Source organism: Vreelandella sp. 21 (assembly GCF_050995515.1).
GTDB classification, from domain to species: domain Bacteria; phylum Pseudomonadota; class Gammaproteobacteria; order Pseudomonadales; family Halomonadaceae; genus Vreelandella; species Vreelandella alkaliphila.
The window spans coordinates 3,337,341-3,452,683 of sequence record NZ_CP194673.1 but is presented as its reverse complement, the minus strand read 5'-3'; the positions used below and the strand labels follow the sequence as shown (position 1 = coordinate 3,452,683).

The 115,343-nt window shown below is 52.8% G+C and carries 101 protein-coding genes (1 of these 101 only partly in view); 64 read left to right on the top strand and 37 right to left on the bottom strand.

The window, feature by feature from the left end:
- Nucleotides 1-211: 211 nt before the first annotated feature.
- Nucleotides 212-1,117 carry a LysR family transcriptional regulator gene (locus ACN06F_RS15740; protein ID WP_038478604.1) on the bottom strand — a complete coding sequence of 302 codons (906 nt, stop codon included), beginning with the start codon at nucleotides 1,115-1,117 and terminating at the stop codon, nucleotides 212-214.
- A 185-nt stretch (nucleotides 1,118-1,302) separates the two neighbouring features.
- Here ACN06F_RS15740 and ACN06F_RS15735 point away from each other — a divergent pair, with 185 nt between their 5' ends.
- Entirely contained in the window at nucleotides 1,303-4,416 is a 3,114-nt protein-coding gene (locus ACN06F_RS15735; RefSeq protein ID WP_433924263.1) for a bifunctional diguanylate cyclase/phosphodiesterase, read from the top strand.
- On the opposite strand, the gene ACN06F_RS15730 is transcribed toward ACN06F_RS15735, so the two are convergent.
- Genes ACN06F_RS15730 through ACN06F_RS15710 form a run of 5 tightly spaced genes read right to left on the bottom strand, consistent with a single transcriptional unit; the run spans nucleotide 4,396 to nucleotide 9,162 of the window.
- A complete protein-coding gene (locus ACN06F_RS15730) occupies nucleotides 4,396-5,415 on the bottom strand; it encodes a CobW family GTP-binding protein (RefSeq protein WP_433924262.1) in 1,020 nt (339 codons plus the stop codon). The genes ACN06F_RS15735 and ACN06F_RS15730 overlap by 21 nt on opposite strands.
- A gap of 3 nt (nucleotides 5,416-5,418) precedes the next feature.
- Nucleotides 5,419-6,426, bottom strand: coding sequence for a GTP 3',8-cyclase MoaA (moaA, locus tag ACN06F_RS15725; protein WP_245846666.1), 1,008 nt, complete (start codon nucleotides 6,424-6,426; stop codon nucleotides 5,419-5,421).
- Entirely contained in the window at nucleotides 6,423-7,676 is a 1,254-nt protein-coding gene (gene moeA / locus ACN06F_RS15720; protein WP_433924261.1) for a molybdopterin molybdotransferase MoeA, read from the bottom strand. The genes moaA and moeA overlap by 4 nt, the downstream gene beginning before the upstream one ends.
- On the bottom strand, nucleotides 7,673-8,308 hold the full coding sequence (mobA, locus tag ACN06F_RS15715) for a molybdenum cofactor guanylyltransferase MobA (RefSeq protein ID WP_433924260.1): 636 nt from the start codon (nucleotides 8,306-8,308) through the stop codon (nucleotides 7,673-7,675). The genes moeA and mobA overlap by 4 nt, the downstream gene beginning before the upstream one ends.
- On the bottom strand, nucleotides 8,305-9,162 hold the full coding sequence (locus ACN06F_RS15710; RefSeq protein ID WP_433924259.1) for a formate dehydrogenase accessory sulfurtransferase FdhD: 858 nt from the start codon (nucleotides 9,160-9,162) through the stop codon (nucleotides 8,305-8,307). Before ACN06F_RS15710 ends, mobA begins: the two co-directional genes overlap by 4 nt.
- A 146-nt stretch (nucleotides 9,163-9,308) precedes the next feature.
- Between ACN06F_RS15710 and ACN06F_RS15705 the strand changes: the two genes are divergently transcribed.
- The 11 genes from ACN06F_RS15705 to ACN06F_RS15655 all read left to right on the top strand — a co-directional run bounded on the left by ACN06F_RS15705 (nucleotide 9,309) and on the right by ACN06F_RS15655 (nucleotide 20,031).
- The gene (locus ACN06F_RS15705) at nucleotides 9,309-9,749 is read left to right on the top strand and encodes a DUF3305 domain-containing protein (protein ID WP_433924258.1); all 441 of its coding nucleotides are present in this window, start codon (nucleotides 9,309-9,311) and stop codon (nucleotides 9,747-9,749) included.
- Nucleotides 9,746-10,369, top strand: a complete 624-nt coding sequence (locus ACN06F_RS15700; RefSeq protein WP_433924257.1) for a DUF3306 domain-containing protein — start codon at nucleotides 9,746-9,748, stop codon at nucleotides 10,367-10,369. The genes ACN06F_RS15705 and ACN06F_RS15700 overlap by 4 nt, the downstream gene beginning before the upstream one ends.
- Nucleotides 10,370-10,556: 187 nt before the next feature.
- Entirely contained in the window at nucleotides 10,557-12,275 is a 1,719-nt protein-coding gene (locus tag ACN06F_RS15695; RefSeq protein ID WP_433924256.1) for a 4Fe-4S binding protein, read from the top strand.
- Nucleotides 12,276-12,279: 4 nt separating this feature from the next.
- Entirely contained in the window at nucleotides 12,280-12,933 is a 654-nt protein-coding gene (locus tag ACN06F_RS15690) for a TorD/DmsD family molecular chaperone (protein WP_433924255.1), read from the top strand.
- Between the two features lie 79 nt (nucleotides 12,934-13,012).
- Nucleotides 13,013-13,216 (top strand): twin-arginine translocation signal domain-containing protein, encoded by a 204-nt coding sequence (locus ACN06F_RS15685; protein ID WP_083007239.1) that lies wholly within the window; start codon nucleotides 13,013-13,015, stop codon nucleotides 13,214-13,216.
- A 24-nt stretch (nucleotides 13,217-13,240) separates the two neighbouring features.
- Complete coding sequence (locus ACN06F_RS15680; protein WP_433924254.1) at nucleotides 13,241-16,093, top strand: molybdopterin-dependent oxidoreductase; 2,853 nt, start codon at nucleotides 13,241-13,243, stop codon at nucleotides 16,091-16,093.
- Nucleotides 16,094-16,166: 73 nt separating this feature from the next.
- A complete protein-coding gene (gene fdh3B, locus ACN06F_RS15675; RefSeq protein ID WP_009722867.1) occupies nucleotides 16,167-16,781 on the top strand; it encodes a formate dehydrogenase FDH3 subunit beta in 615 nt (204 codons plus the stop codon).
- An 11-nt stretch (nucleotides 16,782-16,792) separates the two neighbouring features.
- Nucleotides 16,793-17,896, top strand: coding sequence for a formate dehydrogenase subunit gamma (locus tag ACN06F_RS15670; protein WP_433924253.1), 1,104 nt, complete (start codon nucleotides 16,793-16,795; stop codon nucleotides 17,894-17,896).
- A gap of 87 nt (nucleotides 17,897-17,983) precedes the next feature.
- Nucleotides 17,984-18,310 (top strand): DUF1244 domain-containing protein, encoded by a 327-nt coding sequence (locus tag ACN06F_RS15665; protein ID WP_038478565.1) that lies wholly within the window; start codon nucleotides 17,984-17,986, stop codon nucleotides 18,308-18,310.
- Between the two features lie 4 nt (nucleotides 18,311-18,314).
- The gene (gene moaB / locus ACN06F_RS15660) at nucleotides 18,315-18,833 is read left to right on the top strand and encodes a molybdenum cofactor biosynthesis protein B (RefSeq protein WP_038478562.1); all 519 of its coding nucleotides are present in this window, start codon (nucleotides 18,315-18,317) and stop codon (nucleotides 18,831-18,833) included.
- Entirely contained in the window at nucleotides 18,826-20,031 is a 1,206-nt protein-coding gene (locus tag ACN06F_RS15655) for a molybdopterin molybdotransferase MoeA (protein WP_433924252.1), read from the top strand. Before moaB ends, ACN06F_RS15655 begins: the two co-directional genes overlap by 8 nt.
- Here the strand turns inward: ACN06F_RS15655 and ACN06F_RS15650 are convergent.
- The 8 genes from ACN06F_RS15650 to ACN06F_RS15615 are packed head-to-tail and all read right to left on the bottom strand — an operon-like array spanning nucleotide 20,014 to nucleotide 29,805.
- Nucleotides 20,014-20,430, bottom strand: a complete 417-nt coding sequence (locus ACN06F_RS15650; protein WP_051626365.1) for a hypothetical protein — start codon at nucleotides 20,428-20,430, stop codon at nucleotides 20,014-20,016. The genes ACN06F_RS15655 and ACN06F_RS15650 overlap by 18 nt on opposite strands.
- A 4-nt stretch (nucleotides 20,431-20,434) precedes the next feature.
- Entirely contained in the window at nucleotides 20,435-21,022 is a 588-nt protein-coding gene (locus ACN06F_RS15645; protein ID WP_433924251.1) for a chemotaxis protein CheW, read from the bottom strand.
- The gene (locus ACN06F_RS15640) at nucleotides 21,019-22,764 is read right to left on the bottom strand and encodes a diguanylate cyclase (protein ID WP_433924250.1); all 1,746 of its coding nucleotides are present in this window, start codon (nucleotides 22,762-22,764) and stop codon (nucleotides 21,019-21,021) included. The genes ACN06F_RS15645 and ACN06F_RS15640 overlap by 4 nt, the downstream gene beginning before the upstream one ends.
- 54 nt (nucleotides 22,765-22,818) lie before the next feature.
- Complete coding sequence (locus ACN06F_RS15635; protein ID WP_198349461.1) at nucleotides 22,819-23,175, bottom strand: response regulator; 357 nt, start codon at nucleotides 23,173-23,175, stop codon at nucleotides 22,819-22,821.
- A gap of 25 nt (nucleotides 23,176-23,200) precedes the next feature.
- Nucleotides 23,201-25,336 (bottom strand): hybrid sensor histidine kinase/response regulator, encoded by a 2,136-nt coding sequence (locus ACN06F_RS15630; RefSeq protein ID WP_120386284.1) that lies wholly within the window; start codon nucleotides 25,334-25,336, stop codon nucleotides 23,201-23,203.
- Complete coding sequence (locus ACN06F_RS15625; RefSeq protein ID WP_433924249.1) at nucleotides 25,336-26,703, bottom strand: CheR family methyltransferase; 1,368 nt, start codon at nucleotides 26,701-26,703, stop codon at nucleotides 25,336-25,338. Before ACN06F_RS15625 ends, ACN06F_RS15630 begins: the two co-directional genes overlap by 1 nt.
- Nucleotides 26,700-27,767, bottom strand: a complete 1,068-nt coding sequence (gene cheB / locus ACN06F_RS15620) for a chemotaxis-specific protein-glutamate methyltransferase CheB (protein WP_433924248.1) — start codon at nucleotides 27,765-27,767, stop codon at nucleotides 26,700-26,702. The genes ACN06F_RS15625 and cheB overlap by 4 nt, the downstream gene beginning before the upstream one ends.
- Before the next feature lie 10 nt (nucleotides 27,768-27,777).
- Nucleotides 27,778-29,805: a methyl-accepting chemotaxis protein gene (locus ACN06F_RS15615; RefSeq protein ID WP_433924247.1), complete on the bottom strand. Its 2,028-nt coding sequence runs from the start codon at nucleotides 29,803-29,805 to the stop codon at nucleotides 27,778-27,780.
- A gap of 537 nt (nucleotides 29,806-30,342) precedes the next feature.
- On the opposite strand from ACN06F_RS15615, the gene ACN06F_RS15610 reads away from it, so the two are divergent.
- Nucleotides 30,343-31,938 carry a solute:sodium symporter family transporter gene (locus ACN06F_RS15610; RefSeq protein WP_038478539.1) on the top strand — a complete coding sequence of 532 codons (1,596 nt, stop codon included), beginning with the start codon at nucleotides 30,343-30,345 and terminating at the stop codon, nucleotides 31,936-31,938.
- A 71-nt stretch (nucleotides 31,939-32,009) separates the two neighbouring features.
- Here ACN06F_RS15610 and ACN06F_RS15605 read toward each other — a convergent pair whose 3' ends face one another.
- The 5 genes from ACN06F_RS15605 to ACN06F_RS15585 are packed head-to-tail and all read right to left on the bottom strand — an operon-like array spanning nucleotide 32,010 to nucleotide 37,275.
- The gene (locus tag ACN06F_RS15605) at nucleotides 32,010-32,456 is read right to left on the bottom strand and encodes an HAD family acid phosphatase (protein ID WP_038478536.1); all 447 of its coding nucleotides are present in this window, start codon (nucleotides 32,454-32,456) and stop codon (nucleotides 32,010-32,012) included.
- A 10-nt stretch (nucleotides 32,457-32,466) separates the two neighbouring features.
- On the bottom strand, nucleotides 32,467-33,549 hold the full coding sequence (locus tag ACN06F_RS15600; protein ID WP_433924246.1) for an MBL fold metallo-hydrolase: 1,083 nt from the start codon (nucleotides 33,547-33,549) through the stop codon (nucleotides 32,467-32,469).
- The gene (locus ACN06F_RS15595) at nucleotides 33,546-34,604 is read right to left on the bottom strand and encodes an ABC transporter ATP-binding protein (protein ID WP_433924245.1); all 1,059 of its coding nucleotides are present in this window, start codon (nucleotides 34,602-34,604) and stop codon (nucleotides 33,546-33,548) included. The genes ACN06F_RS15600 and ACN06F_RS15595 overlap by 4 nt, the downstream gene beginning before the upstream one ends.
- Nucleotides 34,592-36,292: an ABC transporter permease gene (locus ACN06F_RS15590; protein WP_433924244.1), complete on the bottom strand. Its 1,701-nt coding sequence runs from the start codon at nucleotides 36,290-36,292 to the stop codon at nucleotides 34,592-34,594. Before ACN06F_RS15590 ends, ACN06F_RS15595 begins: the two co-directional genes overlap by 13 nt.
- Nucleotides 36,293-36,294: 2 nt before the next feature.
- Nucleotides 36,295-37,275, bottom strand: coding sequence for an ABC transporter substrate-binding protein (locus tag ACN06F_RS15585; protein WP_287706444.1), 981 nt, complete (start codon nucleotides 37,273-37,275; stop codon nucleotides 36,295-36,297).
- A 148-nt stretch (nucleotides 37,276-37,423) separates the two neighbouring features.
- Between ACN06F_RS15585 and ACN06F_RS15580 the strand changes: the two genes are divergently transcribed.
- Both ACN06F_RS15580 and mtnK read left to right on the top strand, forming a co-directional pair.
- On the top strand, nucleotides 37,424-38,176 hold the full coding sequence (locus tag ACN06F_RS15580; protein WP_038478524.1) for a DeoR/GlpR family DNA-binding transcription regulator: 753 nt from the start codon (nucleotides 37,424-37,426) through the stop codon (nucleotides 38,174-38,176).
- Between the two features lie 136 nt (nucleotides 38,177-38,312).
- On the top strand, nucleotides 38,313-39,578 hold the full coding sequence (gene mtnK / locus ACN06F_RS15575; protein ID WP_433924243.1) for an S-methyl-5-thioribose kinase: 1,266 nt from the start codon (nucleotides 38,313-38,315) through the stop codon (nucleotides 39,576-39,578).
- Nucleotides 39,579-39,836: 258 nt separating this feature from the next.
- On the opposite strand, the gene ACN06F_RS15570 is transcribed toward mtnK, so the two are convergent.
- Genes ACN06F_RS15570 through mtnB form a run of 3 tightly spaced genes read right to left on the bottom strand, consistent with a single transcriptional unit; the run spans nucleotide 39,837 to nucleotide 41,670 of the window.
- Nucleotides 39,837-40,385 carry a 1,2-dihydroxy-3-keto-5-methylthiopentene dioxygenase gene (locus tag ACN06F_RS15570; RefSeq protein WP_038478518.1) on the bottom strand — a complete coding sequence of 183 codons (549 nt, stop codon included), beginning with the start codon at nucleotides 40,383-40,385 and terminating at the stop codon, nucleotides 39,837-39,839.
- An 11-nt stretch (nucleotides 40,386-40,396) separates the two neighbouring features.
- A complete protein-coding gene (mtnC, locus tag ACN06F_RS15565; RefSeq protein ID WP_433924242.1) occupies nucleotides 40,397-41,083 on the bottom strand; it encodes an acireductone synthase in 687 nt (228 codons plus the stop codon).
- Nucleotides 41,080-41,670, bottom strand: coding sequence for a methylthioribulose 1-phosphate dehydratase (gene mtnB, locus ACN06F_RS15560; protein WP_433924241.1), 591 nt, complete (start codon nucleotides 41,668-41,670; stop codon nucleotides 41,080-41,082). The genes mtnC and mtnB overlap by 4 nt, the downstream gene beginning before the upstream one ends.
- A gap of 111 nt (nucleotides 41,671-41,781) precedes the next feature.
- Here mtnB and mtnA point away from each other — a divergent pair, with 111 nt between their 5' ends.
- Nucleotides 41,782-42,807 carry an S-methyl-5-thioribose-1-phosphate isomerase gene (gene mtnA / locus ACN06F_RS15555; protein ID WP_095603714.1) on the top strand — a complete coding sequence of 342 codons (1,026 nt, stop codon included), beginning with the start codon at nucleotides 41,782-41,784 and terminating at the stop codon, nucleotides 42,805-42,807.
- 5 nt (nucleotides 42,808-42,812) lie between these two features.
- Here the strand turns inward: mtnA and ACN06F_RS15550 are convergent, their stop codons facing one another.
- The 6 genes from ACN06F_RS15550 to ACN06F_RS15525 form a co-directional block, all read right to left on the bottom strand.
- A complete protein-coding gene (locus ACN06F_RS15550; RefSeq protein WP_198349469.1) occupies nucleotides 42,813-43,655 on the bottom strand; it encodes a carbohydrate ABC transporter permease in 843 nt (280 codons plus the stop codon).
- Nucleotides 43,652-44,536, bottom strand: coding sequence for a carbohydrate ABC transporter permease (locus ACN06F_RS15545; RefSeq protein ID WP_038478503.1), 885 nt, complete (start codon nucleotides 44,534-44,536; stop codon nucleotides 43,652-43,654). The genes ACN06F_RS15550 and ACN06F_RS15545 overlap by 4 nt, the downstream gene beginning before the upstream one ends.
- A 63-nt stretch (nucleotides 44,537-44,599) precedes the next feature.
- The gene (locus ACN06F_RS15540) at nucleotides 44,600-45,880 is read right to left on the bottom strand and encodes an ABC transporter substrate-binding protein (RefSeq protein WP_038478500.1); all 1,281 of its coding nucleotides are present in this window, start codon (nucleotides 45,878-45,880) and stop codon (nucleotides 44,600-44,602) included.
- A 29-nt stretch (nucleotides 45,881-45,909) separates the two neighbouring features.
- Complete coding sequence (locus tag ACN06F_RS15535) at nucleotides 45,910-47,040, bottom strand: ABC transporter ATP-binding protein (protein ID WP_415964982.1); 1,131 nt, start codon at nucleotides 47,038-47,040, stop codon at nucleotides 45,910-45,912.
- 217 nt (nucleotides 47,041-47,257) lie between these two features.
- Complete coding sequence (locus tag ACN06F_RS15530; protein WP_231658026.1) at nucleotides 47,258-50,773, bottom strand: P-loop NTPase fold protein; 3,516 nt, start codon at nucleotides 50,771-50,773, stop codon at nucleotides 47,258-47,260.
- Between the two features lie 322 nt (nucleotides 50,774-51,095).
- Nucleotides 51,096-52,535 carry a sigma-54 interaction domain-containing protein gene (locus ACN06F_RS15525; RefSeq protein ID WP_231658028.1) on the bottom strand — a complete coding sequence of 480 codons (1,440 nt, stop codon included), beginning with the start codon at nucleotides 52,533-52,535 and terminating at the stop codon, nucleotides 51,096-51,098.
- 199 nt (nucleotides 52,536-52,734) lie between these two features.
- Between ACN06F_RS15525 and speB the strand changes: the two genes are divergently transcribed.
- The 4 genes from speB to ACN06F_RS15505 all read left to right on the top strand — a co-directional run bounded on the left by speB (nucleotide 52,735) and on the right by ACN06F_RS15505 (nucleotide 58,340).
- On the top strand, nucleotides 52,735-53,685 hold the full coding sequence (speB, locus tag ACN06F_RS15520) for an agmatinase (protein ID WP_095603720.1): 951 nt from the start codon (nucleotides 52,735-52,737) through the stop codon (nucleotides 53,683-53,685).
- Nucleotides 53,686-53,820: 135 nt separating this feature from the next.
- A complete protein-coding gene (locus ACN06F_RS15515) occupies nucleotides 53,821-55,203 on the top strand; it encodes a YjiH family protein (protein ID WP_433924240.1) in 1,383 nt (460 codons plus the stop codon).
- 11 nt (nucleotides 55,204-55,214) lie between these two features.
- Nucleotides 55,215-56,879 carry a 5-guanidino-2-oxopentanoate decarboxylase gene (locus tag ACN06F_RS15510; protein ID WP_433924239.1) on the top strand — a complete coding sequence of 555 codons (1,665 nt, stop codon included), beginning with the start codon at nucleotides 55,215-55,217 and terminating at the stop codon, nucleotides 56,877-56,879.
- Entirely contained in the window at nucleotides 56,880-58,340 is a 1,461-nt protein-coding gene (locus ACN06F_RS15505) for an aldehyde dehydrogenase family protein (protein WP_433924238.1), read from the top strand.
- 2 nt (nucleotides 58,341-58,342) lie between these two features.
- Here ACN06F_RS15505 and ACN06F_RS15500 read toward each other — a convergent pair whose 3' ends face one another.
- Complete coding sequence (locus ACN06F_RS15500; protein ID WP_433924237.1) at nucleotides 58,343-59,305, bottom strand: hydroxymethylglutaryl-CoA lyase; 963 nt, start codon at nucleotides 59,303-59,305, stop codon at nucleotides 58,343-58,345.
- Between the two features lie 10 nt (nucleotides 59,306-59,315).
- A complete protein-coding gene (locus tag ACN06F_RS15495; RefSeq protein ID WP_433924236.1) occupies nucleotides 59,316-60,521 on the bottom strand; it encodes a CaiB/BaiF CoA transferase family protein in 1,206 nt (401 codons plus the stop codon).
- A gap of 151 nt (nucleotides 60,522-60,672) precedes the next feature.
- On the opposite strand from ACN06F_RS15495, the gene ACN06F_RS15490 reads away from it, so the two are divergent.
- A complete protein-coding gene (locus ACN06F_RS15490; protein ID WP_433924235.1) occupies nucleotides 60,673-61,575 on the top strand; it encodes a LysR family transcriptional regulator in 903 nt (300 codons plus the stop codon).
- A gap of 18 nt (nucleotides 61,576-61,593) precedes the next feature.
- Here the strand turns inward: ACN06F_RS15490 and ACN06F_RS15485 are convergent, their stop codons facing one another.
- Nucleotides 61,594-62,361 (bottom strand): SDR family NAD(P)-dependent oxidoreductase, encoded by a 768-nt coding sequence (locus ACN06F_RS15485; RefSeq protein ID WP_433924234.1) that lies wholly within the window; start codon nucleotides 62,359-62,361, stop codon nucleotides 61,594-61,596.
- Between the two features lie 308 nt (nucleotides 62,362-62,669).
- On the opposite strand from ACN06F_RS15485, the gene ACN06F_RS15480 reads away from it, so the two are divergent.
- The 13 genes from ACN06F_RS15480 (at nucleotide 62,670) to ACN06F_RS15420 (ending at nucleotide 73,756) form a co-directional block, all read left to right on the top strand.
- On the top strand, nucleotides 62,670-63,650 hold the full coding sequence (locus tag ACN06F_RS15480; protein ID WP_433924233.1) for a TRAP transporter substrate-binding protein: 981 nt from the start codon (nucleotides 62,670-62,672) through the stop codon (nucleotides 63,648-63,650).
- A 108-nt stretch (nucleotides 63,651-63,758) separates the two neighbouring features.
- Entirely contained in the window at nucleotides 63,759-64,289 is a 531-nt protein-coding gene (locus ACN06F_RS15475) for a TRAP transporter small permease (protein WP_433924232.1), read from the top strand.
- Complete coding sequence (locus ACN06F_RS15470; RefSeq protein WP_038478464.1) at nucleotides 64,286-65,581, top strand: TRAP transporter large permease; 1,296 nt, start codon at nucleotides 64,286-64,288, stop codon at nucleotides 65,579-65,581. Before ACN06F_RS15475 ends, ACN06F_RS15470 begins: the two co-directional genes overlap by 4 nt.
- A gap of 300 nt (nucleotides 65,582-65,881) precedes the next feature.
- Nucleotides 65,882-66,181, top strand: coding sequence for a hypothetical protein (locus ACN06F_RS15465; protein ID WP_095603728.1), 300 nt, complete (start codon nucleotides 65,882-65,884; stop codon nucleotides 66,179-66,181).
- 182 nt (nucleotides 66,182-66,363) lie between these two features.
- On the top strand, nucleotides 66,364-67,470 hold the full coding sequence (locus tag ACN06F_RS15460; RefSeq protein ID WP_433924231.1) for a heparan-alpha-glucosaminide N-acetyltransferase domain-containing protein: 1,107 nt from the start codon (nucleotides 66,364-66,366) through the stop codon (nucleotides 67,468-67,470).
- 56 nt (nucleotides 67,471-67,526) lie between these two features.
- Entirely contained in the window at nucleotides 67,527-68,591 is a 1,065-nt protein-coding gene (locus tag ACN06F_RS15455) for a serine hydrolase (protein WP_433925126.1), read from the top strand.
- An 82-nt stretch (nucleotides 68,592-68,673) separates the two neighbouring features.
- Nucleotides 68,674-68,952 carry a peptidylprolyl isomerase gene (locus ACN06F_RS15450; protein ID WP_009722821.1) on the top strand — a complete coding sequence of 93 codons (279 nt, stop codon included), beginning with the start codon at nucleotides 68,674-68,676 and terminating at the stop codon, nucleotides 68,950-68,952.
- Nucleotides 68,953-69,010: 58 nt separating this feature from the next.
- Entirely contained in the window at nucleotides 69,011-69,946 is a 936-nt protein-coding gene (locus tag ACN06F_RS15445; RefSeq protein ID WP_120386301.1) for an ABC transporter ATP-binding protein, read from the top strand.
- Nucleotides 69,943-70,704, top strand: a complete 762-nt coding sequence (locus ACN06F_RS15440) for an ABC transporter permease (RefSeq protein ID WP_009722819.1) — start codon at nucleotides 69,943-69,945, stop codon at nucleotides 70,702-70,704. Before ACN06F_RS15445 ends, ACN06F_RS15440 begins: the two co-directional genes overlap by 4 nt.
- 128 nt (nucleotides 70,705-70,832) lie before the next feature.
- Nucleotides 70,833-71,846 carry a nucleoid-associated protein YejK gene (yejK, locus tag ACN06F_RS15435; RefSeq protein WP_038478446.1) on the top strand — a complete coding sequence of 338 codons (1,014 nt, stop codon included), beginning with the start codon at nucleotides 70,833-70,835 and terminating at the stop codon, nucleotides 71,844-71,846.
- A gap of 143 nt (nucleotides 71,847-71,989) precedes the next feature.
- On the top strand, nucleotides 71,990-72,445 hold the full coding sequence (locus tag ACN06F_RS15430; RefSeq protein WP_433924230.1) for a TerB family tellurite resistance protein: 456 nt from the start codon (nucleotides 71,990-71,992) through the stop codon (nucleotides 72,443-72,445).
- A 49-nt stretch (nucleotides 72,446-72,494) separates the two neighbouring features.
- Nucleotides 72,495-73,088 carry an exopolysaccharide biosynthesis protein gene (locus ACN06F_RS15425; RefSeq protein ID WP_433924229.1) on the top strand — a complete coding sequence of 198 codons (594 nt, stop codon included), beginning with the start codon at nucleotides 72,495-72,497 and terminating at the stop codon, nucleotides 73,086-73,088.
- Between the two features lie 65 nt (nucleotides 73,089-73,153).
- Complete coding sequence (locus ACN06F_RS15420; RefSeq protein WP_232482851.1) at nucleotides 73,154-73,756, top strand: YqhA family protein; 603 nt, start codon at nucleotides 73,154-73,156, stop codon at nucleotides 73,754-73,756.
- Nucleotides 73,757-74,148: 392 nt separating this feature from the next.
- Here the strand turns inward: ACN06F_RS15420 and ACN06F_RS15415 are convergent, their stop codons facing one another.
- The gene (locus ACN06F_RS15415) at nucleotides 74,149-74,478 is read right to left on the bottom strand and encodes a hypothetical protein (protein WP_433924228.1); all 330 of its coding nucleotides are present in this window, start codon (nucleotides 74,476-74,478) and stop codon (nucleotides 74,149-74,151) included.
- 383 nt (nucleotides 74,479-74,861) lie between these two features.
- On the opposite strand from ACN06F_RS15415, the gene fliD (ACN06F_RS15410) reads away from it, so the two are divergent.
- The 26 genes from fliD (ACN06F_RS15410) (at nucleotide 74,862) to ACN06F_RS15285 (ending at nucleotide 103,685) form a co-directional block, all read left to right on the top strand.
- On the top strand, nucleotides 74,862-76,214 hold the full coding sequence (gene fliD, locus ACN06F_RS15410; RefSeq protein ID WP_433924227.1) for a flagellar filament capping protein FliD: 1,353 nt from the start codon (nucleotides 74,862-74,864) through the stop codon (nucleotides 76,212-76,214).
- Between the two features lie 231 nt (nucleotides 76,215-76,445).
- Nucleotides 76,446-77,849, top strand: a complete 1,404-nt coding sequence (fliD, locus tag ACN06F_RS15405) for a flagellar filament capping protein FliD (RefSeq protein ID WP_433924226.1) — start codon at nucleotides 76,446-76,448, stop codon at nucleotides 77,847-77,849.
- Between the two features lie 249 nt (nucleotides 77,850-78,098).
- A complete protein-coding gene (locus ACN06F_RS15400; RefSeq protein ID WP_433924225.1) occupies nucleotides 78,099-79,421 on the top strand; it encodes a FliC/FljB family flagellin in 1,323 nt (440 codons plus the stop codon).
- A gap of 173 nt (nucleotides 79,422-79,594) precedes the next feature.
- Nucleotides 79,595-82,666: a glycosyltransferase gene (locus ACN06F_RS15395; RefSeq protein ID WP_433924224.1), complete on the top strand. Its 3,072-nt coding sequence runs from the start codon at nucleotides 79,595-79,597 to the stop codon at nucleotides 82,664-82,666.
- Nucleotides 82,667-82,712: 46 nt separating this feature from the next.
- Complete coding sequence (locus ACN06F_RS15390; protein ID WP_433924223.1) at nucleotides 82,713-83,720, top strand: NAD-dependent epimerase; 1,008 nt, start codon at nucleotides 82,713-82,715, stop codon at nucleotides 83,718-83,720.
- Between the two features lie 502 nt (nucleotides 83,721-84,222).
- Nucleotides 84,223-84,489, top strand: coding sequence for a hypothetical protein (locus tag ACN06F_RS15385; protein ID WP_433924222.1), 267 nt, complete (start codon nucleotides 84,223-84,225; stop codon nucleotides 84,487-84,489).
- Between the two features lie 380 nt (nucleotides 84,490-84,869).
- Nucleotides 84,870-85,469 carry a hypothetical protein gene (locus tag ACN06F_RS15380; RefSeq protein ID WP_433924221.1) on the top strand — a complete coding sequence of 200 codons (600 nt, stop codon included), beginning with the start codon at nucleotides 84,870-84,872 and terminating at the stop codon, nucleotides 85,467-85,469.
- A gap of 170 nt (nucleotides 85,470-85,639) precedes the next feature.
- Nucleotides 85,640-86,125, top strand: coding sequence for a helix-turn-helix domain-containing protein (locus ACN06F_RS15375; protein WP_232482852.1), 486 nt, complete (start codon nucleotides 85,640-85,642; stop codon nucleotides 86,123-86,125).
- On the top strand, nucleotides 86,125-86,697 hold the full coding sequence (locus ACN06F_RS15370) for a PIN domain-containing protein (RefSeq protein ID WP_433924220.1): 573 nt from the start codon (nucleotides 86,125-86,127) through the stop codon (nucleotides 86,695-86,697). Before ACN06F_RS15375 ends, ACN06F_RS15370 begins: the two co-directional genes overlap by 1 nt.
- A gap of 239 nt (nucleotides 86,698-86,936) precedes the next feature.
- Nucleotides 86,937-87,707 (top strand): amino acid ABC transporter substrate-binding protein, encoded by a 771-nt coding sequence (locus ACN06F_RS15365; protein ID WP_433924219.1) that lies wholly within the window; start codon nucleotides 86,937-86,939, stop codon nucleotides 87,705-87,707.
- A gap of 96 nt (nucleotides 87,708-87,803) precedes the next feature.
- Entirely contained in the window at nucleotides 87,804-88,472 is a 669-nt protein-coding gene (locus ACN06F_RS15360; RefSeq protein WP_089040744.1) for an amino acid ABC transporter permease, read from the top strand.
- Complete coding sequence (locus ACN06F_RS15355; RefSeq protein WP_038478397.1) at nucleotides 88,469-89,224, top strand: amino acid ABC transporter ATP-binding protein; 756 nt, start codon at nucleotides 88,469-88,471, stop codon at nucleotides 89,222-89,224. Before ACN06F_RS15360 ends, ACN06F_RS15355 begins: the two co-directional genes overlap by 4 nt.
- 278 nt (nucleotides 89,225-89,502) lie before the next feature.
- Nucleotides 89,503-89,769 (top strand): 30S ribosomal protein S20, encoded by a 267-nt coding sequence (gene rpsT / locus ACN06F_RS15350; RefSeq protein ID WP_009722795.1) that lies wholly within the window; start codon nucleotides 89,503-89,505, stop codon nucleotides 89,767-89,769.
- Between the two features lie 109 nt (nucleotides 89,770-89,878).
- On the top strand, nucleotides 89,879-91,456 hold the full coding sequence (murJ, locus tag ACN06F_RS15345; protein ID WP_433924218.1) for a murein biosynthesis integral membrane protein MurJ: 1,578 nt from the start codon (nucleotides 89,879-89,881) through the stop codon (nucleotides 91,454-91,456).
- Between the two features lie 146 nt (nucleotides 91,457-91,602).
- Entirely contained in the window at nucleotides 91,603-92,640 is a 1,038-nt protein-coding gene (gene ribF, locus ACN06F_RS15340) for a bifunctional riboflavin kinase/FAD synthetase (RefSeq protein WP_433924217.1), read from the top strand.
- Nucleotides 92,641-92,647: 7 nt separating this feature from the next.
- Nucleotides 92,648-95,479 (top strand): isoleucine--tRNA ligase, encoded by a 2,832-nt coding sequence (gene ileS / locus ACN06F_RS15335; protein WP_433924216.1) that lies wholly within the window; start codon nucleotides 92,648-92,650, stop codon nucleotides 95,477-95,479.
- Complete coding sequence (gene lspA / locus ACN06F_RS15330; RefSeq protein WP_089040749.1) at nucleotides 95,472-96,020, top strand: signal peptidase II; 549 nt, start codon at nucleotides 95,472-95,474, stop codon at nucleotides 96,018-96,020. Before ileS ends, lspA begins: the two co-directional genes overlap by 8 nt.
- A gap of 27 nt (nucleotides 96,021-96,047) precedes the next feature.
- Nucleotides 96,048-96,491: an FKBP-type peptidyl-prolyl cis-trans isomerase gene (gene fkpB, locus ACN06F_RS15325; protein ID WP_083007155.1), complete on the top strand. Its 444-nt coding sequence runs from the start codon at nucleotides 96,048-96,050 to the stop codon at nucleotides 96,489-96,491.
- A gap of 55 nt (nucleotides 96,492-96,546) precedes the next feature.
- Nucleotides 96,547-97,527, top strand: coding sequence for a 4-hydroxy-3-methylbut-2-enyl diphosphate reductase (ispH, locus tag ACN06F_RS15320; protein ID WP_120386316.1), 981 nt, complete (start codon nucleotides 96,547-96,549; stop codon nucleotides 97,525-97,527).
- A gap of 63 nt (nucleotides 97,528-97,590) precedes the next feature.
- Nucleotides 97,591-97,992 carry a type IV pilin protein gene (locus ACN06F_RS15315; protein WP_433924215.1) on the top strand — a complete coding sequence of 134 codons (402 nt, stop codon included), beginning with the start codon at nucleotides 97,591-97,593 and terminating at the stop codon, nucleotides 97,990-97,992.
- The gene (locus tag ACN06F_RS15310) at nucleotides 97,993-98,400 is read left to right on the top strand and encodes a type IV pilus modification PilV family protein (RefSeq protein WP_433924214.1); all 408 of its coding nucleotides are present in this window, start codon (nucleotides 97,993-97,995) and stop codon (nucleotides 98,398-98,400) included.
- A 13-nt stretch (nucleotides 98,401-98,413) separates the two neighbouring features.
- Nucleotides 98,414-98,887: a PilW family protein gene (locus ACN06F_RS15305; protein ID WP_433924213.1), complete on the top strand. Its 474-nt coding sequence runs from the start codon at nucleotides 98,414-98,416 to the stop codon at nucleotides 98,885-98,887.
- A 29-nt stretch (nucleotides 98,888-98,916) separates the two neighbouring features.
- On the top strand, nucleotides 98,917-99,405 hold the full coding sequence (locus ACN06F_RS15300; RefSeq protein WP_433924212.1) for a pilus assembly PilX family protein: 489 nt from the start codon (nucleotides 98,917-98,919) through the stop codon (nucleotides 99,403-99,405).
- Nucleotides 99,406-99,454: 49 nt separating this feature from the next.
- Nucleotides 99,455-100,477, top strand: coding sequence for a tryptophan--tRNA ligase (locus ACN06F_RS15295; RefSeq protein WP_433924211.1), 1,023 nt, complete (start codon nucleotides 99,455-99,457; stop codon nucleotides 100,475-100,477).
- A gap of 137 nt (nucleotides 100,478-100,614) precedes the next feature.
- A complete protein-coding gene (locus tag ACN06F_RS15290; protein ID WP_433924210.1) occupies nucleotides 100,615-101,826 on the top strand; it encodes a YeeE/YedE family protein in 1,212 nt (403 codons plus the stop codon).
- 179 nt (nucleotides 101,827-102,005) lie between these two features.
- On the top strand, nucleotides 102,006-103,685 hold the full coding sequence (locus tag ACN06F_RS15285) for an NAD-dependent malic enzyme (RefSeq protein WP_095603758.1): 1,680 nt from the start codon (nucleotides 102,006-102,008) through the stop codon (nucleotides 103,683-103,685).
- A gap of 93 nt (nucleotides 103,686-103,778) precedes the next feature.
- Here ACN06F_RS15285 and acnA read toward each other — a convergent pair whose 3' ends face one another.
- Complete coding sequence (gene acnA / locus ACN06F_RS15280) at nucleotides 103,779-106,511, bottom strand: aconitate hydratase AcnA (protein ID WP_433924209.1); 2,733 nt, start codon at nucleotides 106,509-106,511, stop codon at nucleotides 103,779-103,781.
- Between the two features lie 272 nt (nucleotides 106,512-106,783).
- On the opposite strand from acnA, the gene trxB reads away from it, so the two are divergent.
- Nucleotides 106,784-107,734: a thioredoxin-disulfide reductase gene (gene trxB, locus ACN06F_RS15275; RefSeq protein ID WP_095603760.1), complete on the top strand. Its 951-nt coding sequence runs from the start codon at nucleotides 106,784-106,786 to the stop codon at nucleotides 107,732-107,734.
- A gap of 28 nt (nucleotides 107,735-107,762) precedes the next feature.
- Here the strand turns inward: trxB and ACN06F_RS15270 are convergent, their stop codons facing one another.
- Nucleotides 107,763-108,287 (bottom strand): GspH/FimT family protein, encoded by a 525-nt coding sequence (locus ACN06F_RS15270; protein ID WP_038478354.1) that lies wholly within the window; start codon nucleotides 108,285-108,287, stop codon nucleotides 107,763-107,765.
- Nucleotides 108,288-108,366: 79 nt separating this feature from the next.
- Here ACN06F_RS15270 and thiO point away from each other — a divergent pair, with 79 nt between their 5' ends.
- Nucleotides 108,367-109,476, top strand: coding sequence for a glycine oxidase ThiO (gene thiO, locus ACN06F_RS15265; protein WP_433924208.1), 1,110 nt, complete (start codon nucleotides 108,367-108,369; stop codon nucleotides 109,474-109,476).
- A 32-nt stretch (nucleotides 109,477-109,508) separates the two neighbouring features.
- On the opposite strand, the gene ACN06F_RS15260 is transcribed toward thiO, so the two are convergent.
- Nucleotides 109,509-109,775: a PP0621 family protein gene (locus ACN06F_RS15260; RefSeq protein ID WP_038478351.1), complete on the bottom strand. Its 267-nt coding sequence runs from the start codon at nucleotides 109,773-109,775 to the stop codon at nucleotides 109,509-109,511.
- 145 nt (nucleotides 109,776-109,920) lie between these two features.
- Between ACN06F_RS15260 and ACN06F_RS15255 the strand changes: the two genes are divergently transcribed.
- Nucleotides 109,921-111,555, top strand: a complete 1,635-nt coding sequence (locus tag ACN06F_RS15255; protein WP_433924207.1) for an NAD+ synthase — start codon at nucleotides 109,921-109,923, stop codon at nucleotides 111,553-111,555.
- A 24-nt stretch (nucleotides 111,556-111,579) separates the two neighbouring features.
- Here the strand turns inward: ACN06F_RS15255 and ACN06F_RS15250 are convergent, their stop codons facing one another.
- Both ACN06F_RS15250 and ACN06F_RS15245 read right to left on the bottom strand, forming a co-directional pair.
- The gene (locus ACN06F_RS15250; protein ID WP_433924206.1) at nucleotides 111,580-113,289 is read right to left on the bottom strand and encodes a methyl-accepting chemotaxis protein; all 1,710 of its coding nucleotides are present in this window, start codon (nucleotides 113,287-113,289) and stop codon (nucleotides 111,580-111,582) included.
- 223 nt (nucleotides 113,290-113,512) lie between these two features.
- Complete coding sequence (locus ACN06F_RS15245) at nucleotides 113,513-114,328, bottom strand: outer membrane protein assembly factor BamD (RefSeq protein WP_038478342.1); 816 nt, start codon at nucleotides 114,326-114,328, stop codon at nucleotides 113,513-113,515.
- Nucleotides 114,329-114,526: 198 nt separating this feature from the next.
- On the opposite strand from ACN06F_RS15245, the gene rluD reads away from it, so the two are divergent.
- Nucleotides 114,527-115,343: the 5' portion of a 23S rRNA pseudouridine(1911/1915/1917) synthase RluD gene (gene rluD / locus ACN06F_RS15240; protein ID WP_089040762.1), read on the top strand. It continues 143 nt past the right edge of the window; 817 of the gene's 960 nt are visible here — the first part of the coding sequence; the start codon lies at nucleotides 114,527-114,529; its stop codon lies off the right edge, out of view.

The window sequence follows — 115,343 nt, the reverse complement described above, 5'->3', positions numbered from 1 at the left end:
GAAAGTGTTCTATATGCGATAGTTTCTCATAGTCTCAAGAGAAGAGGCGCTATGTCGCCTTCTTATAGCGGAACAAGCTGTTGCGCAAAGCGTGACCGCCCTCACAGAGGAGGGCGGTGCTATAAACTCGTTATATATAAACGTCGTTAATAATCAAAGCTCGGCTAAGCGCCGAGCTTTGATTATTTTGTGCTTGGCATAAACAGGTGAGCTATTTTGTGCCTTTCACAAATCCTAGAAATGCATCGACCACCCGGTTGGGTCGGCGGTCATGGCGAGTGATTAGAACAAACGGAATCTGATAACGCTGGGCACCCGGCTGAAGGGCGCGCATCTTATTGGCATTAACCCATTGGGCGGCAACATGTTCTGGAAGAAAACCGATAAAGCGTCCAGTGAGAATCAAAAACGCAGCGCCCTCCCGATCAGAGGCAGACGCTTGTAAATTTAACGCATCATGTGCTTTACGTGCATCGCTAGGGAGTGGGTAGCGAGGCGTTATCGCTGGATAAGCGGCGATCTGTTCAGCTGTGAATGCTTCATCAGTTTCATCAAACAAGGGGTGGCCAACTGCGCAGTAAAGAAACGAAGGCTCCTCATACAACAAGTGTGTTTCTAAGCTGGTGGGTAAATTAACGGCGGGCACTACGCCGACATGCAAATGGCCATCCATCACGCTCCGAATAACGGCGTCCGAAGGTTCCATGTGGATATTAACGGTGACTTCATGGTTTGGCGCTGTTAGCTCGGCGAGCGCATCAGTAACATGCATGGCGGGCAAGGTAACCAAGTTATCGGTGATGCCGATATTTAGTTCGCCCTTAATGGTATGATGCAATGCATTGACATCGCTTTTAAAGGCTTCGAGCGCGGTCAGTAGAGTCAAACCTGCTTGGTAAATTTCTTTGCCTTCTTCGGTTAAACTAAAGCCGCCTCGGCCACGTTGGCATAGTGAAAAGCCTAGCCTGCCTTCTAAATCATTCATGTGCTGGCTAATGGCTGAGCGACTGATGCCTAAAGCGGTTTCCGCAGCGGTGAAACCACCGCATTCCACTACCGTTTTAAAAATACGTACCAAGCGTACTTCGTAGTCACTCATTTGGCCTAACGATGCCATGGCAGCCTCTTATTAAGTAAAATAACGACTTTTATGAGCTTTTTTGCTGAAAATAGATATACATCAAAAACAAGCCGCGCCACTATTTAGCACCGCTTACGAGGAGCCGCTGTGGTCTATCTTTCACCGTTCTTTTTATACTGTATCAGGTGTGCTTCGGGATATCTGAATAAGGCCTACATATAATGCTGCTACCTCGCAGTGATCGGGTAACTAACAAAAGCCAGACAATGCTTGGCTTTCGGCGCCAAAAACAGCGCGTTATTACGCTCTATATTTTGTCGTTATGTATGATGATTGCGCTGTTTGGCTGGTTGCTCAAAGGCCAATATCACCAAGAAGTTAATGCGGCTGAATCCCGCGTGATTGCCCGTGCGAATGTGGTGTCAGAATGGGTGAAAGGCATGTTTGGGCAGAGCAGCCAAGGTTTGTTTAGTCTGGCCGAGCTGTTGGATGTTCAGCAAGCAAACGATTCGGAGTTGGATAGTTTAGGGGCGGAAAGTGCAACTGCCGTCCAGCGAGCGCTAGACAATCTTACCGAGTACGTGCCACTGATCGATAGTGTTAGTGTCTTAGACCCTCAGGGGCGCCTACGTCTAAGCAGTAACGATAATCGACATGTTGGGGAGGGGGTTGGCGACAGCGCTTTTTTCCGCACCTTTCAACAAGGTGGCCAAGACGAAATGATGACGCCGCTTATTTGGTCGGCAAGCAAGCAGCGTTTCTTTCTCTACCATGGCAGGCGTCTAGTGAATGACCAGGGTGATTTCGCTGGTGTGATTATGTCTCGCATCATGCCGCATATCCTCAATAGTGCGCTGCAGCAAATGCGACTGTACGACGGTGAGAGTATGGCACTGATAGATGAAAATCTAAAAGTGGTTGCTCGGCACCCGGCTCCCCATGAAGGAATGCTCATTGGTAGCCAACTTGATGCACCTGAGACACAGCAGTGGTTAAACAGCGGTAATCTTGATCGGACATTAACCGCGATCTCGCCCCTTGACGGAAGTAAACGCTTATTTCACATGCAACGCATTAGTGACTATCCGGTATTTGTTGCAGTGGGCGTTGACCTTCATACGCTGATGACAGGATGGCGCCAGCGTTTGCTGGTGTTATTGTTGGTCGCTGGTTTGATTACGCTATTGGGAGCCTGGGGCGTTCGCCACTACCTAAACCGCCTCGCGTTAGCTTATCAACTACATGAGCGAATAAAAGAACGAGAGCTAGCAAGAGCCGAAGCGCAAGCGCGCGGGGCGCGTATGGATGCCCTAGTCCACTCGATCCAGGATTTGATTTTTGTATTTGATGTGGAAGGGCGCTTTAGCTATATCCATGCGGTTTCCCCTGAGCAGCTACTTGTTCAAAGCCAAGATGCGCTGGGGAAACACTTTTCACATGTTTTACCTGTTCCCTTAGCTCGTGCATTTGCCGCCGTTTTTGAGCGAGTACAGCAGTTGCATAAAGTAGAAAGATTTGAGTATCCGCTGACCATTGATGCACAGCCACACCATTTTCATGCCACCGTGAGTCCGCTAATAAGTAGTGCTGGACAGTTTGAGGGAGTGTTATCGGTGAACCGTGATATTACCGAAGCGAAGCGCGCAGAAGTAGAGCTGCAGATTGCCGCGGCTGCTTTTCAAGCCCACCTGGGTATCATAGTGGCGGATGCACGGGGAAATATTTTAAAAGTTAATGAGACGTTTAAGCGTATAACCGGCTATAGCGAAGCTGAGGTGATCGGTAAGAACCCGCGTATGTTTAGCTCTGGCCACCATAACGCAGCGTTTTATCGTCGTTTGTGGAAGCGGGTGATAACCACAGGAAGTTGGGAGGGAGAAATCTGGAATCAGCGCAAAAATGGTGAGCTGTTCCCTGAGTGGCTGACGATCAGTGCTGTTTACGATGCAGACGGAGTGCTCACCAATTACGTTGCCACGATGAGTGATATAAGTGAGCGTAAAGCCGCTGAGCAAGAGATCCATCAGCTCGCGTTTTACGATCCATTAACGGGCTTCGCAAATCGACGCCTGTTTATGGACAGAATGGAGACAGCACTAAAAGAGTTAAACCGCCATCAGCGATGTGGGGCGTTGTTGGTGATTGATATTGACCGTTTCAACCATATTAACGATACCCTGGGGCACCTCGCCGGCGATCAGCTGCTTCAGCGGGTTGCCCAGCGGTTTGGCCAAATGTTGCGCGATACCGATACGTTGGCTCGTCTGGGTAGTGATGAATTTGCAGTGCTTATTGAGGGCGTGGATGGAAGCCCTCGCCGGACACGCCGCTTAGCAGAGCATATTGCCCAGAAACTTCTGGTGGCACTTGATGAGCCGATTAGCTTTTCTGAAGAGCAAGTCATGGTGACCGCATGCGTTGGGATTACGGTTGTGTCCGATAGCCAGCGAAGCGCCGAAGACTACCTTCAGCAGGTCGATATGGCCTTATTACAGGCGAAAGCGAGTGGGCGTCATGCCATACGCTTTTTTGATCCTTCGATGCAGGCTACGCTACTGGCACGGGTTAAGCTTGAAGCCGACTTGCGGCAGGCATTGGAGAGTCATCAATGGCGTCTCTATTACCAGCCTCAGGTTAATCGCCTTGGTCACTTTGCGGGAGTTGAGGCACTGCTGCGCTGGCAGCACCCAGAGCGTGGCATGGTTTCACCTGGCGAGTTTATTCCGCTATTAGAGAGTACCGGGCTGATTAATGAGGTTGGTGAATGGGTCATTGAAGTTGCATGCCATCAGCTAGCTTGCTGGGCAGCAACGCCACACCTGCGTGAACTGACGATTTCCGTGAATATCAGCCCACTGCAGTTTCGCGATAGCGATTTTTTATCTCGCTTACAGCAGGTTTTTATGCGTACAAAAGCACCGCTTGAGCGCCTCAAGCTTGAGGTTACCGAGTCGCTGTTTGTGGAAGCGCGCGACGATGCCCGTGACAAAATGCTTAGCCTGAAAGCCCAAGGTGTGCGTTTTTCTCTGGATGACTTTGGCACTGGCTATTCATCGCTGGCCTATCTTGCGCAGTTGCCACTTGATCAGCTTAAGATCGATCAGTCGTTTGTCCATCAAGTGTTAGAAAGCAGTGCTAATGCGGCCATTGTGGAGAGTACGATTGCCCTGGCAAAAAGCTTAAATCTTGATGTCATTGCCGAAGGCGTCGAATCAGAGAGCCAGAAAGCGTGGTTGCTGGCTCATGGCTGCCAAGCTTTTCAAGGCTATTTATTTGGACGCCCTATGCCGATAGATGCTATCGAGAAAGCGTTCTTAGCCCAACAGCGCTCCTGATGATTGCAGTTCTGTCAGTAAATTGGTGTGGGTATCAGCGTCATTATCAGGGGTAATCACTTCAAGCCGTGAATCCTGCCGCCAGGCGCTATTGCCGAGACTAAGTGTTCCATCGGCTCGATTGAGCTGCTTCCAGCCCTGCTCGGTATGAAAGACGCCTTTTACTCGCGCAGATGAGGGAAACTCACCTAAGTGGGCGGCCAAACGATCAAGGTCAAAGCGTTCGCTGGGGTGCCAACGGAGGCCTGTGCTGGTGTATCCAAGGGAGCTAGCCGTCTTGTGTTGAGGTTGGCCCAGCGGAGGGGCTGCATCAAAAAAAGCGCCTTCCAGCGTGGGGGTTGTTATCATTTGACGATGCGTATCAGGAACAGTGGTATCTTTTTGGGCACGGGTCTGGGTGCTGTTCAACAGTAGCGATAGCGGCATAGTGCCATGCTCACTGCGATGAACCCACTTGCGTGGTGGCCAGAGTTCCGTCGCAAACCGCTGCGCCTGCTCATGTTGTTCGCTACTAGCTTGCTCACCCATCGTAATGGCGATGGCATCGGCCATGGCCAACTGATCTTGAAAGGTCTCGTGTTCACGGACCCGAGATTCATCTAACCGGCGCGGATCTAGGGTGGCAATAATATCGTGAACGGCCACAACACCTTGAAAGGCTTCGCCGCGCAGCAAGTCGAGTAAGCCAGCTGGGTGGCCCAGTCCCGAAGGCTCAATAATGACGCGGTCTGGTTTGTTGCGGGCGAGCAAATTGACCAGTGCAGCCTGCAGCACAAAGGCCAGCTGGCAGCATAGGCAGCCACCGGGGAGCCCCTTGACGACGACATCGCCGCGTTGTTCAAACATTGCTTGATCAATGCCAATTTGGCCAAACTCATTGACTAAAATGGCCCACTTCTCATCCACAGGCTTTTGCTCGATTAGGCTGTGGATAAGTGTGGTTTTACCGCTGCCGAGAAAGCCAGTAATGATATGCACTGGCACGCGAGTGGCTGACAACCTTTAACCCCCTGTCATATTCATAAAGCGCACCACCTGGACATCGCCATCGGTAGTAAAGTGATGGCGCTCGGGCTTGAGCGGCAAAGCATTAATAATGGCGGTTTTCAACGCCTGCATATTGCCAGGATGCCGGCGCAGTACGGCACGCAAATCGACCGAGTGTTCATTGCCGAGGCAGAGCAGTAGACGGCCTTCAACGGTTACCCGAACGCGGTTGCAGCTATCGCAAAAGTTGTGACTATGGGGCGAAATAAAGCCAATCCGACTGCTGCTATCGGCCATTTTAAAATAGCGCGAAGGCCCAGGTGTGGTTTCCGTTGACGGCATGAGTGGGTAGCGTGTCTCGATCAGCGCTTGAACGTCGTCACTAGAGTAAAAGGTCTCGGCCCGCGAGTGATCAGACACATCGCCCAGCGGCATCTCTTCGATAAAGCTGATATCCAGCCCTTCTTGGCGAGCGAACGTGACGAGGTCCAGCACTTCATCATCATTGCGCCCCTTGAGAATCACAGCGTTAAGCTTGATGCGTGAAAAGCCAGCTTCTTTAGCGGCGTGAATGCCGTCAATCACTTTCGCTAACTCACCTGTCCGAGTCAGCTGTTTGAAGCGCTCGGGGTCAAGAGAGTCGAGGCTGATATTGAGCCTGCGCAGCCCCCCTTGATAGAGCCGTTTGGCGTGTTTACGCAGACTGGCCCCGTTCGTGGTCATGGTGAAGTCGTTGAGCCCTGGCAGCGCGCCAATGTCGTCCACGAGCTGCTCAATGCCTTTACGCACTAGCGGCTCGCCACCGGTTAAGCGGATTTTCTCAACGCCTAATTCGGTAAACGCTTGAGCCACCATGGCGAGTTCTTCCAGCGTAAGCACCTGAGCTCTTGGCAGGAAGGTCATCTCTTCGCTCATGCAGTAAACGCAGCGAAAGTCGCAGCGATCTGTCACGGAAATGCGTACATAACTGACACGGCGTCCGAAATCATCAATGAGTTTTTCGGCAATTGGTTGTTTGGTCATTGCCACCTCGTCAGTGGTTGGATGCAGACTGCGTCGCCTGGCTGGGCACCTGCTTGATCATCACCCAGTTCAATCAGGCAGTTAGCAGCTACCATCGAGGTTAAAATCCCAGACCCCTGCGCTCCGGTACTACGTACCTGCAGCACACCGTGAGCATCGCTTGAATAAATGCCACGTATAAAATCGGTGCGCTTTAGGCGACTTTTTAGCGGAGTTTGGGTAATGGCTGTTAAACGCCTCGGTGGAACGAAGGGTTGATTTTGTAAACGCTCCAATAATGGCACCACGAATTGGCTAAAGGTTACCATGACCGCGACGGGGTTGCCGGGTAAGCCGACAAATGGTTTGCGCGATTCACCCAGCCAACCGCAGGCCATGGGGCGTCCGGGTCGCAGCGCCACGCGCCAAAAAGCTAATTGGCCTAATGTTTCCAATGCTTCCCTGGTGTAATCGGCGTGGCCGACAGAAACGCCCCCACTGGTAATGACTAAATCACACTGCTTGGCTGCGCTAGCCAGGGCGTTTTGAATGGTGGTGGGGTCATCAGGCAAAATGCCTAGATCCATCACTTCAGCACCCTGTTCGTTGAGCAAGCCCATCAAGGTAAAACGATTGGTGTCGTAAATGCCTGCGCTGGGCAGCGCTTCGCCAGGGGGAGTGACCTCATTTCCAGTAGAGAAAATCGCCACCTTTGGGCGCCTGAAAACACAAACCTCACCATAGCCCAGTGAGGCTATTAACCCCAAACAGGCGGCATCTAGACGTGTGCCAGCTAGCAGTGCTACCTCGCCTAGGGCAATATCTTCCCCCGCTTGGCGCACATGCTGACCATGGCTAACCCGGTCAGGGGAATCAATGGTGACACTGCCGTCATGCTCGCTAAGCTGCTCGCGCATGATGACGGTGTCGGTGCCTGACGGTAAGGGAGCGCCGGTGGTAATGCGTACGCACTGGCCGAGAGGTACGCTGCCTTCAAACGCCTGTCCGGCAAAGGCATCGCCTGCAATCGACCATTTGGCTTGATGAGGTTGCTCATCTTGCCACGCCAGGGCGATACCATCCATGGCTGCATTGGTATTCTGTGGCACATTAATTGGCGCGCTAATATCAGTGGCTAACCGCCTGCCATAGGCTTGACTAAGCGCTACCGATTCTACCGCAACGGGCTGCTCAACCAAGGTCAGCAGTGCTTCCCGCGCTGCGTCAACGCTGAGCATTTGCTCACCGAGTTCGAAGCACGATAGGCTCATAGTGCTTCCTTTGAGGCCGGATCTTTAGAGGAAGTGCTTAGTGTAAGTTCCAGACGAGCTTTTTCTTCTTCAGTATTGAGATTGGCAAACGTTTCCGGGCAATCCGACATATCGATCTTGCACCATGAGTGGCGAGCGTACCAGCGGTCGATTTTACGTTCGCCCTCAGCCAGCGCGTTCGCTAGGTCATCGGCAAGCGAGGTGCGCAGCAGCGCGACGACTGGGTGCAGGCGCTCGCCGTCATACGCAACGGCGATATTGTGTTCACCACTCGCTGAGGTGATGCCCGCCACCATACGCGCCACGAGGTCATTAGGTAGGGCAGGTGAGTCGCAAGGGGCAACCAGTAGCCAGGGTGTTTTAGCAGCGCGTAGGCCACTATAAATGCCCATCAAGGGGCCTTTAAAGCCACCTTCCGCGTCCTCAATAACCCGGGTTGCAAACAGTGCATAGGCATCAGTGTTGCGATTGGCGTTGATCAGTAGTTCAGAGACATGGCCATCAAAGCGCTTAGCTACATGGGCCACGAGCGGTAGCCCAGCGAAGGGTTCAAGGCCTTTGTCACGGCCACCCATACGGCGGCCTTCGCCGCCCGCGAGAATCATGCCAGTGAGGGTTTGCGGGGTGATCATATACCGGCCTCCTTAGACGTGCGCGCACTGGGTGGTTTGGCTGGGATAGCATCTAACGTTAGGCGGTTAGCGGTATTAATCGCCTGGAAGTTTTTGCCTTTAGCCCGAGCAATCAGCATCACGCCGAAGCGTTCCGCCAGCTCCACACCTTTTTGGGTCACCCCTGAACGTGAAACCAGCACGCTGATCCCCATTTGCGCCACTTTCAACACCATTTCGGAAGTTAGGCGGCCAGTAGTATAGAAAATATCAGCACTACTGCTTTCGGCCTGGTTGAGCCACTGGTGGCCTGCCAGGGTATCCACCGCATTGTGACGTCCGACATCTTCAACGAAGTCGAGCACGCGGCTTTGCTGGCACAGCGCGCAACCGTGTACTGCTCCCGCGCTGCGATAGGTCTCGTTGTAGGTATTCAAATTGGTTAGTAATTGATAAAGCGTTGATTGCGCCAGCGGTGTCTCAGATAACGCAGAGAGCGATGTTTGTTCCAGTAATTTGCCGAACACGGTCCCCTGACCGCAACCCGTGGTGACGGTACGGGTACTTAGCCGGTTGTCTAAATCGTCAGGTAAATAATTGGTGACGACAGCGGCGGACTCCACCTCCCAATCCACCTGTACCGCCAATAAATCTTCCGCGCGACGCAGCAATCCCTGGTTGCGTAGGTAGCCCACCACCAAGGCTTCAGGGTCATCGCCCAGCGTCATTAGCGTGACAATTTCACGCTTATTGAGATAAACCGTCAGCGCGCGCTCTGCGGCGATGGCTTGTTGGCGAGAGTCGCCGTAAGCATCCAGCACATCGATTGTCGTCGTGGCCGGTAAGCGGGCTCGGCTTAACTGAAGGGCGGGCATCCGCAATCCTCGTTGGAACCTAGTGAAGAATCATGTAACGCATACATGTAAATTATAATAGTTGAGTAAAACACTCTGAGTTGACGATGATGGCGCTCAAAAGGCTTACTTGTCTACCCATTCAAGGTCTAAGGTGGTCTATCCGTATGAGTGAGAATCTGCGCTCTTTGAGCATTACCTTGGTGGCAGAGCCCAAGCAGGTGAGGGGCTTTACCTTAACGCAATGGCGTATCGCTGAGCTCACGCCTGGTGAGCAAGGTGACTATGTGCTTAGCCTTCAACTGTCGATGACAGAGCGAGCGGCCTACCGCTTTAACCTCACGTCAGCAACCCCGCGTCTTTTTGTTCGCGCTGGTTTTACCGGCCAAGCGCCCAAGCCTGATGCTATTACCGCAAGCCAAGATGTAGCAGCAGGTTGGCTTGATGGTGAACAACAGGTACTCGAAGCATCGATGCCGATGGCGATTCAGGTATGGCTGGAAAGCTATTTAGCGCGTCATGGTGAAGCACCACCAGAAAAGCGCAAAAAGAAGCATAAGGGAGCCGGTCGGGCTAAAGAAACCCCGAACAAGGAGCAGCCCCAGTGAGCAGACTTGAACGCTGGTCACGTAAAAAGCGTGGCGTTGAAAGCGACGAAGCAGACGCAGCATTAGATAACCCTCCCAACGGCAGCGCAGAGCCGAATTCAGAGCTAGGGCTAGAGGCCGATGCGCTAAGTGCTACTTCCAGCGATACTGAATCGTTGGATGCAGAGGCTAGCGTTGATGACGCGCCCCCCCTTCCTGGCAGCTTGGATCACACTTTACCCGACCCTGATCACTTACCGGCAGGCAGTGATTTCAGCGCGTTCATGGCACCAGGTGTTAGCGCTGCACTGCGCCGCCGTGCCCTAAAAAGACTATGGGCCACCGGTAACTACAACGTGCGCGATGGGTTGGATGACTACGATGCTGATTATCGCCAGCAGCTTAAGCCTATGGCTACTGAACTGGCAGGCAAACTGCGCCGTTGGGCAAACAAAGCGGAAGAGGCCGTAGATAGGCCCGCAGAAGCAGACGATGAGAACATCGCAGATGACGACACTACTACCCCACCTGAAGAAATTGATGCCTGTACAAGTGATAGTGATTTTGTACAAAAAACGTCACTAGACGACCAGTCTGATTCGTCCAATAGCAAGGTAGACGAATGTATTAGTAAAGAATAAATTTTTTATAAACAGCTGGTTATGGTGATTATGGTGATGAGGCGTTGAGACGCCAATGCGCTTTAAAGTGGCAAAAAACGCCTAGGCACCATACGCTCAAGGTAGAGAAAGCGCTAAGATATGCCATTAAAGTAAAAAAACATGACTTTTAATTATAAAAAAAACGACTTTCTGACCGTGAGAATGCATGAACCAACGAATCCAACTGGCATCGGTAGATGACCAGATTAACGTCACCGCCCGCGAAGCGGTACGCCAGCGTATCTCGTGGCCGGTTAACTTAACGCCTGCTAACGTGACTTATCACAGCCGCGGCCATGCGCTGTTGATGGGTAATTCACATGAGGTTAGCCAAGCTGCCCGAGTGTTACAGGGTCGTGGCTTGGCATCGTTGACGCTGCTGACAACTGATTCTGCAGTTGATTTAGCGGCTGCCAGCGAGCCTCTCATCTGCCAAACGCTAAACGATACTCAGCAATCCCAACTGCGAATCACTGGTTATCTTGGTGCCTTTCGCGTTGAAATAGCGCCCGCGGATAGCGACACGCTCAATCTGGCTCAAGCACTAATTGAGCGTGACGTGTTTGATGTGGTGCTCGACTTAACGGCAGCAGGCTCGTCGAACAGTACTCAGTCATGGGAAATCCCCCCGCCAGGCTATGTGTGTCTGGATTGGTTAGCCCAAGAAACTCAGCGCGGTGAGGTTCTGGAAAGCGTTATTGAACTCGTCGGTGAATTCGATAAACCGCGTTATTTCCAGGTTAATAGTGATCTCTGTGCACATTCTGCGAGTGGCAATGTTGGCTGTACGCGCTGTTTGGATGTTTGCCCTGCAGATGCTATTTCCAGTATTCAGGGACGTATTGAATCGCGTATTGAAATTGACCCGTTCCTGTGCCAAGGGGTGGGCAGTTGTACTAGTGCTTGCCCTACCGGTGCGATTGAATTTCGCCTGCCGGAAACTCGTCGTCAGCAAGACACCTTAGCGACGTGGTTGGCTGCCTACCGCGAGGCGGGTGGTCAAGCGCCTGTGATGCGTTTTGTCACCCATGACTCTCTTGATGCTGAACGCAAAGCAGGTGTTGTGACGCCAGGCCACTTGCTTGATGTCCCGCTTGAAGAGCTGGGTGCTGCTGGCCACGATCAGTGGCTTACCGCGCTGGTGAACGGGGCAGCTGAAGTACGTATTCAGTTGCACGATGAGATGCCGCCTCGTTTAACCACGTTCATCACCCATCAAGTCGCCCAAGCCCACGGCCTGCTAGAAGCGCTGGGGCATGACACTACGCGGATTAAGCTGCTGCAGCCGGAGCCGACTGATGAGCGCGATGCACTTCCCACGCTTACGCCCTTAACCGCCGCTGCGCTGACCTTTACCGAGCCTCATAAGCGTGCCCGCTTTAATCAAGTGCTAGCAACACTGACGGCACTTGGAGCGCCTAGCAATGACCGGCATAGCATGCCTGAAGGGGCAGCTTATGGCGGCATTCAAGTAGATCGTGAAGCCTGCACGCTCTGCCATGCCTGCGTTAGTAATTGTCCGACGCCGGCATTGAAAGCAGGAGGCGATACACCAGCGCTAAGTTTCTTGGAGTCAGACTGTGTGCAGTGCGGGCTATGTGAACAGGCGTGCCCTGAAAGCGCGATTACGCTGCTTCCTGGTTTTTTGGCTGCACCGGAACGCGACACACGGCACATTTGCCACGAAGAGGCGGCTTTTGAGTGCATTGGCTGCGGCAAGCCGTTTGCCACTGCCAGTACGATAGCAACGATCAAAGCGAAGCTAGCTAATCACCCCTATTTCGCGGGCGATGCGCTAGCGCGGCTAGAAATGTGCGAGGACTGTCGGGTCAAAGATGTCTGGAAAACTATGATCCGTGACCCGGATGCGCAACTAAAGGTGTAAAGCAATGAGTGATGCAATGCCCACACTTAGCGATACCGACGCACTGCGGGCCGATATTTATCAGCTTTTAGCCAGCTTGCTACGACAGGCACCTGACAGTGAGTTATTAGCGTGGCTAGCCAGCCTAGACATTGAGCAAGACGGCAGCCGACTGGCTGAGTGTTGGGCAGCGCTCTCAAGTGCTGCTGGCCAAAGCAGTGTAGATAGCCTTCAGCGTGCCCACTTTCGTCTTCTTGTTGGCGTTATTCAGGGCGAGGTAGTGCCTTACGCGTCTTGGTACCGCAACGGGGAATTAATGGAGGCAGCATTAGTTGCCCTGCGTCAGGATCTTCGGGCGCTGGGGTTTGAGCGTAGCGAGCATACCCGCGAGCCAGAAGATCATTTGGCTGCTATATGTGAGGTCATGGCGATGCTGATTACGTCACAAAGTAGCGAGCAGAGCTACTTCTTCCAGCAACACATGGCTCCCTGGTCAACGCGCTGTTTTGACGATCTCACTAACGTAGACACTGTTTTTTACGCATCGCTTGGTCAGTTGGGCGGCGCGTTTATGGAAAGCGAGCAGGCAACGTTGAGCGAAAGAGCGGCCTATCAAGCGGTGCGTATTGTGGAGCCAACGACAAACGCAACCGGCGCGGCGCGCGACGTCACACCGTGAGTGGCAGTGCGCAGTGGTAAGCGAATAATTGGGCCTACGGGCCATGCATAAGAAAAAGGGCATGATAGAGGAGAAACCCATGCACACGTCACACAACCCTGAGCGCCGCCGGTTTATGAAAACCGTTGGACTAGGAACCGCCGCTGCCGGTGCGGCCGCCGCAGTAGGTCACGTCACGCTAGCTCAAGCCGATAACACCGCGTCGATTGAGCCTAAAAAACAAACAACGAATTACCACGAAACCGACCATATTCGCGCGTATTATGCGTCGCTGCGTGATTGACGGCAAAATGCCAGGAGAACTGCCATGCGTCTAACTCGCAAAACTAATACTCCCAACGCTTCAGGGCTTGGAATCTCCCGTCGTCAATTTTTAAAGCGTAGTGGCGTTGCCACCGGTGGTGTAGCAGCTGCAGGCTTTATGGGCGCGCCAATGATGCAGCGCGCTGAGTCGGCGAATAAAACCCCCGTATTAGACTCACCCGTTGAGACCAAACGCACCATTTGTTCCCACTGTTCGGTTGGCTGTGGTGTCTATGCAGAAGTTCAAGAAGGCATTTGGACAAAACAAGAGCCCGCTTTCGACCACCCGATTAACCGCGGTGCTCACTGTGCCAAAGGGGCCTCCTTACGCCAGCACGGTCACTCCACCCGTCGCCTAAAATACCCCATGAAGCTAGTGGCTGGTGAATGGCAGCGACTGAGTTGGGACGACGCGGTTAATGAAATAGGCGACAAGCTGCTTGAACTGCGTGAAGCCCACGGACCAGACAGTGTTTACTGGCTTGGCTCGGCCAAGTTCAGTAACGAGCAGGCGTATTTGATGCGCAAGCTGGCCTCCATGTGGGGCACTAACAACACAGATCACCAAGCGCGAATTTGTCACTCCACCACCGTGGCAGGTGTTGCTAACACCTGGGGTTACGGGGCGATGACCAACTCGCTCAATGATATGCAGAACAGCAAGGCGATTCTGTTTATCGGCTCCAACCCGAGTGAAGCTCACCCGGTCGCGATGCAGCATATTCTCATTGCTAAAGAGCGTAATAACTGCGACATCATCGTCGCGGATCCACGCTTTACGCGTACCGCAGCAAAAGCCAATAAATACGTACGCCTGCGTCCTGGCTCTGACGTCGCTTATATCTGGGGCTTGTTGTGGCACATCTTTGAGAACGGCTGGGAAGACAGTGAGTATATCAGCCAGCGTGTTTACGGTATGGATGAGGTGCGTGCAGAGGTGGCTCAGTTCACGCCGAGTGTCGTGGAAGACATTACTGGCGTACCGGAAGCGGATATGTTCGATGTGGCCAAGCGGCTTGCTGACAATCGTCCGGGCTGCGTGGTCTGGTGTATGGGCGGTACCCAGCACACCACCGGTAACAACAACACCCGCGCGTACTGCATTCTAGAGCTGGCGCTGGGCAATATTGGTAAGTCCGGTGGTGGTGCCAACATTTTGCGGGGCCACGATAACGTACAGGGGGCTACCGACCTCGGCCTTGGCTGTGACTCGTTACCGGGCTATTACGGTTTGGCTGAAGGCGCATGGCAGCACTGGTCCCAGGTGTGGAATGTCGATTATGAGTGGCTAAAAGGCCGCTTTGACGATACCGAGTACGCTGATGGAAAGCCGATGTACTCCAGCGGTATTACCGTATCCCGCTGGGTAGACGGTGTACTGGAAGAGGATGAAAATATCTCCCAGCGCACCGCGCTAAAAGCGATGTTCTACTGGGGGCACGCGGTCAACTCGCAAACCCGCGGCGTGGAGATGCAAAAAGCCATGCAGAAGCTCGAGATGATGGTCATTGTTGACCCTTATCCCACGGTTGCCTCGGTAATGCATGACCGCTCTGATGGTGTTTATCTGCTGCCTGCAGCGACCCAGTTTGAAACTACTGGCAGCGTGACGGCAACCAACCGCTCTATTCAGTGGCGCGACAAAGTCATTGAGCCGCTATTTGAATCAAAGCCTGATCACGAAATTATGTACCTATTTGCCAACAAGCTTGGCTTTGGTAATGAGTTCGTGAAGAACTTTGAGATGAACGGCAACGAGCCTCTGATTGATGACGTGTTGCGTGAAATCAACCGTGGTATGTGGACTGTTGGCTACACCGGCCAAAGCCCTGAGCGCCTCAAAGAGCACCAGAAAAACTGGCATACCTTCAGCTTTCAGAACTTGCGTGCCCAAGGTGGCCCTGCCGACGGTGATTACTACGGCCTGCCGTGGCCGTGCTGGGGCACACCAGAATTTAATCACCCTGGCTCACCCAACCTCTATGACACTAGCGTGCCGGTAATGGAAGGCGGTATGGGTTTCCGTGCCCGTTTTGGCATTGAGCGTGACGGCGTTAATTTGCTGGCTGAGGGCTCGGCGCCAGTAGGTGGCGAGATTGATGACGGTTACCCCGAGTTTACCGACCAACTGCTTAAAGACCTCGGTTGGTGGGATGATCTGACTGACGTTGAGAAAACGGCCGCGGAAGGTAAAAACTGGAAAACCGACCTCTCAGGCGGTATCCAGCGGGTGGCGATTGGTCGTGGTTGCGCGCCTTATGGCAACGCGAAAGCGCGCGCTGTGGTATGGACCTTCCCAGATGCGGTGCCGAAACACCGCGAGCCGCTATACACCACCCGTCGCGATCTGGTCGAACGCTATCCCACCTGGGACGACTTTGACTCGATTATGCGTCTGCCCACGCTGTATAAAACCATTCAGGATCGCGATAACAGCGCTGATTATCCGATTATTCTCACGTCGGGTCGATTGGTCGAATACGAGGGAGGCGGTGAAGAAACACGCTCGATGTCGTGGCTGGCCGAGCTACAGCAAGAGATGTTTGTCGAGATGAACCCCGCGGATGCTAATGACATTGGCGTACGTGATGGCGACGACGTATGGGTTGAAGGTGCTGAAGGTGGCCGAGTGAAGGTGAAAGCCTTGGTCACGCCTCGGGTTGATCGCAAGGTTGCCTTTATGCCGTTCCACTTTGGCGGCATGTTCCAGGGCGAGAGCTTGCGGGATCGTTATCCGGATGGGTCTGCCCCGTACGTCATTGGTGAGGCGGCTAACACAGCCACCACCTATGGCTATGACCCGGTGACACTGATGCAGGAAACAAAGTGCACCATCTGCCGAATTGAGCGGGCTTAAGCCAATAAACGTCTCGACCGACCTGACAGAGCCCAGCGCGGGTAAATGCTCGCGCTGGTGAGAGGAGAACACCATGGCTCAAATGAAATTTATGTGTGACGCCGAGCGCTGCATCGAGTGCAACGGCTGTGTCACCGCCTGTAAAAATGCCAACGATGTAGAGTGGGGTATCCAGCGTCGCCGGGTGGTCACACTTAACGACGGCGAAGCGGATGAGATGTCGATTTCAGTGGCTTGTATGCATTGCGACGATGCGCCATGCATGGCGGTATGTCCGACTGACTGCTTCTATAAAACCGATGATGGCATCGTGCTGCACGATAAAGACCTGTGCATTGGTTGTGGCTACTGCCTTTATGCGTGCCCCTTTGGCGCACCGCAGTTTCCACAACAAAATGCATTTGGCGAGCGCGGAAAAATGGACAAGTGCACATTCTGTGCAGGCGGCCCCGCCGAGAGCAAAGAGGAGGAGTACGAGAAGTACGGCTCCAATCGCATCGCGGAAGGTAAGCTGCCGCTATGTGCGGAAATGTGCTCTACCAAAGCCCTTCTAGCGGGTGATGCGCAAGATGTTGCCGATATCTTCCGTCAGCGTGTCGTCCATCGTGGCCATAAAGATGGTGCTTGGTCGAATAACCCCCAGGCCAGTACTGACAACCTTGCCTACGATGCTGCCCGTAAAGGGTAAGGAGGCGTGTCATGACCACGACCACAATGACACCAGAGGCGCCTGCGCTAGCGTTCTGGGTAAGGGCGTTTTTCCAGCGCTGTTGGCGTATCGGCATTCTGTTACTGCTGCTGGCTGCCAGCCTTAGCATGTCCCAACTAGCGGTTGCCCAGGCTGACACAGACCACGAGATGGTGACCGCTGCTCCAGGTATTAGTGCAGATCAGTGGCGCCAGGTGCGCAGTGGTGAAACAGGGCCTAACTACCGCGACTCGCGTTTTGACAGTAACTACAATCTGATCAATTCAAGTGGCGAAACTTGGCGGCAGATCCGAAACCGTTGGGTGTCGCCGTTTGGTTTGATTGCGATTGGCGGGATGATCGTGGTGATTGCGCTGTTCTACTTTATGGTTGGGCGCAAACATCTTGATGAGCCGCGCACAGGACGTAAGCTTTTTCGCTGGTCGTTGCTAATGCGTTCGCTGCACTGGACCGTTGCCACCCTGTTTATCACCTTGGCGTTAACAGGGTTGAATCTGCTGTTTGGTAAGTTTGTGTTCCGCACGCTGTTTGGCGACGCCGTCTGGGCATGGATGATTTCAGCTTCCAAAGTGCTGCATAACTATCTTGGCCCGATATTCGGTGTGCTACTCGTTGTACTGTTAATTAGCTTGCTGAAAGACAATATTCCTAAGAAGCATGACTGGGTATGGTTTAAAAAGGCAGGTGGATTAACAGGCAAGCACCATCCTGACGCGGGTTTTGCCAACGGTGGCGAAAAAGCGTGGTACTGGCTATTAGCCACTGCTGGCTTGGTGGTGATCGCGAGTGGTTTTGTGCTCGACTTCCCCAACTATGGCCAAGGCCGCGATACCATGCAGTGGGCCAACATCATCCATGCGGTGGGTGCGCTTGGTCTAACGGCTGTCGCGCTGGGCCATATCTATATTGGTACTGTTGGTACGGAAGGCTCACTGGAAGGTATGACCACTGGCTATGTCGATGAAACCTGGGCCAAAGAGCACCACAACTTGTGGTACGAGGAGGTCAAAGATACAGCTATGAGCGAAGAGGAAATCGCGGCACAAAAAACGGGCAGCAGTAGTGGCGATGTTTCCGCTACCAAACCTAGCTAGCCGGTTCGCTTAATTGCCACTCGACACCGCCTTCGGGCGGTGTCTTTTGTTATGCTGCTCTCAAGCCACTTGATAAGAGGATCGCCAATGTCATCGTTTAATGAATTAGACCAAACGACGCGTACGGAACTAGAAGCCGCCGCGTTTCGTCGTTTGTTACAACATTTAGACGACAATAAGGATGTGCAGAACATCGATCTGATGATTCTGGCGGATTTTTGTCGTAACTGCCTGTCTAAATGGCTCGTAACGGCGGCAGACGAACAGGGTAAAACGCTGGACTATGAGGCTGCCCGGGAATATGTCTATGGAATGCCCTACAGTGAATGGAAAGCTCACTACCAGGGTGCCGCAACGCCCGAGCAGTTGGCGGCTCTAGATGCTCGCCAAGCTCAGAAAACAGCCAAGGAGTAAGTCCATGGACAGCATGGAATCCTTGAAAATAGCGGTGTTGACCATATCTGATACACGCACGGATGAGACTGACCGCTCCGGCCAAGCGCTGGTGCAGCGTTTAACCGAGGCTGGGCACACCCTGGCAGAGAAACGCATCGTGCCGGATGACGTCTACCAAATTCGTGCGGTAGTCGCTCAGTGGATTGCCGACGCAAATGTACAGGTAGTGATTACCACGGGCGGTACAGGTTTTACTGGCCGAGACTCGACGCCGGAGGCTGTATCGGTACTGCTGGATAAGCGTATCGAAGGCTTTGGCGAGCGTTTTCGCCAACTGAGCGGCGATGAGATTGGTAGTTCGACCATTCAGAGCCGTTGCCTCGGTGGCTTAGCCAACGCTACGGTCGTCTTCTGTCTACCGGGTTCAACCGGCGCCTGCCGTACTGGTTGGGACGGCATTCTGGCCGAGCAGCTCGATAGCCGTCATAAGCCTTGTAATTTCGCCAACCTGGTCATCCCAGGCCGGGGGCAGCATGGCTGAGCTACAGCCGATAAGTGCCGCGCTTGAAGCGCTGTTAGCAGATATCACGCAACTCGGTGCAGAGTGTATACCGCTTGAGGACGCTGCTGGGCGCGTGCTGGCCGAAGCTGTTACCGCTCAGTTAGACGTACCGCCGTTTGATAATAGCGCAATGGATGGCTATGCCCTGCGTGCTAGTGATGCGGGCAAGTGGCTGCCTATCAGCCAGCGTATTGCGGCAGGCAGCCCGGCAGCGCCGCTGATGGAAGGCAGTTGCGCACGGATTTTTACCGGCGGTGAGATCCCCCCAGGGGCCGACTGTGTGGTGATGCAAGAGCGGGTGACTCAGGAGGGGAACAAGGCACTGATGCCGGATGCGCTACCGGTAGGTGATAACGTGCGCCGCCAGGGTCGTGATGTGCGTCGAGGTGAGTTACTGCTGCCTGCTGGTGAATGCTTGGAAGCTGCCGCGTTAGGGCATCTGGCCGGTCAAGGGGTTACCCACGTTAGCGTGCGCCGTCGCCCTCGCATAGCGCTACTGTCGACCGGCGATGAGATCGTTGATCCAGGCACGCCGTTAAAGCCAGGTCAGCTGTATAACTCCAATCGGCCGATGCTTAAGCGCTTGTTGGAGAACTTTGGTGCTGAGGTCGAGCAACTGGTTAGTGTGCCTGACGATTATGCCCAAACGGTCAAGCTATTAACTCAAGCCGCATCCGTCGCCGATGTCGTTGTTAGCACCGGTGGCGTTAGCGTGGGCGAAGAAGACCACGTCAAAGCCGCGCTGGAATCGCTAGGCCAGTTAGATATGTGGAAGCTGGCGATTCGCCCAGGAAAGCCGCTGGCGCTGGGCCGTTTGCCACGCCAAGACGGCAGTGAGGCGCGCTTTGTAGGACTGCCGGGTAACCCTGTTTCTGGGTTTGTGGGCGCGTGGTTGTTTTTACGACCGTTGATGGGTGCGTTACTGGGGTGTTCGGCGTTGAACGCCTTACCTACGCTGACGGCCTCCGCTAACTTCACTACTCAGACCGGCCCACGCCAGCACTATATGCGTGTTGCGCTGCGTTTTAGCGAAGCGGGCATTATCGCCGATGCGTTTGAAGACCAAAACTCAGGCGTGCTGTCATCCTGTATTAGTGCAGATGCGTTAGCGGTGATTGACCCACACCAGCAGGTAGAAAAAGGCACGTTGGTTCGCTGTTTATGGTTGCAGCGTTAGCGCTGGGTCAAGCGCTGCGCCATCAAATAACAAACGTACCGTTTGGTTGGCCATCGTTAAGCCTCGTAGGGCGGGGCTGACGTGGCGTGCGGCAATTAAAGAAGGTAATGGAAACAGCTCCGTTATCGGTGTGTGAGCTAAGACGACGTCGCCAGTAACGCCTAGCTGCCAAGCGCCGTTGGCATCCTGAAGGGTTAGCCAGTGGGTAGGGGCTACGCTCAACAATGGCGCGTTAAGCAACAGGTACTCGGCATTCGCGCAACGCGGTAGGTGGGCCGATTTCGCTAACCCCGCGACGTGGCGTGCTTCGATGGCGGCGAGCGTATGGCCAGCACTAAATAACACTAAAGCAACGTGGGACGCTGCGTCTAAGGAGTGATTCGGCGCGCCAATAGCCATGGGCTTATCCTAGGCCTTGTTGATAGGCGTTGAATAAAGCATCTGGGTCCAGCAGGGCAATGGCCGCGCTGCCTTCTACAGAATCGCCGTTAGTTTCTTTTTCGCCACTCTCTGCTGGCGTTATATCAGGTTGCCAGAGGGCACTCACATAAGGCATCAATTGGCTGGAGAGGGTGTCCGGTGCGGGTTGTAGTGCGCTGGTTGGGATTTCGCAAACATCCTCTAAATAATCGATACGAACAGCGCTGCGAATGCCCGCGGCGGTCACGACTAATAGCATGCCCGTTTGTTCCGCCGGGGGGAGGCCGAGAAGTGCCTGTAGGGTCACCACCGATTCAATGTTGCCGCGCAAGTGAATCACACCTTCCGTAGAAGCAGGCAAGCCAGGCACGAAATAAACCGGTTGATCACCATTCAAAATCTCATTGACCGCACTGCCTGGCAAGGCGAACCGTTGCTCTGCCAGGCGAAATAACACCAACTGCTGGCAAGGTTCGTCCACGTCAATAATCGTGTCATCGTTACTCTGACGTGCTAGTGCCTCCTCGAGAGAGAGAGACTGGTTGTCACGCTGCTGATGGGTGTTGGTCATTGTTTTTTCACACTGGGTTGCTGCGGTTGTGCTTTTCCTTTTGCGTCGCTCTCGTTACTAATGACTACTTGATTACGCCCCTGCCGTTTCGCTAGGTAAAGTGCTTGGTCCGCGCTTAAGCGTAACGCTTCGGTGGAAGGCTGGCTGGGGAAACTGCTAATGCCTGCACTGAAAGTACAGCGAAAGCGCTCTCCGCCAGCATGAAAATCTACTTGTTCGAAATCGTGGCGCAGTTCGTCAATAAGTTCAGCTGCGCGCTTTGCGGTGACCCCTTTTAGCAATACAACAAACTCTTCACCGCCATAACGCCCGATGATATCGGATATGCGCAAGCGGGTTTTTAGCAGCCGTGCTAGCGTGATAATGACTTGGTCTCCCGCTAGGTGGCCGTAGGTATCGTTGACGGTTTTAAAATGGTCAATGTCGAGCATGGCCATCGCATGTTGGCTACCTTCACGATATGCCTGAGCGAGTGTTTTACCGATAAGATCCGTCGTGGTGCTATGGTTATAAAGCCCCGTCATGCTGTCCTGGGTCATCAGCGAGCGCAGTAGATGCAGGCGTTCTGCACGAAGCCGTACCGCAGACACGAGCTCGTCAGGGGTAACTGGCTTGGTAATAAAGGCTTCTACGCCTGCCGTCATGGCTAATAGCTGCTTTTGGCTGTCTGTTTCGCTAGATAGATAAATAATGGGCAGGCCAATATGCGCTGATTGCTGGCGGATAATCGTCGCTAGCTCTTCACCAGAACATACCGGCATATACATATCAATTAACAGTAAGTCAGGGCTAAAGCGGTCCAAGGCGCTTAGCGCGTCAGCAGGGTGATGCACCTGCTGAACAATCATACCGGCTTCTTCAAGCATCAATGAGTGGTAGGTGGCAGCGTCGGGTTCATCATCGACTACCAATACGCGCAGCGGTTCTTCATCCAAGGGGCTAGTGAGCTCGTCAATAGCTAACATTAAATCCAGTGGCTTAATGGGCTTGGTAAAGTACCCATTACAGCCAGCTCGAACAGCGCTCAGTCGTGAATAAAAGTCACCGTAGGACGACAGTACGATGGAGGGCAACCGCTCTCCGATTAATTTATTCAGGCTGGTCAGCGTTTCAGTACCCGCGGTGTTACCTTGAGGAAACTGTACATCCATGATGATCGCGTCGGGGCGGCGGGTAATAACCGCATTAAAAAACGACTCGGTGTCTTCAAAATGAACCACTTCATGCCCAAAACAGCGAAGATGATGTAGCAACTGGTCGACTTGGTCGGGCTCATCGTCACATAAATAAATAAGCCGCTGACGTTTGCTGCGTGTTTGAGGTGCAGCTGATGAAAATTCAACGCTGTTGAGTGATGCCAGCACTGTTTGCTGGCCATGTTGGGACTGTAGGTACTCAATCTCTTCACTGAGCTGCTGAAAAAGCTGAGGAATCAGTCTGTTTATGTCATTAACAGCCTGGTCATCGAAGGCATGGCCAGCAGAAGCAGGCGCCGCCTTGAGTAGCTCTTCGCCTTGATCTGCCAACATGGCAATTCGTTCAAAGCCCAATGAGCGACCGGTACCTTTTAAGCTGTGGAAAAAGCGGTGAAACTCCGGGGCTAGGCGTGACTCTGCCTCCGTTGAAAGCCGGCTTTGTTGCCACTTTGTTGTGGTTTTCTGTAAACGTGCTGGTAGCTGTTCAATAAAGCGTTGGCGCAGCTGGTTCAGCTTTTGTTGCAATGTCGGGGCAGATGGTGACATCAGACTACCTGTTCATGTGAGCGAACGGTGCGCTGTAATGCAAATGGCAAACGTTCAACCGTTGAGCGCTTGAGTCACGGCATTGCCTAACGTGGATTCTAGCTCCGCATCTTTTTGCAGGCAGGCGTTTAAACCAGGCGTCTGCATAAGGGTTGAACTAGGTGAGTCGCCAGTGAGCAAAATAAAAGGCAAAGTAACGTCTTGTTCACGCAGCATTTCCAAGAACTCTACCCCATTGATGAGCGGCATATGCATGTCGCTAACAATAAGCGCGATACTGTCCAAGCTATCTAACAGCTGTGTGGCCTCCATGGCATCATTGGCCATGACCGTTGTATAGCCCTGGAACTCTAGCAGCGTTGCTGTCATTTCACAGGCCAACGGGTCGTCATCTACGACCAATATTTGCATGATTAACCTCCGTCCTGGCGCATGCTCAGCCGAGTAGCGCTTTTAGCGTATCCACCAAATTGTTCTGATCAAAGCTACCTTTGACAATATACGCATCGGCGCCTACTTCAATGCCGCGCCGACGATCTGCTTCTTTTTCTCGTGATGTGATAATGATAATCGGCTTATAACGATAAATCTCATTTTCTCGCAGACTCGCAGTGAGCGCAAAGCCATCCATGACAGGCATTTCAACATCGGTGAGCACTGCATCAAACGAGTCAGCTAAGGCTTTATTCAGACCATCACGGCCATTTTCTGCCAGGGTGACCTGATATCCCCAAGCTTCTAATACATCTTTTTCAATTTCTCGGGTGTTCAGAGAGTCATCGACGACGAGTATACGATGTGTCTGGGGCGGTTGATCCGTTTTAGCTAGCGCTTTCGGGGCATAGCGGCGCGAGTGTTCCAGCAGCGTCGGCACGTGTAATAGGCTAACCAGCGTATTGCGCCCTAGCGTGACCATGCCAGAAACCAGTGGTAAATGGCGTAAATGCGCGGGCAACGGCTTAATTACCATATCGCGTTCATCCACCAAGGCATCAATAATTAGCGCAAGTTTTTGATGACGTTGATGTACGACAAGTAACAGTAAGTTGTCAGCATCAGTGGGCGTATAGGGTAAGTCTAATAATTCCGCTAGTGAAACGACCGGCACGAACTCGTTGCGCAGGATCAGTGTTTTTTGCCCGGCAGCATCAATAAAGTCCGTTGATGCATGCTCTACAAGCTCTGACACATAAGGTGCTGTTACACCTAGCGTGACAGCGCCCACGTTGATCAGGAGAACGCGCATCATGGCTAGCGATAAAGGCAGGCGTAGGGTAAAACAGGTACCTTTGCCTGGATGGCTGGTTAGACGTAAATCACCGTTGAGCTCGTCAATGACCGTACGTTTGACGACATCCATCCCCACGCCACGACCTGAAAAGTCGGTAATCAGGGGTTTGGTTGAGAAGCCGGGTAGGAAAATAAGTTCTAAGGTTTCCTGCTCGGTTAGGGTAAGCAGCAGCTCTTCACTGAGTAGTTGCTTGGAGAGTGCCTTGTGCCGGACCGCATCTAGGGAAATACCCGCGCCGTCGTCACGCATTTCAATCACTACCCAGCTGCCGTCTTGCCAGGCCTCTAGCGATAACTGCCCCCGTATAGGCTTGCCTGTTGCCTGTCGCTCACCGGGTGTTTCCAGGCCATGATCTAACGCATTCCGCAGTAGATGAATGAGCGGGTCCGAGAGGCGATCTATCATCTGTCGGTCCAGCTCAATCTCACTGCCGTGAACACGGCAATTGACTTGTTTGCCTAGCGAATGGGCAAGGTCTCTGGCCATTTGCGATAAGGGGTCAAACACCACGCTCAGCGGCAGCATGCGCATTTGCAGAGCTCGGTCATGGAGATCGCTCATTAGACCGTCGTGGGAAAGCACGCTGTCCTTCAGCTCGCGGCTAAAAGCGTTAAAGGGGGCCTGCTGATGTTTGGGTAACGAGGCGCCAAGGCTGCGTGCCTGTTCTACGAGTGAGTGCAGATGGTGGTGCCCTGATAACACTTCCCCCATCAGGCGAATAACGTCATCTAGGCGGTCAAGACGCACGCGTACCGTGTCTGTTAAGCGTAGCTCTTGAGCCGGAAGAGCAGGGCTTTTCATTGCCGGTGGTGCCGCGTTGAGGGCTGCGTTCTCTGCTTTATCGTCCTCGGATACGGTTGTTTTAGGAGGGAGAGCGGGGGGCGGCTTTCCCGCCGCGGTGTTTTCCAGGGCTTGGCAAAGCTGATTGTCGGCTTCCGCTAGCTCTGCTGGAGAAACGCCTTGGGCAAGTTGGCTAACTAGGTCAGACAGCGCGTCCGTGGCTTGATTAAGGAGGCTCGTGACATCAGGTGAAGCGGTTTGTGTCCCATCGCGTAGTGCGCTTAGCAGCTCCTCTGTACTGTGAGCGATCGCCGTAATGGGCGTCAGTTTCAGCATACGCGAAGAGCCTTTCAGCGTATGTGCCGCACGAAACAGCTCATTGATACGTTCTTGATGGGTATCGCCTTGTTCTAGCGCTTCAATACCTTCTCTTAACCGGGGCAAGTGGTCTGACGCTTCTTCAATAAAGCGCTGAATAAAGCGTTTAATATCCAGTGCCATTAACCCACTCCCTGTGTCGTTGCTTGTGCACCAAGATAGCGAGTTGCCAAAAAGTAGGCATCCCCTGGAGGAATAGGCGGCGCAATGACACTTAATCCACCATCCGCCTGTTTTGACGCGTCCAGTAGGCGAATAACCGCTGCATAGCCACGCTTTCGTTGTCCGGGAGCATCGCTAAGCTCGCCTAGCCGGAAAAGCTCAGCTTGAAAAAAGTGAGCTGGCCAGCACTCAGGAGCAACGTAAATGGCTCGCTTAAAGTAGTCGTAAGCGTCAGCAAAGTTCTGCTGCCAGCGAGCCACTAAACCTGCCAGCAGTAACGCATCCACACTCCAAGGCTGTTGCACTAGAAGGTCAGAAAGTAGCGCGGCTGCTTCTGAAAATGCATTCTGGTTCAGTAAATGATGAGCTTGCTGCAAAGCCGCGTTAAACGATGCCATCGGCTGCTTGTGCTCAGATTCATTCTCAGGTTCATTCTCAGGTGGTTGTGGAGGCGTCTCTGACAACACCGCTAGGGCTGGCAACGGATCGTCGCGATAGGGTGGTTCATCATTTGCAGGTAAGGCACCGGGCAAGGTGTACTCTTGGAAAAAGAACACTCCTTGAGCCTGATGCAGTTCCAAAATGCCCAGGTCGTTGCCTAATGTTTCCGTGACACCGCACATCAAAATCCCGTGTGGTTCCAGCAGTTGCTTTAGGTGGCGCTGTATATCGCGTCGGGTCGCTTCGTCAAAATAGATCGATACGTTGCGAAATAAGATCACGTCGAAGGGGCCAAGCTTGTCAGCGTTTGGCTGTAATACGTTAAATGAGCAAAAGGTGACCCACTGACGAAGCGCATCATCTATTTTTAAGCGTCGGCCCTCTGGGCGAAAATAGCGGTGCTTAAGCGCAGGGTTCAGTGCCCGAAACGACATGCCGCTATAAATGCCTTTTTGAGCTTTATTAAGAACCTGCTGATCAACGTCTCCTCCCGTAATATGAAAGAGTTGCTTGGCACGCTCTCCGTAGCGCTCAAGCAGCGCAATAGCAACACTGTAAGGCTCTTCGCCTGAAGAACATCCAGCGCTGAAAATAGCCAATGGCTGACCTTTTTCAGCCAGCCGCCGCGGGAGGTAGGTATCGGCTAACCAGTGGAGTGCTTCGGGCTCCCGGTAGAAGTAGGTTTCGTTCACCGTTAACTGACTGATAAAGCGATCAAACATCGCTTCGTTTTGCTCTAGTTGTGCAATGAGCTTCGAGGTGTCGTTAATATCAGTGTCTGTTTGAAGTGCCTCTACTGCTTTAACGAGACGAGCTTCAGCGAGGCCCTCTAAGTGCAAACCGCAGCGGCGATGCACCAGGTCCTTGAATGGCGTCAGCGAGCTCATAGCGATTTCGTCCAGGTAGACAACCGTTGCCCACTGGTCTCGCGAATGAGCCTGGCAGGGAGTTCATCAAGGGAAACAATATGCTGGATAACGCCGGCACTAACCGCTTCTTGGTTCATGCCATAAATAACCGAGCTGGCTTCGTTTTGGGCAAAAGTACAGCCTCCCGATAAATGAATAGCGCGCATGCCACTAACGCCATCACGCCCCATGCCCGTTAAAATCACCCCAATAGCCTCTGGGCCATAAACATCAGCTACGCTCGTTAATAGCGCATCGCAACTGGGGTGATAAAGTGAATTATCTGGGCTCTGCTGTAGTTGCAGGCGGTGGGACGGCGTGACACGCAAGTTGCGTTCCGATGGCGATAGATAAATACAGCCTGGCTTTAGCGGTTCACCATGCTGAGCAACGCAAACCGGCATTGAACAGAGCGATGTCAGCCAGTGCGCCATGCCTTCAATAAAGCCATGGCTGATATGCTGGGCAATCACCACAGGTGCAGGAAAGTTGGTCGGCAGCTTGCTAAGTAAATGGGCAAGTGCCTGCGGCCCACCGGTTGAGCAAGCAATGGCGATAATACGCTGAAAAGCTTTCGGCCTATTATGGCGATCAACAGGCGGCGTGTTTACCGGCGCAGCGGGCATGGCGGAGGTTGATCGACGCCGTAGGCGGGTAATAACGGCCACTCCCGAAAGAAGCCGAACACGCGCGAGTAGTCGTTGTGCGTCTTCATCATCAAGAGTCGGCTTCGGCATCACTTCTAACGCGCCAACGTCGAGCGCTCGGTAAGCTGTTTCGGCATCAGAACGATCGCTTACCACCAGGATAGGAACCCCTTTGGTATGCATAATTTCTTCAATGGCGCTGAGGCCGTCCATGACCGGCATATTCAGATCCATTGTGATCAACTGCGGCGATAAGCGGCGGGCAAGTTCCACTGCTTCACGCCCGTTGCTGGCTTCACCAACAATTTCAATGTCGCCATCGCGGGTGAGGATGTCGCGAAGCACATCACGTGCCAGTTGACTGTCGTCCGCCATCACTACCCGAATTACACTCATCGCAGCATCCTCACGAAGGGCGTTGGTGGTTTGCATCCTGTTGAGCCAATGTAAACTCCTGCACCAGCGCATTTAACTCTGCCGACATGTTGATCATATCTTGGCTGATCTCGGTAATGCTGCGTACTGACTGTGCATTACGTGAGCTGGCTGTATCAATATCGCGCAAAGCAATAACCACCTGGTTACTAGCAGTTTTCTGCTGTTGGGTTGACAGTGATATTTGCTGCGCTGCGCTACTGGTTTGGCTCGCCGCTTTGAGTAGTGCATCCAGGTCTTGAGCGGTATTAACACTGACTTCAACACCTTTCTCTATCGAAGACGCTCCCTTTTCAGAGGCGACAACTAAACGATTTATCGCATTTTGAATTTCTTCGGTGTGGCCTTCTATCTCTTGGGTTGAGTCAGTAACACTATCCGCCAAGCGACGTATTTCGTTTGCAACAACAGAGAAACGGCGACCTGACTCGCCCGCACTTGATGCCTCTAGTGCGGCATTAAAAGCAATCAGTTTAGTTTGCGCAGCAAGGGTATTGATCAGCTCCATGACCTTGCTGATTTGTTTAGACTTAGCGCCCAGTGCCATAATTTCTGTCAAGCTCTGTTCGCTGTCGCTGCGAATATCCTGCATTTTTGACTGCAGCAGTTGCATCGCTGTGCTGCCCTTACGGCTGCGTTCAAGCGTTTGATTAGCTACCTCTACCACGGATTGCGAATGGTCAGCGATTTGTGTGGATGAGGTTGAAAGCTCCTCCATGGTTGAGGTTATCTCAGCCACTGACGAGGCCATTTCTTCTACAGCGGCGGCCATCGTCTGGTTCGCTTCATGACTAATGTCCCCGCCTTGAATGCCCGACAATCCCGCCGTTTGCGCTAAGCGATCGGCCACTTGAGTGAGTGCCAGTGCGTTGTTGGAAACCGCCATAATGGTGCGAGATAAGCGCGCTAGCAGCTCGTTAGTCTGATTCGCTAAATCGCCAATTTCAGCCTGATCATCTGTGTTGACACGGCGGGATAAATCTAGGCTGTTGGTAATCTCTTTAAGCTGGCGTTGAAGGCGAGTTAAGGGGCGAATCAAGCTGCCGGTAAGTGGGTATAAAATAATTAACCCGCCTAAAAGGATCACAAGCCCGAAGCCCGTCGATGCCAAAAAGCGTTCTCTGATGGAGCTTAAATACTCTTCTTTAGAGACTTCAATCATCAAGTAGCGCTGCAGCTCGGGTAGCCAGCGGGTGGAGACTAAAAAGGTGTGATTATCACGTTGGATTTCGTGTACACGAAGTTCTTGTTCATCTTGCAGTAGGCTGGCTGACTCCTGGCTTTGAAGCGCTGCCAGTGACGTCTCGTCACTGCGAATAAGTAACTCACCTTCCGCATTGAGTAACGCGGCGCGGCCGGTTTTGCCAAGTCGAAAGTCTTCAATTAGCTGCGCCAATCGAGAAAGATCCAGCCCCGCCCCAGCAACAATAAGAGGACGGCCATTGAGTGCCTGTTCACGACTACGGAAATTTAAAAAGACAAACGCTTCTTCTGGTGAAAAAGTATCACTGTCTAGGTTTAGATTATAAGCAGTATCGCTATCGGTAAACTGATAGTACCAATCATCATCGCCGCCGGGCGCTTGTAGCGTCCGCTCTAGAAACTCTCCATCGCGGTACTGGAAGTAGTAGCCGCGCCCTTGATATTGAGCCGCGATAAACAACAGTTCGGTGTCGAGCTGTTCCATCAAACGTGACAAATAGCGCATGACGTCCGGCTGGTCGGTGTCTGGCATTCCGTTGCGCACCCACTGCTCAATGAAATAGCTGTCGGCTAGGCTTTCTGACAACGCTAGCGCTGGGCTAAGCCTAAGCGTCAACCGGGTGGCAAGACCCTCTACCTGAGTAGGCAGCTCTTCGTTTAGCAGGTTTTCCAAGCGCGCCTGGCTATGTGAACGGGCCTGCAGGTAGAGCGCTAGCAACATAGCCAGTGCCAATACCGTTCCAAACGAGATAAACAGTCGTAACCGTAATGGCAAGGATTTCCAACGCGCTGTCATTATCGCTTCTGCTCCGAGTTAACTGGTGACGCTAGTAAGTAGGAAAGTACTAACACTGATTGCTTAGCGTTAAATAACGTTACAAGAAGCCTATCATATGACGATTTCAGCGGCTTTTATGAAGGCTGTCCAGTTTTCTCATTAACGCTACGTCACGCGACAGACAAATACGGTGGCAAAGATGCTGGACTATGCGATGAAATCAAGCGTGATGAGTGGTCGCTAAAGTAACATCATTGTGACATGGACTGTGCAGCTTGATCCGTGCGACTTAGCACTTGTGACTTAGCGCTTGTGACTTGGCTCGTGTGGCTTAGATCTTGTGACTTAGCCTCTCCTTCCGTAGTGACTAACCACCGTAGCGACTTGTAAAAAGAGTGTCGAGGTAGTAAAAAAACCGTCTTGTTTATTCTTTGTTGCTACTAAAGAATAATAGTTGAATCGTTTCATCTCCTTAGAATGCCCGCGCATATTGGTAATTTTACCTACATTCACTGCGTCGCCTGCCGATAAGCGACTACTCCCAAGGACCTTCCCATGCATGCCCTAACGCTGGCATCGTTTCTCTTTTTTACCGGCCTGGTGGCCTTTGTTACGTGGCGCATCACGCGCAGAGATGATCACCGAAGTACGAGTGGCTATTTCTTAGCCGGAAGGACACTAACCTTTCCACTAATAGCCGCCTCAATGCTGATGACCAATCTCTCAACTGAGCAGATGGTTGGGCTAAACGGTTCCGCGTTTACCGATGGTCTGAGTGTTATGGCCTGGGAAGTGATTGCGGTGATCGCTTTGGTAGCACTGGCGCTGTTTTTCCTACCGCGCTTTCTTAAAAGTGGAATTGCAACGCTCCCCCAGCTGTTGGCAATACGTTTTGATAACGGTACTCAGCTGATTGCCAATGTAATTTTCTTGATTGCTTACGCCGTTGTGCTGTTGCCTATCATTCTCTATTCAGGGGCTATTGGTTTACAGGGCATGCTTGATCTTCAAGGGCTTACCGGCATTCAGTCGAGTACGGCGCTGCTATGGGGCACGGTATGGGTGGTCGGTTTAATTGGTGCGGTGTATGCGCTATTTGGCGGTCTGCGTACGGTGGCAGTATCGGATACATTGAATGGGGTGGGGCTGCTAATTGGCGGTTTCGTGATTGTTTACTTCGGCCTTCAGGCAGTGAGCAATGGCAGTGGCATCATGGAAGGCTGGAGCATTCTGAAAGAGAGCGATCCGAGTAAATTTAACTCGGTAGGCGGTCCTGACCAGCAGGTACCGTTCTCGACTATTTTTACCGGCGTCCTGTTGCTTCACCTGTTTTACTGGACGACGAACCAGCAAATTATTCAGCGCACCTTTGCGGCAAAAAACCTCGCAGAAGGCCAAAAAGGCGTGTTGCTGACCGGCTTCTTTAAACTGTTAGGCCCGCTCTATCTGGTGCTGCCGGGGATCATTGCTTACCACCTTTACGCCGACCAAGGCGTTCGCGCGGACGAAGCGTATGGCCACTTGGTGTTTAACGTGTTGCCGCCGTACCTAACAGGTTTCTTTGCTGCGGTAATGGTCGGGGCGATTCTCTCCTCGTTTAACTCGGCGCTAAACAGTACCACCACGATTTTCAGCCTGGGTATCTATAAAGGTGTGCTGAAAAAAGATGCCACTGAAGAAGAGGTCGTGAAATCAGGCAAGGTATTTGGCTGGATTATGGCCGTAACGACCATGATTATTGCGCCACTGTTGGCAGGCCAGGATAGTCTATTTGGCTATCTGCAGAAGATGAACGCGATTTACTTTATCCCTATTTTAGCGGTTGTTCTGGTGGGGCTTCTGACGAAACGCGTGCCTCCCATGGCGGCTAAAGTAGCGTTGGTAGGGGGCTGTTTGCTGATCGCCGCTGGCTACTTTGTTCCGCCGTTTAACAAGCTGCCGATGGTGATGCATGAGTTCCACTTTGTCGCCGCTGTGTTCGTGCTGTTGGTTGCCGTGATGCTGATCATTGGTAAGCTGCGTCCCCGCGCCACCGCCTGGGTGCAAGAAGATTCGGGCGATGTCGATCTCACGCCTTGGAAGGGCGCTGTGCCAACCGGTATTGTGCTTGTGGTATTAGTGGTGATTATGTACGCCTCATTTGCAGGCTGACCACCGCTAACACAACGCAGATATTGCCACTGACGCCCCGCTAAGCGGGGCGTCAGTGTATTGCCGTTTCCTTAAAAATCTCCCGGTGCGCACTGCAGGCAAGTAAGTCCGAGTGCGCGCCACTGGGCGACTACCGCGTCACGGTCATCCAGCACCAGCCAAGGCGCAAAGCCGTCGCTACGCATTTGATTGAGTAGCGAGGCTTTCACCTCTTCATCATCTACATGGTCATCGCCTTGCGGGCGCAGGTACATAGCATCAAAGGGAATGGTGTGGCGCTCTAACCAGCGCTGGGTGTGCTCACGGTGGCTGTCAGGTCGGCCGCTGCAGATAACGATCTGTTGGCCTTGGGCCTTCAGGATCTTAACCAGCTTGGCTACCGCGTCGATCACCGGCGCTTCAGCCATATGGGCAAAAAAAGGATCCCACTGCTTGGCGGGGCCAAGAACCCACTCGTGTACGTCGGTGGGGTGGAATTCGGCAAGCGTGCCGTCAACATCAACAATCACTGCGGACATTATTAATTTCCTAAACAGTTAAATGGGCGGTAGGGCGCGTGGCCGTATGCGGTTGAATCTCTAAGGTGCGATGGATGCGTAGCCGCTGTCCCAGGCGTTGGCGCCATTCGCTTAAGCAGTGTCCAGTGAGCAGGGTAAATAGCGGCACTACCTGAGTGGCCCTTAGCTGGTCGGCAAGCGCTACCAGATGAGATGCACGCAGATGAACATTCCAGCGTTGCCAGCTTATCTCGCCTGCGGCGAGTTGAACTTGGCGTTCAGGTGTTAGGTAACCGGTGTGCAGTAGCTGGTAATTGGGCCATTGGTCGGGCGTATCATTGCGGTCACTGACCAACTGCAGCGCTGGCTGCGAAGCATTCCGCCGTTCTAGCAGTGCGCTAATTGCACTGTCGAGACCTGGGCGGCGTAAGTCGCTTGGCAGTGCTAGCAGTGCGGCGAGGTTATCGCGAATAATCGGGTCAATGGCGAAAGGGAACTGACAATGGTCTGCCTCTTCCGACAGCCACAGCGCCATTTCCAGGGCGCGCCCTGTTTCAGGCACCGGTAATACTAACGGCTGGTCAAGCTGCAGACGAATAGCCTGCACGCAGCTTTCCTGGGGTTGGTCGTAGTTGCCATAGGAAGCGTCCAGCAGCGCCGTGCGTGCAGGTGGCGGTGTATCGAAAGGAAACAAGCGGGATTCAAAACAGGCATCGCCGCTGTAGAAAATGCCGCCATCTACGTCCAGGTGCAGCCAAACGCCACCCAGCGAGTGCCCAGCCTGGCCGGTGGTCACCTTGATACCTTCGACCATAAGGCTTCCGCGTGCTGGCAAAGGCTGCCAAGCGCGGTGTTTAGGCAATGTCTTTGCGACTAAGGGCGTGCAGTAGAGCGGGACAGTATCGGGCAGTTCGGCAACGCCACCGATATGGTCAATATGGTCGTGGCTAATCAGAATAGCGTCTACGTCCAAGCCATCTGCCCAGGTGATAGGCTCCCCAGGGTGCAGCGCACCCCCTGCGTCCAGCAGCAGCCGCTTGCCGTTGGTTTCGACCACGATAGCGGCAGGGCCTTTATCACCCAGCCCGCTTAATAGATGAATACGGGCGCTCATTGGTCAGGCTCCAGACACCAGCCTTCCAATAGCCGCAGAGCGACTTGTTGGCCTTCTTCAAGCGCATGGTGATGGTAAGCCAGCAAGGCTTCGCCGCTGGGCAGGCGCAGGTGTAACTCGTAGCGTTCACCACGAAATGTCAGCCGCTCGACGCGCCCGGTAAGGTCATGTCCATTGGGAGCTTGGGCGTCTACGCGAATATGCTCGGGGCGAACCAGGACGGGTTGACGTTCAGCTTGGGCGCGGGAGTTGTGTGCCGCAGCCAGCCCTTGCATCAGGGCACTTTCCGTTAGCCGCTGCCCCGGTGCGCCGTTGGCAATGGTCAACTGGCTACCTTGACCGATAAAGCTGGCCACCCATTCGCTGCGCGGTTGGCGATAAAGCGTTTCGGGCGTTGCCCACTGTACTAGCTCACCATCGCGCATTACGGCAATGCGGTCCGCCATCGCCATGGCTTCACTTTGATCGTGAGTGACGTACACCATCGTCGCGCGGGTGCGGCGGTGGAAATCTACAAAGCTGTGTTCCATGGAGGCACGCAGGTTACGGTCTAGATTGGCCAGCGGTTCATCCAGCAGCACAACCGCAGGGTCGGTCACTAGACAGCGGGCTAGCGCGACCCGCTGGCGCTGACCACCACTAAGCTCCTGTGGCGAACGTTGTGCATAGGGCTCTAGGGCTACTTGTGCCAGGGCATGGTCAACTCGGCGCTGGTACTCACTGCCCTGAATGCGGCGCAGTTTGAGTGGGTAGCCGACGTTGTCGGCCACGCTCATATGCGGCCAGAGCGCGTATGACTGAAACACCATCGCCATGTTGCGCTGTTCTGGTGGTACATGGTGATGGCGGCTGGCTAGCAGCGTATCGTTCAGGCGTATTTCGCCGCCAGTGACATTTTCGAACCCCGCCAGCATACGTAGCATGGTGGTTTTACCGCAGCCGCTGGGGCCCAGCAGTGCCACAAATTCCCCTGGCGCAATCTCTAGCGAGAGGTCATTGACCGCGCGATGGTCGCCAAACTGTTTGGTGACCTGCTGAATTGCTAGCCCTGCCATGGCACGACTCCTTTGGGTAAACGAGGGGCGAGCAGGCTGAGCGACAGCATCAGCGTGGCGACCATTAAGACCACCAGTACCGATACCGCAGATGCCAGCACGCTTTCACCGCCCTCATCAAGGTTAAAAATCAACACGCCCAGCGTTTCGTTGCCGGCGCTCCAAAGCAGTGCCGATACCGTCAGCTCGTTCACCGCCAACAGGAAGACCAACAGCCCCCCGGCAAATAGCGATGGCGCAATCAGTGGCAGTACGATCGTGGTTAGTCGCCGCCACGGGCCTGCCCCCGCCAGTTGTGCGGCTTCTTCCAAGGAGGGATCAAGCTGGGCCAGGCTGGCGCTAACGGGTTTGAGGCATACCACTAAGAAACGCGCCAGATAGGCCACAAAGATCAGTCCTAGCGTGCCGTAGAGCGCTACGTTGATCAGCGGCAGAGGGCGTACGAACAGCAAAATGCAGGCGATCGCCAGCACCACACCAGGTAGTGCATAGGGCAGTTCAATAGCACTGAGCGTCAGCTGCTGGAGACGGGGTGGCAGCCGCTGCAGGCGATACGCTAGCGGCAGGCTGCACAGCATAAGCACCAGCGCGGCACCGCCTGCTAGCCATAGGCTGTTGCGCACAGCGCGCCAGGTGGCGCCTTGGCGGCCAATCACTTCGTGATAAGCGTTTAATGTCACGCTATCGAAGCTAAGGGGAACCCCCATGGCGGGCACCAATGAGCTGACCACCAGCGCCGCAAGTGGTGCGACGAGAATCACCAATAAAACGCCGACGAGTACGGTCGTCACCGCTGGCCGAAAGCGGCCCAGGGTAAAGTCATGAGAGCGACCGCTATGGCCGCCTAAGCCAAAGCGGCTACGATTCATCCAGTATTGCTGCAAGGCAACGCCTGCCAGTGCCAGCACACCAATTAATAACGATAGCGCTGCCATTTCCGCCAGCACGCCAGTACCAAAGCTAGCCATACGCTGGTAGATCAGCGTTGGTAAAACGTAGTAGCCCGCAGGAATCCCTAGCATGGCAGGAATGCCGAAGTTGCCCAGGCTAGAAATAAACGCCATCGCCGCCCCAGCAATTAAACCGTGCCGAGTGACTGGCAAAATAATCTGCCCCCAGACTTGGGTCTGGCGCGCGCCGCTGATGCGGGCCGCTTCGATAAGCTCGCGGGGGAGTGAGATCAGTGAGGTGCGCAGTGCTAGAAAGACCAGCGGTGCGCTTTGAATCCCCAGCAACAGAGCAATGCCTTCCGCTGAGTAGAGCGGCTGGGGGCTGCCCAGCGGCGGTGCCATACCAATGCTTTTCAGCAATGGGCTGGCGGGGCCGAACAGCTGTAGCCAGCTCAGCGCCGTCACCTGGGGGGGAATCATCATCGGCAGCATAAAGCAGAACACGAGCCATGCTTTGCCACGGATGTCGGTCAGCGTAATCACGAAGGCGAATAGGCTACCCAGCACCAGAGCAATCAACATGCCTAGACCCGAGGTATACACGCTGTGCCACAGCGCTCGCCAGGTACTCGCTGCGTTAAGCACCTTCCATAGCGGTGATTCGCTGCCCTGGCCAAGGTCACTAAGTGCCTCAGCCAGTAGCCGCAGGCTAGGCGCTAGGCTTAATAGCACCACCGTGAGTGTGATTAGGCTGAGCAGCCAGCGGTGCTGGCTGCCAACGTTAAGCGACGGTGTCATGGTTAGCCGCCAAACAGGTCGCTAAAGCGCTGTTTCAACGTCTCTTCCTGCTCCAATGCTTGCTCAATATTGATCGGCATTAGCTGGATAGCATCACGAGCGGGAAAGCCTTCAGGCGGCGCAACAGCCGGGTGGGCAGGCAGGTAGCCTTGCTGGCTGACGAGTTCCTGGCCTTGTTGGGAAAGCACGAAATCGACAAATTTCTGCGCGGCGTCCGGATTGTTGGCACCCTGCATAATTGCGACGGGCTCGGTGACCGCACTCACGCCCTCTGCGGGGAAGACAAACTCAACCGGTGAACCCTTGGCGGCCTCGCGAATCGGCAGGAAATCCACCACGATGCCGTAGGGCTTTGTGCCTGAGGCAACGGCATTGAACACGCCGCCATTCCCACCCTGAGCTTCTGCACGATTAGCTTGCAGCGCCTCGTAGTAGCCCATCCCAAGGTCAGGGTTGTCGCTCAGCGCAGCCATATGAATCAGCGCTGCGCCGGAATAGAGCGGGCTGGGCATTGTGACCAGGCCTTCATAGTCAGGCCCCGTCAGATCTTGCCAACGCTGCGGCTGATGTTCGGCAGCGGTGTTATACACAATCCCGGTGGTGATCAGTTTAGTGCCGTAGAAGTAGCCTTCCGGATCGTATAGCGCCTCATCATAAGCCTCCCGCTCTGGGCTGAGATAAGCCTGCAAATGGCCCTCTTGCTTGAGTGAGGTCATGGTCATGCTGTCAGCAATTAATAGTACGTCTGGGTTGCTGACACCCGCGGAAAGCTCGGAGCGTAGGCGAGTCATCAGGCGAGTGGTGCCATCGCGTACCCACTCCACCTCAATATCAGGATAGGCAGCCTGAAAGGCATCCACGGTTTGCTGGGCATCGCTATTCGGTTGGCTGGTATAGAGCACCAATTTTTCATCAGCCAGCAGTGATGACGATAGAGCAAAGCTTGCAAGCGTAACGGCAGTGCACAGTGAGCGCTTCAACATCGTAAAACCTCCAGTAGGTGAACACTGATCACACTACTGTCATCGCCTTACAACATCGTGACACTACGCTTTCGTTTGATGGCGGTAGGCTTTCGCCTGTCAAAAAAAGGCTTTCGTTACTAAGGTGGTCGCCAACGTGAAGAAAATAATGGGCTTAAACGAGCGCCGCCGTGCCGTGTTGGCACAGGTGCGCCAGCAAGGTCGCCAGCCCCTGGAATCGCTAGCTAACCAGTTTGATGTGTCGATACAAACATTGCGCGGGGATGTGCGTGTCTTGGCTGAGCAAGGGTTGGTATTGCGTCGCCACGGGGAAGTCTTGCCATTTCCCGATCAGGAGAATATTGGCTACGATCAGCGCCAAATTGTTAATCAAGCGGGTAAGCGTCAGATTGCCCGCCAGGCCGCTTCGCTGGTTCAGCATCACCAATCGCTATTTTTAGGTACCGGTACCACGGTAGAGCAACTGGCTGACGCCTTACGCGATAAGCAAGGTCTGCAGGTTATGACCAATAACCTGCACGCACTGATCAAATTGTGCACTATGGAGTGCGAACTGGTGGTAGCAGGTGGGCGGGTACGGCGCCGTGATCAAGATGTGATTGGCGGCGATGCCTGGCGCTTCTTTCAACGCTACCGAGTAGATGTCGGCATTGTCTCCGTGGGCGGCATGGACAGTGATGGCCATTTATATGACTACAATGATGACGAAGTTATGGCCCGCGAAGCGCTGCTATCCCATGCCGCATATCGCATTCTGGTACTGGATAAAACTAAATTCGACCTACCGCTGCGCTGTGCCGCTGGTCAGCTTGCTGATTACCATGCGGTGATTACCGATAGTCCACTACCCGATAGACTGCGCAGCCCTTTGGCCGCCAAGGGGGTGAGGTTTTTGTGTTAAATCCCTTTCAAGACATGTTCATTGTTATTAGCTCGTGGTTTAAAGCTCATTACTGAGGTTGATGTCTTTTAAATGAGGGCATTTGACAACCCTGCTGGGGTATGACAAACAAGCATCATTTTTCGCGAGGAATCAAATGGTGGCGTACGAGCAGCCCTATCAGGCATTGGATGTCGGCACCCTGGCGCAGCGGCTAGGTGATGTAGAAGAAGTCGCAAGCCGAGTGGGCGACAACCCCGGGCAGTGGCAGATTCGCGAAGTAGGGGATGGCAATCTCAACCTAGTTTTCATTGTATCGGGGAGTGCGGGAAGCGTGGTGGTAAAGCAAGCGCTACCCTATGTGCGTATGGTCGGTGAGAGCTGGCCGTTGCCACTTTATCGCGCCCACTTTGAGTATTACGCCCTGGTACGCCAAGCCCAGCGTGCGCCAGGCATCGCCCCTGAAGTGTTCTATTTTGACAAGGCTCAAGCGCTGATCGTCATGGAGTACCTTTACCCGCACACGATTCTGCGTCGCAAGCTGATCAACGGTGAGCGGGTTACACAGCTTGGCGAAACCATTGGTGAATTCTGTGCGCGAATGGCGTTTCGTGGCTCGGAGCTATCGTTAAACAGCCCTGAGAAGAAAGCCGACGTGGGGCTGTTTTCAGGCAACGTGGCGATTCCTGCTATTACCGAATCCCTGGTGTTTACCGACCCCTATTATGGCGCCGAAATGAACCGTCATACGCCGGAGCTTTCGCCGGTAGTGGATGAGCTGCGCCGTAATACGCGCTTAAAAGCTAAGGTGCAGCGGTTGTTGATGAAGTTCACCGCGAATACTGAAACCATGCTGCACGGTGATTTGCACTCCGGGTCAATTATGGCCACCGAGTCGGATGTGCGGGTGATTGATCCCGAGTTTTCTCAGTATGGCCCAATGGCCTTTGACCTAGGCATGGCCGTTGCCAACTTCCTGATGGCCTACTTCAGCCAGCCTGCTCACCGCCAAGCCGATGAGCTTGATGCCTACCAAGCGTGGATTCTTGACGTGATTGAAGCGTGCTTTACCCGCTTTGACGCCGAGTTCCGCCACCTGTGGCAAACCGAACGCACCGGCATTCTGTTCCCCAGGGCGCTGTTTGAAGCGCAGGGAAACAGCGCCGATGACGCCTGCGATGCACTGCTTGAAGAGATCCGCCTGGATGCACTGGCTTATTGCGGCATTGAGATGCACCGTCGCGTTTTATCGTTGGCCCATAACGCTGACTTTGAAGAGATCGAAGACACCGCGCTCCGCGCTAAGCTTGAAGCACGCAATGTGCTGATGGGCCAAGCGCTGATTATGGAGCCGGAGGCCTATCGTGAGCTTACCGCACTGGCGGATTTAGCCAGGGCGTATAACCAGCAAGAGGTGTTATAAACTCTTACCCCTCTCGATATAATGGACTTCTCGATAATGGCACTGTGGCTGATCCCGCCTCGGTGCCAACCTCGGTAACGCTGGCGCGTTGCTTCGCGGGTGCGCTGACGCTTACGCCACGCTACATAATAAGCCCAACTCAACTATTGTTAAGCCCCGTAGCGCGGTGTAACGAATCTCGCGAGGGACGAGCGTATGAGGCACCCGCGGGCGGCACTATCTCCAACGCTTCACAACTTACGATTCACCATTCACAGCTTACAGCTGATCCAAGCGATCAAACTTTCCAGCGATATCGCTCTCTGTCCAGTGAGGCACCCAGCCTTCCACGTTATCGAAGAAGCGCAGTGCAGTGAATTCTGGCGCTGGGCCCATATCAAACCAATGGGGTGTGTTCGCGGGTACGCTGATCAGGTCATTGCGGGTACACAGTACCTGATACACCTTGTCTTCAATATGCAGGCAGAAAAGCCCCTGGCCCTTGACGAAGAAGCGCACTTCGTCTTCGTGATGGCGGTGCTCGTTTAAGAACTTCTGGCGCATGGCGTCTTTGTCTGGGTGCGTGGGCACCATGTGCAGCACATCAACGGTTTGGTAGCCGCCCATGGCTTTAACCCGGTCGATGTCGTCTTGATAAAGCGCTAAAATATCTTCCTGGGTGGCATCGTCGGCAATCTCGCCCGGCGTTGCCCAGCGTTCGAACAGCACACCCACCTTGTTCAGCTCAGCAGTTATCTGCTCGCCGTCAGTGATGTCCAGCAGGGCATCGTTAGGGTTCTGATCAGCAAATACTTTCAGTTGCGACATTCTAGGCTCTCCTAAAGCGCAATTTCATCAAAGCGGGAAACGCACGCGTGGGTGTTGCCCGCCTGGGTGCCTTCGCGAACTAACTGCAGGGTTTGCATGCCCGCCTGCTTGGCGGCGTCCAGCTCTTCGACCACGTCCGACAAGAACAGCACCGCTTCCGGTGGCAGGTCAAGCTCAGCGATAATTCGCTGGTAGGCCGTGGCTTCGCGCTTATGGCCAATATGAGTGTCGAAGTAGCCGCTAAACAGGGGGGTTAAGTCGCCTTCTTCGCTGTAGCCAAACAGCAGCTTCTGCGCCTGCACGGAACCTGACGAATACACGTACAGCGCTTTGCCTGCCTGCTGCCACTGGCGCAGCGCCGAGGCGACGTCGCTATACAGGTGGCCTTTAAAATCGCCACGCTGATAGCCATCGGCCCACACCATACCTTGCAGTGCTTTCAGCGGAGTAACTTTTTGGTCAGTCTCGATCCAATGTAGCAACTGCGCAATGACTGCTTCCAGCGTGGCATCAGCGTCGCCCATTTCGCGGCGCACGGTGCTAATTTGCTCGGCAACCTCTGGAGAGTCAGCATTTGCCCGCAAGAAATCGGGCAGCTTGGCCTGGGCGTAGGGAAACAGCACCTTATGGACGAAGTTAATATCCGTGGTGGTACCTTCGATATCGGTGACAACGGCGCGAACAGCAGGGTTACTCATTTAGACCACCGGCTCTCTTCAAGTACACAGGACAGTAAAAATTCAATGGCTTCCAAGTGCCGACGGCAACTAGCGATGCTATCGCCCACGGCATAAATACCGTGCCCCGCCACCAAAAAGCCCCAGGGCATCGGCCAGCCGAGGCGTACATGCTCCGCTAGCTCGTCCATATCTTGGGAATTTGGTACCACAGGTAAAAGAACCGAGGCATCATGAGTCACGTTGCTTTGCAGGGCTTTTTGCATCTCGAAGCCACTTAGCTCAATACCGTTTGGAAAGCGCCGTGACAGCACAGTGCTGGCTAGGGTATGGGTATGCAGCACGCAGTTGATGGTCGGGTCTAGCCGATAAAGCGCAGCGTGAAGATCACTTTCCGCGCTAGGTTTCCCATCACCGGATAACACCTTGCCATCCAGGTTGCAGAGCAAGAGGTCATCGGCCTGAATGCGGGTTTTATCCCGGCCAGAAGCGGTGACAAGATAGCCCGCCTCGGTACGGGCGGAAAAGTTACCGCCAGTGGCTGGCGTCCAGCCTTGCTGCGCCGCCCATGAAATGGCGGCCAGCAGTTCAGTTTGTAGCGTCATCATAGGATCTGCGTCGCCTCATCTAGTAGCAGCCATTCTATATGATAAGCTTCGCGCCTGATAAGCCGCGCCGTTGTTCTGCTAGTCAAGTTCAAGTGCTCAAGGAGTCCAGCAATGCCACACCTACAGTCACGCAGTTTACGGGTCTATGCCGACCACCTTGAGTATTTGGATCAAACCCAACTGCCCCAGGCGGAACAGTGGGTGCGCTGTGGTTCACCAGAAGAGTGGCAGCATGCGGTGAAAAACCTAGCGATTCGCGGGGCACCGCTGATTGGTTTGAGCGCCGCTTTCGTGCTGGCTCAATACGCCGCGCGTCATCCGCAAAGTGATTGGCAGTTGGTAAGTGATCGCTTACGTGCTACACGACCCACCGCAGTGAACCTGATGTACTGCCTGGATGCCATGGAAGCCTGCTTTGAGCAAGGCGTCAACGCCCTGGCCGAACGTGCCGCTGAACTGTTTGCAGAAGACCGCGCGCTTTGCCAGCGTATGGCCGAGCGGGGAGCCGACCTTTTGCAATCAGGCGACCGCATATTGACCCACTGCAATACCGGCGCGCTGGCCACCGCAGGCGTTGGCACCGCCATTGGCGCGCTGGCCGTTGCCAAACAGCGCGGTGTGACGCTGCATGTGTATGTGGATGAAACCCGCCCGCTGCTGCAAGGTGGCCGCTTAACCGCCTGGGAAATGGCCGACTTAGGCATTCCCTATCAATTGATTGCTGACAGCATGGCCGCGAGCTTAATGGCCGCGGGGAAAGTCGATAAAGTCATGGTCGGTGCCGACCGCATTTGTGCCAACGGTGACTTCGCCAACAAAGTGGGTACTTACATGCTGGCGGTGATTGCTCACTATCATCAGGTGCCGTTCTATGTAGTGGCCCCTTACACCACGGTAGATCCCGCCTGCGCCACTGGCGCCGAGATTCCTATTGAACAGCGTGACGGCGCCGAAATACGCGGTGTTTCGGGTGCCTTTGGCGACGTAGTGTGGGCACCCAGCGATGCTCCCGTATGGAACCCTGCCTTTGATGTTACACCCGCCAAGCTGGTCACCGCCTGGGTGCTAGACACTGGCACCTTCGATGCCGCCGCGATAGTGCGTGGCGAACACTGCCAGGGGCGTGCAGAAAGATAGTGATCCTAGCGAATCCCCGCTCTTAAAAACGACTGCACGAACTGGCGTTGGAAGAGCAAAAAGGCAATTAGCAGCGGGGCGATGCTTAACAGCGTCGCAGCGCTAACGGTCGCCCAGTTAACCCCAGTTTCGGGCGCGGAAAATACCCCTAACCCTACCGTTAGCGGGCGGCTCTCTACCGAGTTGGTCACCACTAATGGCCAGATAAAGTTATTCCAGTGGTGGCTAATCGAGACCAGCCCATAAGCAAGATAGGTAGGCTTGGCTAGCGGTACGTACACCTTCCACAAAATTTCCAGCCAGTTGCAGCCTTCGATGCGGGCGGCGTCTTCCAGCTCCCTTGGAATGGTTTTAAACGTTTGGCGGAGCAGAAAAATACCCAAGGCACTGGCCACGTAGGGCAGGCCAATCCCGGTGATGGTGTTGATCAGTCCCAGCTCACTGGCGATGCGGTAGTTCTCGACAATCAGCACTTCGGGGAACACAAAGAGCTGAATCAGCACCAGCATAAACAGAACGTTCTTGCCGGGAATCGGAAAGCGCGCAAAGGCAAACGCCGCCAGGGTACAGACCACAAACTGGCCAATCACTACTCCCGTTACCAGCGCAAAGGTGTTCAGGTAGTAGCGGGCAAAGGGTGCTTGAGACCAGGCGTTAGTGAAGTTCTCCAGCGTCAGCGGGGCGAAAAGCGCAAAGTTGACCATAAACTCGCTAGGGTGGAAGGCGGCCCAAAAGGCGTACAGCAGCGGAAAAATCCAAATAATCGCCAGTAGCCACGCGGCCACGGTTTCCAGCGTTGGGATTGAGAAGAAGCGGGAGCGGTGCGCATAGGCAGTGGTCGTATTCATTGATAGTGCGTCCTGCGATCTAAAATCGTGAACTTAAGCGTGGCCACTACCGCGAGCACTAGCAGAATCACCACCGTAATGGTGGCTGCCGTGGTGCGGTCAAAGAACGAGAACGCATTCTCGTAGACGTAGTAGAGCAGCAGGTTGGTGGCGTTGTTGGGCCCACCCTTGGTCAAGATAAATAGGTGATCCACGACCCGTACCGAGTTAATCAGCGCATTGATGAGCACAAACAGCGTGGTGGGCATGAGTAGTGGAAAGGTGACGCGCCAAAAGAAGCTCCAGCGGCTAGTGCCTTCTAAATCAGCCGCCTCTTTTAACTCGGGTGGCATACTCTGTAGCGCCGCCAAGTAGAAGATCATAAAAAAGCCGGCCTCCTTCCACACCGACATCACGATCACCGAACTTAATGCAAGGTTTGGATCGCCCAGCCAGTTCACCCCAGAAAAGCCCAGCATACCGAGCAGTTTATTGAATAGGCCAATTTGTGGCGCATAGAAAAACATCCAGATATTGGCGGCAGCGATCATGGGTAGAATCGTCGGCGTAAAGTAGGCCATGCGCACAAAGCCCCGACCGCGAAGCTTGCCATTGACGAATAGCGCCATACCCAAAGCCAGCGCGATAGACGTAGGAATCGTACCGACGGCGTAGATTAAGTTGTTACGCGCTACTTTCCAAAACGTCGGGTCATCGAACAACACTTGATAATTTTCAAGGCCTACGAATTCAGTGGGTGCACCGCGAAAGCCGGGTAAAAACAGACTGTTAATGACCGTCGTCACGGTCGGTAAATAAGCAAAAGTCGTCAGCAGTACTGCAGCGGGCAGTAGCAGAAGCGCGCCATAGAGCTGCATTTTGCGGTGGTTGGTGAATGACATAGTGAAGTACCGCAAGTTGGAAAAGCCGGGGCATGCCCCGGCGAACAGTAAAATGGCTAACGATTAGCGGGCGTAGCGGCGTAACACGCTATCGGCCTCTTGCTGCGCCTGGCTAAGCGCTTCTTGCGCTGTCATTTGGCCGGTCAGCGCTGCTTGCACGGCGTTATCCAAGGCGCGGCGAATGCGGCCACCCTGGTAGGTGGAAAGCTCTGCCGTGCCGTGTTCAAGCTGGTCGCGGGCGACCGCGGCAGGTGGGAACTCTTCCACATAGCCTTGCAGCGCGTCGGTTTCGTAGGCGGCGGGGCTAACGCCCATATAGCCGGTTTCAATCGACCAGGCGGCAGCTCGCTCGGGAGCGGTCATCCAGCGGATAAAGGTCATCGCTGCGCGCTGCTCTTCTTCTGTCGTATCTTCAAAAATGTAGAAGTTACCGCCGCCGGTGGGGCTGCCGCGCTGGGTTTTCATCGGCAGCATAGCGACGCCAAAATCAAAATTGGCTTCGCTGCGTACCGCGGTCAGGTTGCCCGTGGTGTGCCACATCATCGCCGTGGACTCTTCCAGGAAGTTCTGGCGCAGGGTGCCCCACTCAATGGTGCCGTTAGGCATGGCATTGTGCTCGGTGGCCAATGATACCCAGTACTCCAGCGCTTCAACCGCTGCGGGGTCGTCGAAGTAGACCTCGGTGCCATCTTCGCTCATTAGCCGGTGGCCGTTCTGAAAGGCAAAGGCCTGGAACATCCAGTAGGGGTAGCCAGTCGATGGCACCATCACGCCCCACTGCTCGCCGTTGGAGGCTTCGCGCACGGTGGCGGCCATTTCGGCCATCTCTTGCCAATTCTCAGGGGGCGTTTCGGGGTCTAGGCCAGCGGCTTCAAAGGCGTCTTTGTTCCAGAACAGTACGATGGTGGAGCGCTGGAAGGGGATGCCGTAGGTTTTGCCATCCAACTGGCCATTTTCCATCAGCCCTGGGTAGAAGCCATCGAGCCATTCGCGCTCTTCATCGGTTTCGACCAGGTCATCAAAGGCGACGATGGCGTTCTGCTCAATCAGCTCGTACAGATCGATGGAGAACATGACCGACAGCTGCGGCGTTTCACCCGCTTCCATCGCTGACATGGCGCGCACGCGGGTGTCGTCGTAGTTACCGGCGTAGATCGCTTCCACATTGATATCGGGGTATTCGCTTTCAAACTCTTCCACCAGATTATCAACGACGTCGGTGAGTGCACCGCCCACTGCGACCGGGTAGTACATGGTCAGATCGACGCTATCCGCGTTTACCTGGGCGGCGCTAAACAAGCCCGCTGCCAGAGCGGTCATTGCAAAAGGGGTACGCAAACGCATAAGAGACTCCGCAAGTGTCAGTACTGCTGTCAGTGTTGGAAAGAGCCCACCGCCGGTGGGCGAGGAATGCTGCGAGATGAGCTGGGTAAGGGGAACGTCGTCAGGTCATCCCGCCGCAGGCCTTCAGCATCGAAAAGGTGTGTATTCTCTGACGTCCAGTAGAGGCTACATGGCTGACCTGTCAGTGCCTGCTTGCCGCTAAGCCGCACGCGTAGGGTGTGCGACCCCACTGCCACATAAGCAATGGTATCCGCTCCCAGGTACTCTTCACTTAATACGTTAGCGGGTACGCCGGAACCGGGGGCGATACGCAGTTCGATATCTTCCGGGCGGATGCCCAAGTGTCCACCAGCGGCATCCAAGGGAGCTACGAGGGTACTTGGTTCGCCTTCGATAACGGCACCATCTTTACCGGCTACTAGTGGCAGCAGGTTCATGGCGGGACTGCCAATAAAACTGGCGGCAAAAGCGCTAGCGGGGCAGTTATAAAGCTCGTCCGGAGTGCCGTCCTGGACGATTTTGCCGTGCTGCATCAGAATCACACGATCTCCCATGCTCATCGCTTCCACTTGGTCGTGGGTGACGTAAATCACCGTCATATTCAGGCGACTTTGTAGTGCTTTGATTTCCCTACGCATGTCGCTGCGTAGCCGAGCGTCCAGGTTGGATAGCGGTTCATCCATCAGGCAGATCGGGTGTTCGGAAATAATTGAGCGCGCCAAAGCAACCCGCTGGCGTTGGCCGCCGGAAAGTTGCGCAGGTTTGCGGTCTAGGTAATCGGTTAAATCAACCAGTTCGGCGACCTTGGCCAGTCGCTGGCGCTGCTCATCTTTGGGTACCTTGCGGCTGCGCAGGCCAAAAACGATATTGTCGGCAACGCTCAAATGCGGAAACAGCGCGTAGGACTGAAACACCATGCTCAGCCCACGGTCGCCGGGCGGCAGGCGGGTAACGTCGCGCTCGCCGATATGAATACGCCCATCGCTGGCCTCTTCCAGGCCCGCGATCATGCGCAGCGTGGTGGATTTACCACAGCCTGAAGGGCCGAGCAGAATGACAAATTGCCCAGGTGTGACGTCGAAGGAGATGTCATCGACGGCAGTAGTCGCGTCCCAACGTTTAGTGACGCGTTCCAAGCGAATACGCGATTGGTTTGACATAGCACACACATCACCGGCTGTTGGTTGTTATTGGTTCAGCTTGTGTTGAAGGTGTTGCCGTTGTATGACACTTAAATGGATGGTTGATGACAGCCATTGTGTCAAGCGGAAAATTCACTTGGTGACTTTGATGCCATAACGCTGAAGCCTGCGTACCACGCTGGATTGGCTGATGCACAGTGGCTTTGCTCGAATAGTGAGTTTACAAAACTGCATCTCACTCTGTTATATCCTTCTCGGAGTCTCCGTCGGTTGTATCCGGCTTTAATTTTCTTTTAGACTTGCGTAATTTTAAATTTTTCCTAAGTTCATCTAGAGTGGCATGGTGTTCCTCAATATTATGCCCATCAAAATAGTCATTAAGCTGAGAGCGCATATTAGTTGATACTTTGGCCACGCAGCTCGCCCAAGTTAATGGCTTTGAATTAACGAATTCGAGAGCTTTTACAGGATCATCGGTTAGCAAGGGAATAAGAACTTTTGAAACTGCAGTTTCCGGACGGTCTTCTAGAGGCAATTCTGCGAACAGTTCTGGAAATGCTGACATCGCTGCGTTCAGGCCTTCGGAAGCTACAGGCTTGTCAGCAATTCGTTCAAAAACATCAGTTGAAACCCCTTTCCTACTGCTAATAGGCAGCGCTGTCCAAAAAGTATCGTGATTATCTAAGTTTATGGCTGCTGTATCTCTCTCAATAATGGCTCCTGACACGAAGTCTGCCAATGGAGCGCGGAGGTTGTTTGGTGGGATATCCCCATTGAGATCAGCACCTCGGGCAAAAAGTAGTTTTCGGTTGCGGTCATCATTATTGAGCGCTTTTTCCCACTCTGAGCTCGATATTGACTTTAAATGCCTATCAACACGATTAAGAAGGGCAACCCATGAAGGTATCTCTAGACCAGCGATGTCTTTTATTAGTTCATGAGGTGCTTCGTCCAGTGAAAATTGATCAATTTGTTCAGTAGTAATTTCACACCCAACTCTTTTAACCATCGCATCTATAACTTCAGGCTGAAAATGGGTTTTTAGGTTTGCGTAGTTGTGGTTAAGAGCTTTGAAATTAAGAGCTGGGCAATCATTAGATGAAAAAACTCCATTCAAAACGCCTTTATACAAAGCATTTTTCGGCGATTTAATGAGTGTGGATAACCATTCCTCAACGTTGGAAAATTCTATTACAAGCTCTGTAAGTATCTTCAATACTTCATTGGGTACTGCTCCTGTATAGAATTTACTAAACCAGGAGTGTGGAGCGCTGACATCTCCAAAAGGTGGTTTACTAGCTGATGATAGAGCTGGGATATTGTCTGACTTTACTGCAAGGTGCGTTAACCATAACGCTCTGGCAACGGTTTTCCAGTCTTCTTCCTCGTGGGCCTTAAAGGTATGCCAAGGCAGAGAACCATCAGAAATTGTTGTTTTAATAGTTTTAGGAGTGTCGGCTTGATTACTGATATTAGCAGCAGCCAAGGCAAGGTTTTCAAAATATGTTTGCCTATCACCACTCTCTTCCAGAAGATTATTTTGTATTTGCTCTGTTAGTTTGCTGAATATGGTTACTCGGTCTGAGTTCGTTATAGCGTAGTTTAGCTCGTGCCATAAAAATGAAAAGAAGCTAGGGTTTTCGATGATGTAGGGTATAAGTTCAGTTGTTATTTCGGTTGATTTATATTTTGCTACATTAGAAAACTGTGAGAAATTTAAGTCGACTTCATCACAGTCGAGCGCAACGCCTATATAGAAATTAGCTGTATATGGGATTTTGATCGCCCCTGGTATCAGCTTTGCTATTTCCTCTCCATGGATATTTTGAGCTTCCTGAATAAACCTGCCAATGAAATTAATCCAAGCACGGCCTACTTCTTCTTTAGGTTCCTTGGGGATGCTCTCTTTTACCCATTTAGCAATTTTTTGCATATTCTCCACCAATGAAGTTTTTGGTGAACAAGCGATAATGTGAAATAGTGGCTTATGATCTTTCCACGATAAAAGATCGATTGTGGCCATTTTGGATATAGCATCTATGAAATGTCGGTTGCAAAGTTCTTGTATTGAAGGCTCAAGGGCTAGATCTGAATAGTTGGTAAGGGCAGTTTCAAAGTCTTCTAGTGAGGTGGAAGCCCAGTTGGTGCACTCTTTTGATAGAATATGGTCAAGTTGCTGTTTAAAGCCAGGTGAGGAAGAAAGCTCAATTAGATGGTCACTTTTATGGTTACGAAGTCCAGCTACAATGTCTCTATGGAGTAAAATTTCCAGGGCGTTAGCGGGTTCTACATTGTAAGCAAGCGCAGCTAGTTCGCTATCAAGGTTAGATGCCGGAGCAAAGTGTCGAAAGCGAGCGTGTATTGTTTCGGGATTTTGAAGCGACCTAGGCTCTGCTTCTAGCTTTGTTCTATGTAATATAAAGATGGCTATTGCTTCAATAGAGATAGCTCCCTTCCATTGATACCAGAGCATACCTACATCATTGACGAAGGATTTAACCTGCCTTGGCGTTGGGTTAGAAACCTTCTCATTTAAAAACACATCGAATATTTGAAAGAGGCGGTACTTCTGTCCATCGTCAAATTGCTTGGGTAAAGCTTTTTCAAGACACTGGGCGAAGAATGCATCCACATCGGAATTCACTGGTGGGGCGACTGTTATAACGGCACTAAATGTCTTTCGGAAAACATCCTCTAACCCGTAGTTGAACTTAATCTCCTCGTTATGATTAACTGATATGTTGTTGCTGTTCGTCTCTTTATTTTCAAACGCAGATATAACATGTGCCCTATCGTAGGGGACCAATGCAGTAACAACAGCTTCTGAAGGTTTATCACGATGTCCATCACGTGAAAAAATTGATCTGACGCTAGACCACGTCTCTTGAATAAGGTCATTGGGGAGGCGGTCAATATTGTCGAAAACAATCACTACCCGCCGATCGGCTTTTTGTACCAGTGCGAGTATCTCAGTGAAAATCTGATGGAACTCATATTTGGTTGGATCGCCATCTCGTATTGTTTGTGTGACAGTGTCTTTATCCGATTTGCGAGCGAACAGTGAAAAAGTACTATCCAATGCCTTTCGGAATGATTTTTTGGTTCGCCATAGAGAAATGGCTTGCCATATAAATCCGACCACTACAATACAGATGAGCAGAACAGCAGCCCAATGCCCGTAATCATGCAGTATTTGAAAAATGAGTGGTAAGCCGGGATCAGAATTAGCTAGCTCATCAATTCCGACCACGCTTTTGTGTAGGTTAGCTGAAAAAGGACTCAACCAAAGCACCAAGAATGGCAGCAAAAAAAGGGCGCTCATAAGTATGTAGCCGAATATAGAGAACTCACGGGAACTCTCAGTATCAACGACCTTCGTTTTTCCCTGAACACGCCGCTTCAATTTTTTGTATGTCGCATTGTCTGAGGCATAGGGCTGGGACCAGGCGAGGAACTCCTCAAGGAAGGCCCGTCGAAATTCCACACTTTGACTTGCCCAAAGATCGAATGAAAAGAAAGCAAACTTCTTAGGGTGGCTAATATCGAGCTCTTTTTCAGTGATCGTAACGACCGTTGTTTTTCCGCTTCCCCAAGTCCCCTCTAGGCCGATTGAGCGATCTTCATTAGAGAATTTGACGATTGCGTTAGCTAGTGCTCGTGCGGATCTCTCGTGTCCTTTGCCGGAAAAACCATCAGCCTCTTGTGGGTCATCAGACAAAAAATCGAAAGCAATTTCTTCTGTTTCTCTCATTATCGTTTAGTCCTTTGTATCTAAGTAAAGGTACGCTGGAGGGCTAATCTTATTCAATACATTGTCATGATATTTTCTATAGAAAATTCTGTGTTTTTCTTGGAATTCAGTTTCCATGTAGCCACAATGCTGATTGTTTTGTGATAATGGAAATTAAAAATAAAATATAAGTTATTGATTTTAAGTGTTTTTTAAGGTTGGCGTCTCTGAGGTATAGTGATGGTGATTTTTAAATATAATTTACTCTGTTGCTTGGTAAATCAATTCCGTAGTGTCGATCTAAATGAGCCCCATCGCCCACCATTTTACCTTAGGTATAAGATCACTTAGGTCTCGTTACTTGCTGTTGTGAAGCACTCAGACCATAACGCTGAAGCCTGCGTACCACGCTGGATTGGCTAATCCCCAGCCGTTCAGCGATGGCGTACGTGCTAGGGAGCGTTTTGCTCAACGCTTCCAGTGTTTCGCGTTCTAGTCTGGCTAGGTACTGCTTTAGGGTTTCCTCTGGTGCTAAGGCGGCGACTAACGAAGAGGTTGAAGTTTGCGCTAGATTAGCAGGGGGCTGCTCCGTAAAGGGGTGAGGACTAGGTGCTTCAATTTGATCCGTTGGGCTGGATAGCCAGGCTCTTTCTAGCCAGTTTTCAAGCTCGCGGACGTTACCTGGCCAGTCGCTTCCCATTAACGTTGACCATACTGGGTTGCCCAGGATTTTTTGTCGCCCATAGCGTTGGTTAAGGCGTTTCAAACAGGCTTCCACGAGATCAGGAATATCTTCTCGGCGGTCGCGTAAAGGGGGAAGCGTGACCGGTATGACGTTGAGACGGTAGTAAAGGTCCAGACGAAATAGGCCCGCTTCTACTTGTTTAGCTAAATTCTGATTCGTGGCGACAACTAAGCGAAAGTCCACTTTGCGCGGTCGTGTATCGCCTAACCGGGTAAGGCTTCCGTCCTGGATAACTTTTAGCAGTTTGGTTTGCATTAGTAAGGGAAGCTCACCGATTTCATCGAGAAACAGCGTGCCACCTTCTGCTTGCTCTAATAAGCCTGCTTTTCCTTGGCGAGCCGCGCCGCTGAACGCGCCGGGCTGATAGCCAAACATCTCAGACTCAAATAAGTTTTCGGGAATGGCCGCACAGTTAACCTCAATAAAGGGATGGTTATGGCGTTGGCTCCAACGATGCAACTGTTTGGCAAACGCGGTTTTTCCCACGCCCGACTCTCCCAGCATCAATACATTAGCGTCTGAGGGGGCGACCCGTTTGAGAAGCAAGGCGACTTCACGCATAACGTGGCTTCGCGCCTGCAAGTTATCCAGCGCGTCGTCCAGCGCTTGCTCCTCGGCATCGGGGGCTGCTTGGCTACGTTTTAAGTGCTCACTAAAGCGCTTCTGGAGTAGTGCATATTCGTCTTGTAGGAGCTGTAAATCGGTTAAGTCTCTGGAGCGGCTGATAACACGCTCCAACTTTCCATTCACAAAGACAGGGTAGGCTTCAGCAATCACACGGCGTCCGGTGCCTGTTACCTGCATAAGTTGGGCTGGCTGGTGGGTGCGCATCACTTCTAAGGTGATGGATGGCTTCAAGATGCCTGCTTGCTGAAGCTGATAAACGCTATTGCCTAGTAGCTCTTCCCGGGGCGCACCATAAACAGCCTCAGCACCGGGGCTAATATCAAGCACTCGACCCTCTCCGCTGACGATAAAGAAGTGATCGTTGGCGGTTTCCACAATGGTTTTTAGCACGCACTTATCGATTTCACTCATAGCGATTGTCTCTTGAGCAACCTGTGATTCATTTTTGCATCGATGATGCATATATGACTTAAGTGTACGTGATTTTGATTCATTACTGCATCGATAATGGCTGAAAGCCCTATTGTTAGGGCGTTTAGAGACTTGGCATGTTCTGTGCAATGTAGTTGTTATTCAGCGCTACAACATGAACAACGCCAAGGAGATCTGTATGTCTGATTTTAACCAGCCGCTTGGGGGCAATAGCATGCCGCGCTTTGGTGGGCCAGCCACCATGATGCGTTTACCCACCCAGGAAAGCGCCGCTGGCTTAGATGCTGCTTTTATCGGTATTCCAATGGATATTGGTACGTCTAACCGCCCTGGTACGCGTCTTGGTCCACGTCAGATTCGTGATGAATCTCGCATGCTTCGACCCTATAACATGGCTACCCGCGCCGCCCCGTTTGAAAGTTTACAAGTGGCCGATATAGGTGACGTGCCCATCAACACGTTTCACCTGCCCAAAAGTGTGGACATCATCACGGCCTTTTATGATGACGTGCTTAAACACAACTGCATTCCGCTGACGTTGGGCGGCGAACACACCCTGACACTGCCCATTTTACGTGCCATTGCCAAAAAGCATGGGCCAGTGGGGCTGATCCATATTGATGCCCATGCCGATGTGAACGAGCACATGTTCGGTGAGCCGATTGCCCATGGCACGCCGTTTCGCCGTGCCCAGGAAGAAGGCCTGTTAGCCCACGGCAAAGTGGTGCAAATCGGCCTTCGTGGTACCGGTTATGCCGCCGAAGATTTTGATTGGTGCCGAAGCCAGGGTTTCCGCGTTGTTCCCGCTGAAGAGTGCTGGCATCGCTCGCTTGCTCCCTTGATGGAAGAAGTGCGCGAGCAGATGGGCGATGTGCCTGTCTATATTAGCTTCGATATCGATGGCTTGGATCCTTCTGTTGCGCCAGGAACGGGAACGGTAGAGATGGGCGGACTGACCTCAGCGCAAGGGCTAGAAATTGTGCGCGGTGCGGCAGGCTTGAACATCGTCGGCTGTGATCTAGTGGAAGTGTCGCCTCCTTATGATCCCAGCGGTAATACCGCATTGATGGGCGCCACACTGCTGTACGAAATGCTCTGCGTGCTGCCGGGCGTGAAACACAGTGATTAAGCTGTCCTGAAATAGCTAATAAATAAAAGCGCTTACCTGACAAAGCGCTAATGGTCAGAGAAATGGCAGGCTGCTTATTGCCTGCCAGGACGCCACCAGCCCACCTCCAATAATCACTTCTAATAGGTGAACCGTATGTCTTTCTCTCAAGTAAAATTGGATGATGCCGAGCCGTCGGCTCCAATTCACCGTGCCCATTTGCTGAAGTTTTTGATTCCCTCCTTAATTGGCGTCCTCTTGTTTTTGGTGCCTTTTCAAGTGGGAGGAACGATTAATATTGGCATGGGCCTAATGGCCGATGGGTTGCAGTCGCTGCTTGGTTCTGCACTACCTGCCATTGCCATGCTAGTCCTATGTCTGTCCGTAGTGATAACGCTTTACGTTAAAGTGGCAAAGCCTAACTGGGCGCAACGTGGGCACTTTCAAGAGATGTTTGACGTAGACACTATTTGGGTAGTGATGCGCATCTTAGGTGCCATCTTTGTCGTCATGACCTTTTTCCAAGTCGGCCCAGAATTTGTGACGGCACCGTTTACTGGCGGCGTAATGCTCAATGATTTGGCGCCGGTGCTACTGACGTTCTTCTTCTTTGCGGCGATTCTGCTACCGTTTTTGGTCGAATTTGGTTTTATGGAATTTATCGGCACCATGGTGCGTAAGCCGTTTCGGGTGATTTTTAATCTTCCTGGACGCAGCGCTATCGATGCAACGGCTTCTTGGATGGGGTCAGGCACCGTGGGTGTATTGATCACCGCCCAACAGTATGAACAGGGTTATTACAATGCTCGCGAGGCATCGGTCATTGCGACTAACTTTTCAGTGGCTTCCATCGCGTTTAGTCTACTGGTTACGAACTTTGTTGATATTAATCATCTCTTCGTACAGTTCTACTTTACGGTAGTCGTGTCAGGGCTGATTGCTGCCATCATCGTGGCGCGAATTCCCCCTCTATCGCTAAAATCTAACGACTACTACGAGCCTGTTGGCTGCCAGTTGAGCGAGAAGCGCACAGAAAATGTAGGGCTGTTTCGTTACAGCTTGCTCCAGGCAACTCGCCGGGCAACGGATGCGCCAGGGCCAAAAGAGTTGGTGCGTTTAGCACTACTCAACGTGATTGATATCTTTTTGACACTGCTGCCTTTGGTATTTGCTATCGGCACCGTCGCGCTGATCTTAGCCGAGTTTACTCCGCTGTTTACCTGGCTCTCTTATCCCATGGTTCCAGTGCTTGAGTTGCTGCGTATCCCTGAAGCACAAGCGGCTGCTCCAGCAACGTTGGTCGGGTTTGCCGATATGTTCTTACCAGCGGTGCTAGCGACGAATATTGAAAGCGAGCTGACCCGTTTCGTTATCGCTTGCTTGTCAATGACACAGCTGGTGTATATGTCGGAAATTGGTGCGCTGCTACTCAAATCGAAAATCCCCATCAAGTTCTGGGAACTGGCAGTGGTTTTCTTGCTGCGTACCGCGATTACACTACCGATCATCGCCTTTATGGCCCATACATTTTTCTTCTGAGAGGGCCTGTCATGAACGCTGACGCAATGCGCAATCACTCAACCATGACCTGTGCCGAACTGTTGATCCGCCTACTGCGCGAAACCTATGGCGTTCGAACTCTGTTCGGTATTCCGGGCGTGCATACGGTAGAGCTTTATCGTGGGCTGGAAGGCAGCGACGTGCAGCATATAACCCCGCGCCATGAGCAGGGCGCAGGGTTTATGGCCGACGGCTATGCCCGCGCCAGCGGTCAGCCTGGGGTATGTCTGATTATTACTGGCCCGGGAATGACCAATATTGCCACTGCGATGGGCCAAGCATTAGCAGACTCTATCCCCATGCTGGTGATCTCCAGCGTTAACCGTCGGGATACGCTGGGGCTAGGCCAAGGTCGGCTGCACGAGCTGCCCAGTCAGCAGCAGATGATCAGCGGCGTGGCACGCTTTAGCCACACGCTATTAGATGCCAATACGCTACCTGATGCGCTGGCCCGCGCCTTTGCCGTGTTCAGCGGTGCGCGCCCAGGCCCGGTGCATATTGAAATTCCGATTGATCTGTTCAATGCGCCGGTGAAGGTACCGGACAGTTGGCAAGCGCCAGCGCTTTACCGAGCAGCGCCTGACCCAGAAGGGCTTGCCGAAGCTGCCCATTTGTTAAAGGCCGCGAAGCAACCCTTGCTGCTGTTAGGTGGTGGCTGTGTGGCAGCGCCAGAGGCAGCGCGGGCACTGGTAGAGAGGCTTGATGCCCCGACGGTGACGACTATCAACGCCAAAGGGCTACTAGGCCGCGACCACCCGCTGGATTTGGGCGCGAATGCCGCGCTGCCTGCGGTGCGCGAACTAGCCGCTAACGCCGATGTGATTTTGGCGGTGGGTACCGAGCTTGGCGAGACCGACTACGATGTCGTGTTTGATGGTGGCTTTCACCTCAACGGTAAGCTGATTCGTATTGACCTCGACCCTGAACAACTGGTGCGTAACCAGCATACAACGCTTGGTTTAGTAGGCGATGCCGGACGTTGCCTAGCGCTTCTACTCGCTCATTTCCCCGAACCTTTGCAGCGCCACGGTGTGGAACGCGGTGTTGAACGAACTGCCACTACGTTGGGCGCACTGAATCTGGTTAATGATCCGGCTTTTAGCGACTTCGTACCGCTTTATAAAACCCTGGCTGACCATCTGCCCGAGGCGATTTTGGTGGGCGATTCTACCGCACCGGTGTATGCGGGCAACCACTTAGTCAGTCAGCCAGCGCCAAGACGCTACTTCAATGCTTCTACTGGCTACGGCACTTTGGGCTATGGGCTGCCGGCGGCGTTAGGTGCGCAGTTAGCTCGTGCTGATCTACCCGTGGTGGCGCTTGTTGGTGATGGTGGGGTGATGTTCACCCTTGCTGAGCTTGCTACCGCAGTAGAGGAACGCCTGCCGGTGGTGATTGTGCTTTGGCACAACGCAGGCTACGAAGAAATTCGCCGCTATATGGATGCCAACGGTGTGGCTCGTTTGGGCGTGGATATTAAAGCCCCCAACTTTCTTACCTTGGCCGAAGGGCTTGGTTGCCCAAGCGTGCGGGTTGAAAGCCCTGAGGAGCTTGCAAACTCACTCGCTAAGCGCGTTTCAAGTGGCCCGTTACTCATTGAAATAGACGCGGCTGCTTGGCAGCGTGCGTGCAGAATTTCCGACCAGGATACGTAGATGCCGTTACTCAACCAGCAAGTTATCAATCAGCAGTTCATCAACAACCAATGGGTTGCCTCAACAGGCACGCGCATGCTCGATGTGATGAACCCTTATCGCGAAGAGCGCATTGCTCAGGTCACGGCGGGGGACGCGGCAGATGTCGACGCTGCCGTTAAAGCCGCTCAGCAAGCACAACCTGCTTGGCAAGCGCTGGGTGGAGCTGCGCGTGCAAAGTACCTAGATAGCTTTGCCGATGCGTTGGAGGCCCGTCGAGAAGCGCTAATCACTCTGTCAGCCACTAATAACGGCAAACCGCTAGCTGAAGCAGGCATCGACCTGGACGACGCGATTGCCTGTTATCGCTATTACGCTAAGCAGGCCAAAGCACTGGATGCCCGCCAAGGCGAGTTGGTTAGTGTGGAAATGGAGGGCGTTGAGGCGCGTACGTATCATGACCCTGTGGGCGTCGTGGGGTTGATTGCCCCCTGGAACTTCCCGCTGGTGACAAGCGCCTGGAAGCTGGCGCCCGCGTTGGCGGCAGGCTGCACCGCAGTGCTCAAACCGTCAGAGGTGACGCCGCTCCCCGAGTTGGCACTGGCAGAAATTGCCCTGGAAATTGGTCTGCCAACCGGTGTACTGAACCTGCTTAACGGCGATGGCGAGGGCATTGGCGCACCGCTAACCAATCACCCAGGTGTGGATAAAATCTCTTTTACGGGCAGTAACCGAGTCGGCGAAGCCGTCATGCAAGCTGCTGCCGTTCGCACTGCCAGTGTCTCCCTAGAGCTAGGTGGAAAATCGCCGATCCTGGTAATGGAAGACGCCGACCCAGCCCAAGCCGCCGACTGGGTAATGGCGGGTATCTACTTCAATGCCGGGCAAATCTGTTCAGCGACTTCGCGTTTACTGGTACATGAAAACGTAGCAGAAGCACTCTACACCGCCCTAGCTGAGCGGATGGATGCGCTAACCCTGGGCGACCCACTGGCTGAAGGCACTGACTTAGGGCCGTTGACCAGCGCTAAGCAGCGCGATGCGGTACAACGCTATTTAGACTTGGCAGCGCAAGAAGGCCTAACGGCAGTGCGCGATATTACCCATCGCACGTTACCCACGCAGGGCTACTTTTTAGCGCCGACGCTTTACCGTGATGTGCCGCTGGAAAGCCGCTTGTGGCAAGAGGAGATTTTTGGCCCAGTGCTCTGCGCACGCAGCATTACCAGCGAAGAAGAGGCGATTAAACTCGCCAACGATAGCGTTTATGGATTAGCTGCGACGGTGATTAGCGGTGATCCTGAGCGGGCAAAGCGCATTGGTCGCCAGCTAAAAGCCGGTAGCATTTGGTACAACAGCGAGCAGCTGGTGTTGCCTGAAACCGCCTGGGGCGGCTTCAAGCGTAGCGGCATTGGGCGTGAACTTGGCCCCTGGGGGCTAAGTGCCTACCTGGAAGTGAAGCATGTGATTGGGCCGGCGTAAGACTAACGCTCGGGCATAGCATAACGCCGGGATGACTTCCCGGCTTTTACTACTTGTCCGGGCACGTCGTGGCCGATAAGTGTCGGCAGGGTGGCGGCAACGTCAAGCAGCGCATCTAGATCGACGCCCGTATCGACCCCCATCGCTGCAAACATATGCACTAAGTCTTCGGTGCATACATTACCGCTAGCGCCTGGGGCAAAAGGGCAGCCCCCCAGCCCGCCTAACGACGCATCAAAGCGGTTAATGCCCGCCTGCCACGCCGCCAGCGCGTTGGCTAAGCCCATGCCACGCGTGTTGTGAAAGTGCAGCGTGAACGGCGTTTCCGGCCATTGCTCAAGCACGGCGTCGCACAGGCGCCTCACCTGGGCTGGGTTGGCCATGCCCGTGGTGTCGCATAGCGTGACGCCTTGAATGCCCCGCGCGATCAGTTGTTCCACCAGCGTAAGCACCCGCCTTTCAGGCACCTCGCCTTCAAACGGGCAGCCAAAGGCGGTCGAAAGCGAGGCGTTGATAAATACGTCGCTGCCTTGGCAGGCCTCCACAATCGCGGCAAATTGCTCAAGCGACTGCTCTGGTGTCATGCGCAGGTTCGCCAGGCCATGGCTATCGCTTGCCGACATCACTAAATTAATCTCATCCACCTGGCAGGCAAGCGCGCGCTCCATGCCCTTAAGGTTAGGCACTAATACGCTGATATCGACGCCTGCCCGGCGCTGAATACCAGTGACAACATCCGCAGCATCGCGCAGATTAGGAATCGCTTTGGGGGACGTAAACGAGGTGGCCTCGATGCGCCGCAGGCCGGTGGTGGAGAGTGCGTCGATCCAGCGGATCTTATCGTCTGTGGGGACAAAGCGCGCTTCAATCTGCAGGCCGTCACGCGGGGCGACTTCATTAATTTCTATTTTTGTAGGACAAGGTGCTGTGGGACAGAGCACGGGTTGGCTCGTGGAATTATGCATAGCGCTCTCCTTAGATAATGCCCGCTTGACGCAGCTTGGCACGTGTTTCCTGGTCAATGCCCAGCTCATCCAACACGTCATCGGTATGCTGGCCAAGCGCCGGACCGCCATCGCCGAGTCGCCCTGGGGTAGCACTAAGTTTAGGCAGTACACCGGGTACTTTTAATGGTTTGCCATTGGGGCGGGTGAAGGTTTGAATCATTTCCCGCGCCAAGTAATGGGGGTCAAAGGCAATATCTTCGGCGGTGTACGGATAGCCTGCTGGCACGCGTGCCTCATCCAGCGCTTTAAGAATCGCCTCTCTTGGGTGCTCTTCAGACCACGCTTGAATCGCTGCGTCGATCATTTCAGCCTGCTGGCTGCGGCCATCGTTGTGGGCTAGCGCGGGGTCGTTGGCCAGATCATCACGGCCAATCACGCCCATCAAGCGTTTAAAAATGCTGTCGCCGTTACCGGCAATCAGTACGTAATCGCCGCCCAGGCAGCGGTAAGCGTTAGAAGGCGTAATGCCGGGGAGGGCGCTGCCGCTAGGTTCGCGCACTTGGCCGCTGGCATCGAATTCCGGTAGCAGGCTCTCCATCATGGCAAATACCGACTCATACAGCGCCACGTCGATCTCTTGCCCCAGCCCGCTGCGGTTGCGTTCTTGCAGTGCCAGCAAGGTGCCAATGACAGCGTAAAGCGCGGACAGCGAATCACCAATGCTCACGCCTACCCTGACGGAAGGCTCGCCCGGCTGACCGGTGAGATAACGCAGCCCGCCCATGGCTTCACCCACCACACCAAAGCCGGGCTTGTCGCGGTAAGGCCCCGTTTGTCCGTAGCCGGAAATATGCACCATGATTAATCGTGGGTTGAGTTTTGAGAGCGCTTGCCAGCCCAGCCCCCAGTTATCTAATGTGCCAGGGCGGAAGTTTTCCACCACTACATCAGCCTCGGTAGCGAGTTCGCGCACCAGCGCTTGACCCTCTTCACTGCGCAAGTCCAGCGCCACCGAGCGTTTGTTACGGCTCTGTACGTGCCACCAAAGAGAGGTGCCTTCCTCAAGCATTCGCCATTTGCGAAGGGGGTCACCGGTGCCGGGCGGCTCAATTTTAATCACATCGGCACCAAATTCACCCAGCAGCTTGGTCGCAAAAGGGCCTGCAATGAGCTGCCCAAGTTCAAGGACTTTCAGGCCTTCTAAAGGAAGCTGGCGCGCTTCGGGAGCATGCATTAAGGCTCTCCTGGTCGTGTCGTTAATATTGTTGCCTACCAGCATGCGTGAGCCGCTTAGGCGAGACAATTAGGCAATGGGTAACAAAGGTTTCGTGACTGGCGAAGGTATGCGCTAGCATAGTCAGGTTACTTTTCAGGAGTTTGCCGAGTTGCGCCGCTTTGATTTTTTTACGCTCAAGCTGTTTATCTCTGTTGCAGACGAAGGCCGCTTGACCGCGGCTGCCGAACGCGAACACTTAGCCCTTGCCGCCGTTAGCAAGCGAATGAGCGATCTTGAAAGCTTGGTCGGAGCAACGCTACTTTACCGTAAGCCCCGAGGTGTAGAGCTAACCCCAGCAGGGCATGCGTTTTTACATCATGCGCGGCGTATCCTCGACAATGTTGAACGCTTACAGGCAGAACTCAGTGAATATGGTGAAGGCGTGCGTGGGCATGTGCGTATTCATTCCAACACCTCGGCGATCATCGCATTTCTTCCCCAAGATCTCAGCGCGTTCTCTCGCCACTACCCAGAGATCAAAATCGATCTGCAAGAGCGGGTTAGTAATGAAATTATTGCCGCTGTACGGGATGGCTTAACCGATATTGGCATTTTTGCTGGGCATGTGGCTGCGCCAGACTTACAGATAATTCCGTATCGGCGTGATCGCTTAGTGCTAGTAACGCCTGATAAACACTCGTTAGCGGAGCGAAACAGTATTGCCTTCAATGAAGCGCTCGCTTTCGACTTCATCGGTTTGCAGCAAGATGCGTCACTGCAAGCGCTATTGCTTGAGCAGGCTAATCTATCGGGAAGAGCGCTGCGAATGCGAATTCAGGTACGTAGCTTTGATGCTATTTGCCGCATGATTCACCATGGCATGGGGGTCGGCGTGCTACCAGAACAAACGATCTATCGCGAGCTAGGTGATCTGCAGCTTAAAAGCATTCCGTTGAGCGACGCCTGGGCCCAGCGTGAACTTGTTATTGGCGTGCGCCGCTACGCGACGCTTCCTGTTACGGCAAGGCACATGGTGGACCTGCTGACCGCAGAAAAGCATTCAGCGTTATAAAGCTCATCAAATCGGCGCTTAATCCCGCAGTATCGTAGGGGCCGACCACTGCTGGCAAAGCGGCATCACTTCTAAGCGCGTGATATTGATATGCGGCGGAAGTGAGGCTACATGGAACGCTTGGTCGGCGATATCCTCAGGCTGAAGCGGTTTCGCTCCTGCGTAGTAGCTATCGGCTACCTGGTGGTCGCCTTTCATGCGAACCAGCGTAAATTCACTCGCTGTCATCCCCGGGGCGAGGTCGGTCACTCTAACGCCCTGGGGGCCAACGTCGCAGCGCAGGTTATAGCTAAACTGTTCTACAAAGGCTTTGGTGGCGCCATACACATGCCCACCTGGGTAAGGTGTATGAGCGGCGATAGAACCCAGGTTAATTACCGTTGAACCAGGGCCAGCGGCGATGAGTTTTGGCAATAGGTGACGCGTGACAGTCACTAACCCTTTTACGTTGGTATCAATCATGCGATGCCAGTCATCCAGCTCAGCGTTTTGTGCTGGCCCCTTACCCAGCGCTAGTCCTGCACTATTGATCAGTGTATGCACGTGCTGAAAGCGTTCTGGCAACGCCGCAACCACGTTAGCAACGTCTTGTGGGTTGCTGACATCCAGTTGAGCAATGTGCACAGGTACGCTGTTTTTCAGTGAGTTATAGAGCGCCTCTAAGCGAGTTTGACGCCGTCCTGTTAACACCAGTGACCAGCCCGCTTGGGCAAAACGGTGGGCACAAGCAAGGCCGATTCCAGAAGTGGCGCCGGTAATAAACACGACGGGGGCGACTTCGTGCATGATGAAAGCTCCTGGCGAAAATGGCGGTTGAAGCCGCGGCTAAAAACAGCAGACAAGCGCCATTGAGATAGCCTAAGGGTGCAGTGGGTATTCATCTTTGGTCGTATGCTGATAATAGGGTGCGTAGTTTAGCGCGCTATAGCGGCGTTTCTAGCCATCGTATTTGACGAAGTCAGCCTTCATAAACGTCGATTTGAGCCGCTTGGCTGCTTGTTTCAAGATCAATCAAACAGCAAAAATGCTGTGATAAGTATCACGCTTAATAACCATAACCACATCCAATAACGACAACCGTAGAGAGTCATCCTATGCGGACAACATTGCTTACCACGCTGGCCACCCTGGGTATGCTAACGGCGGCCCCCTTTGCCTTGGCAAACCCGATCGAAATTCAAGTTAACAACACCATGAGCGAAGGCGGCTCTGAAAGCGCAGCAGTCGAGCGCTTTGCCGAATACCTAGAAGAGCAGGCTCCAGGCCGTTTTGAGGTGCGTCCTTTTCTAGCAGGTTCACTCGGCGGTGAAAACGCGGTGCTGGAACTGCTCAACTTAGGTCAAACCCAGATTTCTATCACTGGCGGCAACTGGCGCCAGCAGTATGCGCCAGAGTATGACGCTATTACCGTGCCGTTTGTTTTTTCAACCTGGGACGAAGTCGACGCCTATATGGAAAGCCCTTCCGGCCAGGCATTGATTGAGCAGGCTGAAAACCAGGGCGGGCTTAAGTATTTCGGCACTCAACACCGTGGACCACGCCACATGACCGCCAACAAGGCGATCAATAGCCCTGAAGATTTAGACGGCTTCCGTTTACGCCTGCCATCGCTTCCCGTATGGCTTGAGGTGTGGGAGGAGATCGGCGCTCAGGTAGTTAACGTTCCCGCGCCGGAAATTTACTTGGCCATGCAAACAGGTCAAGTCGATGGCCATGAAAACTCGCTCTCCTCGCCCTATACCCGCCGCCTGTGGGAAGTGCAGGATCACATCATTATGACCAGTCACGTGCAGTTCCCTTGGAACTGGGTGGCCAGTTCACGCTGGTGGGATGGGCTAGAGGCGGAAGATCAAGCGTTGATCGAGGAAGCCATCCATGTCGCCAGGGAGCATGGTTCGGAGCGTGAGCGTGAGCTTGATGAGTACTACTTGACGGCGCTACAGGAAGAGGGCATGACGATTATCGAACCCGATATTGAAGCTTTCCGCGAAGCGGCGTTGCCTGCGATTGATCGTGTCATGGCCGATATGGCTGGTGGCGTGCGTGAAGATGCGTTAGGTAATGAAAGCCAGTAATTGCTTGTGCTAAATGAACAACGGCGGCCTATCAGGCCGTCGTTGTAGTTTTAAAAGATACCTATTTAAGCCTTATTAAGCCTCAGGAGCGTTCCCGTGGATTCAGCTATGCCGCCCAGAAACGGGCCGGATAGAATCGCTTTTTATGTGTTGCGTTACACCACCCGTCTTTGCGATGGGGTGGGGGTGACGTTAATGGCCGCGATATTACTGCTCATTGTGTCTGCAGTGGTAGCCCGTGACTTACTTGGGTTGGGGATGCCCTGGACAGAAGAAGTTGCGTCACTGCTGGCCATTTATGCCATTGGCTTTGGGTCTATCTCTGCGTGGATACGCAGCGAGCATTTAGTGGTTGACCTGTTCAGCCACAAACTTTCTAGCTCAGGTAAAAATATACAGTATCGCCTTACTTCGCTGATCTCTTGCGGCTTTTTTCTGCTCGCGGCATGGGGCGCGTGGATTATGTCGGATATGAGCGCCAACAATAAAACCGTTTCGTTAAGTATCAGTTTCAGCTACCTCTACTACGGTATCTTCTTTAGCTTCGCAAGCATGGCGGTCATCGCCCTTTGGAAAACGCTGCGCGGCCCAGTTTTCTGGCTTGAAGCACCCCGCGAAGAAGAGGTGACGGCACCATGACTGAATTACTAATTTTCGTTGGCGGCCTGTTGGTGCTAATGGCTATCGGGTTGCCTGTCGTGGTTGCTATCGGTGTTACTTCATTTATCGCTTTGGTATTCACCGGTACCGGAGGGTTGCCCGTTGAGTTACTGCCACTGCGGATGGTGCAAACGCTCAACAACTTTACGTTGTTGGCCATTCCGCTGTTTATTCTGGCTGCCAATATTATGAATATTGGCTCAACAACCACGCGTATTTTTGACTTCGCCACGGCATTAGTAGGCTTTACCAAAGGTGGTCTTGGTCACGCTAACGTAGTGGCCAGCTCTATTTTTGCCACCATGTCGGGTACTGCCGTGGCCGACGCGGCGGGTCTTGGCAGCATTGAAATTAAAGCCATGAAAGAGCGTGGCTATGATTTGGGTTACGCCACTGGAATTACCGCCGCCTCTAGCGTGATTGGGCCGATTCTGCCGCCCAGTATTGCGCTAGTAGTGTATGGCTGGCTGGCCAACGTGAGTATCGGCGGGCTGTTTATGGCGGGGCTACTGCCCGGCATTTTGATGGCATTATTGCTGATGGGAATGACGGTAATGCTCGGGGCAACAGGCAAAGTAGTGATGCCTAAGCCTACACCGTTTGATGCCTGCGAGGTCGTCCGAACCGGTAAACGCGCTATTCTGCCCTTGATGATGCCCGCCATTATTGTCGGTGGTATTTGGGGGGGCTTCTTTACGCCAACGGAAGCGGGCGCCATTGCCTCGCTCTATGCGGTTATTTTAGGCGGCCTGATCTACCGTGACTTAAGCCTGCGCGACTTGTTTAATGCTTTCCAACGTACCCTTATGTTCAGCGCCGTGATTCTGCTGATTATTGCGGTATCCAGTTTTTACGGCTGGATTTTGGTGCGCATGGGCATTCCACAAGCGTTGGCGGGACAGGTGGCCAGCATCGATATGCCGACGATTGCGTTGCTGCTCTGCTTTGCGCTGTTTTTCCTGCTTATCGGCTGTTTCATGTCGGTCATCGAGAGCATCCTGATCTTCACTCCCATTGTGGTGCCTGCTGCGCTAAGCGCGGGGTTAGACCCTGTCCATTTCGGCATTGTGATGGTCATTACGCTTTCAGTGGGAGTTATTACGCCACCCTTTGGCACGGTGCTGTTTCTAATGGTGGGCATTACGCGACTACGCTATGGGCAGGTTGTCAAAGCGGTGTTGCCGTTTTTGCTTCCTATTCTGGCCACGATTTTATTGTTGATCGCGATACCTGGCCTTGCCACGTGGCTGCCTCGGGTGATGGGGTATTAATCCCCCAAACCTCGTTTGTCATGATGCAACAGGGCTCATGTGTCAGCGGTAAACAATAAATCGCTAATTAAAGATCGGTGCGCCATTAGATTGGTATGCATTATTTTTGTACAAGTCTCTGTATTTAAAGTGTTTTTTATTTTATTGGCATGGCTTGGTATGGCGGCTGCAATGTATTGGGCAAGAACGAAGTGTTAGGAAGACATGACGTTCTTGCCACTAACCAAGGTTTTCAAATGATCGAATTTTTTGATTACCGAAAACCAAAGTGAAAGCGAAGCCATACCAGGAGGCATGACTATGAAAAAGGAAGCTCTCAAGAAACTTGGCATTTTAGGCGTATCGTTTGGTTTAATCGCTAGCCCGCTGGCCTTTGCTGGCATGGAAGGCAACGATGATTACGAGCCCGCTCCTCAGGAAGAAACGACCCAGGATGAGCAAGGCGCCTACAACTCTTTCGACTCTGATCAAGAGCAAGGCGCTACTAATGAAGGTGTAACTACTGAGTACGAAGAGGAAGAGCAAGAATTCACTTATGAAGAGGAAGAAGAAGAGCAAGACACATGGGAAACTGAAGAGGAAGATGATTCCGGCTGGTAACCCATGACTGCTAAAGGATTAACTTCTATTCCGGTTCACGGATGAACCATGAAATGCCTCGCCAGTTGCGGGGCATTTTTGCGTTAAAAGATGCCACATAGGGCGTGAGGATAGGGCGTAGGGAATGAATAGGCTATGGTTAGAGTTCTATTACTAACATCAGCCACAAGGACGTTGCCGACGTGTTGAACTGGAAGGAGGTTCCACAGCTTCCTAAAGCGCAAGGACGAATCGAAGCGATTGATCTCGCGCGTGGCATTGCCATTGGGCTGATGATTATCAGTCATGCCGTTAGCGGTTTAGTAGGCATGCGTCATGTGCCCGACTGGGGCATGGTGCCTATCCACTTTTTGACTAAGTTCTCGTCCTCACTATTTATTCTAGTGTTCGGCATAGCGCTGGCGGTGGCCTTCCTTGCTTACACGCAAAGTGACGATTGGCCTCGGCGGCGATTAAAGCTATGGGTAAGGGCCGTTGAGGTTTGGTTTTGGTATAAAGCGCTGATTATTATCGAAATGCTACCCTTTAGCTCGCCTAGCGATATTGTTGATACGCTGCTCTACGGGCGGTTTGCTATCTGGGTAGAGATTCTCGGCTTCTACGCCATTGCCTTGCTATGGGTGCCATTAATATTGCCGCTGTGGGCCCGAACGCCACTGTGGGGACGCTTGGCGACCATCGCAGGATTAACGGCGCTTTCAGCGTGGTTACAAGGCTTTTCCTTTGGGGGCTACGAGCTCTTAAAAGCGTTTCTGGTGGATCATGAAGAGCACTATGCCTGGGGACAGCTTAGCCGCGCCCCACTAATATTGTCTGGCTTATTGATCGGCGAAGCGCTGTTACGCTGCTATTTCGATGCCACCTTACGCCGCCGTTTAACTCTTTGGCTGGCAGGGTCGGGGGCGCTGATGGTCGGCGCTTTTTATGGCATAGCCATCGCCGGGGGCGATGTTCATGGTGCGATGATGGCGGTGGCTCGTAATGTGGGAAAACACCCGCCAGGGATAAACTTTATGCTGTTTAGCGTGGGTGGCGCGTTGGTGCTGCTTGGGCTTGCCTTAGCGGGTGGCGCCACCGCTGCGAAAGCACTGTTGCCGATCACTCTCGTCGGTAGTGATGCGCTCAAAGCCTTTATCTTCCATATCGTGATGATTTTTCTAGTACTACGTTTTTTATTGGAAGGCGAGGGGGCCTACAGCTATCCGCAGGCGCTTGGCATTGGTGGCTTATTAATACTCGGTGCCGCGCTGTGGATTTGGTTGACCCGCTGGATGGCGGCTCATCGCTAAGCGCGAGCAAACTAACGGGAGTTGACGATTTGCGACACTGGATACAGCGCGGGCTCATGGTAGTAGCGCTGTTAATAGCACTGCCTGTTCATGCAGATTGGTATTATGAAGTCGATAAACAGAGCCGCTGGCAGGGTGACTTAAATGCCCGCATGGCCGCCATCGAAGAGGTGTTTGGTGGGCAGCTGGGTGTGTATGTGCAGAATTTGGCCAGTGGTGAAGCCTATTCATGGAAAGCCGATGAGCCATGGTATTTGGCATCGCTGATAAAAGTACCGGTGGCTGCTCAGGTGTTGGCCGAACGCCAAGCTGGCAGGCTATCGCTTGATGAGCGGATTACCCTGGCGCGCAGTGACTATGTGGATGGCGCAGGCCCGGTAAACTGGCATGATCCAGGCACGCCTATTTCTATTGGTTATTTGTTGGAACAGATGATCACCGTTAGCGATAACACCGCCTCAGACATGCTGATTGATCGTGTAGGGCTTGAAGCAGTGAATGAACGGGCAAATGCCATGGTGGCCGCGAGCGGAGGAAGGCCCGGTCATATAGGGCCGATTAGCAAGCTCGTTGGCGTACGCCAAGGTGTGTATGGCCAGCTTCATCCAGATGCCCAAGACTTAGATGGTTTAGATTTTATGGCGCTGCGCAAGCATCCCGTTAGCCAGCGCCCAGTAGCGTTAGCCCGTGCCCTTAGCGTGCGCCAAGATGCCTTCGAGCAACCTAACTACGACCGCGCCTTTGATGCCTATGAAGCCACGGGTGAGAACGTAGGCACGCTGCGTGCCTTCGGGGATGTACTGGCTTCGCTTCACCATGGGGGCATGACGGACTTAAAGGCGGAACAACGCCAAATGCTGCTGGCGGTAATGAACCGCACTTCCTCCGGCGAACGCCGCTTGAAACAAGGGTTGGGCAGTGACATTCATTTTGCTCATAAAACCGGTACCCAGCACCGTCGTAGCTGCGATGCAGGTATTGCCTCGCGTATTTCTTCAGCGCAGGGGCCGTGGGTAATTGTCGCCTGTAGCCGAGGCCCGCTTCCGGTAAGCGCCCACGAACGCGCCTTGGCAAGTATTGGTGACGCGCTACGTTTTAGTGGTGCGTTAGCTGACCTTTAATCAAGCTAACGCTAGCGCCTAACGCCGTACCAGCATGATAAACTGATACGCCGCTTTGGGGCTTTTTAATAAGGAGTTTGTTATGGCACGTGCCAGCGCCCGTCATATTTTGGTAAGCAGTGAAGAGCAGTGCAACACACTGAAACAAGAGATCGAAAACGGTCGTGATTTCGCAGAAGTGGCCAAGCAGCACTCTAGCTGCCCTTCTGGCCGCCAAGGCGGTGACCTAGGTAGCTTTGGCCCCGGCCAAATGGTACCGGAATTCGACAAGGTCGTTTTCAGCGGTGACCTGAACAAAGTACACGGCCCGGTCAAAACCCAGTTTGGTTACCACCTGTTGGAAATCACTAGCCGCAGTTAATGGCGCCGAACATCCGTCAAGCACCGCGGCAATGCTGTCGCGGTGTGAGGAGCACGCCTTGAACGATCCCATTATTACTATTGAAGGCTTGAACAAAACCTACGAAGGTGGCTTTCAAGCCCTTAGCCGTGTGGATTTAACTATTCAGCGCGGCGAGATTTTTGCCCTGCTTGGCCCCAACGGGGCGGGCAAAACAACGTTAATCAGCGTGGTGTGCGGGCTGGTGAACCCAACCCAAGGCCACGTCGTCGTCGATGGCTATGATAGCGTTAGCCACTATCGTCAGGCCCGCGAACGTATTGGTCTTGTGCCTCAAGAACTGACCAACGAAGCCTTTGAAACGGTATGGAACACGGTCAGTTTTAGCCGTGGCTTGTTTGGCAAGTCGCCCAATCCAGCGCATATCGAGAAAGTGCTTAAGTCGCTGGCCTTGTGGGACAAACGCAACAATCGTTTGATGACCCTTTCCGGCGGTATGAAGCGCCGTGTATTGATCGCCAAAGCGCTCTCTCATGAACCACGCATTCTATTTCTAGATGAACCCACCGCTGGGGTAGACGTCGAGCTACGCCGTGATATGTGGGAAGTGGTGCGCGGGCTGCGGGATAATGGTGTCACGATCATTCTCACCACCCATTACATTGAAGAAGCCGAAGAAATGGCCGACCGCATTGGCGTTATTAATCGCGGTGAGATTGTATTGGTGGAAGAGAAAGCAGCGCTGATGAAAAAGCTTGGCAGCAAGCAGCTAACGCTGCAGCTGCACACGCCGCTCTCTGCTCTGCCTGCGTCCCTTGATCAAGACGAGCTGAGCCTGGCTGCAGATGGCTATGAATTGGTGTACACCTACGATGGCCGTCAGGAAGAGGAAGGCCGCGGTATTTCTGCGCTGCTCACCCAGTTGGAAAAGGCGGGCATTGGCTTTAAAGACCTGCACACCCGGCAAAGCTCGTTGGAAGATATTTTCGTCGATTTGGTAAAGGAGCGCCCATGAATCTCTACCCCGTTCGTGCCATTTATATGGCGGAAATGGCGCGCACCCGCCGCACGTTGCTGCAAAGCATTGTGTCGCCAGTGATTTCAACCTCGCTTTACTTTGTGGTGTTTGGCGCGGCGATTGGTTCACGCATCAGCGAGATTAACGGGGTCAGCTACGGTGCCTTTATTGTGCCTGGGCTGATTATGCTGATGCTACTTACCCAGAGTGTCTCTAATGCCTCGTTTGGGATTTTCTTCCCGAAGTTTTCCGGCAGCATTTATGAAATTCTCTCAGCGCCCATCTCTTATTTAGAAGTGGTGGTGGGCTATGTGGGCGCTGCTGCCTCGAAATCGATCATTCTGGGGCTGATTATCCTGGCAACGTCCAGCTTATTTGTGCCACTGGAAATTGCTCATCCGATTTGGATGCTCACCTTCCTAGTGCTGACCGCCGTCACCTTCAGCCTGCTGGGCTTTATTATCGGCATTTGGGCAGATGGTTTCGACAAGCTGCAGTTGGTGCCTTTGCTGGTGATTACCCCGCTGACGTTTTTGGGCGGCAGCTTCTATTCTATTGATATGCTGCCGCCGTTTTGGCAAACCGTTACGTTGGCCAATCCTGTGGTCTACTTGGTCAGTGGGTTCCGTTGGAGCTTCTACGGCATTAGCGATGTCAGTTTAGCGGCCAGCGTGGCGATGATCCTGCTCTTCCTGGCCGCTAGCCTTGCCACCATTGCCTGGATTTTCCGCACCGGTTATCGCTTAAAGCCCTAAACCTGCGGATTGCTTGTTGAGCGGTTCTTTGCCAACACCGCTCTTTTGATAACTTGTTTTTTAATCAATCGTTCTTAGATACATCGTTCTTAGCTAAACCGCTCTTAAATAAAAGGTAACTCCCGCTTATGCCGCTACTGCAAAGTATTGTGCACCGCCTTGATCCATCATTAGATGGTGAACGTTTGACCGTCACGGCGGCACCTGCGTCAACACCCGCGGCCCACGATGACCCTGTGATGGCAAGCTTGGTGAATTCGCTAAATGACACCTACAACACCAAAGCCAAAGGGTGGGGGCGATTTGCTGAGCAGGGCGAGCAGGCTGGTCCGTTGGTAGCCTGGCTGCGGGCATATATGGCAGAAGAGCAGGATTTCACCCAGCTTTCTATTGCTATTGCAGAACGCTTGGCGCAAACACTGCAAGAGCAGCTCTCCGTTAGCGGCTACTTAGTGTTCGCACATCTACGACAGGGCGATACCGAGACACTGTTTTTAGGCTTAGTTCATCAGCGGGAAGGTATTGGCATTAACGCAGAGCACCAAGCAGTGCCCGCCGCGCAGCTTAATACCAGCCAGCTCACCTTGGCAGCACGGGTAAACCTTACCCAGTGGCAGAGCGATTCTGAAAGCGCACAATATGTGTCGTTTTTAAAAGACCGCGGCGGCAAAAAGCTAGCCGATGGTTTGATAGCGCTGTTGGGAATGGAAGAGGGCATTGATGCTCCCGCCGAAACCCGCACGCTGCTGAAAGCTTTCAGTGATTACGTCGAAAAAGAGGACTACGACGACGAAGCCAGCCGAGAAAAAACCGACACCCTGGTCGACTACGCCAATGAGCAGCTGCGCCGTGGCGAGCCAATGACGTTAGAAGAGCTTTCGGGGCTGGTGGACGAAAAGCAGCCCAAAGCGTTTTACGACCATATCCGTAATGCTGACTACGGCCTTTCTCCAGAGATCCCGCCGGACAAGCGCACCATCAGTCAGTTCCGCCGTTTTACCGGACGTGCTGGGGGCGTATCGATCAGTTTTGACTCCCACCTGCTCGGGTCCAGCATTGAGTACGATGAAAACCAGGATCGCCTGATTATCAAGCAAGTGCCCAAGCAGCTAAAAGAGCAGTTGGCGAAGCGTAAGGAGTGATTAGTAAATCGTGATTGGTGAATAGCGATTGGTGAATAGCGATTGGTGAATAGTGAGTAGTAGAGGGTGGGCGCTTAGGCGTAAAGGGCACTAAGTGCCATATCGCCAGTCGAAGTGGCAGGTTTATTAACAGGAGAGAAACCGTGCTGGATGCCATTAGCAATTTCTTCCAACGCGCGCTGGCAGAACCTGAGCAGCGTGATAATCAAACCCTGACGCTAGAACTCGCAACGGCGGCGCTGCTCTGTGAAGTCATGCGTGCCGACTACGATAAAAGCGATGCTGAACGCGCCGCGCTCAAGCAGATGCTCATCAACCGCTACCACTTAAGCGAAAGCGACGTTAACGAGTTAATGACGTTGGCGGAAGCAGAAGTAGATGATGCCGTCGATCATTACCAGTTTGTCAGCCTGATAAAAGAGCACTACGGTTATGAGCAGCGCTGCGAGTTGGTAGCGTTAATGTGGCAGCTTGCTTGGGCAGACGGCAGTATCGACCCACTCGAAGAGCACCGTATCCGGCGGCTGGCAGATCTCCTGCACGTCAGCCATAGCGACTTTATTCGCAGCAAGCTAGAAAGTACGCCCCACTCTGAATAATGCCCCCAGGATAGACGCTAAACCATAGGAAGGGAGCGCTGACACGTCAATGAATGATAGGCAGGATGCATCGAACTTAACCGAACTGATTAACACCATGGAGCGAATGGAGCGTGAAAAAGCCAAGGTAAGCGTAGACGACGTGGTTCACGCGGTGGGCAGGCGTTCATTTGGGCCTCTATTGTTGGTCGCCGGGCTGATTACGCTCGCGCCAATCATCGGTGATATTCCCGGTATGCCAACGCTTATGGCGGCGTTGGTGTTGCTCACGTCCGTTCAGTTATTAATCGGCAGGGAAACTTTCTGGTTACCTAAATGGCTGGTAAAACGCTCGATTTCCCGAAACAAATTCGATAAAGCTATTCACTACATGAAAAAGCCCGCCACGTGGATTGATAGCTTACTAGGTGTGCGCCTAGCGTGGATGACTGGCTATATCGGGATACGCGTCACCGCCGTGATGTGCCTGCTTATCGCGCTAGCCATGCCGCCGATGGAGTTTATTCCGTTTAGCGCCAACGGTGCGGGCCTAGCGCTGACACTGTTCGGTTTAGGATTAGTGGCCAGAGACGGCATTATGCTCTCGCTGGGTTTTCTACTCACCGGGGTCACCTTTACGGTTGTGCTGATCAACGTGCTATAAGTTCGTGTACGATCATCCTAGCGCCGCCTAAGCTGGCGGCTTTTTAAAAGGAGCAAGCACTCACCATGTCTGATCCAGCACCGTCTGAGTCATCATCGAAATCACCATCGCCGCATTCAGCACTGCCGCCTGCGCCCAAAACGCCCCGTGAACAATCCCCCTGGGAGCGGCGGATTGAAACGGCGCTTTGGAATTCGCGCTTTCTGGTAATGCTGGCGGTAGTGCCAAGCCTGTTGGGCTCACTAATGCTGTTTATTGTCGGCACGCTGGATATTTTAACCGTGGTGGGTGACGTACTGCGCTACTACCTGATTGATAGCTCTCAGGATATCCACGACACCCTGGTGCCAGACATCATCATCGCCGTTGATGTGTATTTAATAGCGATTGTGCTGCTAATCTTCGGGCTAGGTATCTATCGGCTGTTTGTTTCCCGTATCGATCAGGCGGAAGTGCGTTATCCCAAGCACCCGTTTAACGTAGGCTCACTGGATCAACTCAAGGACAAAATTGCCCGCGTGGTGATTCTGGCGGTGATTATTGAGTTTTTCCGCGCCGTGGTGGATATCCGTTTCACAACGCCACTGGAAGCCATCTATCTCGCGCTTTCGGTGCTGGCGCTGGCCGCAGCGCTTTATTTTATGAGTCTAGGGCATAAGGATGAGTAGAGAAGCGTCGTTTCACTGTTCATATTCTCAATGGCCACACTAGTAGTAGCTGCTGGCACGGTTTAAGAGAGCGATTTAATGCCCACCAAGGGTAAATTACGCAAACATAACCAATCACTGCTAGTCTAGAGGTGTTATTTCAAGGTGTTGCTTTCTTTGGAGCAAGCCTTTAAACGCAAAAGCAAGGAGTGCCGTTATGCGTAACATTATCTACATTATTGGTCTAATCGTTGTTGTGCTGTTTATTCTATCGCTGCTTGGACTGCGCTAAGCACATCACGCCAATAGAAAAGCGCCCGCAGCTCTTTTTTCAAGGGGCTGCGGGCGCTTTGTATTTAAAACGTCGTATTTAGAGCGTCGTATTTAGAACGTGCAGAGCAAAGCAAACGCGATTACGCGCAGTCGGCAGCACCCTGACCAAACATATCAAACATTAGCTCCCGTCCCATAGACGTCAGTACGAAGCGGTCGTAATCATTAAATTTAGCGGCACCGCTCTCTTCAAGCACCCGTTGGCATGTTTTCCAACTAGGGCAATGCCCCTTCAAATGAGCCAGCTCGCGTCGGGCAAGGCCACGCTGCGGCAAGGTAATGGTTTCTAGCACATGGCCGTTATCGTAAAGCAGCTCGGCAACGGTAGAAAGGCAGTGGCGTAGGCTGCGCTGCACATGATAAGCGGCAGACGCTACGGTGGATGCGGGTTGTGACACCTCGGAAGGCATAAGTCGTTCTCCTGCAAACAGCCCCAAAATGGGCTTGTTGCAGTGCATTATAAAGCAATGCGAGTGTTAGACCAAGGTCTATAGTTCGTTAGTGTCAAAGCAACCGTCGACCTTTTCCTGACATATTCCTGTCATCTAGATAATTCACCATGTAAGTCACTAGAGAATACGCAGAAAAGTGTTAATCCCGATGGATGGCATTATGCTTTTTTGAGCTTTGTACAGGCGCCATCTTTTACAATTCATTACCTTTTCGTACGTAAAAAAAGCCAAATAGGCTCAAGTCTGGGCTTTAATGGTCGATAGTATTCAATAATAAATCACATTCTTACGTATGAGCAGCGCTAGCGTATTGGGCGTTTTTAAAAAAAGGGCAGTAACTTATGGCTTCCATTTCATCACTCGGAATTGGCTCAGGACTCGACCTCAACGGCTTGCTGGATCAACTGCAAGATGCTGAGCGAGGGAAGCTGAAGCCTATAGAGCGTCAACTGGAAACCCAGCAGACCAAGATTTCTGCTTATGGTCAGCTGCAAAGTGCGCTTTCCAAATTTCAAACTGCATCAGCTGAGTTAAACGACAGTGCGCTTTACGAAAGCCTTTCCACGAATGTGGGAGGCGATGCAATTACTGCCACGGCAGACGGCGAAGCGCAGCCCGGTAGTTATAACGTCACCGTTGATACACTCGCTACCCGTGGCACACTGGCTTCTAAAGGTGTTGATAAACTGGACGCGCCGCTAACGACCACTGAGCAAACGTTAACCTTCACATTCGGAGACGGGGCCAGTAAAGACGTCACCATCGGTGCGAATAGCAGCCTGGAAGATATTCGCGATGCGATTAATGCCAGTGAGGATTCAGGCGTTAACGCCACTATTGTGAACGACGGCACCAACTATCGGCTGGCGCTTAGTTCCAGCGAAACCGGTGCGGATGCCTCTATTACCGGCTTTAGCTTTTCCGATGCAGGCACAGCGCCTTTCTCCGCCGACACCGATAACACCCTACAAGCAGGCACCGATGCCGCGTTGACGGTGAATGGCATTGCTATTACCAGCCCTACCAATCAGGTTGAAGGGGCGATTCAAGGCGTGACGCTTAATCTTCAAGAAGAGGGCGATAGCACCGTGGCAGTCGAGCAGAATACACGCGCTGTTCGTGAAGCGATTACGGGCTTTGTCGATGCCTATAACGACCTCAAGGGCACCATCGGCGAGCTGACCAGTTTCAATGCGGAAACCGGCGTGGCAGGCGAGCTTAACGGCGATAATACGGTGCGCACTGTGGAGTCTCGCATGCGCAGCATATTAAGTGGCGGTATCGAAGGTGAGTTCTCAATGCTCAGCGATATCGGTATTTCGCTACAGCGCGACGGCACGCTTTCTATTGATGAAAGCGAACTGGATAACGCCATTGCCAATAACCAGGATGCGCTCTCGGCGTTTTTCGCCGGTGACGCCGACGATTCAGGTATGGCAGGCCAGTTAAACCAAGGCCTAGATCAGTTATTAGGCACTAACGGGGCTGTGAAAGGAGCTATTACCGGAGCGGAAAATCGTGTGGAGTCCCTTGTAGAGCGCTACACTCGTACAGAACAAACCATTGAGAAGACCATTTCCCGATACCGTACCCAGTTCGGCCAGTTAGATAGCATGATTGCCCAGATGAACCAAACCAGCAGCTATCTAACCCAGCAGTTTGATGCCCTTGACGCTCAACTTGGGCGTAAATAGTCGCTAACGTATTTTAGTGATTGTTGAATGTCTGCACTAACGCCTGCTTCCTGCAGGCGTTTTTATTAGAAAATCCTCATTTCTAGTAAAAAAGTATGAAAAGCGGCGAAGGCGTGAAAAGGCGCTAAAGTTGCACGCTTTTCTGCCGATAAACTTACATTAAATGAACGGGCGTGTGCATGCGCGCCTGGGTATTGTGGTTTAGCCTTTTGCACTGAGGAACACCCCCGCATGGCGACGATAACCTCTCTTGGCGTTGGTTCTGGCCTTGATCTCACTGGTTTGCTTGATCAGCTTCAAGCGGCTGAGCGGGGCAAACTCGCGCCAATTACGCTTCAAAAGAAACAGCAGCAGGCAAAAATTTCTGCTTTCGGTCAACTTCAAACCTCGCTGAACGCGTTTCAAGATGCGGTCGCCAAAATCAATGACCCCAAGCTCTACCAAAGCCTTTCCGCCAATGTGCGTGGCACTGGTGGTGGAGAAGCTATTAAAGCGACTGCTGCCGCTGATGCGCTGCCGGGCAGCTATCGGGTAGAAGTCAGCCAACTGGCCACCTCTGGCACGCTGGCTTCAAGCCGGGTAGATACCAAAGACCAAGCGCTCGACCTACAAGGGGCGACCGCGCTGCAGCTGACCTTTGGCGATGGTGAGACCGTCGATATCAACATCGTAGAAGGCAGTAGCCTTGCTGATATGCGTGATGCCATTAACGCTGATAAAGAAGCCGGTGTGAACGCCACGATTATCAATGATGGCACGGGCTACCGGCTGGCACTTAGCTCTAAAACCACTGGCGCAGACGCTTCTATTGAAAGCTTTAGTTTTGTTGATGCCGGTGGCGCCGAGGTGCCAGGCCCCTTTGCTGAAGATGCGACAACAAAGCGCCCAGGGGAGAATGCCGCGCTTACGGTTAATGGCATTGCGATTAGTAGTGCGGAAAATAGTATTGAAGGCGCTATTCAAGGCGTAACGCTCAACCTCACGGATCTCAACATTGCCGAGGGCGAAACGGCTTCCAGTACTATTAATATTGAGCGCGATACGCTAAAGCAGCGCGAAGCGATTAATGGCTTTGTAAAAGCGTTTAACGACCTAAAAGGCACCATTGGCAAACTCACCAGCTTTACCGGCGATAGCGAAACCGCTGGCGAGCTAGTGGGCGACAATACCGTGCGTACTATCGAATCCCGGCTGCGTAGCGTGCTAACCGGCGGAGTAGAAGGCGGTGAGTTATCGACCCTTAACCAACTAGGCATCACTCTGCAACGAGATGGCAAGCTCAAGGTCGATGACGATGTGCTAAACGATCTAGTCGCCAATAATCCTCAAGCCCTCAATGACTTTTTTGCTGGTGAAAAAGAGGGTGACGGTATGGCGGGTAAGTTAAACACCACCATCGAACAGATGCTGGGCAATAACGGCGTAGTCAAACTGGCGATTAGCGGCGCGGAAAACCGTGTTAAAAGCTTGGACGACCGTTTCGAGCGTATGGAAAAAACCATTGAAGGCACCATCTCCCGTTACCGCACCCAGTTCGGTCAGCTAGATGCGATGATTGCCCAGATGAACAGCATGAGCAGCTACCTCACCCAGCAGTTCGACGCCCTGGATAGTCAGTTAGGCCGTAAGAAATAATCCATAATGCTTCGCTATTAGTAGTGCGGTGTAACGAGCGAAGCGAGGCACCCGCAATGGGCGGCGCAAGCCGCCCTTTTGTTGCTCTAGTAAAAGTAAGCCTCTCACCCTGCAGTTACCAAACATTACATCTTTTTTTACTAACCACCCTAAAGATTCCTCTCGCCGTGCCGTTAATTCTAATAACGGCGCACAAAGTGGCCGATTAGCAGGCCTACCGGCCAGTGTTCATGCAAGGAGAATCACACCATGTCAGTGATCAATACCAACATTACTTCCATGATTGGCCAGTCCAACCTGTCCAAATCACAAAACGCCTTGACCACTTCTATGGAGCGTCTGAGCTCTGGTCTGCGTATCAATAGTGCCAAGGATGATGCGGCCGGCCAGGCTATTGCTAACCGCATGACTGCCCAGATCACTGGTCTGGCTCAAGCTCAGCGTAACGCTAACGACGGTATTTCCGTTGCTCAGACTGCTGAAGGCGCGCTAAACCAAGTTAACGATAACGTTCAGCGTATTCGTGAGCTGGCGGTCCAGTCCACTAATGGCACTAACAGCCAGAATGACCTTCAGTCTATTCAAGACGAAATTAACCAGCGTCTGGATGAAATCGACCGTATTTCTGAAGAGACCGACTTCAACGGCGTTAAAGTTCTAGACTCAGGCGTTCAGTCACTCAGCATACAGGTGGGTGCCAATGACGGAGAAACTATCTCTGTTAATTTGACCGCTATTAATCGCGACACTTTAGGACTTGATGGTTTCCAACTGCTTGACGGTATTCAGGAAAGTGCTGTTGCTGGCACAAACACAGCTACAGTTGAAGCCACTACCGGACTCTCTGCAGCTGATTTTGCTGCACCAGGAGCTGATGTTGGCTCGGGTTCCACTGGTGCTACTGGCTCATTTGGTGACTTCCTCGTAGATGCTAGCGGCGATTACTTTGTCGAATATGCTGGTGGCGAAGACACAGATGGTTCTGGTGGAGCATCCGGTGGTAATGGTACCTACGCTGTTACAGTAGGAGGAGATGGCAGCTTGACGCTCGGAGCGATAGCCTCTCCGGCGGGTGCTACGACCGTCGTTGAGGAGGCTACATTCGATCAAACCATTACGGGTGCAGATGCTGGTAATGTGTACGCATACACAGGCACCTACGGTAATGATCCGGATGATGCGCCCAGCTATGTAATCAAAGACGTTGATGCAGAAGGCAATGACGTCTATTTCAATGCCAATATTGCTGAAGATGGTGAAGTCACTCGTGGTCGTGAACTCTCTGTTGGAGATAAAGATGTTGATCCAATGGAACAGCTTGACGATGCGCTTAACACCATTGACAGCTTGCGCTCGGAGTTAGGTGCTGTTCAAAACCGCTTTGAAGATGCCATTACGAACTTGAATACTAACGAAACCAACCTGTCTTCTGCTCGTTCGCGCATTGAAGATGCTGACTACGCAACAGAAGTAGCCAACATGACGCGTGCACAGATTCTTCAGCAGGCCGGTACTTCTGTATTGGCACAGGCTAACCAGATTCCGCAGAACGTACTTTCTCTGCTGGGTTAATCTGAGACTTAGCTTCGATAGAGATTTTTCTCTATCACTAAGTAGCACAATGAACCGGCTCCCATTGGGGGCCGGTTTTTTTAAATACATCGCTTTCATTTACCAATTCTGGCGTTAGGCAAAAGCGTTATTAGGTAGACTGGCACAAACCATCTTTTTGACTGAGTAGCTCCATGTCCAGAAAAAAAACCGCACTTGACAGCTCAAAATGCAAACCCCGCTTGCTATGGGCCAATCCCTTCTGCCTGCTGGACACCTCAAGTGGGGCCAGTATGAGTGTGCGGCAAATGCTGTATCAGTTGGTAGCGCAGGGGTACGAAGTGCAGGTGCTAGGCGCGACGGTTTTTGATAATGCCAAAGGCATGGGGCAGTTAAAGGCGCAATTTCCTGATCTCAACGCACATTTGCACCAGCTGATTGAGGTGGAAGATGGACCATTAATCCATCAACTAGTGGTGACTCAATGGCCTGTTCGGCAGTTCGTAACGTCTCATGAGGAAGGTCTTTGGTACCATCATTACCAATACTACTTAGATGAATTTAAGCCTGATCTAGTGTGGTTTTACGGCGGGCAAACACTGGATTTATTGATTGCTGATGAAGCGCGCGCGCGAGGTATTCCTTCGGCTGCTTATTTGGTAAATGAGAACTATAAGGCAGCCCGCTGGTGCCGTGATACTGACCTGATTATTACCGATACACCTGCCACTTCTGAGATGTACCGGCAAGCGGTAGGGTTTGTGCCCCACCCGGTAGGTAAGTTTATTGATCCTGAGCAGTTTGTTGCCAAGCAGCATGCGCGTGAACGGCTTCTATTTGTGAACCCAAGTTGGCCCAAAGGGGCCAGCGTGTTTGTACAGCTGGCTGAAAAACTTGAACGCGAGCGGCCCGAGATTCCGCTTGAGGTTGTTGAGTCAAGGGCCGATTGGGGGGCTGTGCTGCGTGAAGCGACACGCAACTTAGGCGCCGAACGTAGTAGTCTTTCTAATGTTACTGTAACACCCAACACCAGTTATATGCGCGACCCTTATAGCCGTGCTCGCGTGCTTATTGCACCAAGCTTATGGTGGGAAAGCGGCGCCCGTGTGTTGGCGGAATCCATGCTTAACGGTATTCCAGCGATTGTCAGCGATAGTGGTGGAAACCGTGACATGGTGGGTGAAGGTGGCATGGTGGTTGATTTGCCTGAAGCCTGCTTTGAAAAGCCCTATCGGCACCTGCTGAGTGAAGATGAGCTACAGCCGCTGTTTGATACGGTTGTGGCTTTTTTTGATGACGAAGCGCTATATCAAAATTACGTCGACCGTGCGACACGATTCGGTGAGGAGCAGCACCACATTCGTGTTAGCACCGAGCGTTTAGTTAACGCATTTAGTCCTTTAATCAATCAGCGGGCGGGTAGCAAGGACTTTCTTAAAGCACAGCGACGGTATCATAAACACAAATTGGCAGGCAAAGCGGGTAAGCCGGAATTTAAGGCTATGCCGATTCCGTTACCCAAGCCTCTCCAAAACCCGGTAGCTTCTTCTAGCCCGCAGGGAACGCGCAGGCTGTCTCAAGGAAGTTTTGACTGGCAAATCAAAGGTAAAATTATTGCGCTAGATAACAGTGCTAAACTTCTTAAAATCGGTGAAGCAGAAAAATTGGCCGAAACAGGCGCGTTCGCCCTTGTTGCATTTGACCCCACTAGCGAAATCGTCAACCCAAAACAGTTTGAAGGTAGTGAAACTATTCAAGTTTTCCAGCATGCCTTACTCGGTGATGGCAAGCCAGGCACGCTTTTTACATGTTTAGATCCTAAGATGAGCAGCACCTTAGCACCGCTACCAGAATCACAGCTGCCCGAACACCGCCGCCGGGGCGCCCAGGTGCTCGCTAAACTTCCTATCAACACCATCGCTTTAGATAGCATTGAAGGACTAGAAAGCCTCGACTGGTTGGTGCTTGATGAACTCAGTGATGCTGCGACAATTTTAGAGCATGGAAAGCAAGCCCTAAAAAATACGTTACTTGTCCAAGTGCGTATTGCATTTCAACCCACCCACGAAAAGCAAACAAGTCTTGCTGAATTGCAATACTGGGCCAGCCGCAATGGTTTCCGCTTTTACCGTTTTAACGATGCAAGCTATCAAAGCCACTTTCCCAAAGACAGCAACGTGCATGATCAGCTCGCCAGTGAGCTACAAAGCTTAGAAGTACTTTTCTTACCAACTCAAGAGCGTCTATCTCAGCTAGATAATAATCATAAGCAAAAGCTAGTCTTTATCCTGCATACTGTTTTCGGTGCGCAGGACATGGCGTATCAGATAATGAGCCAAGTAAATGAAATTTTGGCAAAGAATTATCTAACATTTGTTGAGGGTGAACGCACTTTAGCTGAAACATCAGTTTCTGATCAGCTGACAATGGATGTTAACCAAAATGAGAATGGAATAAAAAGAAAATTCACGCCTGATGAATTAGTAGCTAAGTTCTTGCCTGAAAGTTCACTGAAACAGCCGGGTAGCATTCGCTGGCTTATCGAAAAGGAGAAGCAGTTTGGTGGGCTTCAGCGCGGCGTAGTGCGAAATCAAACGTCAAAATTAGATCCTCGAAAACCGCATCAATTTAGTGCTGGTTTTGTTCAGAAAGGCGATGAGTTTCTTCCCACCCATATTGGCGGAGATAGAATGTCAATGAACTATCATGGATACTCCGTCGCCTATTCTAGCTATTTACTTCCTTTAATCAAGAGAAAGTCTGGACAGAAACTCACAATCATAGAAGTGGGTATTCTACGTGGTACTGGTCTAGCCATTTGGTGTGATCTATTCCCAGAAGCCCGCGTTATAGGATTGGATCTAGATCCTAATATTTTTGCAGAGTATCGCCCAGTACTAGAGGAGCTAGGAGCATTCAAAAAGAACGAGCCAGAAGTGTATAGCTTTGACCAATTTGCAGATAACCGACAGAAAGTACGTGAAATTCTTAAAGGAGATAAGATCGATGTATTTATCGACGATGGAGCACACACCTACGATGCTATTATGAAAACGTTGGACGCTGTAAAGCCTATGCTGGCTGATGAGTTCGTGTATTTTATTGAAGATTTTAAGGGTATTGAGAAGCCAGTTAAGGAAGTGTTGAAAAATATAGAAATAACTTATGCCGATGAAATGACAGTTGTTTTTCCTGAAAATAAAGAATATCCGTTGAATTTGCCTGCTAAACAGGAATTCTTGAAAAAGATATTAGAATTTAAATAAAAGAAAGTTTTGTATTAATGGGATATCACCGAAAATGTCAGTCAGTATGAGCATTTTAATAACCGGCACCGCTGGCTTCATTGGCGCTGCCGTCGCGCAGCGCTTACTCGAATGTGGCGAGCAGGTCATTGGGTTGGATAACCACAACACGTACTACGACCCAGCGCTTAAAGAAGCCCGGACAGCGCAGCTAACAGCGCATGTCAATTACCAGCATCTACGTGTTGATGTGGCAGATCGAACCGCAATGGCTGAGGTGTTCGAACGCTATAAACCCCAGCGTGTCATTCACTTAGCTGCGCAGGCGGGGGTGCGCTATTCCTTAGAAAACCCTGCTGCTTATATCGATAGTAACTTGGTGGGGTTCGCCAATGTGTTGGAAGGTTGCCGTCAGCAGCAAGTGGAACACTTGGTGTATGCCAGCAGTTCTAGCGTATATGGCGCTAATGAAGTGATGCCGTTCTCGACACATCATAACGTCGATCACCCGTTAAGCCTTTATGCCGCTACCAAAAAAGCCAATGAGTCGATGGCGCACACCTACAGCCATCTTTATGCCCTTCCCACCACAGGCTTACGCTTTTTTACCGTGTATGGCCCTTGGGGGCGGCCTGATATGGCGCTTTTCAAATTCACTCAGGCGATCTTGGCAGGAGAGACAATTCCTGTTTACCACTATGGCCAGCACCGACGCGATTTCACTTACATCGATGATATTGTTGAAGGCGTAATACGGGTGTTGGATCAACCCGCTAAACCTAACCCAGCGTGGTCAGGCCATACCCCAGACTCTGCTTCCAGTCGTGCCCCGTGGCGGTTGTATAACATTGGCAATCACCAGCCTGTCTTGCTGCTGGATTATATTGCCGCCCTGGAAAAAGCGCTGGGTATCTCGGCAAAAAAAGAATTGTTACCTATGCAGCCTGGTGATGTGCCGGATACTTATGCGGATGTTGATGACTTGATAGAACAGTTTGGCTACCAGCCCAGCACTAGTATTGAAGAAGGCATTGGAAAATTTGTGCGCTGGTATCGTGATTTTTATGGGGTGTAGTAAATCTTATTGGAGAGAGCGCTGGCATAGGCAAATGGCCGTTAAACTAAAGTGGATAACATAATGTTTAAGTGTGATCAGGAGCTGCTTAGTCTTAATTGTTAGCAACTCTTGGCAGTTGAGCTTGCTGGTGAAGTTGCGGAGATCTACACTGACCGAACGTAACAGCCTAATTTTAAATGAAGTGCATTGAACAGTCAGTGGCTTACACGGTGCTGGTGTTATCAGTAAACGATGCTAGGGGAAGTTCGAGGCGCTGTGCTATCTTAATTTGCATAAGTTTTTGCCACAAAATTAAGGTGTTGCGCGAGCATGTTTATGTAAGCCAGACGGTATTTGCTGCTGTGCTGAACACCAGTCTATCAACCGTTTAGAAGTAGGAGTCGGAGGATAAAAAAGGCTAAGTGGCCCGTCTTTAAAGCTACTGAATTTGATTGAGAAAAAAGGCTTGAAAGTGGTTATTTAACTGACCTTTCCTCCGAAGTTAACCCTGTAAAAATTTATGACTAATGAAGAACAACAACACGTTATCGATGAGCTGCAAACCGTCATAGCGGACACTCAAGCCACTTTACAACGCTTTGAAGACACCGGCATGGATAAAGAGATGCCGGAGGATTATGAAAAGCTGCTGGATATTATAGATGGTGCGGTGAAACAGCAGCGTGAGCATACTAAGGCGATGTTGGGGTGGCTGACACCCGCCACTTGCAGAGGTGACGCCCCAGATTCGTCATTCCCGCATGCCCTTAGCGGGAATCCATGGTGAGGCAGGCTGCTGGGTAGTATCGGGCAAAGGTCAAAATGGATTCCCGATAACCCCACTCGGGAATGACGGTGCGGTGGTTTACTCGGGCATAACGGTGCGGTGCACTCGGGAATGATGGTGTGGTGGTTTACTCGGGCATAACGGTGCGGTGCACTCGGGAATGATGGTGTGGTGGTTTACTCGGGCATGACAGTGTGGTGCATACGCAAGTGATGTTGGGGTAGCTTGAAAGGCGCTATAGACCAAGGGTGGCTTGTGATGACGCGCTTTTCTACCATAATCACTTAGCAGGCTCATTTTGGGCCGTGCTAGCAACAGCAGGGTGTTTTATAGACTGAGGCTTGGAGGCGCTGCGGGTGCCGCAGGGATGAGAAACTAGTATGGATACGTATACGCTCACGCTAGTGGTGGCGATTAGTACGATATGGGTTAGCCTGACTTGTGGCTTTGTTGCTATTTATTTAATTCTTAGCGGCGAGTTTAGAGGCGCTTCCCAGTCTGCTGATCGGCCCAGAAAGTTTTCGATGGGCGCTAAAACGCAAGCGGAAGATATTCCCACGCTGGCGAATGAGGAAGGTGCTTCTTGGGGCGTGCAGGTGCTGTTTGAAACTCCATCCCCTGGGCTAAATGAGCGCTTAAGCGTAGCGCTGGCATCTGCGGGTGCGGTGTATGAGCCTAGTGCAAAAGCTTTCACGGTGATGGGGGAGTCTTCACGTAACCCTATTGTGATTGAAAACGCCTTTCCTCCTGGGCAACTTCCTTCGTTTACCGATGATAATAGCCAGTACTTAATTAAGGGTGTCACTATTAAGGTGAATGAGAGTGGTCGCTCTCTTTCGCCCAGCAAGCTCCAGCTTGCGCGGTTGGTTTCTCTTGCGAAATTATTGGCCCGTTTAGGCGGCAAGGTGGTTGACGCCAATCAGCAGCCAATCACCAAGGCAGGGTTTAAAGCCGTTATTTCTGGTAAGGCCAAGGTTTAGCCATCTGAGGCATCATTTCTGCTCGCCTTCTCATTTTCCGTTCACTTTGCAATCGGGAGATTACCTAAGTTATTACTTGGGTTTAAGTTCTTAGATTTAAGTTCTTAGATGACAGATAACAGCCAGTCACGATTTCGAAAAATTCGAATAAATTGTTTTCTGGGTGCATAATGGCATATATGACACCTGAGGAGATGAAAATGGGATCGTTGTCTAATTTGCTACCTAGCCAAGAAGAGGCTGCTCTGGCTAAGCTCTCCAGTCGTGAACTTGCGGCACATGTTGAAACGCGAGCTTCCACACAACATGTCGCTATTACTGATAAAGATGGGCATATTCATCAAGTTGAAGTCCCTGTGAGTGCTTTGCGCCTGCTGATCGATATTTTGACCGAGCTCGGTGATGGTAATACGGTAAAGCTAATTCCTGTTCATGCTGAAATGACCACTCAGGAGGCGGCGGATGTGCTCAACATGTCACGACCGACATTAATTAAAGTGCTGGATGAAGGAAGAATTCCTTATCATCGTGCTGGAAATCGGCGAAAACTCAAATACACCGATGTGATGGCTTATAAAACCAGCGTAGATCAAAAACGTTTGCAAGTACTTGAGGAGTTGTCGGAGCTCGATCAGTCGCTGGGTCTGGGGTATTGATGAGTTCTTACTATACTGTCGTATACGATGCATGTGTGCTTTATCCAGCCCCGCTAAGAAGTTTTTTGATTCACTTGGCTATGACGGATCTTTATCGAGCACGCTGGTCGCAACTAATCCATGACGAATGGATGCGTAATCTATTGGAGCAACGTAGCGACTTAACTTGGGCGCAGTTGGAGCGTGTTCGTGACTTGATGGATAAGCACACACGAGATGCGGTGGTATCAGGGTTTGAGCCATTGATTGATGGGTTATTGCTTCCCGATCCAGATGACCGTCATGTGCTGGCCTGTGCTATTCATAGCGGTGCAGAAGCTATCATTACGTTTAACTTAAAGGATTTTCCTGATCATGCTTTAGCACAATACGATATTAGGGCAATACATCCTGATGAATTCATTTCGGATATGTTGGCCTTGAGCCCAGGGCATGTTGTCCAAGCCGTTCAAAATCATCGTAAAAGCCTAAAAAAACCACCTTTTAGTATCAGTGAATATCTAGACTTGCTGTTTAATCAAAGACTTCCCGAGTCAGTGAGTGAGTTAAGGCGCTTTGGGTCGCTGTTTTAGAGGGCGCGCGGCTCTCTTTTGATTTGGTGTTAGTTGGGCGATTACGCTGAGTACTTCCTTTATCATCACGATAGCACCACCAGTTGCCCCTAAATTCCAAAAAGAACTAAAAAATAAGTTTATTATTTCTTTTTTGCTGGTATCTTGGTCTCATTGCACTGGTGAATATTCGACGAACGTCGCAACCAGTGCCCACGTTTAAAGCAGGGTGCTTAGGTGCCCTAGAGGGGGAAATGAATATGGCGAATGTGAGCCGTTGGAAAAAAGCCGTTGCCGTTCTTTCGCTTAGCGTTGTAGGTGGTGTGCTGTCTGCCGCTGCTTACGCGGATACGCTGCGCGTCGGCATGTCTGGGGGGTATTTCCCCTTTACGTTTGTTGAGCGTGATGAGCTGAAAGGCTTTGAAGTCGATGTTATGAACGCCGTTGGTGATGTGACTGGCGATGAGATTGAATTCGTGACAGCGAGTTTCTCTGGTTTGGCGGGCATGTTGGAATCGGGGCGCATTGATACCATTGCCAACCAAATCACCATTACCGATGAGCGCAAAGCGAAGTACGCCTTCACCGCTCCGTATGTTTACGATGGTGCCCAGGTCGTTGTGCGGGCAGGTAACGACACTATTCAAGGTGTTGAAGATTTATCCGGTAAAAGCGTTGCGGTCAATCTAGGCTCTAACTACGAGCAACTGCTGCGTGAACAGCCTAATGCCGATGAGATCGATATCCGTACTTACGAATCCAACGTCGAGCAGGATGTGGCGCTTGGCCGTATCGATGCATTTGTGATGGATCGCGTTAGCGCTAGCCAAGTGATCAGCGAGCGCGGCTTGCCGCTTGCATTGGCTGGCCAGCCGTTCACCATCATAGAAAACGCGCTGCCGTTTCGTGATGATAAAGAGGGCCGTGCTCAGCGTGACCGCGTAGATGCCGCCCTGGAAGAGTTGCGTGAAAACGGTACATTAGGTGAAATATCGCAAAAATGGTTCGATACTGATATCACTCAGCCATAATCGCGGCTTTACCTCGTGACGGCTATCTTTAGTTTGCGGCCGTGGCAATGCCACGGCCGTTTTGCTTATTGCGACTAAGCTAACGTTGGAATAACCATGCTGAATGTGGAGTATATGTGGGGCCTGTTGCCGGTCCTACTGAGCTATTTACCGTTAACGCTGCAAATGGCGAGCATCGCCATGCTGTTGGCGCTGATCATTGCCTGCCTCTTGGCGGTCATCCGGGTATCGCGAGTGCCGGTATTGAACGGCGCGGCAATGCTGTTTATCTCGTTTTTTCGTGGAACGCCGCTGTTAGTACAGCTATTTTTGTTCTATTACGGCTTACCCCAACTGATTAACGCGTTGATTTCCATCAACGGAGTGACGGCCGCGGTGCTGGGCTTAACGCTGCACTTTTCGGCCTACATGGCGGAATCCATTCGCGCGGCGATTGTCGGTATTGACCGCAGCCAAACCGAAGCGGCGCTGTCCATCGGTATGACCCAGTCTCAATTGATGCGACGGATTATTCTGCCTCAAGCCACCCGCGTGGCAACGCCAACGCTGATGAACTACTTCATCGATATGATTAAAGCGACTTCCCTGGCGTTTACCCTGGGTGTTACCGAAATGATGGGCGCTACCCAAAAAGAAGCCTCGGGCAGCTTTCTCTATCTGGAAGCATTTCTGCTGGTGGCGATTATTTACTGGGTGGTGGTGGAAGCGCTTTCCTGGGGCCAGCGCCGTCTGGAAACGTATCTGAATAAGGCGTACCAGCGATGATCACCCTCGAATCTGTCAGTAAGCGTTTTGGCCAGCAGCCAGTATTTACCGACGTTGATTTGCACCTGGAACAGGGTGAAATTATCGTCATTATTGGTCCCTCGGGTACCGGTAAGTCAACCCTGCTGCGCTGTATTAACTTTCTAGAACGCCCAGAAGCGGGACACATCACGGTGGGCGATTTAAGAGTCGATGCCCGGCGTGCTAGTCGTGCCGATATTCTGGCGCTACGCCGACGCACCGCTTTCGTATTTCAGAACTATGGGCTGTTTGCCAACAAAACGGCGTTAGAAAATATCAGCGAAGGCATGATTGTCGTGGATAAGCTGCCTAAGGCTCAGGCGCACGCTCGGGCAAGGGAGATTTTAGAGCGCATTGGCTTGGCCGATAAGGCAGATGCTTACCCAGCATCGCTTTCCGGTGGCCAACAGCAGCGGGTAGGCATTGGGCGTGCGATGGCCGCGAATGCCGATGTGATTCTATTTGACGAGCCAACCTCGTCGCTGGACCCGCAATGGGTGGAAGAGGTGCTGAGCTTAATGAAACAGCTCGCCGCCGAGCAGCAAACCATGATTGTGGTGACCCACGAAATGCAGTTCGCTAGAGACGTCGCCGACCGGGTGGTGTTTATGGATGAAGGACAAATTGTCGAACAAGGGCCGCCTGAAGCGCTGTTCACCAACCCTCAAGATGAGCGGACGCGCCGTTTTCTGCGCAAAATTCTGGCGCCAACGGGGCAGGCATTGCCATAACGGGTGAGTGGCAATCCGTGCAGGAAAAGCATTGACAAGCGCTGGCAAGCCCGCTTAACGCGTGATAGACTATGCCATCCTCTCAGACAAGACCCGTGGACGGGCAGATTTTGAACTGCTCGTTACACCATTTGGCAGTATTTTAATTGCTTCCAAATCAATTGGTTATTGTGGAAAGATTCTGACGGAAATGTCGTGTCCTTGCCTACGCAAACCGACAAACACATAGTTAATCCGTTGCCATTTATTGGCAACCTTTATTCTCCAAGGAGATACCTGTGGCGAACAGCAAGCAAGCACGCAAGCGCGCCCGCCAGGCCGAGACTCGTCGCGTCCTGAAAGCCAGCCAGCGCAGCATGGTCCGCACCTACATCAAGCGTGTGATCAAAGCGATCAGCACCGGCGATCATGGCAAAGCGATGGAAGAGTTCCGGGCAATGCAGCCGGTTGTCGACCGCATCGCTGATAAAGACGTTCTTTCTAAGAAGAAAGCTGCACGTCTGAAAAGCCGCTTGAACAAGCGCATTAAGGCTCTGGCGGCGTAAGCCGGCAGGCGCCATAAAAAAACCGGCTGCGGCCGGTTTTTTTGTGTCTATACGTCGCGTTGCCCGCGGCGACGTTGGATCTCTTGTTTTAGTTGCTATGGATTGAGTGATGACCGCCAACACGCCACCGCAAGCAAACATGTCGCCCCCGCGCCGCGGGCTGATGCGCTCTGGGTTAGTGGTCAGTGCCATGACTATGTTGTCGCGTGTGATGGGGTTGGTGCGCGATGTGGTGGTGGCCACCTTTTTGGGGGCGGGAAGCGGGGCCGATGCGTTCTTCGTTGCGTTTAAAATCCCTAACTTTCTGCGCCGTTTGTTTGCCGAAGGGGCGTTTAACCAAGCCTTTGTGCCGGTGCTTTCAGAGTATTCAACCCAGCGCAGTAAGCAGGAAATTCGCGAGCTACTGAATGCGGTAGCGGGCAGCCTGACAGCTATTTTGGCGCTAATAACAGCGTTGGCGATGCTGGGCGCCCCGTGGCTGGTGTGGGTATTTGCCCCCGGCTTCGGGCGCGACCCCGAAAAGCTGGCCATGACGGCCGACATGCTACGCCTGACGTTCCCCTATTTGCTGCTGATTTCGTTAACCGCTTTTTCGGGTAGTGTGCTGAACACCTGGAACCGCTTTGCGGTGCCCGCGTTCACCCCCGTGCTGCTGAATATGTCGCTGATTGGCGCGGCGCTGCTGCTAATGCCGTTAATGGAAGAACCCGCCATGGCGCTAGCCTGGGGGGTGTTGATTGCGGGTGCTGCCCAGTTAGCGTTTCAGGTGCCGTTTTTGCTGCGCCTTGGGTTGCTGCCGACGCCGTGGCCAAATTTTGCCCACGAAGGCGTGAAGCGCATTCTGAAGCTCATGGCGCCCGCGCTGTTTGGCGTGTCGGTATCGCAAATTAACTTACTGCTGGATACGGTGCTGGCCTCGTTGTTAACGGCGGGCAGCGTGTCTTGGCTGTACTATTCGGATAGGTTGGTTGAACTTCCGCTTGGGGTCTTCGGTGTGGCGATTGGCACAATTATTTTGCCTGCACTTTCCAAGCGTCATGCGGAGCAGTCCACCGAACACTTTTCAGCGATGCTAGACTGGGCCATTCGCGTTGTGCTGCTATTGGGGGTGCCTGCCGCGCTGGCACTGGCCGTGCTGGCAGAACCGTTTTTGATTACCTTGTTCCACTACGGGGCAATGACCGATACCGATATTCAAATGGCCGCCATGAGCCTACGCGCTTACGCCTTTGGATTGGTGGCGTTTATGCTGATCAAGGTGTTAGCACCGGGCTTCTTTGCTCGTCAGGATACTAAAACACCGGTCAAAGTGGGCATTATCGCCATGGTGGCTAACATGGTGTTCAACCTGCTGTTAATTTGGCCGCTTGCTCACGCAGGCTTGGCATTGGCGACTGCACTGTCGGCATTTTTAAATGCTGGGCTGCTGGGATATCTGCTCTATCGCCAGAAGGTGTTGATCTTTCAGCCGGGGTGGGGGCGCTACGCAGTACAACTGGTGGGCGGTAGCGCGTTGATGAGTATTGCGCTTTATCTGGCTGCCCCCGACTGGCAGGAGTGGCTTGATTTTGAACTGTGGCAGCGCATTCGCTGGGTAGCAGGGTTAGTGGTGCTGGGTGGTGGGCTTTATTTTGCCTGGCTGACCGCGTTTGGCCTGCGGCTGCGTCACTTTAAGATGAATAGCTGATGCGCAAACAGGCAGCGTTAGGGTGATTAAAAAGGTGATGTCAGGGCGAAAGTAATCTTCCCCTGCACCTGATCAGCACGTTCGTTATAATCAAACGCTTTTAGACGGCAAACGCTTTTAAAAAAGGCTTTTAAAAAAGAGGTGCCATGCACGTCATTCGAGGTCTGCACAATCTGACAGCGGCTCATCGGGGCTGCGTTGCCACCATCGGTAATTTTGATGGTGTGCATCGCGGCCATCAGGCGATCCTGCAGCAGTGCCGTGAGCATGCGGCGCGCTTGAAGGTGCCGTTGACCGTGGTGGTGTTTGAGCCTCAGCCGCGGGAGTTTTTTGCCGGTGATCAAGCACCGCCGCGGCTTACCCGCCTGCGTGAAAAAGTTCGCTTGCTGCGTGATCATGGTGCCGAACAGGTGCTGTGCCTGCCTTTCAACGATGCCTTGCGCAGCCTGACCGGGCGCGAGTTTATCGATCAAGTGCTAATTAAGGGCTTGGGGGTGAAGCATCTGGTGGTGGGTGATGACTTCCGCTTTGGCTGCGACCGCCGTGGCGACTTCACCTTGCTTAAAACTGTCGGGCAGGTGGAAGGGTTTGGTGTAGAGCACACGCGCACCTTTAAAGTTGATGACGAGCGGGTATCCAGTTCACGCGTGCGTACCTTACTGGCCAGCGGTAACTTTGACGTGGCTGCACGCCTGCTTGGCAGGTCGTATTCACTGCATGGCCGTGTGGTACGCGACCAGCAGCTAGGGCGCACTATTGGTGTGCCCACTGCTAACCTGCCGTTGTTGCCTCAGCCATTAACGCTGCGCGGCGTGTTTGCTGTGGTGGCAGAGCTGGCTAATGGTCAGCGTTATCCCGCCGTGGCGAATGTTGGCTTTCGGCCAACGGTAGGGTCTAAACGCCCCACGCTGGAAGTTCATCTGTTGGATTTTTCAGGCGATCTCTATAGTCAGCGGCTGACGGTTTACCCCTGCGCGCGTTTGCGTGGGGAAGTGAAGTTTGACGACTTTGATGCGCTAAAAACGCAAATTGAACACGATCAAGCCAGAGCGCGCCGCTACTTTGCAGCAGCGGGTGCTGGCTGCATGAATTCTCTTCCGCTGGCCTCGGCCCCGCTTGGGCGTGAGACCGCTTCTTCTGATTTCTCTTCGGCGGATAACGCCGCCGATGCTAACGACGGCTGACCGGACTATGGATTATAAGCACACGCTAAACTTGCCAGAAACCGACTTTCCTATGCGCGGCATGCTGCCGAAGCAGGAGCCAGGGCGCGTTTCTAAATGGCAGGATATGAACCTATACCAGCGCTTGCGCGATGCCCGCGCGGGTGCGCCGCTGTTTGTTCTGCACGATGGCCCTCCCTACGCCAACGGCAGTATCCATATTGGTCACGCTCTCAATAAAATCCTTAAAGACATTATTGTTAAGTCGAAGAATCTGGCAGGCTTTGATGCCCCTTACGTGCCAGGCTGGGATTGCCACGGTCTGCCTATTGAGCACAAGGTAGAAACCACCCACGGTAAACATTTGGCCGCGGATAAAGCCCGCGAGCTTTGCCGTGAATATGCCGGTGCGCAGATCGAAACGCAGCTAGCTGACTTTGTTCGTCTGGGCATCATCGGTGACTGGGATCACCCTTACCGCACGATGGATTATGCCAATGAAGCAGGCGAAATCCGTGCCTTGGCGGAAATGGTGGATGCGGGCTATGTGTTCAAAGGCTTAAAGCCGGTTAACTGGTGCTTTGATTGTGGCTCGGCCTTGGCTGAAGCGGAAGTTGAATATGCCGATAAAAAATCCGACGCCATCGACGTCGCTTTCCCGGTAGAAGATGCCGACAAGCTAGCGGCGGCCTTTGGCCTAAGCGAATTGCCCAAACCTGCGGCGGTGGTGATCTGGACCACCACGCCTTGGACAATCCCCGCTAACCAGGCGTTGAACGTTCACCCTGAGTTTACCTATGCGCTCGTGGATACCGGCGAACGCCTGCTACTGCTCGCAGAAGAGCTGGTAGAAAGCTGTTTAGAGCGTTTTGAGCTGACGGGCAGCGTAATCGCTACCGCGCAAGGTGCAGCGCTTGACCTGATCAACTTCCGTCATCCGTTCTATGACCGCCTCTCGCCGGTTTACCTAGCGGATTACGTTGAGTCCGAAGTTGGTAGCACAGGTATCGTTCACTCAGCGCCTTCTTACGGTATGGATGACTTTATTACCTGCCGTGAGCATGACATGAGCTTTGACGACATGCTTAACCCAGTGCAGGGGAACGGTGTCTACGCCGATGATCTGCCGTTCTTCGGCGGCCAGATGATCTGGAAAGCTAACCCGCATATCGTTGAGAAGCTGCGCGAGGTTAATGCGCTAATGGCGCACACGCCCATCAAGCACAGCTATATGCACTGCTGGCGCCATAAGTCCCCGGTGATTTATCGTGCCACCGCCCAGTGGTTTGTGGGCATGGATATTCAAGGTAAAGACGGCAAAACCCTGCGTGAGCGGGCGTTGGAAGGCATCGAAGCCACCGAATTTACCCCCGCGTGGGGCAAGGCGCGTCTGCATAGCATGATCGCTAATCGTCCGGATTGGTGTATCTCTCGCCAGCGTAACTGGGGCGTGCCGATTCCGTTCTTCTTGCATAAGCAAACCGGCGAGCTGCACCCCAATACGGTTGAGTTGATGGGAGAGGCGGCTAAACGCGTCGAGCAAGAGGGTATTGAAGCGTGGTTTAAACTCGACCCTGCCGAGCTACTCGGTGCCGAAGCTGCTGAGTACGACAAAGTCACCGATACATTGGATGTCTGGTTTGACTCTGGCTCCACGCATCGTCATGTGCTGCGTGGCTCGCATCCTCATGGTCATGAAAGTGGCCCGCGTGCTGATTTGTACCTGGAAGGCTCGGACCAGCACCGTGGCTGGTTCCATTCGTCGCTACTAACCGGATCGGCGATTGACGGTCATGCGCCATATCGTCAGCTGCTAACCCATGGCTTTACCGTCGATTCACAGGGCCGTAAGCAGTCCAAATCGCTGGGGAATGTGGTCGCGCCGCAAAGTGTGATGGATAAGTTAGGCGCTGATATTTTGCGCCTTTGGGTCGCGTCTACCGACTACTCCGGTGAAATGGCGGTGTCTGACGAAATCTTGAAGCGTACCGCCGATGTGTATCGTCGTATCCGTAACACTGCACGCTTCTTGCTTTCTAACTTGAATGGTTTTGATCCGGCTAATGATCAGGTGGCCTTTGGCGATATGTTGGCGCTGGATCAGTGGGTTGTTGACCGTGCGGCACAGCTGCAAGGGCGTATCGAAAAAGCCTATGAAGAGTACCGTTTCCTGGATGTGTATCAGCAGGTACACGGTTTCTGCGCACGGGAATTAGGCGGCTTCTACCTGGATGTCATCAAGGATCGCCAGTACACCACCCAAACGGATTCACTTGCCCGCCGTAGCGCGCAAACCGCGCTTTATCATGTGGTTGAAGCGCTGAGCCGCTGGATTGCACCGATCCTGTCGTTTACCGCTGAGGAGATCTACGAGCATATTCCTGGCAAGCGTGGCGACAGCGTACTGCTGGAAACTTACTACACTGGGCTTGGCACCTTAGATGATGGCGCTGAGCTGGGCCGTGCCTTCTGGGAGCAAGTGCTGGAAGTGAAGCATTCGGTGAACAAGTGCTTGGAAGACGCCCGTAATGCCAAAGTCATCAAGGGCAGCTTGGCGGCGGAAGTTACGCTGTACGTGAGCGATGAACTGAACGCTACGCTGTCCAAATTGGGCGACGAGCTGCGCTTCGTGATGCTCACCAGTGAAGTCCATCTAGCACCGCTGGCGGATGCTGCTAACGCAGAGAGCACCGAGCTTGAAGGTTTGAAAGTGGCGGTTAGTGGAAGCGAGCACCAGAAGTGCGAGCGCTGCTGGCACCATCGTGCTGATGTAGGCACTCATGCTGAGCATTCTGACCTGTGTGGTCGCTGTATCAGCAATCTTCCAGAAGGCAGCGGCGAGATTCGTTACTATGCCTAACACTGCGTCAACCACCAATGATCCACACCAGCGGCCGCCGATGCGGCGGCCGCTGCGCTGGCTGTGGCTAGCGGTGGCGATCATCGTGTTAGATTTGCTGACCAAATACACCGCCAGCCATTTGTTGAATTATGCCCAGCCCGTTGAGGTGCTGCCGTTTTTCAACCTGACGCTGCTGCACAATACTGGCGCTGCGTTCAGCTTTTTAGCGGACCATCCCGGCTGGCAGCGCTGGTTTTTTGCGCTGATTGCCATTGGTGCCAGCATTGGCTTAACCGTCTGGCTTTCCCGCGTTAAGGCGGATGAAAAACTGCTGGCCGTGGCGTTGCCGCTGATTATTGGCGGTGCCCTGGGTAATCTGTATGACCGTTTAGTACATGGCTATGTGGTGGACTTTTTATCGTTCCATGCCGCTGGTTGGTACTATCCTGCCTTTAATGTGGCGGATATCGGCATTACGCTTGGGGCGGTGGGGTTAATTTGGGAGTCGATAATGGGTGATCGACGTCGTAAGAAAGCCGCGCTACAGCAGCGTGATTGAAAGCCATAGAGTGACGAGTGAGGAACCATGGACTACCTAATTGACGATGGTATGGAAATTACCCTGCACTTCACGCTGAAGCTGGAAGATGGCACGGTAGTCGATTCCACCAAAGAGAAAGCCCCGGCGACGTTCCAGTATGGCGACGGTAACTTGCCCCCTGGTTTCGAACACCCGATTAAAGGGATGGCCGCAGGCCAGAGCGGGGCGTTTCAAATCACGCCTGAGCACTCCTTTGGGCAACATAACCCGCAAAATATTCAAACGCTGAAGCGCGCCGATTTCGGTGATGAAGCACCTGAAATCGGTATGGTGATGTCATTTGCCGATAAAGCGGGAACGGAATTGCCTGGCGTGGTCAAAACCATAGATGGCGACCGTGTGGAAGTGGACTTTAACCATCCGCTAGCAGGCCGCACGTTGACGTTTGAAGTCGATGTGCTGAACGTAACGCCCATCACCAAACACTGATTTTAAGCACTCGTTTTCATTTAACAGGCGATGCAAGTTGCATCAAGGCGCTTTTATGCAGTCATCAGAGTCCTCTCAGCCAATACAGATCAAGCTGGCGAACCCGCGCGGTTTTTGTGCTGGCGTGGATCGCGCGATCGACATCGTCAACCGCGCGCTAGATGTCTTCGGCCCGCCCATTTACGTGCGCCACGAGGTGGTACATAACCGCTTTGTGGTTGAAACATTGCGCGAACGTGGCGCGGTGTTCGTTGAAGAGCTGCATGAAGTGCCTGACGATGTGATCGTGATTTTCTCGGCTCACGGTGTCTCCCGTGCCGTGCAACAAGAAGCTGAGCAGCGTGGTCTCAAAGTCTTCGATGCGACCTGTCCATTGGTTACCAAAGTGCATTTGGAAGTGTTGCGTTATGCTAAGCGCGGCCAAGAGTGCATTTTGATTGGTCACGAAGGCCATCCGGAAGTCGAAGGCACTATGGGGCGTTACGACACTTCCCACGGTGGCCAGATTTACCTGGTCGAAGATGAGCAGGACGTGGCGAAGTTGGGCGTCAACGACCCGTCTGCGCTGGCGTTTGTGACTCAAACCACGCTCTCGATGGATGACACCGCTAAGGTGATTGATGCGTTGCGGGAGAAGTTTCCAGAGATCCAGGGGCCGCGCAAAGATGATATCTGTTATGCCACTCAAAACCGTCAGGATGCGGTGCGTGAGCTAGCGGCAGATAGCGACTTGGTGTTGGTCGTCGGCAGCCCCAATAGCTCCAACTCTAATCGCCTGCGCGAGCTTTCCGAGCGTATGGGCACGCCTGCCTATTTAATCGATAATGCCGACCAAATTGCGCCAGCGTGGCTGGAAGGTGTTAGTCGTATTGGTGTCACCGCCGGGGCCAGTGCGCCAGAAGTGCTGGTGAAAGGTGTTATCGATAAGCTTCAAACATTTGGCGCAGAGGTGCCTGTTGAGCTGCAGGGCCGCGAAGAAAATATTACCTTCTCTATGCCGAAAGAGCTGCGTGAGCAGGTGATTGTAAGCGACTGATGCAAAGCATATCGGTTTGCGACATACTCAGCGTATGGGCCAACTGATACAGGAGCGCGTTCAGTGCCTTTGCCTTTTGCTAACCGTGCTGGGCGCCAGGAAGCTCGTCAGCACGGTTTTACGCTCATTGAAATGCTGATTGTCGTCGCTATCATTGGCATAGTGGCGGGCATTGCCTACCCCAGTTACACCCGCTATGTTGAGCGTTCGCTACGCACAGATGCCCATGCTGGCCTGTTGCAGGCCGCCGCCGAGCTTGAGCGCTGCTACTCCCGCCAATACGCTTATGCCGACTGCTCATTTACTCCCTCTTCTCCCGATGGTAACTACACGATTACAGCCGATGACGGCGGTGAGGACGATGGCGGGTTTTTACTGACGGCGGCAACATCACAAACTGACGGTTGTCACAGCGATATTCAATTTAATGCGCGGGGCGAGCGCCTGCCTGAGGCGTGCTGGTAGATGGTTAGGCAAAGCGGCCTTTCGCTAATCGAGGCGCTTATCGCGCTGGTGATTTTAGCGTTTGGGCTGATAGGCGTCGCCGCGATGCAGGTGACAGCACTGCAAAGCGCTAGTGCAGGCTACACGCAGTCGCTAGCGAACGTCGCAGCGGTAGATGCTCAAGAGCGGATATGGGCAGCGCTTTCCTCATACCAAGACTGTGACACGATTCCGTTAGCCACCATTGAGTCCGCATGGCACAGCCATTGGTTTGTAGGCCAACAGGCGGCGCTTGGCTATGCCCAGGGGCAAGAGAGTCGTATCGACCGCCAAGGCTGCCGGTTTGATGTGGTGGTGCGCCTGCGGACTGAGCCTAATGAGTCCGACGATATCTTCAACTACGTGTTCCAACTTCCCAATCAGCCGTAAAGGTGGGCCTGCCATGGATGTGCAGCGCGGTTTTACGTTAACAGAGCTACTGGTCGCCATGGCCATTGGTATGGTGGTGATTCTAGGTGCTGGACAGCTTTTCTTAAGCACCTTTCATACGTTTAAGCAGGTGGATCAATTGGGGCGGAATCAGGAAGCGCTTCTTTACGCGGCGACATCGATTACCGACACCCTACGCAGGCACGGCGCTACCGATTCAAACGGAGCGCCTTTTTTTCGCTTGCAGTGCGTGGTGATTAAGTCTGGCTGTCGCTGCACGGTTCAAGATATGCAGGAGGCTCAGCCGCTGGTCACCTTTGATTATGACGCTGGGGCTAGCTGTGAGCGAGACGAACCGCTTGGAGCACCCGCCACCAATGGGGTTAGCGTGGTGTCACTGCCATTAGGTCGGCAAGGGGCCAATATCGATTTCCACGTTACCCATCGAGAGGCTGTTCTACAGCCTACGTTTTCGGCTAGCCCATGAGATGTATAGAGTGTGAGCAAGGAGGCGATATGCAGCTTAGACCGCAGGAGCAGGGTGCTGCGCTAGTTGTGGTGATGGCGCTGTTAGCTAGTGCGTTGATTATTGGCGTTATCTGTGTGCAATCTGCGTTTGTGGATGAACGCTTAGCGAGTAATTACCGGGCATCGACGTTAGCGCAAATGCGCGCTGAAATAGCCGCCTCGCAAGCAGTGGCCTCTTTTAGTGAATTGGCGTGGGGAGGTAACGTGCTCACCATCAATAGCGATCAAACTCTCCGCTGGGAAGATGTCGTAGCGCACCCATTAGCCACGCTGCTTGGCGATGACTGCGAACATAATAGCTGCTTATTTATGCCCATTGAACGTGACGGCCAGCCTTGGGTCGTGGCGTTAGGTGCGGTTATTACTAATGCCAATACCGATAGTGAAACGTTACTGGCACAGAGCCTACCTGTATTTATCAAAGTAGAGGAGAGTGAGGAAAGCCATCAGACACAGGCGACGGTGGTTTGGCATTAAGTGTACAATGACTTACCTTTTTTGACCTTTATCCAGCTGGATCCACATTATGAGTCAGACAGCCAAAACCCGCGTGCTGACCGGGATTACCACGACCGGAACGCCACATCTTGGTAACTATGTCGGGGCTATTAAGCCTGCCATTGAGGCAAGCCAAGACCCCAATGTACAGTCGTTTTACTTTCTTGCTGACTATCACGCGCTGATCAAATGCCAAGATCCGAAGCGTGTGCAAGAGTCGCGTCTGGAAATTGCCGCCACGTGGCTTGCGCTAGGGTTAGATACCGATAACGCCATTTTTTATCGTCAGTCGGATATCGCTGAAATTCCCGAATTAATGTGGATGCTGTCTTGTGTGTGCGCCAAGGGGCTAATGAACCGCGCCCACGCATACAAAGCAGCGGTTGCCGAGAATGAAGAAGCCGGTGACCAAGACCCTGATAAAGGCGTCACCATGGGCTTGTTCGGTTACCCGGTGTTAATGGCCGCCGACATCTTAATGTTTAATGCCAATAAAGTGCCGGTAGGGCGCGACCAAATTCAGCACATTGAAATGGCGCGTGATATCGCTGGACGTTTCAACCACATGTTTAAAGGCCAGTATTTCACTCAGCCTGAAGCCGTTGTGGATGAAAAAGGCGAAGTGTTGAAGGGCTTAGACGGTCGTAAAATGTCCAAAAGCTATAACAATACGATCCCGCTTTTCTCTAGCGAGAAAAAACTGCAGAAGCTGGTGCGCAAAATCAAAACCAACTCACTGGAACCCGGTGAGCCCAAAGACCCAGACACCTGCACGCTGTTCCAGATATTCTCAGCGTTTGCCAGCAATGAGGAAGCCGCTGCACTCCGCGAGCAGTACGTGGCAGGTATCGGCTGGGGCGATGCGAAGAACCAGGTGTTCGATTACTTGAATGCGCACTTAAGTGCCCCCCGCGAGCGTTACATCGCGCTCATGGAAGACCCAGCGCATATCGAAGCGGTGCTGCAAAAAGGTGCCGATCGCGCTAGAGAAGAAGCCGCCATTACCATGGATCGCTTACGTTCCGCGGTAGGCTTAGGGCGCTTTGTTTAATATTCTTTAAAAGCATATGCACTGCTGAATAAAGAATTTCCAGCGTTCTACAGCCAGCGTTAGGCTTATTATTATTGTCCCACTCAGCCAAGCGCCTGTTTTTAACAGGCGCTTTTGGCGTAGTTAGAAGGTGAGCTATGTCGACGATTTCTGCAGTGGCACCTAGTCAGAACCGGGTGCCATTACTCTCAACGGCAGCCATCGTGCTGGGCGCGGTGATTATTGGTGTCGTGTTTGGCGCCAATATTGGTCTATTAATGATTGTTGGCGGCTTGCTTGGGCTGGTGCTGTATCACGCGGCATTTGGCTTTACTGCTGCTTGGCGGGTATTTATCACCGAGCGGCGGGGACGTGGTTTGCGCGCCCAAATGGTGATGTTGGCGATTGCGGTGGTGCTATTTTTCCCGGCGTTAAGCGCTGGTTCGCTGTTTGGCACCAGCGTGAGTGGTTTTGTTGCGCCGATTGGTATTTCTGTCGTGGTGGGGGCGTTTATCTTTGGTGTGGGCATGCAGTTAGGTGGCGGATGTGCGTCGGGCACGCTGTTTACTGCAGGTGGTGGTAATGCACGAATGTTAATTACGCTGCTGTTCTTTATTGTCGGGTCGGTGATTGGTTCAGCGCATTTTACCTGGTGGCAGAGCTTGCCAGCGTTTCAGCCTGTGTCGCTGGTGAATGTGGCAGGTGCTGGCGGTGGTATCGCGATTAGTTTGGTGCTGTTTACAGCGATTGCTGCGTTTACTGTGATTATGGAAAGGCGTCGCCATGGCCACTTGGAGCAGGCACCGCTGGTCGACAAGCCTGGCAGTCAGCGCTGGTTAACGGGTCCATGGCCGTTGATTGCTGGCGCAGTGGCGCTAGCGCTACTCAATTTCGCAACATTAGCCCTTGCTGGTCGCCCTTGGGGTATTACCTCTGCGTTCGCGTTGTGGGGTGCGAAAGGGTTTGAACTCGTTGGTGGTGATGTCAGTCAGTGGGGTTATTGGCAAGCGCCGGGTAATGCTGCGGCATTAGAGGCGAGTGTATGGAGTGATATCACGACGGTGATGAATGTTGGCATCATGCTGGGTGCGCTTGCCGCAGCGAGCCTAGCTGGGCGCTTTGCTCCCAACTTCCGTATCCCGTTTAAATCCCTATTAGCGGCTGTCATTGGTGGCATCATGCTGGGGTATGGCGCGCGACTGGCATTTGGTTGCAATATTGGCGCTTACTTCAGCGGTATTGCCTCTGGCAGCTTACATGGCTGGATATGGATGGTTGCGGCGTTCGCTGGCAACATGGTGGGCGTAAAGCTACGGCCGTTCTTTTTTAACGGTGTTGAAGGCCGCAAACCTGTCGCTAAAAGCTGCTAGTGGTTGATCAGTTTTAAGGCTTTTTATGAGCGCCTTGGTAGCTACCAAGGCGTTTTTTTATTGCCATTATTTATGTCCCTCCCACCTTTGTCGTATTAGCGTGTTACATTACGGATAAACGCCGCCAACGCCCAGCGTTGCTGCATTGCAATAGCAATCGACATAAAAAGAGAGTGCCTATGTCTACGATGAGTAAACGCCCCCTGTACATTCCTTACGCCGGTCCTTCTTTGCTTGAAATGCCGCTATTGAACAAAGGCAGCGCGTTTACTCAAGAGGAGCGGCTAGCGTTTAACTTGATTGGTTTGTTGCCGCAAAAAGTGGAGACCATTGACGAGCAGTTGTCGAGGGCTTATCGCCAGTATCAACAGTGTCATAGTGATTTAGAGAAGCATATTCATTTGCGTGCCATCCAAGACGACAATGAAACGCTTTACTTTCGCTTGGTCTCCCAGCATCTGGAAGAGATGTTGCCGATTATTTATACCCCCACGGTTGGGCAGGCATGTCAGGAGTTCTCTAATATTTATCGCAATCACCGGGGGCTGTTCATCAGCTATCCGGATCGCGAGCATATGGACGATATCCTGCGCAGTGCCACCAAAGATAACGTTAAGGTGATTGTTGTCACCGATGGCGAGCGGATTTTAGGGCTGGGTGATCAGGGGATTGGTGGAATGGGCATTCCCATCGGTAAACTGGCACTTTATACCGCTTGTGGTGGTATTAGCCCCGCCTATACGTTGCCGATTATGATTGATGTGGGCACTAACAATCAGGCATTGCTGGATGACCCTATGTATATGGGCTGGCGTCATGAGCGGGTTAGTCAGGAAGAGTACGATGCGTTTATGGGGGAGTTTATTGCCGCTGTAAAACGTCGCTGGCCGAACGTTCTGCTGCAGTTCGAAGACTTTGCCCAGGCCAATGCGGTACCGCTTTTAGAGCGCTACCGTGACGATTTGTGCTGCTTTAATGACGATGTGCAAGGTACCGCATCAGTTGTGGTGGGCACCTTAATGGCGGCGTGCCAGGCCCGCGAGGAAACGATTGCCCAGCAGCGCGTAGTGTTTGTTGGTGGCGGTTCGGCAGGCTGTGGTATTGCTGAGCAGGTGGTCGTGGCCATGCAGGCAGAAGGTCTGACTGAAAGCGAAGCACGGGCGCGAATATTTATTGTTGATCGAGATGGGTTGATGACCACGGATCAGCCTTGGCAGCGGGATTTTCAGCGCCGTTTGGCCCACGATTCTGAGCTGGTTGCTAACTGGAATGGGCAAGGGCTTGAAGAAACCATTGCCCAAATGAAACCAACGATATTGATTGGTGTGTGCGGCAAGCGCGGTATTTTCACCGAACAAGTGGTGCGCACCATGCACGCGGGCTGCGAACATCCGGTGATTATGCCGCTGTCGAACCCTACTTCTCAGGCAGAAGCGGTACCCGAAGATGTGATTCGCTGGACCGACGGCCAAGCGCTAGTCGCGACTGGTAGCCCTTTTGCACCGGTGGTGTATAACGGCCGCACCTATCCAATTGCCCAGTGCAACAATGCCTATATTTTCCCCGGTATTGGCTTAGGTGTGATTGCCGCGAATGCTAATCGCGTTACTGATGAAATGTTGATGAGCGCCTCTCGGGCGCTGGCGCGCGAAGCGCCGCTGGTTAAGGAGGGCAAGGGCGCACTGCTACCGCCGTTGTCGCGGATTCGTGATATTAGTAAATCGATCGCCTTTGAAGTCGCTGCCCAGGCCCAGCAAAACGGCGTGGCGCTTAAAACAAGCGGCACCGAACTACGTGAGCGTATTGAGAGAGCGTGCTGGTCGCCTGAATACCGTGCTTATCGTCGCAGGGCTTTCTAAGTTTAATAACGGGAAGCGAAACAGCAAAGTGAGCGCAAAAAAAAAAAGCCCCCACCATGGTGGGGGCTATGCAAGCATTGGTAGGTTTTGCCTTTAAGCTGCGCCGATCATTTTGCGCAACACGTAGTGAAGGATACCACCGTGGCGGTAGTAAGCCAGCTCATTGACGGTATCAATTCGGCACTTGGCATCAACGGTGCGCTCCCCATCGTCATTTTTGATGACAATTTTCACGCTGCCTCCTGGGCTTAAATCGCTTAAGCCAGCAATTGATATCTCTTCATCACCGGTCAAACCAAGCGTTTCACGGCTTTCACCTTCAGGGAACTGCAGCGGTACCACGCCCATTCCAATTAGGTTTGAGCGGTGAATACGTTCATAAGACTCGGCAATAACCGCGCGCACACCCAATAAGCGGGTGCCTTTTGCTGCCCAGTCCCGTGAAGAGCCGGTGCCATACTCTTTACCAGCAATCACCACTAGGGGAGTGCCTTCCTCCTTATATTTCATGGCGGCATCGTAAATCGCCATTTGCTCGCCGCTGGGAACGTGGCGGGTCTCACCACCAACAACTCCGTCCAGCATTTCATTTTTAATGCGCACGTTGGCAAAGGTGCCACGCATCATTACTTGATGGTTACCTCGACGTGAGCCGTAGGAGTTGAAGTCGACGGGCTTCACGCCGTGCTCTTGCAGATAACGACCCGCAGGGCTATCGGGTTTGATAGAGCCCGCTGGGGAGATATGGTCGGTCGTCACCGAGTCGCCTAGCAGGGCTAACACGCGGGCGCTTTCCACATCTTCAATGGCGTCCGGCTCACGCTCCATGCCTTCGAAAAACGGCGGGTGCTGAATGTAGGTCGATTCAGGCCACTGGTAAACTTTGCTTTCAGGAACGTTGATGGCTTTCCAGGTATCGTCGCCTTCAAATACCGCACCATACTCTTTGCGGAACATCTCAGTGTTGACCTGTTCAACGGCAGTGGCGATATCTGCTTGAGAAGGCCAGATGTCTTTGAGATAAACCGGGTTGCCGTCATTGTCCTGGCCGAGTGGGTCGGTCGTTAAGTTGCACTGTACGTTACCGGCTAACGCATAGGCGACCACCAAGGGCGGTGAGGCGAGCCAGTTCGTTTTGACTAGCGGGTGCACACGGCCTTCAAAGTTACGGTTGCCTGAAAGCACCGATGCCACGGCAAGGTCGCCGCTGTTGATCGCTTTTTCGATCTCATCGGGCAGCGGGCCGGAGTTGCCGATACATGTTGTACAGCCATAACCCACTAAGTTAAAGCCCAGTGCATTCAGGTCATCGCTTAAGTTCGCGGCTGCTAAGTAATCGGTCACCACTTTGGAGCCGGGGGCAAGCGAGGTCTTAACCCAAGGTTTCGTGGTAAGCCCCTTTTGGCGTGCATTACGTGCCAGCAGCCCGGCTGCCATCATGACGCTTGGGTTGGAGGTGTTGGTACATGAGGTGATAGCGGCAATTACCACGGCACCTGGATCGAGGCTGAAATCCTTATCGTTAAGTTTAACGGCTTGGCTGGTGTCATGTTTAAAGCTCCTCTCAACCCCCACCGCGGTTTGGCCGCCTTCCGAGGAGAGTTTTCCTTTTGCGGTTGTGTCCGCGCTGGTGTCCTCTTGCATGAACTTGTCAAAGGCGGCAGCCATGTCTTTCAACGCCACACGATCTTGGGGGCGTTTGGGGCCGGCAAGACTTGCTTCTACTTCGTCCATGTCAAGGCTGAGAGAGTCGGTAAAGACCGGCTCATCGCCAGGTTCGCGCCATAAGCCCTGCGCTTTGCTGTATGCCTCTACCAATGCAATTTGGTCATCTTCACGGCCGGTAAGACGCATGTAGTTAAGCGTTTCGTCGTCTACTGGGAAAAAGCCGCAGGTAGCGCCATATTCCGGTGCCATATTGGCAATAGTGGCGCGGTCGGCCAGCGGCAAGTCTTTAAGACCGTCACCGTAGAATTCAACAAACTTACCCACTACGCCTTTTTTACGCAGCATTTCAGTGACGGTAAGCACGAGATCGGTGGCAGTAATGCCTTCGCGCAGTTTGCCGTTAAGCTTGAAGCCAACGACTTCCGGAATCAGCATCGAGACCGGCTGACCAAGCATGGCGGCTTCCGCTTCGATACCGCCGACGCCCCAGCCTAGTACGCCCAGGCCGTTGATCATAGTAGTGTGGGAGTCGGTGCCGACTAAGGTGTCGGGGTAGGCAAACATCTGGCCATCCTGCTCTTTTGTCCACACTGCGCGACCCAGGTACTCGAGGTTAACCTGGTGGCAAATGCCGGTGCCGGGCGGTACAACGCTAAAGTTGTCGAACGCTTGCTGGCCCCAACGCAGAAACTCGTAGCGCTCACGGTTGCGCTGCATTTCGATATCGACGTTTTCTTGAAACGCGGCGGCGTTGCCGAATTTGTCGACCATCACCGAGTGGTCAATAACTAGATCAACAGGAGAAAGTGGGTTAATACGGGCGGGATCTTCGCCGAGCTTCTCAACGGCAGCGCGCATAGAGGCAAGATCTACAACCCCTGGCACGCCAGTGAAATCTTGCATGAGGACACGGGCAGGGCGGTAGCCTATTTCACGGCTTGATTTGCCCTCTTTTTGCCAGTCCACTAGCGCCTGAATGTCCTCTTGATCAACACTTTCGTCATCGCCAAAGCGCAGCTGGTTTTCGAGCAGAATTTTGAGCGTTTTGGGTAGCCGGTCAATGTTGCCGAGCGCGTCGGCGGCTTTTGGCAGGCTATAGTAATGATACTGCTGGTTGCCTACTTCTAGCGTGGTGAGCGTATCGGGTATCTTGCCCATTGGTCTCTCCTTTGATTGCTTGGCCTTAAGCGAACTGCTGATCACAATTTGCTGATCGCAACGCTTAGGCGCGACGGTCACTGCTTTTCTTTAATGTGGCTTATCCCCAGTATGGCTTATCTTGTTAATAGCACATGGGTGTTTCACCCCCAGCTTTCAAGGCGTCTTCGCCTAATAGCGAAGGCTAACCCTTGTAATTGCTTGTACTTGACGCCATTTCAGGCAGACTCTCTTGCAAACGATATCTGCTCAATTGTGACAAAGGTGGTGTCATGGAAACGCGTCATGAACGTTTAATTATTCTTGGTTCCGGCCCTGCCGGGTATACGGCAGCGGTGTACGCAGCCCGTGCTAACTTAAAACCGCTGCTGATTACCGGCCTGCAGGCAGGTGGCCAATTGACCACCACAACCGATGTCGATAACTGGCCCGGCGACGCACAAGGTGTTCAGGGGCCAGATTTGATGGAGCGCATGAAGCAGCACGCTGAGCGTTTTAATACGGAAGTGCTGTTCGACCATATCAATGAGGTCAGCTTAGGTGAGAAGCCGTATACCTTAAAAGGGGACAGCGGAATTTACACCTGTGATGCGCTGATTATTGCCACCGGTGCCAGCGCACGCTATCTGGGCTTGCCAACCGAGCAGCAATTTATGGGGCAAGGGGTATCTGCGTGTGCTACCTGCGATGGCTTCTTTTATCGCAATCAAGAAGTGATTGTGGTGGGAGGCGGCAACACCGCTGTTGAGGAAGCGCTGTATCTCTCAAATATCGCCTCTAAGGTTACCTTGGTGCATCGTCGCGATACGTTGCGCGCCGAGAAAATCCTGCAGGATAAGCTGTTCGAAAAAGTCGAAGCAGGCAAAATTGCTCTTGAGTGGTTCTATGAAGTGGACGAGGTGCTGGGCGATAACACTGGTGTCACTGGCGTGCGCGTTAAGTCTACTAAAGATGGTTCTACCAAAGAGATTCACGCGCCAGGGTTGTTTATCGCTATCGGCCACAGCCCCAATACAGGAATTTTCGAAGGCCAACTGGAAATGAACGGCGGTTACATCAAGGTGAAATCAGGTCTTGAAGGCAATGCTACCGCCACCAGCGTGCCTGGCGTCTTTGCCTGTGGTGACGTGATGGATCATATTTATCGCCAAGCCATTACCTCTGCCGGCAGTGGCTGCATGGCAGCGCTAGATGCTGAGCGCTATCTGGATGGCATCGCCTGAGTTAGCTGTGGTTAAACGCCTGTCGTGATCAACAATCGGCGGGCGTTTCATCGATGCGCAGGCGACCCAGTCGGCTGAGCACGAGCACTTTTCCTGGAGCGCTTGCCGCACATATATAAAAACTGCCATTGAAGCCGTTTGCGTGGCCAAGCGTACTATAGCTCACACGCCGTCTGTTACGATTATAAGTGACGGTAGTTGCCTGCTCTTTAGGGAAGACACGAACAACATCGCTGCTGGTTATTTGATTTATCGCGTCCCCCTTGATGACCAGTAGCGCGTTACTCCAGTCGCTGGTGCAGGTGTTTCTTTGCTGATTGGTTGGGCAAACCGTGGCCGTTTTACGCTGCGTGATGGCTGTGTTGCGAGCCAACGAAAAGGCAGACTGCAATCTGTTAATATCGGCGGTAACGGCTGTGCTTCGGCCAAGTGCTTGAAAGTTTGGCACTCCCCAGGCGGCTAAGGCTGAAATAAGCAGAAGAGCAATAATAAGTTCGATCAGGGTAAAGCCTTGGATACGCGTGTGTGGAACGCCGTTATTGTTAGCTGGCATGGTGACTCCAGGCGTGTGTTTTTTCTACAGCCTACCTCGCGGTGATCGTTTTTTATGTAAGCCAAAGCGGACAAACGTTGTGAGCAATTTCTTAATTATTGGCGGTGGCGTGATCGGTATGATGACGGCACTGCAGCTAGCAGATGCTGGCCAGCAAGTTACTTTAGTGGAGCGCGGCATTTGCGGGCAGGAGTCTTCTTGGGCAGGTGGTGGCATTGTCTCGCCGCTTTACCCATGGCGGTATGCGCCGCCCATCTCGCAACTTTCGCGCTGGTCAGAGGGCGTGTATCCCACTTTGTCGCTACGCTTGTTGGAAGAAACCGGTATTGATCCTGAATATCGCCAAAAAGGGCTGCTCTATCTTAACGTTGACGATGCTGACACTGCGCTTGGTTGGGCGAGAGGCTTAGCCAAGCCGCTGGAGCGTGTTAGCGCTGACTTTGTTCGTCAGAAGGAGCCCATGGTGGCTGCTGCCCAGGAGAGTGCGTTGTGGATGCCGACACTCGGTAGTGTGCGCAACCCACGTCTGGGACAGGCGTTGCGCGCTCGGCTGCTGGCAATGCCGAACGTTGTGCTGAATGAAGGCTGTGAGGTAAATAGTTTTATAACGCATGACCAACAGGTGTTGGGCGTTGCGACCGCGCAAGGGGAGCTGCGCGCTGAAAAGGTGGTGGTATGTGGTGGCGCCTGGACAGCCAGGCTGTTAGAAAGCTTAACGATTCGCCTGCCGGTACGCCCCGTAAAAGGCCAAATGATTGCTTATCAAGCGCCGCAAGGATTGGTGCAGCGCGTGGTATTGAAAGATGGTCGCTATATTATCCCGCGTAGCGATGGGTTGCTGTTGGTAGGCTCAACCTTAGAAGAAGCGGGTTTTGATAAAACGACCGACAGTGAAGCACTGGCGTCACTCAAACAGACAGCTGAAAGCATTGTACCTGCGTTGTCAGATTGCCCGGTTGCTTATCATTGGGCAGGGCTGCGCCCTGGCTCCCCGGATGGCATTCCATTTATTGGGGCATTGCCAGGGTGGTCCGATGTTTACGTCAATGCTGGCCACTACCGCAATGGGTTAGTGCTTGCACCAGCCTCTACCCATGTATTGGTTGATCAGCTATTAGGGCGTGAGCCACTTATCGACCCAGCGCCCTTTCAGCCGACGGTAGATCGATTAATCACGGATTTGGCATAGCTTATGGCTGATACTGTCTATCGGTAGCGGTTTTAATCGCGGTTCTGCTTATCTTGTTGCTCTTGCAAAAAACGATCCCGATGAGCGCTTGAGCAAAACCACTGTTCGCTATCGCGTAGGGCTTCCTCTTCCGGAACATGGACATCGCACCAGCGGCAGCGCACCATTTGTCCGCCTTCATGGCGTTCGGGTTCACTCTGTTGGTGGGAAAGTTTGCGCTCTCGGTAGAGACCATAAAGTTTCAGGCCCACATAGAACAGCACGGCAAAAATAATCAGCCGAATGATCAAAAGGTTCATCCTCTATGACTCCCATGGTGGGATGTAATAATAGCTAGAGTAACATGAGCGCCGGCTAACCTTTGCCAGTTGGCAGCCCTTGCGGGACAATGTACTTAGGTGAGCGGCAACGTGTTCTAAAGATTCTCAAGAGATTTTAACGCCCATGCAAGACTTAACGCTGGTAATGGCCCAACTCGACCCTTTAGTGGGAGATATTCCCGGCAATGCTGCACGCGCCATTGAAGCGGTGCGCGAAGCAAGGATCGAGCATGGGGCGGATATTGTTGTCTTTCCAGAGCTTTTCTTGTCTGGTTATCCACCGGAAGATCTGCTACTTCGCCCATCGATGGAAGCTCGCTTGCGTGAAGCGCGGGCGAAGATGGCAGAAAAAATCGCCCGCGATGTGCTGGTGATTATTGGCTATCCGGGCGTTCGTGAAGGAAAGCGCTATAACCTGGCGGGTGTGCTGTATAACGGCCAATGGGAAGCGGAGTATGCCAAGCAGGCACTGCCGAACTATCAAGTGTTTGATGAGCAGCGCTACTTTACGCCTGGCACCAAACCGCTGGTTTACGAGCACAAAGGCGCCAAGCTAGGGCTGCTGATTTGTGAAGACCTTTGGGAAGGTACGCCGGTTAATGCAGCCCGCGAAGCCGGGGCAGAAGTACTGATCAGCTTAAACGCCTCGCCCTATCATCAGGATAAGCCCAGCGAGCGCTTGCGCCTGTTAGAGCAGCGTGCCCAGGATGTAAACCGCCCGATTGTGTATGTGAACACGATCGGTGGGCAGGACGAGCTGGTTTTCGACGGTGGTTCTAGCTGTGTAGACGCCCAAGGCGAACTCAAAGTGCTGGCGCCTTCTTGGCAAGCAGGCTTAATGCCCGTTCAACTGCTGCAAACGAGCGCTGAAACGTGGGAACCCCAAGCGGGTGAAATTGAGCCAGAAGTTGAGCCTGAAGAGAGTCTTTACTGTGCGCTGGTGACAGGGCTGCGCGACTACGTCAATAAAAGTGGTTTTAAAGGCGTTGTTCTGGGGCTTTCCGGTGGTATCGATTCCGCTCTTTCCTTAGCGATTGCCGTCGATGCGTTGGGTCCCCAGCGTGTGCAAGCAGTGATGATGCCTTATCACTATACGGCGGATATCTCGAAGCAGTACGCTGCTGAACAGGCTGACATGCTGGGCGTTCATTATGACGTAATGCCCATCGAGCCGATGGTCGAAGCGTTTATGGGCACTTTGGCAGAAAGTTTCGCGGGCACCGAGCGGGATACTACGGAAGAGAACCTGCAGTCGCGCTGTCGCGGCGTTCTGTTGATGGCGATCTCCAATAAGAAAGGCCTGATGGTGCTTACGACCGGCAATAAAAGCGAAATGGCCGTGGGTTACGCCACGCTTTATGGCGACATGGTGGGCGGCTATAACGCCATCAAAGATGTCTACAAAACCTGGGTGTATCGTTTGACCCGCTGGCGCAATACCCAATCGCCCGCTATTCCAGAGCGAGTGATTGAGCGCCCGCCCAGTGCAGAGCTGGCGCCCGACCAGCAAGACAGTGACTCGTTGCCTGATTACGACGTGCTAGACGCCATTCTGGTGAGCTACATTGAAGGCGATATGAGTGCTGAGGCAATTATCGCCGCTGGGTTTGATGAGGAAGATGTTTATAAAGTAGTGAAGCTTGTTGATCGCTGTGAATATAAGCGCCGCCAAGCCCCGGTCGGAGTACGGGTCACGCCCAGAGGGTTTGGGCGCGACCGGCGCTACCCGATTGTTAATGGCTGGCAGCCTGGCGATTAGAGCGTCAGCGTTTGCTCGATTGACTTAAAAACTGTCCCACGCAGATTCGGCGGGTTGGCGCTTTAAGGCTGTTAAGCTTGGAGCGTTATTCGTCGCCGGATTTTGTGTCTGGCGGGTGCTTGTCACTGTTTGCGCATGAGCATGTTGTTGGCTGGCTGGTAACTTGAAAACGCTCATAGCATGTAACAGTTGGTGTGCGTTTTGGCGTAAATGATTCGCAGCATTTGCGCTCTCTTCCACAAGCGCAGCGTTTTGCTGGGTCACTTGATCCATCTCGGTGATCGCTTGGCCAACTTCTTGTACACCAGTACTCTGTTCAGCGCTAGCATGACTAATTTCCTGCATAATCTTGGTCACTCGCTCAATCGCTGCCACAATATCTTCGGTTGATTTGCTGGCCTCTTCAGCGCGTGCGTTGCCATGATTGACCCGCTCCAAGTTATTAGAAATCAAATCGTTTATTTCTCTTGCGGCATCAGCGCTGCGTTGCGCGAGTTTACGAACTTCCTCTGCAACCACGGCAAATCCACGACCATGCTCCCCAGCCCGAGCAGCTTCTACAGAGGCATTCAAGGCAAGAATGTTGGTTTGAAAAGCAATGGCATCAATGGTTGAAATAATGCCGGCGATTTCTTGCGAGCTTTTGTTGAGGTCGTTCATGGTAGCGACTACTTGATGCACGGCTTCGCCGCCTTGGATTGCGGTTGTTGAAGCACTGGCGGCTTCCTGGCTGGCTTGCTGTGAATTGTCTGCGTTGAGTTTGACCGTGCTGTTGAGTTGCTCCATTGCTGATGCTGTTTCTGCTAGTGCGCTGGCCTGTTCTTCCGTGCGCGACGATAGGTCATTATTTCCTTCCGCAATTTGTTCACTATTGGATGCCACCGCCTCGGCTGATGAACGAACTTGCGATACGATGGCTTGCAGTTGTTTAGACATCGCTACTTGTGATGCCATGATACTGCTGGTATCGCCTTTCTTGAGGTACGGTTGAGTTGTCAGTTCGCCGCGCCCGATAGCTTCCGCAAACACTTTCACTTGACGGGGCTCTGCGCCTAATTCGCGAAGCAACTGACGTGTTAGAAATATCGCAATCGCCCCGCCTATCAACACGGCAAACAGTGTCAGCCCCAGCATTTGTAGTTGAAACCCTGATGCGGTGCTACGAGCAGCGGCGGTGGAAGCGTTATTAATCTGTTCCTGCAGGTTGATAAATTGATTGATGCGGTTAAGCCACTCGGCATAGGCCGGGCCAGCTTGCTCTAGCGTCAAGGTTTGAGCGCGACTAAGGGCGTTAGCAGTGTTGGCATCGAGCACTTGCTGGGTAAGCGCTTGGGTGGTTTCTGATTGATTGTTGATAGTAGAAAGAATGCTTTGCTCTTGGGGCGTTGTATCGGTTTCGCCCATGACCTGCTGCATGCTTTCAATCGCTGTATCGTAGTTGGCAGCTAGCCTTCTCATCTCTTCATTTAGTGTCGTCAGGCGGCTGGCATCCGTCGTCATAACGATGTCGCGTAGCGCAATGGCACGGTCGTGAACACTGCCGCGCATATCAACTGCGAAGCGCTGTTTAGCGCCGTTCACGTCATTAATTGACGTCAATCCACGGTCAATTTGGTTAACTTGATAAATACCGATAGCTGTTAAAAGAACAAGTAATGCAAGCAGGGTAGAAAAAGCAAATGTGAGACGGGTGCTGATATTGGTTTCTGAAAACCAAGATTTGGGGGCGGGCATCCAATGAACTCCAAGCAGGTGCTTTATTATTAAGGTGAAAGAAATATAGTTCTTTGTATAATTTTTGTACAACTTATTTTTAGATATAGAGGTTTTTTTATTTTGTTAACATCATGTAAGTAAAAGTTTTTTGTAGGTGAAACAAAAAAACCACGCCGAGGCGTGGTTTTTTGATAAGCACTTTGTACAGCTCTGTATGAGTCAAGGCTACCTAAAACGGCTATTAATTATCTGCGTTACCATGTTTGGGCATAAAGCGATTGCCTCGTAGCTGCTCATGGTCTGGCGCATTTTCTCGCAGAACGACAAGTACTTCATTGGCGCGATCGTCCATACCAAGCCCTTGATAGCCTTCTACCATGGTTGCCAGCGCGTCACGCGTTGCGTTGGACTCCGGATAGTTTTCAATCACCCAGCGACCTCGTTCAACGGCGGCCAGGAAGGCACCGCGACGCAAGTAGTAGTCGGCCACGTGCAGTTCATGGCGTGCCAGCAACTCACGCAGATACACAATGCGTTGCTGGGCATCCGGGGCATATTCGCTTTGGGGAAAGCGCTGAATCAATTCGCGGAAGTCGTTGTAAGCATCCCGTGAAGCACCCAAGTCACGCTTAGAAATATCAATCAGGCGCAAGCGTTCAAGGCTAAATCGCCCTGCTTGCCAAGCGGAAAGGCCGCGCAGGTAGTAGGCGTAATCCACTTGAGGGTGATCAGGGTGCAAGCGAATAAAGCGGCTGGCAGCGGCGCGTGCCTCTTCCCAGTTGCTGTTTTCGTAGTAAGCATAAATTAGCTCAAGCTGAGCTTGTTCGGCATGGGGGCCAAATGGGTAGCGGGTATCAAGCGCTTCCAGTCGCTCAATGGCAATTGGGAAACGGTTGCTATCCAGCGCTGTGCGGGCAAGCTCATAGAGCTCGCGTTCTTGCACACCTGAGAATTCATCCTCTTCTTCAGGTGTGGTGTCGTTACTGGCACAGCCTGCCAAAAGGGCAAGGCTTAAGGCTAGAACGCCAAAGCGGTTGGCAGCGGAAAAAGCGCGCATCATCATCCTCGTTGCAAACAAGCCTCAATCACCGAAAAGCGACGATGGCCATAAGTAGAAATGGTAGAATAGGTCGCAGTTCGCCCACTATAAATCACCTAGACGCAAAACGCAGGCTTAGCGACACTCTAATGCCGTTTGAAGAGTTAAAAAGCATTATAGGGTAGCCGCGGTGTTTGCGTCTTAAAGAGGTTGTTCATGTCTCGTATTGTTGAAGCCACGCAGCGAGTACCCGCGACATTAGCTGGCGCGCGTTTAGACCAAGCCGCAGCTGAGTTGTTCAGCGATTATTCCCGCGAGCGTTTGAAAGCGTGGATCAACGCCGGTGAGCTCACCGTCGACGGCGCTAAAGTAAAACCGAAGGCCAAGCTGCACGGCCACGAAATATTAGCGCTTAAAGCGACTATTGAAGACGATACTCGTTTTGAGCCCCAAGATATTCCGCTTGATATCGTTTATGAAGACGACGCGGTAATAGTCATCAACAAAGCCGCGGGCATGGTGGTTCATCCCGCCGCGGGCAACCCTGATGGCACATTGTTGAATGCGTTGCTCCATCATCATCCTGCACTGGCAGAAGTGCCTCGGGCGGGAATCGTACATCGCCTGGATAAAGACACCACTGGTCTAATGATGGTGGCGAAAACGTTGCCCGCACAAACGACGCTGGTTGAGCAGTTGCAGGCGCGCAGCGTTTCTCGTCAATATGATGCAGTGGTGATTGGCAAGCCCGTGTCGGGCAGCACCATTGACGCGCCCATTGGTCGGCACCCAAAAGACCGTAAGCGCCAAGCGGTCACGGCTTCTGGGAAACCAGCAGTGACTCACTTTCGGGTGGTTGAGCGTTTCCGCGCGCATACCCATGTGCGTTGCCAGTTGGAAACCGGGCGTACCCATCAAATTCGCGTTCATATGGCTCATGCCCGCTACCCATTGATTGGCGATCCGCTCTATAGTGGCCGTGCTAAGCTGCCGCCGGGTGCTGCTGCGCCGTTAAAAGAGATTTTGCGTGAAT

Coding starts and splice junctions, on each gene's coding strand:
- ACN06F_RS15740 (WP_038478604.1), bottom strand. CDS start 1,117: ATGGCATCGTTAGGCCAAATGAGTGACTACGAAGTACGCTTGGTACGT.
- ACN06F_RS15735 (WP_433924263.1), top strand. CDS start 1,303: ATGCTGCTACCTCGCAGTGATCGGGTAACTAACAAAAGCCAGACAATG.
- moaA (WP_245846666.1), bottom strand. CDS start 6,426: ATGACCAAACAACCAATTGCCGAAAAACTCATTGATGATTTCGGACGC.
- moeA (WP_433924261.1), bottom strand. CDS start 7,676: ATGAGCCTATCGTGCTTCGAACTCGGTGAGCAAATGCTCAGCGTTGAC.
- mobA (WP_433924260.1), bottom strand. CDS start 8,308: ATGATCACCCCGCAAACCCTCACTGGCATGATTCTCGCGGGCGGCGAA.
- ACN06F_RS15710 (WP_433924259.1), bottom strand. CDS start 9,162: ATGCCCGCCCTTCAGTTAAGCCGAGCCCGCTTACCGGCCACGACGACA.
- ACN06F_RS15705 (WP_433924258.1), top strand. CDS start 9,309: ATGAGTGAGAATCTGCGCTCTTTGAGCATTACCTTGGTGGCAGAGCCC.
- ACN06F_RS15695 (WP_433924256.1), top strand. CDS start 10,557: ATGAACCAACGAATCCAACTGGCATCGGTAGATGACCAGATTAACGTC.
- ACN06F_RS15690 (WP_433924255.1), top strand. CDS start 12,280: ATGAGTGATGCAATGCCCACACTTAGCGATACCGACGCACTGCGGGCC.
- ACN06F_RS15685 (WP_083007239.1), top strand. CDS start 13,013: ATGCACACGTCACACAACCCTGAGCGCCGCCGGTTTATGAAAACCGTT.
- ACN06F_RS15680 (WP_433924254.1), top strand. CDS start 13,241: ATGCGTCTAACTCGCAAAACTAATACTCCCAACGCTTCAGGGCTTGGA.
- fdh3B (WP_009722867.1), top strand. CDS start 16,167: ATGGCTCAAATGAAATTTATGTGTGACGCCGAGCGCTGCATCGAGTGC.
- ACN06F_RS15670 (WP_433924253.1), top strand. CDS start 16,793: ATGACCACGACCACAATGACACCAGAGGCGCCTGCGCTAGCGTTCTGG.
- ACN06F_RS15665 (WP_038478565.1), top strand. CDS start 17,984: ATGTCATCGTTTAATGAATTAGACCAAACGACGCGTACGGAACTAGAA.
- moaB (WP_038478562.1), top strand. CDS start 18,315: ATGGACAGCATGGAATCCTTGAAAATAGCGGTGTTGACCATATCTGAT.
- ACN06F_RS15655 (WP_433924252.1), top strand. CDS start 18,826: ATGGCTGAGCTACAGCCGATAAGTGCCGCGCTTGAAGCGCTGTTAGCA.
- ACN06F_RS15650 (WP_051626365.1), bottom strand. CDS start 20,430: ATGGCTATTGGCGCGCCGAATCACTCCTTAGACGCAGCGTCCCACGTT.
- ACN06F_RS15645 (WP_433924251.1), bottom strand. CDS start 21,022: ATGACCAACACCCATCAGCAGCGTGACAACCAGTCTCTCTCTCTCGAG.
- ACN06F_RS15640 (WP_433924250.1), bottom strand. CDS start 22,764: ATGTCACCATCTGCCCCGACATTGCAACAAAAGCTGAACCAGCTGCGC.
- ACN06F_RS15635 (WP_198349461.1), bottom strand. CDS start 23,175: ATGCAAATATTGGTCGTAGATGACGACCCGTTGGCCTGTGAAATGACA.
- ACN06F_RS15630 (WP_120386284.1), bottom strand. CDS start 25,336: ATGGCACTGGATATTAAACGCTTTATTCAGCGCTTTATTGAAGAAGCG.
- ACN06F_RS15625 (WP_433924249.1), bottom strand. CDS start 26,703: ATGAGCTCGCTGACGCCATTCAAGGACCTGGTGCATCGCCGCTGCGGT.
- cheB (WP_433924248.1), bottom strand. CDS start 27,767: ATGAGTGTAATTCGGGTAGTGATGGCGGACGACAGTCAACTGGCACGT.
- ACN06F_RS15615 (WP_433924247.1), bottom strand. CDS start 29,805: ATGACAGCGCGTTGGAAATCCTTGCCATTACGGTTACGACTGTTTATC.
- ACN06F_RS15610 (WP_038478539.1), top strand. CDS start 30,343: ATGCATGCCCTAACGCTGGCATCGTTTCTCTTTTTTACCGGCCTGGTG.
- ACN06F_RS15605 (WP_038478536.1), bottom strand. CDS start 32,456: ATGTCCGCAGTGATTGTTGATGTTGACGGCACGCTTGCCGAATTCCAC.
- ACN06F_RS15600 (WP_433924246.1), bottom strand. CDS start 33,549: ATGAGCGCCCGTATTCATCTATTAAGCGGGCTGGGTGATAAAGGCCCT.
- ACN06F_RS15595 (WP_433924245.1), bottom strand. CDS start 34,604: ATGGCAGGGCTAGCAATTCAGCAGGTCACCAAACAGTTTGGCGACCAT.
- ACN06F_RS15590 (WP_433924244.1), bottom strand. CDS start 36,292: ATGACACCGTCGCTTAACGTTGGCAGCCAGCACCGCTGGCTGCTCAGC.
- ACN06F_RS15585 (WP_287706444.1), bottom strand. CDS start 37,275: ATGTTGAAGCGCTCACTGTGCACTGCCGTTACGCTTGCAAGCTTTGCT.
- ACN06F_RS15580 (WP_038478524.1), top strand. CDS start 37,424: ATGGGCTTAAACGAGCGCCGCCGTGCCGTGTTGGCACAGGTGCGCCAG.
- mtnK (WP_433924243.1), top strand. CDS start 38,313: ATGGTGGCGTACGAGCAGCCCTATCAGGCATTGGATGTCGGCACCCTG.
- ACN06F_RS15570 (WP_038478518.1), bottom strand. CDS start 40,385: ATGTCGCAACTGAAAGTATTTGCTGATCAGAACCCTAACGATGCCCTG.
- mtnC (WP_433924242.1), bottom strand. CDS start 41,083: ATGAGTAACCCTGCTGTTCGCGCCGTTGTCACCGATATCGAAGGTACC.
- mtnB (WP_433924241.1), bottom strand. CDS start 41,670: ATGATGACGCTACAAACTGAACTGCTGGCCGCCATTTCATGGGCGGCG.
- mtnA (WP_095603714.1), top strand. CDS start 41,782: ATGCCACACCTACAGTCACGCAGTTTACGGGTCTATGCCGACCACCTT.
- ACN06F_RS15550 (WP_198349469.1), bottom strand. CDS start 43,655: ATGAATACGACCACTGCCTATGCGCACCGCTCCCGCTTCTTCTCAATC.
- ACN06F_RS15545 (WP_038478503.1), bottom strand. CDS start 44,536: ATGTCATTCACCAACCACCGCAAAATGCAGCTCTATGGCGCGCTTCTG.
- ACN06F_RS15540 (WP_038478500.1), bottom strand. CDS start 45,880: ATGCGTTTGCGTACCCCTTTTGCAATGACCGCTCTGGCAGCGGGCTTG.
- ACN06F_RS15535 (WP_415964982.1), bottom strand. CDS start 47,040: ATGTCAAACCAATCGCGTATTCGCTTGGAACGCGTCACTAAACGTTGG.
- ACN06F_RS15530 (WP_231658026.1), bottom strand. CDS start 50,773: ATGAGAGAAACAGAAGAAATTGCTTTCGATTTTTTGTCTGATGACCCA.
- ACN06F_RS15525 (WP_231658028.1), bottom strand. CDS start 52,535: ATGAGTGAAATCGATAAGTGCGTGCTAAAAACCATTGTGGAAACCGCC.
- speB (WP_095603720.1), top strand. CDS start 52,735: ATGTCTGATTTTAACCAGCCGCTTGGGGGCAATAGCATGCCGCGCTTT.
- ACN06F_RS15515 (WP_433924240.1), top strand. CDS start 53,821: ATGTCTTTCTCTCAAGTAAAATTGGATGATGCCGAGCCGTCGGCTCCA.
- ACN06F_RS15510 (WP_433924239.1), top strand. CDS start 55,215: ATGAACGCTGACGCAATGCGCAATCACTCAACCATGACCTGTGCCGAA.
- ACN06F_RS15505 (WP_433924238.1), top strand. CDS start 56,880: ATGCCGTTACTCAACCAGCAAGTTATCAATCAGCAGTTCATCAACAAC.
- ACN06F_RS15500 (WP_433924237.1), bottom strand. CDS start 59,305: ATGCATAATTCCACGAGCCAACCCGTGCTCTGTCCCACAGCACCTTGT.
- ACN06F_RS15495 (WP_433924236.1), bottom strand. CDS start 60,521: ATGCATGCTCCCGAAGCGCGCCAGCTTCCTTTAGAAGGCCTGAAAGTC.
- ACN06F_RS15485 (WP_433924234.1), bottom strand. CDS start 62,361: ATGCACGAAGTCGCCCCCGTCGTGTTTATTACCGGCGCCACTTCTGGA.
- ACN06F_RS15480 (WP_433924233.1), top strand. CDS start 62,670: ATGCGGACAACATTGCTTACCACGCTGGCCACCCTGGGTATGCTAACG.
- ACN06F_RS15475 (WP_433924232.1), top strand. CDS start 63,759: ATGCCGCCCAGAAACGGGCCGGATAGAATCGCTTTTTATGTGTTGCGT.
- ACN06F_RS15470 (WP_038478464.1), top strand. CDS start 64,286: ATGACTGAATTACTAATTTTCGTTGGCGGCCTGTTGGTGCTAATGGCT.
- ACN06F_RS15465 (WP_095603728.1), top strand. CDS start 65,882: ATGAAAAAGGAAGCTCTCAAGAAACTTGGCATTTTAGGCGTATCGTTT.
- ACN06F_RS15455 (WP_433925126.1), top strand. CDS start 67,527: ATGGTAGTAGCGCTGTTAATAGCACTGCCTGTTCATGCAGATTGGTAT.
- ACN06F_RS15450 (WP_009722821.1), top strand. CDS start 68,674: ATGGCACGTGCCAGCGCCCGTCATATTTTGGTAAGCAGTGAAGAGCAG.
- ACN06F_RS15440 (WP_009722819.1), top strand. CDS start 69,943: ATGAATCTCTACCCCGTTCGTGCCATTTATATGGCGGAAATGGCGCGC.
- yejK (WP_038478446.1), top strand. CDS start 70,833: ATGCCGCTACTGCAAAGTATTGTGCACCGCCTTGATCCATCATTAGAT.
- ACN06F_RS15425 (WP_433924229.1), top strand. CDS start 72,495: ATGAATGATAGGCAGGATGCATCGAACTTAACCGAACTGATTAACACC.
- ACN06F_RS15420 (WP_232482851.1), top strand. CDS start 73,154: ATGTCTGATCCAGCACCGTCTGAGTCATCATCGAAATCACCATCGCCG.
- ACN06F_RS15415 (WP_433924228.1), bottom strand. CDS start 74,478: ATGCCTTCCGAGGTGTCACAACCCGCATCCACCGTAGCGTCTGCCGCT.
- fliD (WP_433924227.1), top strand. CDS start 74,862: ATGGCTTCCATTTCATCACTCGGAATTGGCTCAGGACTCGACCTCAAC.
- fliD (WP_433924226.1), top strand. CDS start 76,446: ATGGCGACGATAACCTCTCTTGGCGTTGGTTCTGGCCTTGATCTCACT.
- ACN06F_RS15400 (WP_433924225.1), top strand. CDS start 78,099: ATGTCAGTGATCAATACCAACATTACTTCCATGATTGGCCAGTCCAAC.
- ACN06F_RS15395 (WP_433924224.1), top strand. CDS start 79,595: ATGTCCAGAAAAAAAACCGCACTTGACAGCTCAAAATGCAAACCCCGC.
- ACN06F_RS15390 (WP_433924223.1), top strand. CDS start 82,713: ATGAGCATTTTAATAACCGGCACCGCTGGCTTCATTGGCGCTGCCGTC.
- ACN06F_RS15385 (WP_433924222.1), top strand. CDS start 84,223: ATGACTAATGAAGAACAACAACACGTTATCGATGAGCTGCAAACCGTC.
- ACN06F_RS15380 (WP_433924221.1), top strand. CDS start 84,870: ATGGATACGTATACGCTCACGCTAGTGGTGGCGATTAGTACGATATGG.
- ACN06F_RS15375 (WP_232482852.1), top strand. CDS start 85,640: ATGGCATATATGACACCTGAGGAGATGAAAATGGGATCGTTGTCTAAT.
- ACN06F_RS15370 (WP_433924220.1), top strand. CDS start 86,125: ATGAGTTCTTACTATACTGTCGTATACGATGCATGTGTGCTTTATCCA.
- ACN06F_RS15365 (WP_433924219.1), top strand. CDS start 86,937: ATGGCGAATGTGAGCCGTTGGAAAAAAGCCGTTGCCGTTCTTTCGCTT.
- ACN06F_RS15360 (WP_089040744.1), top strand. CDS start 87,804: ATGCTGAATGTGGAGTATATGTGGGGCCTGTTGCCGGTCCTACTGAGC.
- ACN06F_RS15355 (WP_038478397.1), top strand. CDS start 88,469: ATGATCACCCTCGAATCTGTCAGTAAGCGTTTTGGCCAGCAGCCAGTA.
- murJ (WP_433924218.1), top strand. CDS start 89,879: ATGACCGCCAACACGCCACCGCAAGCAAACATGTCGCCCCCGCGCCGC.
- ribF (WP_433924217.1), top strand. CDS start 91,603: ATGCACGTCATTCGAGGTCTGCACAATCTGACAGCGGCTCATCGGGGC.
- ileS (WP_433924216.1), top strand. CDS start 92,648: ATGGATTATAAGCACACGCTAAACTTGCCAGAAACCGACTTTCCTATG.
- lspA (WP_089040749.1), top strand. CDS start 95,472: ATGCCTAACACTGCGTCAACCACCAATGATCCACACCAGCGGCCGCCG.
- fkpB (WP_083007155.1), top strand. CDS start 96,048: ATGGACTACCTAATTGACGATGGTATGGAAATTACCCTGCACTTCACG.
- ispH (WP_120386316.1), top strand. CDS start 96,547: ATGCAGTCATCAGAGTCCTCTCAGCCAATACAGATCAAGCTGGCGAAC.
- ACN06F_RS15310 (WP_433924214.1), top strand. CDS start 97,993: ATGGTTAGGCAAAGCGGCCTTTCGCTAATCGAGGCGCTTATCGCGCTG.
- ACN06F_RS15305 (WP_433924213.1), top strand. CDS start 98,414: ATGGATGTGCAGCGCGGTTTTACGTTAACAGAGCTACTGGTCGCCATG.
- ACN06F_RS15300 (WP_433924212.1), top strand. CDS start 98,917: ATGCAGCTTAGACCGCAGGAGCAGGGTGCTGCGCTAGTTGTGGTGATG.
- ACN06F_RS15295 (WP_433924211.1), top strand. CDS start 99,455: ATGAGTCAGACAGCCAAAACCCGCGTGCTGACCGGGATTACCACGACC.
- ACN06F_RS15290 (WP_433924210.1), top strand. CDS start 100,615: ATGTCGACGATTTCTGCAGTGGCACCTAGTCAGAACCGGGTGCCATTA.
- ACN06F_RS15285 (WP_095603758.1), top strand. CDS start 102,006: ATGTCTACGATGAGTAAACGCCCCCTGTACATTCCTTACGCCGGTCCT.
- acnA (WP_433924209.1), bottom strand. CDS start 106,511: ATGGGCAAGATACCCGATACGCTCACCACGCTAGAAGTAGGCAACCAG.
- trxB (WP_095603760.1), top strand. CDS start 106,784: ATGGAAACGCGTCATGAACGTTTAATTATTCTTGGTTCCGGCCCTGCC.
- ACN06F_RS15270 (WP_038478354.1), bottom strand. CDS start 108,287: ATGCCAGCTAACAATAACGGCGTTCCACACACGCGTATCCAAGGCTTT.
- ACN06F_RS15260 (WP_038478351.1), bottom strand. CDS start 109,775: ATGAACCTTTTGATCATTCGGCTGATTATTTTTGCCGTGCTGTTCTAT.
- ACN06F_RS15255 (WP_433924207.1), top strand. CDS start 109,921: ATGCAAGACTTAACGCTGGTAATGGCCCAACTCGACCCTTTAGTGGGA.
- ACN06F_RS15250 (WP_433924206.1), bottom strand. CDS start 113,289: ATGCCCGCCCCCAAATCTTGGTTTTCAGAAACCAATATCAGCACCCGT.
- ACN06F_RS15245 (WP_038478342.1), bottom strand. CDS start 114,328: ATGCGCGCTTTTTCCGCTGCCAACCGCTTTGGCGTTCTAGCCTTAAGC.